Here is a 113066-nt window from a genome sequence, read left to right on the forward strand (position 1 = left end):
CCGCCGCTGACTTCCTGCAACCAGGCATCGAACACCGCCGCGCCGCTGGCCACGTCTTTAATGTCGATGGCACTGATCGGCACGATGGCCACTTGTGGGCCACGTTTTTCTGCAACAGCATTTTCAGTCGTCATGACAGCATCTCACCCGCCAGCAGGCCGGGGGTTTTGAAGACCAGCACCTGAAAAACCGCCCCGTCGAGGGCCAGCGTGAAATGGGGCTGATGGGCCGGTGCGAACATCCCTTGTTCCTCATGCAGTGTTGCGATTTTCGTCGTGTGGAAACAGGCGCCGAAAACAGAAAAATTCTGGGGTCATGCACGCACCACCCCGAACCAGGCCGGTGCGCTCAAACGATAAGCCAGTCTTAGCCAGCGACAGGCGAACGCCAGTCATCCGAACCGGACGTGCCGCACACTTCGTGGGTCCAGGTGATTTTGCGGTAGGTGAATTCCACGTCTTCTAGGTGCGTGAAGTGCGCGTTCGACGGGTCCTGGCAGTTGTGCATGTAGTCCTTGATGTCAACGATGATCGCGTCTTCAAGTTTGGTGGTGTAGTAATGCTCTTGAGTACCGGCAGCCGAGGTGCGGAACCACTGGATTTCGATCTCGGTCAGGCGCTCGCCGGAGGTCAGCGCAGCCAGCAGCAGCGGCGAGGACTTGTCGAACACCTTGGTGATTTTTACCGGTTTGTGAACGCGTTGGCCGGTCGGTTGGCCGGACTGCGGGTCGCGAGGAATGATCACTTCGTGGCTGAAGCCCTGAACCATGACCTGGTCTTCATGACCTTCCTGATAGGTATTGCCCACTGAGTCCGCGGTAAACGCACCGGCAGTGATCAGACCCTGTTTGGTGCCCGTGATGGACATATACGCTGGCGTCGCCATGGAGGCTCTCCTTGCTGAAAAAAAGGACTTGAAAGGCCCAAATGCCGTTCAAGTGCTGATAGAGACAGTCAAGGTTCGTGCCAAAGCTCATTAAATCTATATAAAACAATGAGATAACAAAATTAAGTCCATCGGAACGATGATTTTCACGTAAGAAACATCGACAAAGTGCGCAAGAAGTTGCGCAGTGCTGCGCAACTTCTTGCGCACTCGTCTACAGCTCGCGTCTTATATGCGCTGTGGCCATGTATCCACACGGTTATCCACATTTGAGTGCGCAACTTCTTGCGCAGTTGAGCTCTAGCCGGTCAGTGACAGTTCGAGCGGGCATAGAGGTGCGTAAAGTGCGGCTGAGACTGTTGCTTGTCGACAGCCTGCTTTCACCCCACTTTTGTCGCAGGCATGCGATTCCAGAACGCGATTTAACTGCGCCGGGTGCCGTCGATCTGGAAAAAAGCAGATCTACCTCTGCCCTGCAATCGCCGAAGACCCAATCCATCGTCGTCACCAGGCTCGAAAAGCTCCCCCGGCCTTGCTAAACAAACGCGCCGTTCAAACACCCTTTCTTACCAGGCATCACGCTAAACGTGGACGCCAGAGCGAAGGTACGCTGATAGAACGCGCTAGCCCTGTTCACATGCTCAACGAACGGCGAATCCGCCCCAACGGGCCCGCGACGTACGCCGGCAATGCCAACAAACCCTAGAGATGTTGAACATCCGCTACAGACCGCCGTACAACTGTCGTCACGCATATGCGACAATGCGCGCCATGTCCGGCATCAATCCCGCCTTTATTGCTCAGCAACTTGGCCATAGCGTCCCAATGTTGCTGTCTACGTATGCGCGTTGGCTCAACTCAAGCTCAGACTGGAGCGAGCTGGAAAAGCTCCACATTGGTATCGGCTCAAACCAGCCAACTCTAAGCTATTGATAGGTAAAGTAATTGATCTCCACAGCTAACATCACGATGCGGGATGGGATGCGCATGTGTGCTGACTGAGGAACAATGTTTACTGGACGAAGTTGGCGTGAGTAATCAGTAATAATGCTCAGAAATGCAGCCGTTGGTTCCTGAACTGGTCCCAGCGGCAACCTCCTCTCCCTATGCCGATTGTGCATAAACCTCCCCGGCGTCCTGCCGACTGCCCCCCCCATAGCAGGATGACCAATCGAATATTATTGGGTGCTGCTAGCCTTCAGGGCCTTACTTATTGCGCAAGCACAAGATCAGTCCCGCCACTATTCCAACCCAGAAAACTCCAAGCACACTCAATAACTCAGGTAGTTGCAATCCAAGCATTGTCCACACCAGTCAAACGATAAAACACCTTGACTATAATCGATGAAATCTTTACTCAAGCTGAATAGCAATATCTTAAAAGCCAACAATAGTTTTCAGGATATTTCGCTCAGGCTAGGTTTCCTATTCCTACATGAATTGAGGGCATGCTAATTTTTACGATCGTGAATGTAGGTCACTTACACGCATCAACATCCGTAATTCGCTCCCGCTCGCATCCCAATTGCTGATATCACTCAGCCGGCAACGGCCTCGTCTCAAGCAAACCGATTAAAGCTCATATCAGCTCTAGGCAGAGCGCTGCACCTTACCTCCTAGCACCCCGTTTCCGGAGCAGCATTGCAAACCCTTTAAACATGAATGCTTTCTCTGGCGCTCGCTGCGATCGAATAGCCATAGGTACAAATAGATTAAAATAGGTGCGTGAGAGTCACGCAAAAGTGAAGAGGGCTATTTCCCCTCCGTTGGCGTCCTGCCGAACGAACAAAAACCCAATCAACCGGTGTCACCCGGAATAACTTTCGGAATATTTCGCGGCGTTTTTGTCGTGATCCGGAATCCGCCATAACAGGATTCACGTCCAAAACGTACAAACGACGCTAAGTCTACCCGGCGATAGCTCGCTACGCTGAAAATATCTTCAACCGCGCGATGTACAGCTAAAGTTCTTACTCATCTATAAATTTGTAACCCACCCAATGGTGCTGGAATTTTGTGATCATATGAATCAGAGTTGATGTTCGACTGAGTAGCGCGCGCATGGATTTACATTTGGCAGAGATTATCACCGGCTCAAGATACCGCCCAACTTAACGCGCTGTAACGACAAGCTCAACTCTTACAACTAAGCAGCAGGCATTTATAATCTGAAATCAGTGAACACTTGGTGCGCCGGCACGCCCACCCTGCCTCTGAAATACATACACCTAAAGGCGATTGGTTAGTTAGCATTAATCAATTGAATGGAGCCATATCTTACTCATATGCACTTTAACATCAGTCAAGATATGTACGCCCATGCCACTGATCTCGAATAGATTATTGGAGCAATGCATGGGCGAGCAGATTTTTCAGCATCGAAAGACAAACGCGCTCTATTATGCCTTTATGCTAGACGACGCGCATACCATGCCTTTTTACTTGGATACAGGCCGTAGAGACTAGAAAGACTTTTGGAAACATGACTCGTTTGAATTTGAATCTGCTGAGAAACCTGGTCTGGATCGTAACTATGAAATTCCTCGGCATTGAGGGTAAAGGCACGCCGCAAAGTGAAAAAAAAGTCGTCTGGAATTTCAATCTTATAAATATTCTTGAGTATTTCTGCACGCGCTCTCAAAGAAGCGATATCAACAGATACAGAAGACACCCATGCTCTATGATTGGTTCTATGCTCTTTATTTTCAAGAAGAAAGCTAGCCCCCCTACGATTAAGATTAACTGTAGTATCAACCACCAAGTTCAACAGCTCAGTTGCTTCAGTACGCTGAGCTGTCGAGCGCGAATCATTAATAATGATCACCCAGCCAATTGCCGCCGCAAGCAGAGTAAGCCCTGGCGAAACAACAACAGTTACAATCTCAGCAAAATCTTTAAGCGCCATTAAACTTTACTCAGGTATTCATTAACTTCAAGCACGTAATCATAGTGCACTGTAACAAGATGAAGCTTTTTTCTAACTGTATCAGCATCAATATTACACTTTCTAACCAACCCTACGAAAGCTTCCTCAAGAAAAGAGGAACCATACTCATAACCATCTTCAACAGTATCCAGATAGACATTAACCTTATCGATCGTGGGATCCTTGAAGGCAGGAGCAAGAATTTTATCTCTAAATGCAGATGCATTGGCTTTGCCATCCACCTCATATCGACCGTAAGGCGTTTTAGAGAAATCACCAACTAAAATATTAGCTTCTCTCAAACTCACATCGCTCATTTAATCTCTCCGTCAAAACACCACTCTATTAGTGTACCACCAAAGCCATAATTTGGGTGCATTTCTGACGTATCAATTTTCTGATCCTTATAAACTACAGCACCCCTGCCGCTGGCTATAAATAGATGCTTCGCTTGCTTATTTATATCCACGGGCTTTTTTATATTATGAAAGCCATTACCCCGACCATGATGATCACCAAATCGGGTACTACCTTTTTGCATGGCGTACTCGATAACTTGGTTATCTGTATACCATACAACTTCCCTAGCCAGCTTATGCTCCAAGCTTTTAGGAATCCCTATACCGCAATCATAGAGCACAACACTAAATGTTCCATTAGCCCTAACTGAGGATGTGTATTGCCACCAACGACCAAACAAGTCTTCAATAAGATCTCGCTCATAAGCATGGTGATTTATATTTAAGTATCCTTCGCTGAGGGCTGACATCAACCTATCAGGAACATTCCCTAGCCGATTCTTAAGATGCTTAATAAGAGCTGGCAAATCTGGAACAGCTGAATTTGATGTTTTGAAAGGATTCCCCTCATCGCGCCACAATCTATTTAGCTTTGCTTTCCCACCAGGTCTTACAGCGTCATGAAAACCTGTACTTCTAAAAAATGCACGAACTTTTTTATCAAGAGGCATTGTGATTTCAAGTGATTGATGCCCCTTCGCCATCCCGACAAAATCTGCAATTAATTGATATCTAGTTATTTTGGCAAATGTCATCACGGCAGCAGCAGCATTAATCGACTGGCACTGCGAGAAATCAACCCTAATTGGTGAGCGCTGCCTTATAGCTTCTTCAATTTCCTCAAAAAACACCATAGTCCCCTGAAGGTATTCCCCTCTATAAATACAAATATGAGGTGGAGCTACAGCTAACTTCATGATCTTCCCTATCAATACTTACGTTCACCAGAGCTTAACACTCTGATAAGAGCTGAGCTAGAGTGCTTTTAGCTCTATTTTTCAGCCACTTAAGAAAACAATTCCACGCGTGTTACGGGTGAGTATTATGCCGTAGCCTACGGGCCGGACCAGTCTTTATGAGCAGCATCGACGGCTAATTGATCGCATACATCAAACGATGCAACCGCCCCTAGCGGAACCGCCATTTACCATAAATATAGATAGCACAGATTTCTGAATGATCCCCCTTCCCTAATTCAATAACTGAAGCTTTCTTGCATAGTCTTGACATGCGGCCAGTGCAATCAATCCTTGATCCCCGTCGTCAGTTATTCCGATAATTCGTTGAGCATGCGCTGGGTCAAGTCGGGCTCGCGTGGCTCCATGAACCACGCAGCCGGTAGCGGTGGCGGTTTGCATTCCGTCACTACCATTTGCGGCGGTGGTATCGAGTAGGACTGACAGCCGCAGGTCAGCAGTAGCAAGGCGATCACGCAGACGGGCTTGATTGGTTTTGGCATCGGTGAGAACTCGGTAATGGGCTTTATCACTGGCTGCCAGCCATAGCTCCAGCGCCAAACGCTTGTCCTGCTCGGCGAGGATCAGCGCTGCATTGGCATTGGCCTGATTGGTCAGGGTCGTTTGATGGGCTGTTTCCTGTTTGGCCAATTGCTGACCATAGGCGTTGGCCTGCCATGCCCATGCGGCCCAGGCACTACCAGCCATGAGACCAAGCGTCAGCAGCAATGCCCCGCTCCACTTCACCGCATCCAGCTTCACACCAACACCTTCAGCGCCCGCGCATACAGTGCCTGGCGATCCGCCAGTCCATTCAGCCCACCATTGATACGGCTGGTGATGGTGTCGAACTTGCCCTCATCTGCAAGGGTGTTGAGGCCTCGGGTGGCCCAAAACCAAGCCGCCGACATGCATGCATGCTGCGGCTTTTCCAGCAGTTCTGGCTGTGTGATCAGGTCGAGGCCCAGCGCTTCGCCGCAGGTTTTGTAGTTGCTGCGGCCGGTGATTTGGATCAGGCCACGCCCGCGAAACGTGGAGCCGTCGCCCGGGTGAGTATTGCCGAGGTCGGCCCTGCCCTCGTATCGCGCTTGAGCGGCTGTTGGACCCCAGATTTCACGCATGTATTTGAGCTGACCAGACTCGTGGCCGATCTGGGCGATGAAGGCCGCGACACGCTGGGTGCCGACGATCTGGTACCGGTTCATGGCGGTGTTGAGGACAGGTGCAAAAACGCCGGCAACTTGGCCGGCGTTCGGGAGAATAAGGAGCAATTGCTGCACGGTGATGGGCATGGCTTTCTCCAGGCAAAAAAAATCCCGCACGCGGCGGGGTTCGGTGGTGTGTGCGGCTTCAGTCTTTGGCCGGAACGACCGCCTTGGGCAGCGGGAAGCGTTTCTTGATGTCGGCGACGGAGGCCAGCCACGCGGTGTAGTCCGGCGCGTTGCCCTGGCTCAGGCCGTCATAGTCAGCCTCCAGCCGTAGCGGGTCTGACTCGCTCAGGTAAGCCGCGCGGCGTGTGGCCAATATGCCGTCGAGTTCGGCGCGCTCCTTGTCAGCCTGGAGCTGTTCGGCGGTTTTGAGTTGGCTGAAGTCGATGTTCATTCAGGAAGCCCTATGTGGCCGTTACGTGGGTTGACGATGTCTTCGGGGAAGTTGGCAGCGTCCGAGGAGTCCGGGCCGCACGGCAACATCAGGCAGATGATCAGGTGACCGTTGCTACGGGTGATGTCGCCGATGATGTATTCGCAGTTGATGGCTGCTGCGGGCAACACCGCGCCTTCGGGAATGGTGGTGAAGTCGAATGTTTCGCCGTTGATGTTCAGCGTGTCGTTGCGCTTGATCAGCGTGAGTGGTTCGGCGCCGAACTTCGGCGAGAGCTTGATAATCATTAGAACCACCGGCCTATGGCTGTCAGTGTGATGAAGTAGTTTTGCGCAGCGCTGAAGTTGCCGGTGATGGCGGCAGCCGTGACGCTTGAGGGCGCGGCCTGAAGCTTGTTGATGGTGAAGGTGTTGGTCGACGCTGGCCCGCGCAGCGCCACCAGTACGGCCGGTGCTACGGCGAACACGCACGGAAATTGCCAGTTGGCCGCGATGTCGGTATTAGCCGCGGCCGACATGCTGAGTTGCAGGTAAGTGCAGATGGCCGTGCCATCGGCCATCAAGCAGAACTCGCCATTGGCGTTGCTGCCGCGTTGGAAGATCGCGCCCGTGGGCACACCGCCCACTTGGGAGACGCCACCCAGTATGTCGGCCACGGCCGCGCTTTTAAGCCCAAGTCCGGAACGGGCAGCCGCTTGTGTTGTGCCGCCCGTGCCGCCCTTGGCCACCGGCACGACGTTCTCAGTTGAGACGGCGCCCAAGTTGGCCACGGCTGTTCCCCACTGTGTGAGCATCAGACGTATTTGATCGGCCAGGTCTTTGACGTGGGTTTGTGCAGGGGTAATGGCATACGGCGCGCCGTTTGCTGAGGCACCGTTGTAGGCCGAACGAATAGATAAAACAGTGGCGCTCGGGATGTTGACGATTTCGTAAACGGCGCCATCAGGGCCGACGAAAATATCGCCGACCAGTGCGTTGCCCGCAAAGGCGGTGCCCGCGCCGGTCACAGTCGTTGAGCCCTTTACGACCGATACGGTGCCGGTTCTGTACCAAGACATACTTTTCTCCAGACAAAAAAATACCCGCGACGTGGCGGGTTTAGTGAGGTTAGAAATTATCGATAAGGAAACGGATAATTGGCGGTGTTGATGACCAGCGCTGTCGGGGATCGATCAACCGGAAAACCTTCAAAAGATCCTGGCAGGCTGTATTGGTTACTGGGCGTGCCTGCTTGCGTGGTAACGCCCGCCGGGGCAAACATAAAGCTGATGCCACCCGAGCGCCCAAAGGCGCCCTCTGACATCCCATACACAATGCCATCAACCCCCGTAAGAGCATTACCTAAAAAGGCATTGGCTGCTCTCGACCACGGTAAACACGCCGCATATTCGACCCCCGCGCTCAACGGAATATCAATCAAGTGGTGTGCCTGGCTGTCAACGTTGGCGGTTTGGCGCCTAACTAATTCCCATCGTCCTCCCGCGTAACCGTATCGCCTGCCGTATCGATCCGTCCCTGTCGGTGCAGGTGCACCAATGGATGCGATGACGTTCAAGGGAACCTGCAAAGAGTTGAAAGTGATCTCTCCTGCCTCGTTAAAGGTTTTGAGGTATGGCCCTCCTGGAATGTCATTTCTCATCAGATCGAAGCAATAGAATTTGGTGTTGGCATTCGCTCCCGAGTAGTAGAAATACATGTCCGATCCGGCCAGTGCCGAGCCGTTAAAGCAGCCCCTGCCAACAATGAAGACTATTGGGGAAACCGCCTGACTCAGAGAAAAACCGTACATATCGTCACCGGCCCGAAAGGAGTCCTCCCAACTGCTCCCCTTATTAGGGTCAAGGTCGAAGCCTCTTAAATACTTGCGCTGCCATCTTTCCATGTAAGTGAACGTGCCGCTTTTCACCAGTCCATAGCAGATCTTTGAAGTGTCAAAGAGAAGTTCGCCGCTTTCTTTTTTGACGACTAACTTGGCTGTCATTCAGTAATACCCGTAGTAAATTTGACAGTTGGCAGCGAAGTAGCCCCAGCCATTGGTATTGAATGAATACACCCAGGACAGGGTGGTGCCGGATAAAGTCACCCCCGGCCTTTTACCCTTTTCTCGGTATGCACCCGCCATGGATACCACAATAAAAAATGGACTTTTCCCCGCGGGCGGCGCGGGAATCGTGATGGCGCCATTACCCCCGCCCGTTGAAACGCTACCGGTTACCTGACTGATATTGGCGGTCATATCGAGAATGACCTGACCGCCCTTGTTGCGAGCAACTAAACCGACACTCATACCCCTAACCCCAAATCGATGGCCGTAACCCCATTCCCATGGACGAACTTGAGCCCGGTGTTGCCCCACTCTGAACTGCCATCGGCTGCTGAGCCGCGCAAGATCAGCTTGCCTGCCGGGATGTTGATTTCCAGCAGCGGCAAACCCTGTTCATTCACCGCACTCGACCGCAACGTCATCCCCAGCACCAGGTTCTGAATAAACGCCGTATCGATCATGGCGTAGTTGATGAACACCTGACCGCCCTGCACCACAAAGGGTGTTCTGAGCTGCCCGGTGACTTCGTCGACGATGGCGAACCGTTGCGCAAAGGCCAGAATCTCCGAGGTGTCGCCATCAGAGCCCAGCGCAAGGGCCGCCATGACCTTACGCCCACCCACGATGGTTTCGGTCTTGATTGTGGTTTGGGCTGACACGCGCCCATTCACATCGACCACGGCCTTACTGACCTGCTCCACCGAGGCGGAGGTTTGGTTGAGGTTGACTTGCAGCTGCTCGGTTTTCATTGCCAAGGCTTCTTCAGCCGTGGCGCGCACCCTCTTCTCCAGCGCGAAATTGGCCGTTGAATTCCACGCCTCCAAAGCACTGGCCAGCTCTCCTTCGCCCGAGTCACTGCGCGCCTCTGCCCGCAACGATTCCAGGCTGCTGGCCGCGGCCACAATCTCACCATCGATGCGCGCCACTTCACTGCTGAGGGTTTCCAGCGCCTGGGTGTTGCCTGACACGACCTCGCCCACATCGACCAGTTCGCCTTTCAGTTCCGTGATGCGTTTGGCGGCGACTGAATCGTTGGTGGCCACCACCTTTTCAAGACTCGACAACCCGGCCTTGTTCTGGCCGACCTGTGCTCCGAACGTAGTAACGCGCTCGGAAATGGCCTCGTCGTCAGTGGCCCGCACACGCTTTTCAACGGCCAGCTCAGCCGTGGATTGCCAGCTCTTGAGGGCGTCGGCCAACTCGCCCTCGCCTGTGTCGGCGCGCGCGGCTGCCCGCAAGGCTTCCAGCGATGACGATGACGCCGTGACCTTGCCGTCGAGATCATCGATGTGGGTGGTGTTCTGGTTGACCTGAAAGGCCAGGCCATTGGCGGTTTCGAGGATCTCGCCGATGTCCTTCCAATAGACCGGGTTGGGCGGCGGTGTAGCGAGCGGCACGTCTTGAAGCGCTTGATAAATGTGCCGTCCTTCGCGAGCGTTTTCGCCGACCTTGTAGGTCTGCTTTGGGTCGTAGATAAAGGTGTCGACCAGGCCTTCGACCTTGTCACCCAATTCCTTGACCTGCCCTGCCAGCTCCTTGACCGAACCCGGGCCATCACCGGTGATGAGTTCAATGTCCTTTCTCAACTCCGGGTAAAGCGCACCCGTGCCGATTTGCCCCGCGAAGTACTTCTCGTATTCCGTCTGCTCAGAGCTTGGCTGGCCATTGATCCCGAACTTCTCCGGGAACCACGGCCCGACATTGCCGGTGCGATCCACCAGCCGCGCCCAGAAAAACACGCTGGTACCGGGCACGATGTTTTGCAGCTCATGCCGCGCTTGCGGGTAAGCGTAATCGCCGAGCTTGGTCGCAGACTCCCGATCATTGGCCGTGTTCTGCCAAATCTCGGTGCGCTGGGTGTCTTCTGCACCCGGTGGAAAGCCCCAGCTCAAGCGAATGCCGTAGACCAGGCTTTCAGTGGTCAGGTGCGTGATGGACGGTGGCAAGCCTTCCTTGCCTTTCAATTGCGTCAGTTGCGAGTTTTTCCAGATGGACGAAATCTCAAACGCACTGACCGCACGCACCCGAGCCAAATAAGCGCCAGCGTAAATACCAGGTACTTCAACACTGGATGAGCCGGTGCGCTGCACCTTGATCCAGTTGCCATTGTCTTTACGCCACTCCACGTCATAGGCGACAGCGCCGGGGACTGAATCCCATGCGATGGTCATAGTGGTCACCGCCAAGCCCTGGGCGACGGTTGAGTTGGACGTGAGCGTAACGCTCGCCGGCGCTGGCACGACGGTAATCGGGATTACGCTGATGGGGCGTTCTTCCAAACGCGCACCGGTGTCGATGTGCGCAAATTTGCCTGGGTCGTACTGCACAGCGGTAATTTCATAAACGCCTGGCTCGGGCCGTGACACGCTGGTGACACGATACAGCGGTACCGCCAAATCAGACGCGTCCAGGCACCACACCAGCTCAGGCTCGGGCGCGACGGAATAATCCGTGGTTACCGTGACCTTTCGGCCGCTCACCAGTTGGATAGTACGGCCTTCGCATTTGCCGTCCGGCAAATTCACAATTAGGCGATCGCCCGGTTTGGCCGAGGTGTCACGGTCCAGGGTGATGACCTTCCCTTTGACTGCGGACACAAGCCCGCCCACCGGCCGCCCCGCGATCAACTCATCCGCAATCGGAATCACATACCCAGGCAGCGGGATACGACCGGCCAAGCCCGTTCGAAAAGAAACGGTGCGATCCTTTGCATTGGTCAGCAGCGCCCACTTTCCACGACGCTGAGCCTCAGACTCGCGGGTGCAACCAATAGCGCTGATCTCCAGCGGGTTGTCGCCATAGCGGCGTTGCAGTTTGCTGTCGGTGACTGCCGTGACATCGGTGTCGTAGTTGTTGGCCGGGTTGTCGTAGCTGATAAGTGCGCGGCTGTAGCGTGTTCGCTCAGAGGCACTGCCGTACGAGAATTTGCCGTCGATCACGTTGGCACGGGTGTAGGCGAAGTCGAAGTCAGTGGCGCGTGGCATATCAGACAGCGAGAACACTTGCCCTTGCGCCCAATAGGTCATGCCGCGATAAATCGCGGAGATGTCTCGCAAAAGCGTCCAGGCGTCGGCTTTGCCTTGTAAGTTGAGGTTGCAGATAAAGCGCGGCTCCGTACCGCCTTTTCCATCCGGGACCAACTGGTCGCAGTACTGAGCAATGCGGTACAACTCCCACTTATCGACTTGCCACGGCTTAATCCGGCGGCCGAGACCGAAGCGGTCATTGACGGTGATGTCGTAGGTCATCCAAACCGGGTTATCGGTCCAGGCTTGCTTGAAGGTTCCGTCCCAGATCCCGGTATAGGACTTATTGCGCGGGTCGTAATTGCTCGGTACCGATATCTTGCGTGCGTCACATTCGGTCGTGACTGCCGGGATGTTACGGAACTGCTCAGCAGAGAATTCGATGTAGAGCAGCGCTGTATTGGGGTAGCGCAGTTTGGCGTCAATGACTTCGGTGAAGCCCGCGATCTGCATCGTGTCGGCGATTTTGTTGTTGCCTTGGTTTGCAGTTAAACGGGTGATTTTCAGCAACCAACCCGTTGCCGCCTTGGGCAGATCAACGCGGCGTGTACGCTCATAAGTGCTGGTGGTCTTTCCGTCTACAGCCTCGCTTAAAACCTCTTTGTAAGCGCCGCCGTCTGTAGCCACCTCGATCTTGTACTCGATTCGATAGCCGTTAATGTTGTTACTCTCATCCACTGCCTGCAAGGCTGGCCACGCGAAGCGCACGCGTACAGCAGAAAGCTGAGTGTTGCTGATCGCTCGAACCCACGGGGTCCCGCTGCGCAACTCGATGCCTAAAGTTGTTTCGTTTTCGACCGAAGGAATGCCGCGGATGTACGGCTGCTCAACAGAACCGGTGCGCCACTCCCACTTCACGTTAGGGAAGTTGTAGTTACCCTGTTCATCTTGCAGCGGGGTGTTGTCGAGGAAAATGTTGCGAGCTGTTGGTGTGCCGTCGAACTCACCCTCGCCGACTGCAATCAGCATCTTGGCCAAGGCGATTGAGCGCAGGCTGTCAGGTGCTTCTGTTGGCGTCTTCGGCTTATCTGATCCGCCCTTGGCGCCGTGGATATCAATTAACTGTGCTGCGCCCATGCTTTCCTCCAGGCGAAAAAAAACCGCCAATTGGCGGTGCGGCATTCGGTGGTTTCTACATCTGATCTTCGGCGTAAATCGCAGCACTGATGATCGCGCCGCCCCAGCGTCTGCGGCCGTAGCACAGTGAGACCGGGTTGCCGGAAGCTGTGGTGTTTTTGGCACTACCGAAGGCGTAGCCGGGGGTGTTTTCGGGCGCTGCGCTGGTTTTAAGGCCGCCCGCTTGAGGGCTGAGCATCTGGATGACGCCGCCGGCTACGAGACCAATGCCTGCAGGAGCCAGATAAGGCGCGGTGACCGGAAAGACGTACGAAATGGCCAGCAGCACAACACCAACAACCGTTTGAAGAATCCCGGCCCGCTTACTGCCGGTTATGACTGGAGCGATGATGATATCGCCCTCCCCCTGATACCCAATCTCGCTTTCGCTTATGTTTTTCTTGCCTCGGAACACCGCGAACTCCAACCCCCTGGACTTCGCATTTGAAATGAACAGCTCAAACCCCGGAAGCTGGACGCAAAGCGCCTTAATGGCCTCGGCAGGAGTTCGGACGGATAGCCGGTAGGATTTTCCAAAGCTACGCAACTGTCCAAAAAGACGGATAGTGGTAAGCGGCTGGTATTCGATTGCAAATGCGGACATTGATAACTCCAGGCGTAAAAAAACCGCCCGGAGGCGGCTTGATATTGTTGTTGATCGCTTATAGGCAATCGCGGACGGCCTTCTCGATAGCTGCTCGACCGTAGCCGGGGGCCCAAGACAATCGCTGGTACAGCGCCACGTTACTACCGGCCTGAGAGCGATTAACTTCGAGGAGTTCCTCGGCGGTCGTGTCGGTAGCAACGATCAGCCTGTAGCCGGTCTCAGTTTCAGACATCGTGGCTCCTGTGCGGGCATCTTGCCATTTAGGCATCACGCAAAGGGCATATTGCTTCGGTGCTTTCGACGATGATGCGCTGATGCTCGGATTCCCGCTTTTTAGGTCACCAGGGGTCGAACACCCGGCCAACAACCCCACCACCAACGCCCCTATCAAAATTCGCATATCGTTCCCTCTTTGGTTTGGCGGGACTGTAGCACTGATGGCCGAGATGCAAAAAGCCCAGCATCTCTGCTGGGCTTGTAGTAGCTAGGCAACGATCCAATTGTCATTGGCGCAAGCTGTAGAGTATGCCTTTCGCTCTTGTTCAGTTAAATCGGCCAGACTTCTCATGAAGGTTGCATCCTTCATTTTCTCATGTCCAGGATCAAGGATCGTCACAAGCAAAAATGGTTGTAAATGGAAATCGCCAAGCATCGTGTAAACAAGGATCCGATCAGACGTAAATCGATCTTGATCAGCCCTCCGCTCCGCTAGCTTGTCCCATTGACTGGTGACAAGCGACGTTTCCATATGAATGTGCCAAAGCTCTTGGTCAACCACGGGTTTAGGCTTGATAAACTGGACGTCTTTACCAAAAAATTCGCCAAGATACGTCTGTCCTGCTTTGTACAGCTTAAATTCAGAAGCTAGTGCCAGAGAGGATTCCGTTCCCAAGTCCACTTTTAGAGACGTCGAAATGACGACTGGCCTCATTCCTTTTCTTGCTTACGCCCCATGGCGACCAAACGAGCATGGCCACGCTCAGCTGCTAGGGTCAGAACTGCGTCGTTCAGCAATTCTGGACGGGGTCTACGCTCACTACGTGGGCGTGCTTTCATCAGGTTATCCACCAAATCGCAATTAATGATTACGAATCGACCGAGGAACGGCCGGTTGGGAAGCAAAAAGTCATGACAGAGTGAATGTACGAACACAAACGCATACCTTGCGCTTGGTCCGCTGCAAATCACTTTCGATCATTAAAACTCATATCTAGGTAGATGTCAGCTAGAAATTTAGCTGAAACTGCTCAGCACTGCCTAGTCGTCGCTTTATGACTATTTACCTCAAGTCAGTTTCTCCAACACACCATTCACAAAACTTGGATCAAGCTATAGCTTATCCGTGAGCAGCCTGTCCAGGCGTCCAGAGTGGTTGGAATGCCAGCGGCATCAAACAACAGGCGTGAGTAGGCGCAAGTCGCCCGTAAAAATTATTTCGTGAATTAGTGCATCCGGTTTGGTTTCTGGCTCGTAGATTCAATACCCTCACTCGGAGAGCATAAGAGCCAAGGAGATACATCATGCACGCTTTTTACAAAAAATTTGCTGCTGCAGCCTGCTTCGCGATCCTCTCCGTCACTGCCACGCTCAGCTTTGCCGCCGATACAGTGATGGTCGGAGGTGCAGCCATGTACCCAAGCAAAACCATTGTCGAGAACGCGGTCAATTCGAAGGACCACACGACGCTGGTAGCTGCAGTCAAGGCTGCTGGATTAGTCGATACGCTTAACAGCAAAGGCCCTTTCACTGTATTCGCCCCGACGAACGAAGCCTTTGCCAAGCTGCCAGCCGGGACCGTCGATACACTGGTCAAGCCTGAGCACAAAGCAGACATGACGAAAATCCTGACCTACCACGTCGTGCCTGGCACTCACACATCGGCGCAGCTAATGGCAGAGGCTAAAAAGAATGGCGGCACTGTGGTGCTGAAAACGGTTCAAGGTGAATCGCTAAACATCAAGCTGCATGACGGTAAGCTTTGGGTAGTAGATGCCAAGGGTGGTAAGGCTGGGATCAGCATCGCAGACGTTATGCAGTCCAACGGCGTAATCCACGTTGCCGACTCGGTCTTAATGCCTTAAACGCGCTTGAACCCGGCAGGCGTGTAGTTTGCCGGGTATTGACCTCCGTATAGAAACGTCAGTTACTGCCACTTCAAGGAAAGGCAAGCGCGTCGCTGGCCTTCCAAGCGGACGCATAACCAGGTGTACGAATCCTCAGTAACTCCTTGTCATCCCGCGATAGTAGCCTCCGCCCACTCAAACGCTTGTCAGGAGGCCCTATGTCGTCACTACTGTTCTACACGGATGAAAACGAAGCGATTGTGGCCACGGATACGCTTTTACATTATTCCGTCGATACGCCCCCAGGATACGTGAGTAAAGCTATCGCCATCCCGCACATGCGCATGGTCATCGCAGCGACAGGCTCCGCCCTGCTTTTCAGCCGCTGGGTCGGCCTTGTGAATAACCAAGGTTTTGCCCTCGATGTAGATGCGGTCGATGCTCATGCGCCCCAAGAGCTTCAGGCCCTCTGGAGCGAACTGGATCGCCATCTCCCCGCCCTCCGCGACCAATCTGCAACGATCTATCACTTCGGGATTTCCGACGACTCTGGAAAAGTCCATGGATTCGCTTACCGTTCTGGGTCGGACTTCAAATCCGAGCGTTTGGATTATGGGCTTGGTGTAAAGCCAGAGCTTGTAGACAAAGCGGGAATTGACTGGAATTCGTTTCCTGCGTGTGCGCCCGACATCATGCGTGCACAGTCGCGACAGGAGGACGAAAAGCCTAGGGATCGTGTTTACATAGGCGGCACGACTGAGGTCACTCATCTAACGAAAGACGGTTTTTCGATTTATTCGCTGGGCAATTTGGCTTGAGAGTCTTTGTGCCTGAGGATCAGGCGCGTCCGGTCATGCCAGGGGCCGCCGAAGACGATGATTTCCGACGGCCTGCCGTACAGGTGGTGCAGCAGGAACGGGCCTGGCCCGAACGTGTCGGAATCTTCGCCGGGCAACGCGGGGTCGGTACCCAGGTAAATCCCGGCATGGTTCGGGTGAGCAGTTCGCCCAATCGCCATAACTATCAAGTCGCCGCGCTGTGGCTGATCGACCCGCACAAAACCCGAAGCCTCGTAATTGGCCTCATAAAGACTCTTGCTCTCCGCACTCTCCCACCAGCCGTCCTCGCGTTTGAAGGCCTCGAACTCCAACCCCCACTCGCGCTTGTACCAATCAGCGCATGCCTCCCAGCAGTCCCACGCCCCATGAACGAACGGGCGCTTGAGCAGTGGCGTGCTGCCAGTCGGTGTAATCGAACGTAAATCCCCCTCCGGCCAGCTCAGAATGTGCCAAGGCAAGGCCGTGGCCTCGCACATGGCCAGATCGTGTGCTGACGGCCGACTGGTTGCGTCCGGGTGGGAGTGAACAATGCCTATAACCTCCCCCAAGTCTTCCGCAGCGGCGTAGTCCTCAGGCTCAAGGCGAAACTCTTCGTTTGGCTCGCTGGAAATGTTTCGGCACGGGAAGTACTGCTGCTTGCGCCCAATTGCCAGCAGCAGGCCGCAGCTTTCTTTGGGGTACTCAGCAGCCGCGTGCGCAGTAATCGCACTCAGTATGTGTTTGCGCATGATCAGCTCCGGGCTATCAGAGATACAGCGGGGAATCCACCGTGAGGAAGCTCTTCGTTTTCGCCGAAGCGCAACTTGCAGGACGACAGGCAGCCTTTGCAGATGTCCTTCGCTGGATCATCTGTAGGATTGTCTTCGTCATCAAACATCGCTGTCCCCGTGTAGTTACAGTCAGGGCCCCTGTAGCCCCCCGTCATGGCCCAGTGGCAAAACGTTGTCATTTGGCGCCCTGGCAGACCGTGGTTATCGATCTCGCCCGGGGAGGACAGCTCCCAGACCACGGCCTCGCCGTCCTCGCTGGTTTTCTGGTCGATAAACCAGATTTCCAGTGCTTCTTGCGTGGGGTCGGCCGTGGGATTGCCTTCGGGGAAGTTCTCGGCATCCAGGTACTGCGCCAATGTCTCGCGCACGGTGAGCTTGAACTTGAGCAGGTCTTCGAAGGCCAAACACAGCGCCGTCACCCGACCGTTGATGTTGCCTGCTATGAACGTTGGCCGAGTAGCTGTGCCGTCGCTGTCAGAGCCAAGGCCTTCAATGTTCACGGGCCACGCAGCGTATTCGTTGCCCTGCCAGAAAATCGACTTGGCAGGCAGATCTTCGTCGGAGCCTTGATAGGCCAGCAATTCATCCGGAGTATGCGGGATTGCATGCCCATGGAATCGCAGGTAATCCGCGCCGTATTCCGTGCCGTCGATTTCATACAGGCGAATTTCGCCGCCGGGCTCCAGTTTCTGGATGTCCGTGATTAATGCCATGTGAGGATTACCTTAGGGGTGAAACACTTGCTCGAAGGTGGCCGACAGGGAGTAGGTCAGCCCGCCGCGGGGTGAAGGCTTGTAACCGTTGCACTTGTAAAGACCCAGCTCGCCCAGTGGCGGCGTCCAGAGGAAGGCTTTCGCCCCTTGGTGCCGATCCAGAAACGCCATAATGGCCTTAATTCTGTCCTTGGGGCCGGTGTGCATAAACGGCCAAGACTGGGATTTGTTGTTGATCCCGTCCGTAGTCGTCTGCGCGTAGCCGTCGCCGAATTGCTTGGTGCGCACGCGCTGTTTGATCTCGCCTTCGCCCTTTTCGGTTTGCCAGGTGAATGTTTCGATTGCCATAAATCATCCTTTTACGTTTCGGCTGCTGACCTCGCCTTGGCGCCACGACTTGGCGATTTCCTCTCTGGCAACGACACGCATCCGGTCTTGCATGTTTCGCTGAAAAGCTTCGGTGTCGAGTTCAGCCCCTTCCGGGCGGCCTGACTCTTCGTCGGTCATCACCATCAAAGGCATGCTCAAGCTCAGGGAGGTCCCTCCACCGCCACCAACCGCCATTACGCCCAGCTTGCCGCTAGCGGTACGAGTCAGCGGCATGATGGCCTCTTCGCCTGCTTCACCCATGACCCCGGTTTTGCCGTTGGTCATACCGAACGCGGTCGGTTTGCTAACGATGGAGTTAGTGAAGGCGCCGCCATCAGCAAACATCTGTACGCCCGCATCCCAAGCACCGCCTTTGGCCTGCTGGATACCTGACCAACCGTCCATGATTTCAGGACTGTATCCGCCCTGCGTAGATCCTGCGGATGCAGTACCACCACCGAAATATGCGCCAGCCGCCGAGACGCCAACCCCTACCAGAGAGCTGAGAATCCCTGAAGCTGCCTGCCGTGATGCAATGCGCGCCATGTCCGCCAAAATCGACTTGGTGAAGTCCGCAAACGAAAGCTTCCCGGTCATGGCGAAGTTAACGACCGCATCTTCCATCGAGCTGAACGCGTTGCTGAACAGGCTTTTTGTTTGCCCTGCCACATCCCGGGCACTGTCCATGTAGTTCTGGAAAGCAGCCGTTGCCCCGTTGCGCCAATCACTTTGAGCGGCCGACATCTGCTCATAATTGCTGAGCGTGGTCTGCGCAAGGTCGGATTCGCTTTTATTGATGGCTGCGAGCTTCTGGTTGTACTCGTCCGCACTCATGTTGCGCGCGGCGTCGGCTTTATCCCGGGCCAGATCCAGGCGCTGCTGGTTGGCTTGGTCAGCAATGCCATTCAGCTCACCGTTGAGGGCGTTTTGACGGTCACCCTGACCAACGCCGAGCGCGGCCTGCTGCCCCGCCTGCTGCAACGCTTGATTCTGCCGACTCAGCGCATCGGTGTAGTTACTGATTGCCAAGGTTTGCTTTTTAAGGCGCCCCTCTTGATTGATTGCCAATACTTTTAACTGGCTGTCAGCGTCCTGCTGGGCCTTAACCATATCGGTGCGAGCATCGGCGATCTTCTTGTCCAGTTCGACCGCTTGCGCGGCTGAAGTGGTCTTTCTGGCCTTGGCCGACTCAAGCGCTGCTATCTCGGCCTCATACGCCGCGGTGATTTCGTCTTTCTCATTGCCGATCAGGCCTGCGCGCTTCCAGCCGTACTCTTCCTGCGAAACCAAGCCAGCCTTTTGCAGTGCATCCAACTCCTTTTGGGCGTTGGTGTACTCGGCGAGGATTGTTTTGATAGCGTTTTGAGAGGCGTTGAACTCCGTCAGGTCTACGGCGCCGACCGCTCCTTTTGGGACTTTCGGGTCTTTGTACTTATCTTTGATGTTCTGAAGGGATTTAGCCACAAACTCTGCCTGGACCAGAGGATCGTCCGGATTGGCCTTCTTCAGCACTTCTACATCACGCAGATAAGCCTTGGTGAGTTTGTCGCGCTTTTCTGCATTTGTAAGGCTGGCATCACTAATTTGCTTCAGCCGCTGCCCGGCATCTATACCTTCTTTTTGTATTCGGTTTCGCTCGCCGAGATAGCTGTTTTTGGATTTCTCCGCATCAATTTGAAGCTCGAGATAAGCCAGCTCACGCTGATCATTAGCAATGTCTCTGGTCTCAATACCAAGCGATGCTGCTCGTCCTCCGCGTCCCTTATTGGTGGCAAGGCGGTCTCGGATTTCTTGAGCTCGCTGCTCCATCGTAAGTGCGCGACCGACGTTGAGCGTTGCATCAAGCGCACCAGCGGCAGCATCTTTGATGCCTTTCCATGCTCGCTCTATGGTTCCGAGATTGTCAGTTATCTGTTGTGACCGTTCCTGAACGGTTTCCGCGTAGCTCTTGGTAAGAAGGTCAGCAGCAGCTGTGGTATTGCCTTGCTCCTTGAGCGCCACAATTTGCGAATAAACCGAAGCAGTCAGAAAGTGATACTGATCATTGAGTTCCTTAGCAGCTGCCACAGGATCTTTGGCGATTTTTATAAATTCAGCAATTGTCGCGTCGACAGACTTTCCAGTGGCGTCTTCCATCGCAGCGGCAGCATCGGCTATTCCCTTGAAGCTACTTTTTGCAATCACCCCGCTACTCGCCAGCTTGGCAAGTGATACAGCAGCCTCGCTGGTAGTACCATTTGTTGCGCTGATTTGTCGGGCCAAATCTGCCAGTTGATCAGCACTGGTACCGGCATAATTGCCAGTCAACACCAAAGATTTGTTGTATTCGTCGGCCTCTTTGCTTCCTTGGTAGTAGCCATAAATCAGAATACCCAACGCCGCGGCTGCGCCCGCTATCACTGCCGTCATGCCGACAAAACCGAGTGATGCTGCACTAACCACAGGCCGAATCGCACCTACCGCGCGCTGGGCATTTTCAGCCGCTTCGGCGGCGGTGTTCGAGCTTTCTGCCAGATCGGAAAGGCTGTCGCCCGCCTCGCCTGCGCTTTCTGCCAAGTCTTGGGAGTTTGCCGCTGCGCCAGCCAGCGAAGCCCCTAAGTCAGCAACACCCTCTCCACCCGAGAACAGAGATCGGAACTTGTCCCTCAATGCCGTTAGGGTGTTATCAACCCCGCCGAACGAGTCTTTGATCTGACCGCCCTGCTGAATCAGCACCATCAGCGGGTTCTGACCCCCAGCCAGGCTGGTGAAGATGTCAGTGAATTGCGCAGGCAGTTGGCGCAGCGCTTGTTCGGTTTGCCTGGCACTGATGCCCGTTTTCGACAGACCATCGTCAAAACCGCTCAAGCTCTTGCGCGTGGAATCAATACGGGCCGAATAGTCCTTGAAGGTTTCCGCATCAATCAACCCGGTCTTGCGATATTGCTCCAGCTTGGCCTGCTGCTCATCGAGGCGCGCCAGTGCCGCAACAGCCGGGTTGATCTGACCCAGCAGCTTAGCCAAACCATCGGCCTGAACGCCGGTGGCTGCCGCCGCTTGGCGAGTGGATTGGGCTTGTTGCTCAACAGTCCCGACCAGAGCATCGGCATCCGCCTTAAGCCGTCGATTGAGCGCCGCGAAATCGGTGGTTGTGGCCCGAGCCGCGTCCATGGCGGAGGTGCTGGAGTTCACGCTGGAAGCGAGGCTCTTCAGGTACTCGCTTGAGTCCAGGGATGCCTTGGCCATGGCAAGCAGGCGAGCCTTGGCATCCTCCGTGGTTTCAGCCAGCTTGGTTTCAGCGCCCGCCAAGCCAGAAGCCGCCGCCGAGGCCTTGCCGAAACCCTCGCTGATGCCTTCTGCTGCTTTTTCGGCTTTTTCGCCTGCTTGAACGAGCTTTTCAAGCTCTGTACTGGCCTTGGTGACATCGCCGGTCTGCACGGCAATTCCAAGGCTCGCAATATCGCCACTCATGCCGTCATCCTTTATTCATTTGCTCAGACATGACGAGCATGGCTTCGGCTTCCAAAACCCGAAGGTCAGGGAAGAGTTTGATCGTGTTTTTTTTGGTAAAGCCCGAGAGGCTGGCGGTGTCGTAGATCGCCGAATAATCAAGGCCGGTAGCCCCGCACGCGCCGGTGCGCCACTGCGTCGACAGCGCTTCAAAAAGCCGGAATGCCTGCCAGTTATCTGGCCAGACTTCGACGGTGTCGTCGTAGTCTGTCGAGGTCAGACCGAACAGACTGAGCTGCTCGGATGACGCCGAAGGTTCGTACAGTGCGCGACCGACCTCGATCAGTTTCCCAGGCGTGCTGCCTCGAATGCACCCTGATAGGCTTTAACGATTGCATCCCCAGCGCCCGCTGACGTTTCCACCAGCGCCCGAATGGATTCCTGGCTGAGCTTGACGTCATAGCCCCAGTCAACAACCAAGGCTTCGACCTGGCTCACCTGGTGCTCGATATTGGCTTCCGTCAGAGCAACGATGGTCAGCTCGGCGCCCATTTCCTTGAAGCGCACCTCATCCGCCTTGAAAGCCTCCTGCCACGACAGGAACAATGCAGCCAAGGCCTTGCGGTCTCGGTACTTGAACTCGAAAGGTACCTTGTCGGGCTCAGCGCCAACTCGAGGGATTTCAACGGTGACCTTAAATGTGGGGTTTTGCTGAATTTTGAACTTGGCCATGAGTGCTCCTTACACCAGATAACGGGTCGGTTCGGCCTGCAAAGCCAGGTTAACGGTGCGGGTCAGCACGTTGTTGCGCGAGACCGTCGGCTGCTTGGAAAACGAGGTATAGGCACCGTAGAAAATGGTGTCATTGCCGGGCAGGTTCAGGCGCGCAGCTTCCACCTTACGACCTGCGTCAGCGGCCTCCAGTACTTTCACGAATGGCTTGCCCGGGTCATCGGCAATGGTCAATGCCATGCTGGCTGCCGACTTGTCGGTTGGCACTTGACGACCTTGTTTGTCTTCCAGAAAAACCACGTCCGTGTACTGCTGCTCGCCGCCGGAAAACGCCACGTCTGTGATTTGCGGAATCTGCACCCACGTTTCGATCTTCTTCAGGGTTCCGCCGCCTGAGCCTGCGGGGAAGCTTTGCGTGTCCGAGGTATCGATATCCTCAAGAGTGATCGACACCGCTGTTGCGGCCTTAACACGTACAACACGCCCATTGAGGGTGCTCCAGCCGGACTCAACCAGCACGATATCGCCCACCTCCAAATCGGCGTCTGCGACCGTGGCCACGGCTTCAGTAGCGTTGCTGATCGCAGTGAACGTCAGTGCCGCGGCATAGGTAGCGGCATGCTGGAACGTACCGCCGTTGGGGAGTTTGTAGCCCATGGCTTTTACCTCTCTCAGAAATGACAAAACCCGCTCAAGGCGGGTTCGGGGTTTGCCCAATGGGCGGGATTAGTTGGTATCGGCGCGATACGAAAAAGAAACAGAAACCGTGTAAACGGAATCGCCCGTGATGCCTGGGCCCGGATCTACAGGCGACATGTTGATCACCGTAACTTCGCCCTTCGTGCTTCTGGCATAGAGCGGAAATAAGCTCGTCAGCTCAGACGCCAGTGGATTGGTTTCGGTCTTCCCTGTGCCCGCCGGGGCAATGATGCTTACTTGAAATACGCCAGTGTACAGCCGGTGATCACCGCCGAGGGTATTACTCGCGGTATCGCCCGGGATCATGAACGCGCGAAGGTAGGTTTCTCCCGCCGCCGGTGTATATGCCGTGTTTTCAAAGACGATCTTCAGCTTCTGCGCCCGGGCAGCGTTCCAGGCGATGAGCTTTGCCTCGTAGATCGAAGCGATAATTGCGTGACTCATACCTGGTTGTTCCTGATGGCCTCCAGCACGATCTGCTGAAAGCGAGCCACGGTAACTCTGACCATGCCGCCGGGGGCCTGGTTGGAATGGCCGAACTCAAGCGGGATCGCATAGCCGAGACTGTTGGTGATGTAGCAGGTGTCGCCCGCCTTGAATTCGATTGCGCCGGCAGCGATACGCGCTGTTGACTTGGTGCCCGTCGGGTCCACCTCTTCTGTCGTGGCGTTGTTCGGTGTGCCGATACTGAACATCCAGTTACCGCGGAACCGGCCGCCGACGTAGCCTGCCGGTGCGACGATGTCCATGCCGTCGTGCACCTTGCGCCCCGGCCTTAGCCTGCCAGCCTTTGTGAGGTTGGCAGGATCGCTCCGCAGTGCGCTGTTGTGGTCATCGACGGCCTTGTTGTATTGGGTCGCCACAGCGTTCTGCGCCCAGATCTCCGGGTTACCCACGGGAGACATGCGAATCAGGCTGCTACCGACCTCGATGATGATCTCGCGCAGGCTTGCGTCAATGGCTTCACTGGCCTGGGCGGCGAACGCGACCAGGCTCAGGGCGAAGCTGCCGGACTGGCCGGCGCCTTTACTTGCCATGTCACGTCCTCAGTTGAGCTGTCCACGTCGCATCGACCGGATCGGCGGATACGTTCATAACGCGCAGGCCGTTGACGATATCGCCAATAGCAGGGACTGCCGGTAACGCCGTCGACACGCCGCCCTCTGACACGAATAGCTCGTTTTGCAGCACCAGCAGCTTTTTGTCGGTGGTCTGGATCAGGGAGCCGTCGATCTCCTTGGACAGGTAGCTGCCCAGAACACCGCGTCCGGCGTACATGACTGTGGTCTCCGGCATTTCACCGCCCAGGTCAGGGTCATACTCGCCCGCAACCTTGCGAATACCGGTCACTGATGTAACCGCGTCGGCGAGCCCTTCGGGATCGTCAAGGGATTCGGCCAGCTCGGCCTGGATCTCTTCGCGCATGCCCATATGCAATACTCTCGATAACTAACAAAGGATTTGATGATGAAAAGACCGGAATGCAAAGCGGCTATCCCCACCCTTGCGCGGGAATGGGCAGGAACACAGAATCAGCCAGTAGGATGGCATCCATCTTTCAGTGAATTCGTCAATTGGCTCAAACAAAACGGGCAAGGCCACTATCTGGATTTCAGGAGCAGGATGGGATCCTTATATGATGCCGAGCAGTGGTTCGATGATGCGCTAAACCAGAAATGGCGTAACTGAAGTCCTGGAATCAAATTCTTTTCAGCATCAGAACGCCAGTGCGCTTTCTCCACGGCTCCAGCAGGGCCAAGGCGAAGCTCACGCTCGCCGATTGATCGGTAGAGCCAGCCACGTAGGTCTTGCTCACAGACGTGCCGGACTGGGCCGATACCGTCTTGCTCTGCACTTCCTTCTGCGTTGCTGTGTACAGCTTGCCCGCCGCCGCCTCTTTGGCGACCTGGGCGCCGGCTGTTTTGATCTCGGCCGGGACCGGATCGGGAACAGCCCGCTTAATCTTGGCCGTGAGCCAGGCATTGGCCATGGTCACAGCAAGGACCGGATCACCGGTGCCGGCCCAGTCAGGACCGAGCTGGGCGTCAACATCGGCAACAGTGATGAAATCGGTCATATGCTTGTCCTTATTCCGCAGGCACCAGGGCCTGCAGGTCTTCTTTCTTGGCGGTCGGGTCGAAGGCGATCTGCTTGGCGGTCAGCCACTCTTTCAGCTCGGGGACCTTCATTTTGAGATGGTCGGTTTCAGGGACTTCCCGCTCCTTGCCGTCGGAAACCTTGATGCCGGCAGCCTGGTAAGCATCGAAGATATCCGGTGCATCGCCATCAACGACCACCTCGGTCGCGGAGCCGATGACGCCGAAAAACTCGCTCAGCAGGCGGTAGCACACGCCGCGCTCTTTGCCAGGCTTGTCCGTGTAGATCACTTTCATAAGTCACCTCAAAAGCATCCCGGCGCCATACGGGCGCCAGGCTGTGTGGGCCGAATTACGGCGTGGTGGTACCGCTGATCACAGCGGCGAACGGAACCTGCTTGCGGCTGAACACGCGCTGCCAGTTCGCAGCAGCTGCGTACTGAGTCGAGGTCGGGCTGAGGTTCTGAGCCTCAGAGCCCTTCCAGCTGAAGCCGGCAGGCTGGAGGATGTAAGTCTTCCGCTCCCACAGCACTTCGGCACCGCCGCCATTACCGCCGCCAGGCTTACGCTCCAGTTCTACCGGAACCTTGGGCGTGCCTTCGCCGTAACCGAACGCGCCCTGGCCGAAGAACACGGACAGGTACTTGCCCGCGCCATACACCAGAGCATCGTCCATGAACACCGGCTTACCCAGATAGGTGGCCAGAATGATCTTGCCGTCGGAGTCACGCAGGTACTCGATGAGGTCTTGCTTGACCATCTGGTTCATCACCACCGAGTGCACGCCGATCGCGCCGAACTGGTCAGCAGCATCGCCGGCGGTGAAGGCGGCATCCTGGAAGGCGTTCGCGCTGATGGTCGCACCCGCATCGATGACCATGTCACCGCCGTTGTTGGCGATGTTCGAGGCGATGATGCCGCGAGCCGCGCCCAAGGTGTAACGCTGCCACTGGCGTGTCCAGTAGGTGCCAAAACGGTTACGAATTTGCTGCTGAGGCTCGGTGTTCGCCAGCTCAGCGGTCAGGTCGGTGACGCCATAGCCTTTGTTGAGGTACAGGACGCGGGCACGCATGCTGTCTTGGGTGACCTTACCGACTTCGCCTTGGTCGTCCGGGTCGTCGTTGCTGATGTTCGGCGCTTCATCGGCGTTGAGATCCTGCCAGTAGCTGATCTCGGCGGTGCCCTGGCTGCCGGAGGCGATCGCGTCCAGCACGGGCGATCGAGTCACGATGCCCGACTCGTACACAGCGGTCTTTTCCGGGCTGTTAACCGGTGCCAGGGAGGCGTAGTAGTCGCCGACGAAGATGTCGGTCAATTGGGTAGTTGGCATGGATTAGGTTCCTTTGGTGGCCTGGATTTTCTTGAAGAGATCGGGATTGTCACGGGCGATCGCAGCGCGTTCGGTTTCCGTGTACTCGCCCCACTTTTTCGTGGCCTTGCCACCGTTGTCGCCGGTCTGCCCGGCGCCCTGAGCCCTTGGCCACAGGTGCGTTGCTGTTTCACGCAGAGATTCCGCCCATTCGAGCGGCGACAGCGGGGTTTTCCCGTCTTTCCCGTACACGACCTCGCCGTCACGGTCGGTGGCAATTGCCTCGCCGTCTTCACTGAGTTTGAAAGTGCCCCGGGCGCGCAGGATGATGTCCTCGGCAGCCTCGGGGAGCGCGCCGGCCTTGATGGCAGCAGCGCGGATGGAATCGGCCAGCACCTTGTCGCTGTACTTGGCGGCGAATTGCTCGGCCTTATCGGCGCGAGTCTTCTCGGCGCTCAGCTTGGTGTCGTAGTCGCTGCGCAGGCGCTCGGTGCGGCGAGTGATCACCTCGTCCAGCTTGCCTTCAGCGATGAGCTTGGTTTCTTCGTCCTGGCCAACCTTCGCAAGCAGCCCCTTGACCGCTTCGATGTCCAGGCCTTCGAACTGCCCCTTCAGCTTGTCCAGTTCGGTTTTGATGGTCCGGTTCGAGCCCAGCAACTCCTGGTTCTTGGACTTGAGGCCGGTTACTTCCTTGTCCAGATACTCCTGAACCTTTCCGACTAGCGCCTCCTGAAGGGCTGCGGTCTGAGTTGCGTCGAGGGTGAGGCCAGCGGCGGCCGGGTCAAATTCAAATGGCATAGGTATCCCCTGGGGACTTGGTTGGCCCGCCTGACGGGCATAAAAAAACCGCCCATTGGGCGGCTTGGTGTGAATTCTGTGGTTTATCGGACTATCGAAAGCCCCCGCATGACCAGGTAGTCGGCGAACTGTGTCCTGCTCGGCGCGTACGGCGGCGGTCGCATACGCAGGCCTGGCGTATCTCGATTCAATAGAGTCCGCCGCCCGTTCGGCTCGGTACAGTGAGTCGGCTCTTCGATCTGGCAGCCCTGCTCAGCGGCGTAAAGTTCGACCGCCAGCCGCACCTGACCCCACTCAAGCTCAAAGGGCACGAATGTCTCCGAAAGCGTCTGGTATTCGATCTTGCAGTCACGCCGGGGCCAGGCCATTGCCTGTTTAGGATTGGCCTTTCGCCCCTTCCAATGGCGAGCATTGATGTCGGCGGCTGCGCGCAGCAACAATTCGACCTGCTCAGTCTCAGCTTCAGGTATCCGGAACCCGTAGTAGTCGCGGTAGAAGGTCAGCTTCTCCAGCGGCACGAAGCTATTCGCGTCTGGGCTGCCCTTCCCGTCCTCAACGATGATCTGCATGTGCTATCTCAACCTGGTTGAGCGCCGAGTGTAACGCCTGCGCGGATGAACATGTCAGGTTCGGCTTCCTTAAGCTGCGCCAGAGTCAGCGGCTTGAACGACTTGTCGAGCTGTAGCTTGGCGAACTTCTCCGGCGTCAGCCCTCCATCGCGGAACAACTTGCCCCGGACCGGCCCGAGAGCATGATCCTGAAAGCTCGCCGGTTGCGTTGCCAGCCACTCGTAATAGTTCTGACCTGCCTCAACCTGCGACCCGCCGTTATCGCCCACCGAGGCGCGTGTGGCGTCCTTGGCGAACATCTCCGAAAGCTTCGTGATCGGCACCGTGGTTGACCGGCAGCAGATGTGCGCCGGAGGTAGCGGGCCTTTGCCCAGGTCGAAGCGCATACCATCCAAGCCTTTGCATTGCTGCGAGGTTTTGCGGTCGAGCGTAGACACCCAACGGTAGCCCAGCACCACGTCGCTGTTGGCCTTCAGCGTCTCCATTCGTGCCGTGGTGGCTACGTGCTGGATTGCCGTCTGCACCACGGCGGCAGCATTGCGGTTGCTCACCGCCAACACGCCATCCGTGAAGTTCTGCGCCGCAGTTCCGCGAATCGCCTGAATGATCTGGGCGTTGGTCTGGCCCTGGCCGAAGCCGAGCCGGATCGTGTTGGTGACGCGCATCGTCTCGGTCCGCGTCCAGCCGCTGACGAAGCTCTTCAGCAGCTTCCCGCCGTCGATGCCCTTTACCTGAAGCGGATAGGAGAACACCGCCGCACGGATCACCGTGTTGGTCGGCACCACCGCGTCGATGGACAGTGCATTGCTCAGGCTTTTGGCCTCAAAGCTCGACTCGTACAGCGCGATATCGACCAGATCGGCCTGCACCAGGTCGCCGTAGGCCTTGTAGATATCCAGCAGCTTGCCGTCCACCCGAGCCAGGAACTGCTCAAGGCGGTCCCGGCTGTAGGTGGTCAGCTCCTTGCGGGTCAACTGCTCCCGCACCAGCCTGTCGATCTGCCGCAGGTACTTCTCGAACTTCTTGACCTCGCCGGCCTTAAGTCGCTCCAGCATTACCGAGTGGCGGGTCGTCTGCTCCAGCAGTTGGCTGTCCGCCTGCGCCAGGCTTGTCGTTGGCATCGTCTTTGTCCAAGTTGATGCCGGCCGACTCGCGCTCATCGCTGATCAGGTCGGCCTCTTCGTCGTATGGGCGGTCCGGCAACTTGCCGGTGGTGAGGTACTGCCAGTAGGTGTCGGCGCTGATCGTGCCAGCCATCACGCCCTTGAGCAGTTCGGCAAGTACTTGGGCATCGACCACTGGAGTCACGAACTCAGGGTTTACCTTGAACTTGACCTGCTTGGGGTCGTAGCCTTTCCACTCAGCGGCGTATCGCAATCCCTGTTCCACTGCCTCGGCGACCGTGATGACGATGCTGTGCAATGTCGCGTGCTGGTCGTTCTGGCGCGTCTTTCTGGCCTCGCCCGACTCAGTGCCAGCCACGTCCATGACCTTGGCGCCGGCCTCAAGCGCGGCGTTCTTCTGGTCATCCATGGCCTTGCGCACTGCTTCGATGCCGGCGCCTTGGAACTCCAGGTAACCGCACTCGCCATTCGGACCAAGATCCCAAGCCGCCGATGGCCCGGTGACGCTCAACTCGACCGCCTCATCCAGACCAGAGACCCACGGCTGCGGGTGGCTGGTCTGGTGCAGCGAGGTGAAGTAGTCAGCGCTCAACTGGTAGGACTTCAGCGCGGCCCGCGCCATGGTGAGCAACGGCACCTCGTCGACGTCAGGTGAATTATCGGTCGAGCCGCAGTAGATGACGGGCAAATAGGCCAGGCCTTTGACGAGACGGTTGTCGGTACCGGTGGTGCCCAGCGGGCGTTCGTCGTCGATCAGCTCGCCAGCCTCGTTGCGTACGGCCGTGTAGCAGACCTCGCCCAGCATGAAGAATTCACGGAAAACCGTGTCGCAGTCATGACTGTAGCGATCGCCGCCCTTCTTGCGAAACTCGCGAAATACCGAGAGGACCAGGTCCTGCCGGCCGCCTTGATCAGCAGTATCCCAGTTGATCGCGTTGCGTGTGGCGTACGTCGAGAAGTATGGCTCACCGCTTTCGTCGATGTTCACCACCAGCGGCACACGACCGTGGGAGATCGCCTGGCGCACCATCCGGAAGAACAGCTGCTTCAGGCCGAAACCGTCCGCTGTTGCGTTGTCCTCCAGCCCTTTCAGGCCGCTAGGCAGCTCAATCTCCGGGATCAGCCGGGAGACTAGGCCCATCATCGAACGCAGCGAGTCACGCACCCAATGCTCGTACTGGGCTCGGTCTGTGTAGTTCTGGTACAGGTACTTGTTGCCGGGGCCGTCGATCTTTTCAGCTTCAACCATGCCGCTCGGCTTGGGTAGGTTGCGCTCGTTGCGCTTCACGGCGCACTCACCCTCGAGCGCGTCGTCCATCATTTCCCACTCGGCGATGTGCACGTCGTAGTCGGGGTTTGTCGATTGCACTGGCATCAGGCCAAGCCTCCAATTCGGCGTGTTCCGCCTGTGCGTTTGCGTCGGCCCATCGAGACGGCGAAGTAGCGGAAGGCGTCCGCGCCGTGCGATGACCAGTCGTGAAGCGGTTTGTCTTTCCAGCAGCCCCGCTTGTCGTCCCACTCCTTTCGGTAGTTCTCCAGGCAGGAAATACCCAGTTCGCACTTGGACTCATCGAAGGCACAGGCCGGAAGGATCTCCCGAACCTGCTCAATGCCCTCATCGATGCCGAGCTTTGGAACAACGCTGAACTTGAGGCTGTATTTTTGCCCGTCGATCTCGTAGCCCTCCCGGGCCAGCTCGCGCCGGGTCTTGCCGTCGCTGCCGAATTCGCGGTTGTCGATGTCGTGTGGGCCCCAGTGATCGCCATACGTGTATTTGCGATCCTTGAGCACCTTCATGTAGTGCCGCAGGCCTTCGCCGCTGTTCTCATAGAAATCGATGACGTGGTATTCCTCGCCGACGATCCGAACGAACCAGATGGCCGTAGAGTCGCCGACACCGATATCCCATACCGTGTGCACCGGCAGATGACTGTTGTCCGGCAGTGGGCCAATGCGCTGAGCGCCATACAGCTTGGTGAACTGTTTGGCGTAGTACGCGCCCTCGATCGACTGCTGGAAGGCCTCAGCCGGCAGAGACGGGTATTCCCGCTTCATGTCGTCGCCGAGCGTCTTCTCCTTGGCCGCGTACCAGGCGCGCTGGCCTGGGTTCGTGTCAATGCCGTGCTTCGCGAACAGTTCGTTGAAGTAGTCGGCCAGGCGCTGCGGGATGACCACATCGGTCGGGTCAAGCCAATAGGCCTTGTTCTTCCACCAGGAGAAGAAGAAAAACTTCCAGTCCAGCAAGCCCAGGGGCACGCCAGCCAGTTGCTGCCGCTCCGCGCTCTGCGAGTAGTCGAAGAAGTAGCCTGCCCGGCCCTCCGCCGTCGATTCAATCGTGACGAAGCAATCGGTGGCGACAGCCTCGAAGGCGCCGGTGACGATCTCTCGGGCCTTGTGGGGAAACTTGGCGCAGATCTTCCCGAACTCGGATACGTGCAGATACCGTAGAGTCCCGCCCCGGAAGGATGTGGACACGTAGAGCGATCCGCCCTTGCTGAACACAAGCTCACCAGCAGCATCGTTAGAAGCAGGGTTGGCAGCGCGTATCTCAACAGGAAGGTTGTCGTAGGCATATTTGACCTTCTCCCGAAACAGACGTTTGGCGTCGTTCAGGGTGTGAGCGATCAGGGCGCACTTGGCGGACTCGAACAATGCAGCGTCGAGCTGGATGATGCAGCACTCAGTGGTGAAGCCGAGTTGCCGAGCCTTCAGGATGATGTTGCGGGTGTGCATCCCCTCGAAGTATTCGATCTGCTCGTCCGTCATCCGGAAGCGAACCTTCTTGCCCCCTTTGTCTGTGATGAAGTAGAGGTTGTTAAGGCGCCAGCGCTTGTCCCTGAGCAATTTCATGTGCTCGGGCTTCATGCGTCAGGCTTCCTTAGAAAGTTCGTCCATAAGTTTGGAGAGTTCGTCGGCTTCGCTGCCGCCAGTTTTAGCGTCCAGCTCGTAGGCTTGGCGCTCCAAAGCAATCAGCGTTTTTAGTGTCTCGGCCAATTCCTTCATGGTCTTGGTTCGGGAAGGTAGCGCGCCAATCTTGTTAGCCAGCGCCAACATATCTGCCATAGCGTCACCATCTTCGTGATCGCCTTCCTTGAACTGCTTGATCAAAGACTTAATCGTCCCCTGCTCATCAGTAAGCGATTCCAGCTCATCCAGCAGCTTGTTGGCCAGCCTGCGAGACCGGCCAATGTCAGTCCGATGAGCCATACGGATATCAGCAATAACCTCAGCGTTGGCTTCCACGATTCCACGTTCGGTTGCCAGTGTTTCCGTGGAAACCTTTGTGGAAACCTCCCGCTTGGAAACCAGCGAATCCGCTTTAGCCTTGATCTTGGCATTGAGGTCACGATCCCAGCCTTCCAGCTTGGAGCGCTTGTTGATTGCGGTGTGAGATACGCCGCAAGCCGAGGCGATCTCGCGCACTGAGAGCAAGCCAGCCCGAAAGAGCTGTTCAATGCGCTCCCAGTCGGGTTGCTTGGTTGTCATGGGTTTACTCTGATACTTGAAATAGTGGCGGGTTGCCGGTATTGGTAAAGATCACTCACCGAGGAATTAAAAATGGCAGAGATTGGCAAAAACATCGTGGCCGCTGGAAACAACGGAACCAATGAAGATCATCATCGACGTTACGCTGTAGCGGCCGCACTTGAAGTGATCGCTGGATATGCAGCAAGCGGACATCCGTCAATCAATCTCGACTATGAATTTGGTCAGCTCTCCAGTTACGCCGATCAAATTCAAGAAGCGCTGAAAGCCAAGTGATTCACCCGTGCCGCACTTACCTGCGGCACGCCTACCCCGCCTTACTCGAATCAATGATCAGCGTGCGAATCGTGCCGCCCGTGTAGATATCCCGCTTCATAGCAGCTTTCACCGCATCTTCTGCGCTTGCGCCCATATCCATTGCAGCCACGGCATATGCAGCGCCACTGCCGATGGCGTCAGGGTTGGACAGTTCAAGCTCCTGTTTCCATATGCCTGTCTTATCGTCATGACCGACCATCATCAGCTTGCCCCCATCGACGACATAGCCAGAACACTCAACGGGAACTGGCGAGGCAGTCCCGAAGTACGCCGCAATCAAAGCCTTCTCGTCGCATACTGCGCCTGACAGGAAGAAGCTGACCCCATCGACTACCTGGCACTTTGGCGCGTTGTCAGAAACGATTGCACTATTGCGGGTCTGGCGAGAGTCATAGGCGATCACGCCGTCTTTGTAAGCAATGGTCGTCATTGTTGCCTCTATCTTGGATTGAAATGCCGGGTGGATACCGGTATTGATGCTGATCACCCATTAAGAGTTACCAACGCCATGGATATTGTATTCATCGCTCAGCAGAGGCCGCGGGTCAGAGCTGTTGTGCAGGGTCAGCGAGCAGGCCAACCGGTAGAGCCACTTCCGCTCCAGGCAAAATGTTACAAGGCTGTCGACACTCGAACTGGCGACTACCTTGGCGAGTTCGATACCGAGGCTGAAGCCCAAGCGCTTTGCAACCGACTGAACGCACAGCTACCCCAGAACCAGCCACGATAGTTGGCTAACTCCGCGCCACGATTGGGCGCATTCGAAAACGTGGCGCGGCTTATTGAGTTACCCGGTTGAGGGCTTCGTCCGCTTTGTCGGTGGCCTGGGCCGCAGTGGTTGCGGCCTTAGTGGCCTTGTCAGCGGCTGTGCCAGTCTTGCGGGTCAGCTCTTCCAGCAGCCGGTCGCGCTCGGTCATCGCGGCGTCGTAGGCCTTGCGGATGTCCTGCACCTGGTTGCTCTGCTTTTCGGCTAGCGACCAGTACGCGGCCTGATAACCCAGCACCAACCCGCCACCCACCAGCACGACGGCAATGGCCCAGACCTCAGTCCGACGCCACCAGCGGCGGGCGATAAATTCCAATGCGCATCTGTCCATCAGGCGATACCTCCCAGCTTGGTACGCAGGCGAGTGATCTCGTCGCTCTGCTGCGTCACGCGGTCAGTGAGTTGGGCGACCTGACTTGTCAGGGCCTCGATCTTGCCTTCCATGCGCCCTACTGCTGCCGCGAGATCGTTCCGCTCCTTGGCGAACTGATCAGCGCGGGCCTCGGCCTCTTTGCGGGCGGCGCGCTCCTGATTCAACAGCTCGTTCAGGCGCTTCAGCGTGCCGATATCGGCGCTGTCCATTGCGCGGTCGGTAGCATCCTTGGAAAGGAAGCGGCGCAGCCAAAGCAGGCCGCCCAGTACAACGGTGGCGCTACCGCCCAGCCAGGTAGCTGTGCCTGGGCCAAGGTCAGTAGGATCCATGAGTTTTCCCTATGTGCAGGTCACTGCGCGCCAACGCGGCACACCAAAATCGACATTGAAATAGCGCTGCTTGTTGTAAGAGGATATTGTTGAGAGTTTGCCTAGTAATATCCGTACTACACAGCCTATCGAGGCAGACAGAATTCAAGAAGCTGGCGAAAAATGATCTTCGACATGCCCTCAGTGCCGACAGAATTGAATTGCTTTAAAGCGTCACGGCAGCCTGAGCGCCGGGCGCAAACTGACTTGGAGCTGCATTGTGCTTGACACCATTCACATCATTGATGAATACCTAGTAAAACCTAAACAGAAGCTAGACGACTCAGCTCAAAACTTCACTATGGTTGGCCGCAACCCAGGCGGAAATCCGCTAGGGTCGTTTGCTGTTGCTCTTACTCAGGACATCCTCTGGCCCCTCCCCAACTCAATTGTCCAGGCTGCTATATCTAGCATCCCAACGTTGGGTAGCCTCCTAAGCGCTGACGAAGGAGAGGACAAGACTGCACGAGCGCAGAAAGAAATGTTGCTCGCTGCATTTGTGGAACGAGCAACATTTTCGCCGACGCAAGCGAAAGCGGCTGGATATCGGTTCCAACCTGGGCACCCAATGGCGGGAAAATCGTATAGACGCCATCCCCTTGCAGACTTTTCTATCACTGAAACAGAAAATTTATACATCCCGAGCGAGAGCTATGACGCACATGTCTTGGAAGAGAGAGAGTCAGAGCTGATCAGGCTTTTGGTTTCACTTGGCGCGATCCGAATCAGCATTACGAAGATTACTACGACCAGCAACGGGGACAGGCTTGAAACAGGCGGCTCCGTAGATGCAGGCCCAATTATTGCGGCGAAAGCAGGCTACAAGGACAATACCCAAGTTGCAGCCGCGACTACGCACACAAGAGTATTCAATCTCAACGGATGTCCGTGGAACGCCTCAACACAAGTAGATCGCAGCAGCTTTTTTTGGCTCGCATTTGAGCCCTCTTGGAAAGCGGTTCTGTTTGCCAGGGAGCACGGTGGATGCACCGAGGCTTCCCTGGAGCTGAAGGAAAACACTTCTTTCTCAGAAGACAGAAACATCGAATTCGCAATCAAGGCAAAAAAGATGGGGGGCGGTGCATCGGTAGGCTGGGGTGAAAACGCTAACGAGGAGCGCACGCATCTTATCCACGTGCAATTCAGCGGGCTCCCGCCCGACATCCACTGACCTCTATCCTCAGAAGGATGCATTTCGCATTCGCGTGCACAAAAAAACCCAGCTTTGGCTGGGCTTTGAAGTGGTCGTGCGCTGGAGGTAAGTTGCGCAGTGTGGGAAAAGTACGCGCAAAACCCCGTCATGTCAACACGATTATGCCGCCTCTTGATCTTTTTCCGCGTGGATCACCTGCCATAGCGGCTGCTGGGCCTGAATATCCACTTCCTTGATCACCTCTTTCAGGGATTCCCACAGGTCGAGCCAGTCACGCGTCCAGTTCTTCGAGTCAATGGTTACGCCGAAGAACGTGTTCATTTCGGCGGACACCCGCGCTGGGCCCCACTCAGCAGACCCGGCCACCTCACCCTTGTACGATTGCAGGGCTAGGGTTACCAGGTACTGCGCCTTCACGCGCTTGGCCGAAGTCAGGTCTTGCAGAGCGGCTTTGGCGGTGATCAGCAGCACCGCGTTCAGCAGGTGCTTCATGTTCATAGCTGGGTGGTACAGGTAGTGCCCGAACTGCTGCACCTGGAACGGCAAGGTGTCGATGGCGCGCAGTACCTTGCCGATGGTGGCCAGGTGCGCGGCGCGAGCGGTGGAGCGGCCGGCGGGTGTACCGCGGGTCTCGCTGATGCTGATCTTCTGGCGCACAACCTGAATGCGCTCCTCCTTGTCTTCCCCAAGCGCAGCGAACACAGCCTCGGCGCGGCGCATGCGCTGCCCTTTCTTGATCGGTGCCGATTGCGCTTTGTCGATGGCCACAGCGCTGATCGACGCGTTCGATTCGTGCTGAGCTTCGGTCCATACCTGCCTTGCGTTGATCAGTTTCATGCTGCGATCCCCTTCTTTAGTTCTTTGGTCTTTGCCCGGTAGTCGGCGGTCATCGCCTTCAGCTCATCCACGGTGTACTTCTTGGCCTCATGAGGACCTTCCAGCCAATCGAGAGCCTCGGCGCCGATACGCTTCACCAGCTCAATGCGGTAATTCACGATGTTCCCGGAAAGCCGGGTATTGCACGGCGAGCACTGGCGGTGGCAGTTCATCGGCTCAAAGCGCAAGGCTGGATTGCTCCCCACGGTCCGGTAGTGGCCTGCGTCGTACTTACCCTGGTGGTGGCGGCCGCAGCTGATGCACGGCAGTGCCGCGTCTCGGGCGCGCACCCAAGCGTTGAATGCCTGCTGTGTGTCCTTGAGGTGATCCGCCCTGCTCTTCAGCTTCTCCTTGCGGACCTTGATTTCGCGGCGCCCTACTTCTGCCAGGGCTTTCCCGGCGATTGCCCGACCCTTCTCGGACTTGCCGTGTGCGATCGCGCACTCGATCTCGCCGCACACAGCCTGCGATTCTCTGGAGCGCGTGAACATTACTCGGCACTCTGGGCAGCGCTTGCGCCGCGGTCCGCCGGACGTGAGCGGGGTCTTGCGTTGCAGTGGGGTGCGCTTCATACAGCCTCCTTGGCTTTCTGCTGCTCTGGGGTGAAGTCGCCGCGCAGGGGCATCAGGTATTTCTCAGCTATGCAGCAGCGCGGATGCTCGACGAGGGCCTTGCCGATGGTCAGTGATACCAAGCCATCTGCCTCCACCACCCAGGCGTTTGCATCCCCACGGTTAAACCATGGGCCGTGCGCGGAGAACGAATCGCAGCCAGGCCCAACGCACTCAACCAGCTGCACGCAGCGCCCGATAAGGGTTGGTACAAGCGGGCAGGAAACGATCAGCGCCAGGTCGCCAGCCTTGAAGTTATGGTTCATCAGTAGCGCCCTCCCCAATTATCCTTTTGTGTCCAGCGCACCTGGTGCTCGGCGCCGAACGCATGCACCCACTCGATCAGCTCGCCGCACTGCTTCACGGTGAGCTTGCTTGTGCGCTCGTAGATGACGTCGAAGCCGTGGCCGTCTACCGCCGGTATCATCTGTGGTTGGTCGCCTGACTCACGCAGCCAGGCGGCCGTCAGCAGGCGCTTCCAGATCAGGACATCCCACTTCTTCCCGGCGTGCTCGACCTGGGCGGCGATATCGGCCAGGGCCGCGTGCAGGGCCTTGTTCTGCTCCCCGCTGCGGTCGACTTCGGTGATGGCCAGCTTCTTCGGCTTGGCCAGGTCCAGGCCGGCGATGTAGCCCATGGCCTTGTTGCGGTCCGATTCGTTGCGGATCTGGAGGCTGGTCATGGCCGGCCACCCGCATTTATCGGCGCCATTGGCGTGATGCCTGGAATCATGTTCGCCCGACGGATCAGGACATTGGCTCGCTCATGCGGCATACCAGTCGCATCAGACACACCATTGCGGTGCCCGTGCATGTAGGCTGCGTTACGGCGCTGTGGCGACAGGCCGTCCTTGCCACGCATGTAGCCCTGGACCATTTCCCAGTCCGCCTCGGTGTAGCTTTCTGGCTTGGCGTAGGTCATGACCGCCCTCCATGGAAAGTACCGGCTTCTGCGGTTGCTCTCGTTTTCGGGCAAGGCAGTCCGCCGTGATCGGTGTACACGCCGCAAATCACGCAACCAGTGAAGCCAATTGCCTGCTCATGAAAAGGCTTGAACGGGTGACGGGCAGCGCACTCTTTCCGCAGCACCTCGATCTCCGCCTTGAGCTTGGTATTAACGCGGTCAAAGGCAGCACAGGCGGTCTTTAGGTCTTCGTTCTCGACCAGCAGCTCCAGCGCCACCTCCGGCAGGGTCTTCTCGCCCAGGAATTCGTCCAGCGCCTCGGTGTTGCGCTTCCAATCGGCGCAGTCGGCCCGGTATGACGCGGCCTCAGCCCAGAGCAACCCCTTTAACTTTTCCTTATCGATATCCATCAGAAGCCCTCCTTGCCGCGCTGTGATTCCCACTCGAACGCCACACCAATGCAGCCGTTCTCGCGGATACGGTCGACACAGCGAACGCCCAGGGCATCATTCAATTCGGCCGGCGACAGGTTGCTGACTATGATCATCGGGCGCCCCTGCTCATACCGGCCGTTGATGATGCTGAACAGCGTGGCCAGCTCGAACTCGCTTTGCTTGGTTGCCCCCACTTCGTCCAGTACCAGCAGGTCAGCACCAATCAGCTCACGCATGATGTGGGCCTCGGTTTCGCCAGACTTGTCGCTGAAGGTCGCCTTGATATCGCCGATGACGGAGCCGACAGTGCGGTAGATCGCCTTGACCATGTGCTCGTTGATCAGTGCGCTCGCTGCGGATGCGGCAAGGTGCGTCTTGCCGGTGCCGACCTTGCCAAGGAGCAACATGCATCGCCCTTCCCGCTTGTGTTTCGAGAAGTTGTCGACGTATTCCATGCAAGCATCCAAAGCGACTTGCTGGGCAGGCGACGACACCACAAATCCGGCGAAGGACTTGTCAGCGAAGCGCTTGGGGATCTTGGCGGCGTCGTGCTGCAGCGTCCTGAACTGAAAGCGCTTGCGCTCAAGCTCTTCCATGTCGCGCTTGTCACTCGCGCAGATCGGGCAGCCCGATACGCCGCCACCACTGAGCATCACCGCCGAGTAATCGCCGTGGGTGTCGCAGCGTGCCGGCTGGCGGCCAATAACACCAAACTTGCGGTCCAGGTGCGGGCCGAGGTCAGAGACGGAACGTGCCATTGGCGTTCTCCTTGGTGCCTGCTTTGTAATCGCGGGGAGCGGTCAGGGTGTGTCGGCTGATCGGGAGCTGGTGAACGTTGCTCGGTGCGGCTGGCTTGTCAGGAAAAATACCGGTCCAGCCGTTGGAGATCGAAGTGACCAGCACTGCGTCCGGTGTCGGGTGGCCTGCCAGGGCCTTGGCCTGCTGCTCGCAGCTCTTGGCGGTCAGTGGCTTGCGGATTTCCTTGCGGTGTTGGCACCAGTCAGCCCAGGTTTCGGCGGTCACGTTCTCCGGCTTGGCAGTCAGCGGATCGAACCTGGCAGGCTTGCGCGGCGCGTCAGCGCCCTGCTCTTTCGGTTCATTGATGGTTAATGGATGGTTAGAGGGTGGATTGGCTGCAGCTCCTGCACCCCGCTCGGTCGTGAGCTGCACCCCGTTGTGTTCTGAACTGCACCCCGCTGTGTCTTCATTTGCACCCCGTTTATCACCGGGTGCAGGAGATGCACCCCGTTCAATGCACAGGTCATAGACAACTGGGCGGCGGTCGTGACGGTCAATGTAGGCAGCAGCAATGGATTGATTACCGAGACGAATTGCTCCGATCTCTTCAAGGTGGTCGAGCTTGTAGCGAACGGTACGAACGGAAAGGCCCGTGTCTTCGCTCAGGCTGTTTGCGGAAGGGAAAGCGGCCTTGCCATTCTTGTCTGCATAGTTCGCCAGGCAGAGCAGCACATGACGCGCAGTAGCGTCACGAATATCTCGCTGATCAAGGGCCCAGGTCATGGATTGAACGCTCACGCTGCACCTCGTAGAGCCTTGTCATGGGTAAACAAACCGTCCCAGGTCTTCTTCATGGGCAGTTCGTTGGCCAGGTACAGGTCATACAGGCGTGCGGCGCCCTTCTTCAGCAGGATCGGCGTGTAGGAGATGAAGGGGTCTTTGCCGTGTGGGGTGACTTCGTGCTGGTGCTCGGTCATGTACTTGTCGCGGGCGTACGAGCCAACGCGGTGGCGAAGCCCGGACTTGCTCTCGTTGTAGAGCCAACTGCGCGCTTCCAGGTACTTGCCCACCTGCATGACATTGACCCCATTGAGGCCCTTGCAGAACTGGGTGTGGGTCATGCCTTCCTTGAACAGGTTCTCCAGGGAGTGGATCTTGGTCGCCTGCTGCTCAACCTGGGCGGTGAGCATCAAGCGGGCCTTTTCAGACTCCATGGCGATCTGCAGGATTTCGATGGTGGAAAGCTGTTGTGGTTGCGCAACCTGCCCTTCCAGTTCCTGCCAGCGGTCGATAACTCGTGCGCGGTGCTCGTCGCTGTAGCCAGCCACAACCAGATGCGTGTCACGCTCGGTCAGGTCGTAGACATCGATGGGGCGGCCGCCAGTGGCTTCACGCCGAGTTTTACGACCTGATCGTAAAAGCCCTTTGGCAAAAAGACGCTCGATGGTGGTGATGACATCGTTGTGCCGGGCCTCGACCAGATCGGCGATTTCCCGAGATGACATTCTCCGCGCCACGTTTTGCGATTGCAGAAAACGTGGCGCGAGATTGTTGGGGGTATTGACGGGGATGGATTGTGTATTCATGATTACCTCGCTGATGTAGCAATGAGCCAGGCCACGAACCTGGCTTTTTTGTGCCTGCGATTTATGCGCGGGCTTTGTGCAACTCAATTACCGCCCCGATAGCCTCAAGGCTCGCCGACATGTACTTGGCGTGCAGGGCGCGGATCTTCTTTGCTTCGTTCGAATCGATTTCGCCGTCTTCCAGGGCGGAAGCCACCATCTGGTCAAGCGCACCACGCTGTGCGGATGCAGCCAGCGAGCGCTGATACAGATCGACGTTGTCCAACTCCCCCGCTTCCGGGATCTTCACGAACACGCCGCCGTACATCGCGCAGATGTAGTCCGGCAGGTGCTCGGTCTTCGTTTCGCTTTCCAGCACGAAGATCTCGGCATCGCTAAGCGGCTTGCACCCGGCGGTTTCATAGATCTGGTTCTCCAGGCGCTTGTCCTTGATGCCAAGGCGAGCTGCTGCGCAATCCATCCCACCAGGGAAAGCGTTGGACACGGCTGCCATTACTTGGCGGCGGGTCTCTAGTACGGGCGTTTTCATGTCCTAGTTTTTCCTTGGGTCGTTTGCGGTCAAGATTGCTTCGTCGCTGGAATGGCCTGGGCGCTCATATCTGGTATGAGCAAAATTCCGGACTTTTAAGGGCGGAAGAAATGCGTTAAGCGGCGATCGGGTAAATATCTGGACGAAGCTCATGGCGTGGAATGCCGGTGGCTTGCTCTACTGGAATAACGCGCTCAGCTGGGATGCGACCTGTTGCGCACCACTTCTGAACGTTTTGAGGCGTACAGCCAAGAACGCGAGCAAGGGCGGACTGGCTTCCTGCTGCTTCAGCTGCACGCACGGCTGCGTTCTGGTTCATAGGCACCTCTAAAATTTGACTTACAACGCAAAGTTACAACCTTTGCCAGAAAACTACAACTGAGAATTGCAATGCTGGTTACAACGACTAGTTGTAAAGTGTCTCTATGAGCACAATCGGAAAAAGAATCGCTGCTGCGCGAGAGGCTGTCGGGCTGAACCAGTCTGAACTCGCTCGTCTATTGGGAGTTAAGCCTCAGTCCGTCCAGGCTTGGGAGGCAGACAAAAATGTTCCCCGCCCGAAGAAACTTGAAGGAATTGCAGGCGCGCTGAAGGTTTCAATCTCCCACTTGATGGGCGAATCAGGCTCATTTAGCACTCCACACTTCACTCCTCTGACGGGCTCCGAAATCAAAGGCGCTGCGGCCAAAAAACTGAGGATAAGCTCGTCCGGCGGAGTGGAAAAAATCCTCCGTGATGTAGTGTCTCGCGCGCTTCAGAAAGGGGAGCTCGGAGAGAGTGATGTGTCACTTCTTACAGCCATGGCAAAGGTCATGATTGAAAGAAACGTTTCCTCCGGGGAAAACGTGCCAAATCTACCTGATGAATTGGATGCACTCGCAGAATCCGCGTTTAAAAATGCAGACGCTGGCGGTGATTCGGGAGATATGGTGAAGATGATCGGTCATGGCCTTAAGAAGTCAGTAGCCAAGGAAAGCGGCCCTACACATGCAAAACGCAAAACCGGAACCGATTGACATTCCACTCGCCCTTTATCTCCAGGGCGAGGCTGTTGTTGACCCAGACGTAAAGGGTCAGCACCCACTTTTCTACGGCACCATCAGCGGGCTGAAAGGCTACCGTAGAGACCTCCATGCATACATAAAGGTATTGCCTGCCGAGCGATTGTTCGCCGAAACCATGAGCGCGAGCATCGGGAGATATTTTGGCCTACCTATTCCCCTAACTGCTCTTGCGGTTGCCCGCGGAAAAGACGTTGGGCGAGGACAGGGTAAGTGCATCGTATTGGCTAGCGTGGACACCAATGCGGTGCCTATGAGCCGCGTGATCAATTTCGACAAGGTCTCACACTTACTCAATAAGTGGTCACACCTGCATGCCGCCATTGTCTTCGACGAACTCCTAGCTAACACCGACAGGAATTTGCGCAACCTCCTTATCGGTGGCGATGGAGCTATTTGGCTTATCGACCACGAGGAGGCGCTGTCAGCACCAAGCCTCCAAGCGAGCGAAAATATCCGGAACCATCTTCTGGGGATGGTCATCGGAGAGGTGTCTGAGTTTGAAAGACACCAAGCGTCCAAAAAGCTGAAAGATCGATCTGCGCCAGCATATACTGCTAACTTCAGGAACCATGCTGCGGCGAGTCAGCCGCATTACTGCCAAGTCGACCAGGCACATGTCGACAAAGTGGTGGACTTCCTCGAGTCACGCGTAAAACATATGAGCGCTCTAATGGATGGGGCTCTCGGCTTCAAACAGAAAACCATGGCGGTCTAAAGGATGCTCCCAGATCTCTCTGAATTCCCCAGCTTTCCTGAATATGAGGCGGATTGGGCCCCTGTTTACCTGGAGCCCATCGTTCAGTCCGGCGAGCGTCTAACTATTGCAGTGGTCGCAGCTTCTGGCGACGAGGTCAACGGCTGCCTCACTATTAGTGAAAAGGCCTTGAAATGCCTATATGGCAGCTCGGCGGTAGGCATGCAACGAATGATGGGGCTTGCGTTGTCCCGCGCCCTGGAGTTTGCCGAAGGCGGCTTCGAAGGGCAGTTCTCATGCGGCATTCACGGTGTAGTCATCGGTAAGACCCGCAGGGGGTTGGGCAACAACATGTCCCATATCCTCCAACAAGCATCCAGCCTTACCTCAAGCCTTTCCACCGTTCATGCCTCGGCTCTGATGGAAGAGGACGAAGAGTCTGACGATCCGGTAGCCTACGAGGCAAATCTTGGCCAGCTACGATCTGACATACAGGATCGAGTGCTGGGTATTCTCCCCCGCCTGAGGGATCGCTTTAACTTGCCTTTGCATACCCAAGCAATTCAGGGATCGCGTGGCAGCCTGTTCTTTGCTGGCAATCGCATGGCAGCCAGCCTGGCCAAGATAAAACCATCGAAGCAAATAAGTCGCCACGTAGACGGCGCCAAGAGCCGACTATGGGATCTGCATTTCGTTAAGCATAAGGTCGCCGACGCCCCGCAGAATAAATGCACGCTATTCATCTGGACGCCAAAGGAGCTAGACAGGTTTGATCCCTCGCTCATAGCGGAATACGAGCAAAGTCTTGAGGATCTCCAGCGCCAGAGTCTTGAAGACGGCATTGAGCCACACATTTTTTACGGCGCCGAAGAGGCAGCCGCTGCCATCATTGATTATGAGCGTGCTGCCTAGTCAGGCCTCCCCGTAACGCTCACCCCGCGATCTAAGAGCACCTATAAGCCCCTGATTCCTAAGGGGCTACAATTTTCATCGCCCAAAATTACAATTTAGAGTTGCACACTACAATTTTAGGTTGTAGATTGAATCCATCGAGTCACCCAACAGGGACTCGTTAGGGCCTCACAGCCCGTCGTTCTTTAACAGCACGGGAACCTCGCAGATCGATCCCCAGCAATGGGCACAGCGCGAGTAATAAATTCGATCTCCACGCCAGCTCTGGAACTGGCCGCGCTCACCAGATGTGAGTACGCGAAACCACGCAAGCCGGTCGGCGAAGAACACCGTCCACGAAATGTGTGACGCCGGCCAGAGATATGAATCGGGCGATGCGCGTGGTGGAGAAACGAACTCTGGCAATTCTTGCCATGGTTCAGCTGGACAGCATCACTGAGCAGCCTTCTCGCGAGGGCTGCTTGGGATGACAACCAAGAGGAATTCACCATGGCTCAATTCAACATCGATTCACACCTCAGCAACGGCAAGCGTCTCGAATGGCTTGCCATCCCAGATGCTGGCGAGCCCGCTGACGACGTGCTCGGCAAGGTTAAGCAGGCTGCCATCGACAAGTTCGGCGCCAGCGTCTTCTTAAACCATTGGGAGCACGTTGTGGCGAGCAACGGCCACATCACTGTTCGGATGTATGCATGACGGACCTTTTCACTGATGCCCATCCAGAGCGGTGGGCATTGGGAAAACAACCCGGAGCATGACCATGAACAAAGAAGAGATTTACGACAGCCAGATCAGCCCGCTCATGCAGCAGGTCATTGCAATCAGCAAGGAACACGGCATCGCGATGATGGCGAGGGGCCTAACGGCGAAGACTGCTCGAATTTGACGTGCAACACGCTGCTTCCTGATGAAGCTGGCGAGCCATACCCGGTTTTTGCACAGGCGAACGCATTGATTCGCCGCAATGGCCGGTCTGCTCCGCTGATGTTCACCACGTAACACGGCGACGGCTCCAAGACCATGACGGCAGTCATCTGAACAACCAGCACCAACGACAGCCTGTCGCTAACTGCCCGGTCACCTGCACACCTAAGTGCAGGCTGTATCGGAGTGAGAACTGAGTACCGCCAGCCAGCGCGAGAGCAAAGGCTGACAAACGTCATGCAGTTCTCACCCCGATGCGGACGAAATCGCGGCCTATAACCGCCCACCTGCATCAAATCCCAGAATCGGTTGTTATCGAGCGCTGGCGAAATGAATACGGCCGTGGAACTCGGCGCCGGAGACGTAACCGGTACCGCAGGCGAGTCCGAGGGCATAGCTGGCCAGACTCGACGCATTCCGGGAAGCGCCGGGCGCCTGCACCCTCCCCCTCAAACCACAAAGACCGCATTAGCAGATGCCAGGCCAGTCTCAGGGCTGGGCTTGGTCACCCGTGCCTGGCATCTGGCTAATGCGGTTTACGCCTGGAGGCGACCATGAACCCAAGTCACCGCGCTTACTGTGATATAGCGCTTGCAATGCACCAGCGCCGAAACATGTCTGTAGCGATCAGCCTCGGACTGGTCGGCTCAGTTTCACCTAAATGTGCGCCCCGCTACCGGGTAATCCCTGTCAGCGGCGAGTTCTTCCACATCGTCGACGCCCGCACCAACAAAGTGAAGGGTTTCCGGCGTGACCACAACGCCGCCTGCGCTTATGCACGCAAACTTGAGCAGGAGTAGCTGCCATGGCGACCAGCTATGCAGATAGCGCGCAAGCACGCGAATGGGATCGAAAAATGGACGCGTGTGGTCGCCCAAAGGCCACTCCAGCCCAAGGTCCTTTCCATGACTACGAAGCCGCTGCTTCAGAGCGGTCTCAAGCCCAAGTAAATAACGCGGTTCGCGAGTTGGCCGAAAGAAAGGCCCTCGCCATGCGCATTAATGCCGCAGTAGATCAAATGGCCGTTTTCTGGAACCTGAAGGGAAAACCAGAATGAATATTCAAGAGCGCGATCACCAGGCGGCCATTACCTGGATCGAAGGCGAAATTGAAGAGTTTGTTCGCAATATTGGCGCCCGCAACGCCAGTGCCGCGGCAACATCGGTCATCACCTTGGCCTTCATGTTGCGGGCAATAGATGAAGCTGAGCATCGCTGCTTCCGGGCGCGTATTGATCAGCTCTACGCCACTTACAACAACTCACTCGTTTCAGCCGCTTAACAGCACCAACCCACAACACTACTTTCAAGGCTGCGCCAAGCGCGGCGAGGGATCGTCATGTCCAAAAAAACTGACCAAGCACTTGCACAAGAGACATTCGAAATGAGCGAAAACGAAGAGTCGAAAAAATCCGTTGTCCCTAAAGTTACCGTCACCGACATCGCTGAATATCGGCCGCACGAAGAACAGATCATGCGCCTGGAGGCAAGTTATTCGAGCTTGGTCGTTGACTGCTCAACCAGCGAAGGCTTGTCGAACGCTAAGGAGGTTCGTGTCGACATCCGCGACGTACGCTACGCCTTGGCAAATACAACCAAGACGGCCCTCATCCCTTATCAACAGAAAGTCAAAGAAGCTCAGGCCCGCGTCAATCAAGTTAAGGAATTCGGCGAGGCACTAAAGGATCGTGTGCTTGCGATTGAGATGCCTGTCGATGAAGCGATCAAGGCCGAAGAAAAGCGTATTGCTGATGCCAAGGCAGAGCGCGAGCGTATTGAGGCTGAGCGTGTCGAAGCCATCCGGGCCAAAATTACCCGCTTCAGCTCTGTTGCTGCTGCTTATGCAAGCCGAAGCGCCGCCGACATTTCAATCATTCTGATGAGTGTCAAAGAGTCGGTGATCTTGCCCGAAGAGTACGGCGAGTTTGAAGCAGAAGGCACCATCGCTCGCGACAACGCCATTGAGCAGTTGGAAGCGCTACACAAGTCAGCCATCGAACGAGAAGAAGCTGCTGCCAAGTTGCTGGCTCAGCAGAAAGAACTGGACGAGCTGCGCGAGAAACAACGCATTGCCGATGCTGAAGCCGAGGAGCTTCGCAAGCAACGCGCCGAGGAAGACCGCAAGCGTATGAAACAGCAACAAGATGAGCTGGACCAGCAGCGTCGTGATATGGAGGCTCAGCAACGCCATCAACGTGAGCAACAGGAAGAGCAACAGCGTCAGCAGCGAGAGCGCGAAGCCCAATATCAGCGCGATCAGGAGGAGCTGATCCGCCTGCGCGCCCAAGCTATCGCACCGGCACCCGCAACTGCAGCGGCCGCTCATATGAGCGTAGAGAAAATTGAAATCGCATCTATTTGCTCGCATACGCCAAGCGATGAATCCGACGACGTGACTACTAACGCGCCATCGGTTGAAGACATTGTCGAGGTTGTAGCGCTCGGCTTCGATGTACACCTCGATACAGCTCGCGCTTGGCTACGCGCCATTCGCTTCTAATCTTCTTTTCTATCTGCCGGCCGACCCACTCCACGTCAGCCACGGAGAGCGCTATGACTGATCCAGACACCCAAGCACAAACGAGCCTCGCTACATACAACGATCCATCGCACAACGCGGCAGCGCTCATCCTCGACCCAGGCACCATGAGGTCGATGACTGAGCTTGCTACCATGATGGCAGACGGGAAAACGACCGTCCCTGAACACCTGCGGGGCAACAAAGCCGACTGTATGGCAATCGTCTTGCAGGCAATGCAGTGGCAAATGAATCCATTCGCGGTGGCTCAAAAAACCTTCATCGTGAAAGAGGGCGCGCTGAGCTATGAAGCCCAACTGGTCAATGCTGTAATAACGTCCAAGGCCCCCACCATTGATCGCCTGCACTATGAATGGTTTGGTCCATGGGAAAAGATTGTGGGTAAGTTCCTGGTTAAGAAAAACTCCGACAACAAGGAGTACCGTGTTCCAGGTTGGGGCCTGCTCGACGAAGTAGGTTTAGGTGTCAAAGTCTGGGCAACCTTCCGCGGTGAAAATGAGCCACGAGTACTTGAGACGCTCATGGCGCAAGCTCGTACTCGTAACTCCACTCTGTGGGCCGACGATCCAAAGCAGCAGATCGCTTACCTTGCTACGAAGAAGTGGGCTCGCCTATTTTGCCCAGACGTAATTCTAGGGGTTTACACACCTGACGAGTTCGAAAATCCCTACGGAAGCGAGATTGATATCACTCCGGCTGAGCAAGCAACTAACACTGCCGCTGCAGCAAGTGTTGCATTTGGCCCTAAATCCCCTTCCCCCGAAATCGACGGTGTATTTGCAGACCTCTTGGTTGTAGCGAAACGCCAGGACATCGAAGCCTATGCCGCTGCCTGGGCAGCCCTCAAACCTAAGCAGCGTGCAGCTATCGGACTGGAATGCCACGAAGCCTTGAAAAGCATGGCGGCGATTGTCGATGCCGACTTTTCTGACATAACCGGGACGGGCGACGACTTTTCGCAAGCCGAAGGGGCGGCATAGTGAGAACCGAACTTCAGGGCACCGAAAAATGGCATGCAGACCGATCTGGTCGAGTAACTGCCAGTCGGTTTAAAGATGTGATGGCCTGGGGGAAACCTGACAAAAACGGGAAGCGCGAGCCTATGGGTGCGCGCACCTCATACATGCGCGAACTGTGTTTTGAACGGCTAGCAAAAAGGTCCAAGCACAACGTCAACAGCGCCTCAATGAGATGGGGTCACACCGAAGAACAAAAGGCTCAAGACGCCTACGAGATGCTGACCGGCAATATCGTCATACCTTCAGAATTTATCGTCCACCCCAGATACGACTGGCTTGGCTGCTCACCTGACGGCCTGATAAACGAAGACGGAGGCACCGAATCGAAGTGCCCCTTCAATGAAGCGATACACGTCAGGACTTGGCTTGAAGGCATGCCCGAAGAACACATGCCGCAAGTACAGGGCTGCATGTTCGTGACGGGCCGAAAGTGGTGGGATTTCCTGTCGTTTGATTCTCGCCAAGATGAGGAGTGTCAGCTCTATATCGAAACGATTTACCGAGACGAAGACTACATCGCCAACCTGCATAAAGAGTTAGTCCAGTTCAACCTGGAACTGAACCGTATGGTTGATGAAGTCGCTGATAAAGCCAGGGCGCAAGCCCATCGTTTGGGAGCCTGATCATGATCAGCAACCACTTAAGCCTGGTCGAGCAGCAACGCCAGCTCGCCGAATCTATATCAAAGCAGATCGCCCACTACCTGGCCTCCGGCGGTCAGGTCGCCCAACTTCGAAGTCTGCCATGTAATCCGCTGCCGCCTCCCCGCTCACAGAAAATAGACCCTGATACGGTCCTTAAGCGCAAACCGAAAGCGCTGTCGTGGGCCGACCGCAAAGCCCTGCGGTTAATGGCTGACTCACTATGAGCAAGCGAAAACCTCACAACCTCCGCGTTCGAATGGAGCGCTCCTGCCGCGCACTGCTGAGCACGAATCACGTCGCGGTGGTCAACATCAACCCCAGCGGACACCAAGGCCTGATCAACTGGGCAAACTGCAAGAACGTCACAGGCCGCAAAATCGTAGATGCTGTCTGCGACATCCCGCATCGCTGGACGGTCTACCTCAGCGTTCATTGCGTCGATGGCCCGGGCTCCCGCTACACCAAGTCAGTAGAAATAGCGCCTCAAGGCGTTTACCTCGCCGAGCATCTGACAGATGCAATCGAGACTACATACAAAACGCTACTCGCGCAGTGCAACCCGAATCATTTAGTCGCGTCAGGCTGGATCGCTATTCCGGCCGAGGTTTCGCTGGACGAAGCTCAAGCTGCGCGAGTATTTGATGCGGTGGGTGCCTGGAATCAGCAAAAGGTCGCGGCATGAGGCGCATAGCCCGCATCCATCAACGCAAACGTCAAACCTGGCTCGCACTGCCGGCCAGCGGAATAGAAGAGGTAGGCCATGGCGAAAACATCGCAGGAGCGCTCGGCAAAAACTGCCAAGAAGCGCGTGGCGAATGCCGAAGAGGAATTGAGGCTCAGGGTTCGCCCCGGCACACGCCAGGCCCTGTCCGACCTGATGGAGTGGTCAGGCATTACTGAGCAGGGAGAAGCGATGACGCTGATGATTCATCACCTGCATGCTCTCGGCTCTGCCCGCTGCAAGCCGCTATTCGAACCGCCGCGCCACAATGTGCAGATATCCGGAAACGTGGCGCGGGAATTTCGCAATAAAAGCCTGCTCGCCATCCAGAAAGATCCGGGCGACGAGATCATAGATCCTTAGACAAAATCAAAAGTGACCTGTCCGGGGGCGGCCTTAGCGATTCGGACCATGTTATCTGTCGACTTTGCGTCTCCAGAAACAGTGAGGTGACCCACTCCAGCTTTACGTAGAGCTGACGCAATACGAACTAAATTGTCTGTAGGGATACTGGATGGAACTACGACACTTCCACCGACCTCTGCGATTCTAACTAAGTTATCCGTTGAGACTGCCATATCTTTCCTTGCGATAGCTTTGCCGAAATTGGCTGAGCAATAGAACATCATTTGACACTAATTTGCCACTGTCGCATCCGGTCACGGAGGGCGGCGCCTAACTGGATAGAAGCCATGGACAAGAATACTAAAATCCTGATCCCGGAAATCTCAGGCGAATGGACGCACCGCCTGCGCTCGGGGAAAACAAACATCTGGAATGAAGCTCGACACGGCAAGCCGCATACCAACGGTTTGCCAGAGGTTCGGCTTGATCCCCCAGAAGTAGGGCTGTACGCCGAGCGAATCGATGGCGCCTGGTACTGGGTATCTGGTTGCGCAAAGTGCAATGGAAGTGGTGAGAAATACAGCTACTCGGTGTGCGACAAGCATAACGTCTGCCGCCTATGCAGCACTCACCGCTCTAAGCTAACGGAAGCACCGTGGGGCCATCCTGAAGGCTTCACCTGCAAGCCTTGCCAAGACTCCGTAGATGCAATTGCAAAAGCTGAAGCACTGGCGAAATTCGCAGAAAACGAATACGACGAGCACGACTTTTGCGGGCTGGACGAATGCAAATGCCCGCACTGCGCGACGGTCATTCATATCGAGACCGAGGACTATCGCGATCAGAACATGGAGTGCGACACCTGCGGTGGCTTATTCGAACTAAAAATCGAATTCGAACCAAGTTTTACCACTACGGTGATTGGCGAGCGTGTAACCGCTTGATTGGAGAAAGTCATGAGCACATTTGCAGTGTTTGGAATGACCCGCGATGTTGCGCTGGCCGAGGCCAAGAAGCGCACCAAAGGCACCCGCAAGAACGTGAAGGCGCCAGGCGGTATAGAGCCTGTTCCTCTGGCTGAATGGCTGGAGCTGGTCGAGAAGAAGACAGAGCAGATTATGGGGGGGGGTACGGTTCGCCAGCTCTCGCCGCTGTTCGATGCCCCACAGTACGCCCAGCAGTTCATTGAGCTGGCCCGCAAGACCATTCAATGCCGGGATTTGCGGATCAGGGCGAAGCGCATTATGACTGACGCCGAAGGCCGGCCAATTATCAACGCGAAAACTAAAGCGCAACGGGTTGGGTTCTGTGAATGGCAGCCTGATACCCGAACTCAAGCTGCTTAGCCAACCCCCTCTTAAAACAACCCTTTCACTAAAAAATCACGCCGCCCGGCGAGGTCTACTTATGTCCGCACACCAGAAGAAATACCCCTTCGATTTCAAAACCCAGTACGGCCTTGGCTTCAACCAGCAGGACGACGAGATCGTCGTGGACTTCTTCTGCGGCGGTGGCGGTGCTGGTACAGGTCTGGAAATGGGCCTTGGGCGCGCGGTAACTGTCGCCAAAAACCACAGCCCTGCGGCGATCAGCATGCACACCATCAACCACCCGCATGCAAAGCACTTCACCACTGATGTGTTTGAGGGCGACCCTGACACTGAATGTGGTGGCCGGGCCGTGGGTTGGTTCCATATGTCGCCGGACTGCACCCACCACAGCCAGGCTGCCGGTGGCCAGCCGCGCAAGAGGGAGATTCGTAATCTGTCATGGATCGGCCTCAAGTGGGCAGGCATGAAGCGCCCCCGGGTGATCAGCTTGGAGAACGTGAAGCAGATCCTGCAATGGGGACCGCTTGTGGCGAAGCGCTGCAAATCGACCGGGCGTGTCATCAAGTTGGGTGGCGGAATCGCTGAGCTTGGTGAGGTGGTACCGGTTAACGAACAGTTCTTGGTACCCGATCCAAAACGCCGCGGTCAAACGTGGGCAGTTTTCGTGGCTGAATTGCAGCGCCTGGGCTATGCCGTCGAATGGCGTGTGATCAAGGCCTGCGACTTCGGCGCACCGACCAGTCGGGAGCGCCTATTCATGATTGCCCGCTGCGATGGCCAACCGATCGTGTGGCCTGAACCAACACACGCCAAGAACCCCGCCAAGGGTCAGCAAAAGTGGCGCACCGCTGCTGAGTGCATTGACTGGACGATCCCGAGTAAAAGCATTTTTGGCCGTAAAAAGGATCTGGCCCCGGCCACCCTGCGCCGGGTGGCCAAGGGAATGCGCAAGTTCGTACTGGACTCGGCCAACCCTTTCATCGTGCCGATCGCGAACTGGTCCGGGGAAAGCGTGCAGTCTGCGGCCGAGCCGCTGCGTACCGTGACCTCCTACCCCAAGGGCGGCGCCTTCTCGGTTGTGAGCCCGGTGATGGTTGCTGCCGCACACGGCGAAGGCAAGCCCGGAGGCGTTCAACGCTGGGGCGCCGGAAGCAGGTCTACCGGTGAGCCGCTCGCAACAGTTACAGCAAGTGGTGGGCACTCCATAGCGGCAGCGCACCTGGTCAAGCTCAGGTTTGCAGACGAAGGCAAAGCGCTGGGTGAGCCATTGCCCACCATTACCAGCGGCGGGAACTACAAGCGCCCTGCCGGAGCTGCGCATGCAATGGGGATTTCGACTGTGTTCATGGCCCAGATGAATGGCGGTTTCAACACAACCGCAGCCAAAAGCATGGACGACCCCATGACCACAGTGACCAATACCGGCAGCCAACAACAACTGGTCACCGCCAACCTGGTCCACTTGCGCGGCAACTGTGATGCGCGCGACTTGAACGACCCGTTGCACACCATCAGCGCTGGAGGTACACACCACGGATTAATGACTGCCTTCCTTGAGCGCCAGTTCGGCGCCAGTGTCGGCCAAGCCTTGGACGACCCAGCACCGACGATCACAGCAGGCGGAGGCGGAAAAAGTTCGCTGGTTGAGTTGCAGCTCTCGCCGGAGGTTGAGGCTGGTGCGCTGAGGGTTGCGGCCTTCTTGATCAGCTATTACGGCACCGAGAATGTGAGCGAAGCTAGCGAGCCATCACCGACCATCACCACCCGCGACCGCCTGGCACTGGTCACCGTGACCATAAAGGGTACGCCATACGTGATCGTCGACATCTGCCTGCGGATGCTGCAACCGGCCGAACTGTACAAGGCCCAAGGCTTTCCGAGCGACTACATCATCGCCCACGGCGCCGACGGCAAGCCCTTCACTAAGACCCAGCAAGTGCACATGTGCGGGAACAGCGTCAGCCCACCGCCGATGGCTGCACTTGCTCGCGCCAACGACCCGTGGCGAGCAATCGAACGGCAGGCGGTTGCAGCATGACCGCGTTACGCCGAACAGTCCGTCTAAACAGCGGCCCTATGCGCCCGCTGGATCTGCAAACCGTCTGCGACCAATGCAACAAGTCACGCGCCCACGGCAACCACACCAAATGCAGCAAGTTGCGCCAAGCCCAAGAGGCTGAGCGGCGCGCACGGGAGAAGGTATGAGAAATATCGAAACGCGTGAAGGTTACGACCTCTGGGACAAAGCTCACGAGCTACCGCGTTTTAATTTCTGGCGCGGTGGGGAGGATGAGAAAGGCAGCGTAATCCGCGTTCCCGAAAAGCATGGCAATTGGATCAACTTTAACGACCTTACGACGCTTGCAGACCAGTACCAGGATGAAATCAACAGTCTCCGCGAGCGACTTGCTCGCCTTGAGCTGAAATCGGTGAAGCCATGCTCTCCCGTCGCCCAACACCAGGGCGAGCCGGTGGCGAAAGCCAAGCCAGTGGCAAAGCTGCATGCAGAGCGGCTGACCGGAAGGGATGGCGAATACGGCGTCACGGTTGAGGACTCGGAATGGTCCAACACCTGCCGCCTGACGGGGGGGATATTCAATCTCTACGCCGAGCAGTCCGAGCCGGTAGCGGAGGTGCCGGAGGGATACTGCATCATGCCTAAAAGGTTGACGGCAGAGAATGGCGCCAAGGCGCTGCTGCTTGGTGAGTTCCAGCTTGAGGTCACGACCGAGTGCCCTGAGTGCCGCGATCTGGAAGAGCCTTTGGAAGGCTGTGAGTTCTGCGACGGCGAAGGTGAATACGGGCAGAAGCACACAATCCCGTGGGATCAGATCAAGTTCATTTACAGCGAAGCTGTAAGAGGTCTGGCTCGACCAAATGTAGTGAAGTCGTGAGGCGCCTTCTTCGACGCAAGTTCGAGGCTTGGCTGATCCTGCTGGCAGCGAAGATCCTGATAGGCAGAAACGCCCAACGCTCCCCAGTGGTATCCCGTCGCGACAACAACGCCATGTGGGGTATGGCCGAGCAGCTCGAAGCCATCGCCAAGCGCATCAGCAAGAAATACCCGTAACCCTCCCTCAATTCAAAGTCAGCCGCCTTAGCGGCAAGGACGAAGTCATGCCAAAACATCAGCCAGAATTGGCCCGCATCTATAACGTGTTCGGCCTCAGCTCAAATCATGAACTGTCGACCCTGCTGGTTAACATCGATAACTCCAAGCGCTTTTCCGATCTTCTGCATGCGGTTGAGCGCGAGTTCTTCATGGTGCCCGGAGAGCCATCTGATGAGCCAGAAGATGCGGGGCTCCTGGCAGATGACGAGTGCCTGGTAAACCGTTGGGGCTCGACACCGGCTGAATACCTCAGGCAGTTCAAGGCGGCTTTACCAATAGCTGCTGCTAACTCGGTGCCTGCCTATGAGTCGCCAGTTACGGGCGTGAAGTGGTCCCTAACCGGGGACAACGGCTCTTGGGATTACGACAGTCTCGATGAACTGCTCAAGGATAATTACGGCCATGACAGCGATGGCGACGGGCATCCGGCAAGCTACCGGCCTGGCCTGTATGAAGGCGGCACGGTCTATCGCGGGATTGAGTGTAAGGATGACCCTGCACGCTTCTTGCCAGACGCTAACGATGTGACCGAACGGATGTACGAAAACGCCTGCGATAGCGATGCCCGCGAGTGGGTTGACGCCTATCCAGACCTCAGCAAAGCGGCTGAGGCTGAGCTGGATATCGCGCTTGCTCCACTGAAAGCTTGGGCTCGCAAGCACTGCCAGCCAGATTTCTTCACCATCAAGGACAGTACACCGCACATCGTCACTGCTGAAGATGTTAGTCGGAGCAAGAAGTCATGAGCGACAACCCAAAGCCCACCGATGCCGAAATAAAATCCCAGATCATGTATTGGGGCTCGCAACAGATGACCTATGTCATTCGTAACGGTCTGAGCATGGCTGGGTACAAGGGTTTAAAAACCGATTGGGTTCGCCGTCAACTGGAACGCCTGGAGCGCGCCGGCCAGGTCAAGCGCGTGCCATCAGTTTATGCCAGACAGATCTGCTGGGCCTTGGTCGAGGTGGTGAGGCCATGACCGGCGCCTTAAAAATCCTCGACCCCTGCTGCGGCAGCCGCATGTTCTGGTTTGACAAAGGCGACCAGCGCGCCCTGTTCGGCGACATTCGTGACGAGCAACATGTGCTCTGTGATGGCCGTGCGTTGAACGTTGAACCCAACGTCATCATGGACTTCCGCACCCTGCCCTTCGCTGACGGTGCATTTAAGTTGGTGGTATTTGATCCACCTCACCTGACCCGCGCAGGCCGTGATAGTTGGCTGCGCGCAAAGTATGGGCTGCTAACAGATGACTGGCGCGACGACTTGGCCAAGGGCTTTGCGGAGTGCTTTCGCGTGTTGGCCACTGACGGAGTATTGATCTTCAAGTGGAACGAAACACAGGTAAAGGTCAGCGAAATACTGGCCCTAACTGATCAGCAGCCTCTGTTTGGCCATAAGTCCGGCAAGCGTGTGAACACGCACTGGATGACGTTTATGAAGCGCTAACCCTCAGTTCCAAGCCCAACCCTTACTCCAAAAACTATCCAGCCTTAACTGGCATGGCGAGGTATCCCTATGCAAGCCGCAGAAGAGCTTCCCGAAATACATCCTTTCGACAAAGTGCCCGAAGCCAAAATGGCTGAAATCCTGGGTACCACGGCGCGAGCACTTGAAAGCAAACGCGCGCGGGGCGTTATTCCTAATGGCGTCTGGAACAAAATTAACAATCGGATCTTTTACAGTGTCAGGAGATATGAAGCATGGCTGGAAAGTCTATGGGACTGCCCGCAGGGGTTGAATTCGCTAACAGTTCAATCCGGGTCCGCTTCTATTGGAATGGGCGGCGATATTGCGAAACGACTCCCTATCCCCAGACGGCCAAAGGGATCAAGTCAGCCACAGCTTTACGTGCTCAAGTAGTCAGCTTGATTAAGCTCGGGATTATGGATGAACAACGCTATTGCGAGTTATTCCCTTCTTCCATACAAGTTTCACGGTCGACCAGCCCTACGCTGTTTGAGTACGCGCAAGACTGGCTGGACAGTCGCGAGATCGCCAAAGGAACGCGCAAAAACTATCTCAGCAGCCTTAACCTGTACTGGATGCCCCACTTGGCCAGGCGGCCAGTGGACCAAATAACATCGGCAGAGCTTCGCAAACTGATTGTGAAGATAAAGTGGTCCACGCCTTCGGTAAAACGCTCAGCCATGAACAGGCTCGGCGCCATTCTGAATACAGCGGTGCTTGATGGCATGATCGAACGCAATCCGCTGGCGTCGATTGAGCTGCCTAAGAGACTCAATAAGGACGTAGACCCTTTCGAACAATCAGAAGTGGAGCTGATCATTGCTCATCTCTACAAAGAGGCATCGCCTTTTACGCGTATTTACGCAGCTTATTTCGAGTTCGCCATGTTCACCGGGATGCGTCCGTGCGAAATCATGGCCTTACGCTGGGACGAGATAGACGAAGATAAGCGTACTGCCCGAATTTGCCGGATCGTCGCCGATCGTCAGATTCGCGAGCGCGTGAAAAACAAAAAAGTCCGGGTGGTGCTTCTAAACGAGCGAGCCATGAAGGCCCTGGCCGAAGCAAAAGCCAACGCTGAACACCGCGCCACGCGTGAAATGCAGCACGCTCACTCCCCATACGTTTTCCCTCCCAGCAAGGGAAATGAGTTCGTCAACGAGACCAGCGTTCTGCACAAGCACTTCAAGCAGGCGCTTATCGCCCTATCGTTACGCGAGCGACCCCAGTACAATTGCCGCCATACATACGCGACCCTATGCCTGATGACGGGAATGAATCCTGCTTTCATCGCAAATCAACTTGGGCATAGCGTGCAAATGCTGCTGTCCACCTATGCCAGATGGATCAGTTCTGCTTCAGACTGGAATGAAATTTCCAAGCTCGGAATGTCGGAAATGGGTACTAAATAGGTACTGGCGCACCTCTCGCAACTCTGTAACCCCCGCAGGATAACCCTTTGATTTCTACAGCTAACATCACGATGCAATTCGGCGCTAAGCCGCTTTTTGAGAACGTTTCAGTCAAGTTTGGCGCGGGCAACCGCTATGGCTTGATCGGTGCCAACGGGTGCGGCAAGTCCACTTTCATGAAGATCCTCGGCGATGATCTTGAGCCGTCTGGCGGCCAGGTCATGCTGGAGCCGAACGTGCGCCTGGGTAAGTTGCGCCAGGATCAGTTCGCCTACGAAGAATTCACCGTGCTCGACACCGTGATCATGGGTCACGAAGAGCTGTGGAAGGTCAAGGCCGAGCGCGATCGTATCTATTCACTGCCCGAAATGACGGAAGACGACGGTATGGCCGTCGCTGAACTCGAAACCGAGTTCGCCGAAATGGACGGTTACACCGCTGAATCGCGCGCCGGTGAGTTGCTGCTAGGTCTGGGGATCGGTATCGAACAGCACAATGGCCCGATGAGCGAAGTCTCGCCAGGCTGGAAGTTGCGTGTTCTGCTGGCTCAGGCGCTGTTCTCCGATCCTGAAGTATTGCTGCTCGACGAACCGACCAACCACTTGGATATCAACACTATCCGCTGGCTGGAAAACATTCTGACGCAGCGTAACAGCCTGATGATCATCATTTCTCACGATAGACACTTCCTGAACAGTGTCTGCACCCACATGGCTGACCTGGACTACGGCGAACTGCGTCTGTTCCCGGGCAACTATGACGAGTACATGACGGTCGCCACCCAATCGCGCGAGCAACTGCTGTCAGAAAACGCCAAGAAAAAGGCTCAGATCAACGAGCTGCAAGCGTTCGTCAGCCGCTTCTCGGCTAACGCCTCGAAATCCAAGCAGGCCAGCTCCCGCGCCAAGGCGATCGACAAGATCACTCTGGCCGAAGTCAAACCTTCGAGCCGTGTCAGCCCGTTCATTCGTTTCGAGCAAAACAAAAAGCTGCACCGTCAGGCTGTGATTGTCGAGCAGATGGCCAAAGGCTTTGATGGCAAAACGCTGTTCAAGGACTTCAGCTTCACCGTTGAAGCGGGCGAGCGCGTAGCGATCATTGGCCCGAACGGTATCGGCAAAACCACCTTGTTGCGCACCCTGGTCAACGAACTGACTCCGGATGCCGGTACTGTGAAGTGGACCGAAGCCGCTGAGCTGGGTTACTACGCCCAAGACCACGCACATGACTTCGAAGACGACATGACCCTGTTCGACTGGATGGGTCAGTGGACTCAAGGCGAGCAAATGGTACGCGGCACTTTGGGCCGCATGCTGTTCTCCAACGATGACATTCTCAAGTCGGTAAAAGTGATTTCCGGTGGTGAGCAAGGTCGCATGCTATTCGGCAAGCTGATCCTGCAAAAAGCCAACGTGCTGATCATGGACGAACCGACCAACCACTTGGACATGGAATCCATCGAAGCGCTGAACCTGGCGCTGGAAAACTACCCGGGCACGCTGGTTTTCGTCAGCCACGACCGTGAATTTGTTTCCTCGCTGGCCACTCGCATCATTGAGTTGAGCCCAAGCGGCGTGATCGACTTCAGCGGCACATACGATGACTACCTGCGTAGCCAAGGCGTCGTGTTCTGATTCAAGGCACCCTGCGGCCTTAATAGCGTCATCAAAAAACCCGTCCTCGTGACGGGTTTTTTGTGGGCTGGCGTTCGTAGCAAAAGTTAGCCTGCTTTCTTTTATCGCCCGCGCCCGCCATCATGCGCGCCAACGATGATTGTTAGCCGGAACGCCCGTCATGCCTGTGCAACACCCCTCGCCCACACCTTGCGGGTCAGTCACGCTACAAATCTTGTCCATCGTTTTATACCTTCATCGCCTTGCTGTGCATGGGTTTGCCCATCGCGGTTCTGCCCGGCTATGTTCACGATCATTTTGGTCAGTTTTCGGCCTGATCGCGCCCCATGGGCTGAGCCTGATGTTGCCTCGATTGGCTACGGGACGCTGACCACGTTCATCACCCTGTAGGCGAATGACGTTGCAAGGACTGCCGGAAAAATCGACCTGCCTCCTCAATCAGGTCGCGGTGTATATCCTCGCGATCAACCCCTTCTGCGTCGGTGCACAAACCGGGCATTGTCGCCATCTGCTCATCCGTACACGGCGCCATGAATACAAAGTGACCTGCGCCCGCAATCACCTTGAATTCGGGTGCCACCGGCAACTTGCGTGCGAGCGCATCGGCGTTTTTGTCCGGGAACACCAACGTATCGTCATCGCCACTGTAAAGCAGGACTGGCACATGGACATCTGCCAGCGTTTGGCGTCCGAACATCAGACTCAGCGGTGCCAGCAGCAGCAATGCATGCACCCGCGGGTCTGCGCTGGGGACAAGGTCGTCACGATCGGCGATCAACTCGCCCTGTGTGGTGCAAGCGTCACGGTCATTCGGGCGCTCCTGGCAGTAACGGCGTAAACGCTCCAGATCTGGTTGCGCGCCCGCGAGGATCAGCGCGGTTTCCCCTCCGGCCGAGTAACCCATGACGCCCACTTCATCACCCAGTACGTGGGGTGATAAATGGCGGTCATGCAAGGTCGCGCTGATCGCCGCGGATATCTGCATGGGCCGCCCATACAAGTTGCTCAAGGTGCCAAGCCGACTGTGATCTTTATAGTTATCGCCGGGGTGGAGTACGGCAACCACGACAAAACCTTTACGTGCCAGCGCTGTGGCCATGTCATGCAGGGCCAGTGGTGTGCCGGTATTGCCATGGGACAACATCAACAACGGGTAATGCCCGCTGGCAATTTTGGCGTTTTCAGTGGCGTCCACTTGATAGCTGCCTAATCGGCTACTGCCCTCTTTCGCCGTAGAGGGGTAAAAGGCAATCGCGTGCATCGGCTGATGATCCAGCGGGTCCAGAAAATTCAGGCGATGAAAGCCCACACTCCACTGCAAGACCGGTTCAGCTCGCACGATTAAAGGGCAGCTAGACCATAAAAAAACCAGAACCGCACACAGACGCATCATGGAGGCTCACCTTGGTGAAGGCTTAGCGTGAGAGTTGATGCCAAAACGTAGTGGTTGATCTGGGCATAATCCACGCCAGCATCTTTCAGGCCAGAAGCAAAAAACTCCGTAGCCTGGCCATGTGTAGATGGCCAGAATACAGAGTTTAGTGTGTACGGCGTGCCCGCAAAGCTTACGCGACGCTGAACAAGCCTTCGTTAATGTGCGCGTGTGCATCATTCATGGCTTTGCTGCGAACATCGTCGCCGTAAGCCAGACCGTGAGCGCGAACAAACTCGATATCAGTGATGCCCAGAAAGCCCAACATGACTTTCAAATAGTCCTCATGTGCCGAACCGGTAGGCTGGCCCACGTGCAAGCCGCCTGAGGTGGAGACCACGATGACCTTTTTGTTAGCGCAAAGCCCTTCAGGCCCGGCATCGGTGTAACGGAAGGTCTGGCCAGCCACGGCAATACGATCAATCCACGCTTTGAGCTGGGTCGGGATCGTGAAGTTGTACATCGGTGCGCCAATCACGACCGCATCGGCAGCCAAGAACTGCGCCAAGGTATCTGCGCTCAATTGTGCTTCATGCTTGTGTGCTGCATCACGCAGTTCAGCCGGGGTGGCGGCGGCCACCAGCGTAACGGAGGAAAAGTGTTCAATCGCTTCAGCCGCCAGATCGCGGTAGCTCACTTCAATGCTCGGATCGGCGGCTTTCCAGGCGCCAACGACTTCACGGCTCAACTGACGCGACGCTGAGTTATCGCCCAAAATGCTCGAATCGATATGCAACAGTTTCATGGTGATCTCCACAAATGAGAATCGCCGCCGGGCGATCAAGTGGCAGTGATACTACCGATGAAAGCAATCGACGATAAGTCATCCGTTGTGTGATAGTTCGTCCCACTTGTAGGACGGTGAGAAAACTCATGCAGGATCTTAACGATCTCTATTACTTTGCCAAGGTGGTCGAAGCCGGCGGGTTTGCCGCTGCGGGCCGGCTACTGGGTGTCCCCAAGTCACGCTTGTCGCGCCGGGTCGCCGAGCTTGAGGAACGCTTGGGCGCGCGTCTGTTACAGCGCACCACCCGCCAACTCAAACTGACAGCCGTGGGTGAACGTTACCTGCGCCACTGCCAGGCGATGCTGCTTGAAGCCGAGATGGCTGACGAGGCTGTCGCCAGCATGTCCAGCGAACCGCGCGGGCCGTTGCGGGTGTCATGTCCGGTGGGACTGGCGCATGAATTCATGCCCGAGGTCATTAGCGCGTTTTTGCGCGCCTACCCTCAGGTGCAGCTGGAAATGATCCTGCTCAATCGTCGGGTTGACCTGATCACCGAGGGCATTGACGTAGCGATGCGTGTGCGCGAGCTGGGGGACGAAGACCCATTGTTGGTCACGCGGCGCCTGCGTCAGGCGCAGACCGTCATGGTGGCAAGCCCCGAGTTTGCCCGTGAATGGCCCATCAGTACCCCGAATGACTTGAAGCAGGTCCCGGTTTTAGGTGCCCTGGAGGCTGATCGCATGGTCCACCTGCGCATGCTGGATGAACAGGGCAAGCCTTGCGACCTGGTGCTGCAAGCGCGGTTAGGCATTGATGACTTTATTGTGCGCAAAGCCTGCACCCTGTCAGGGATGGGTTTCACCGTGCTGCCCATGATGTATTGCGAGCAGGAATTGCACACAGGCCAACTGGTGCAATTGCTGCCCAAATGGTCACTGCCGGGTGGCTGGCTGCACGCGGTCTACCCGCATCGGCGCGGTGTCATGCCCGCAGTACGCGCCTGGATCGAACATCTGGTCGAATCATTTGAACGCTGTGGAGACAAGCTTCTATGAGCGCTAACACGATGAGTAAAGAAGAGGTCGCTGCGTATTGCCGCAGCCTGCCGGGCGTCAAAGAAGACATTAAGTGGGGAGGTGTTCATGTGTTCTTTGTTGACCAGAGCAAGATGTTTGCGCTGTTCAACCTGAATCAGGACGGGCTGTCTTTTAAAGTCGAAAAAGACCTGTTTCTGGGCTATGTCGACCGACCGGGCATACATCCCTCGCCGTATCTGGCGCGGGCGCACTGGATCAACATGAAAACACCCTACCCGATGGCCACCGCAGAACTGCAAGACTTACTGCGCCGTTCTCATCAGCTGGTGGTGAGTAAACTGCCGAAAAAACGTCAGATCGGCTTATTGCTCTGACGTTTTTGCGCAGTGGCCTACAGATCAATAAACGTCATTTTCAAGAACAGCACATCAATCCAGAGTGCTTGATGCGCCGCGACGATCAACCAGAACCACACTTGGTAGGAGACTTTGCGGGTTTTGTGGCGAAACACGTGTTGCGCCACACATGCTCCAGGCCATCCCCCCAACAACTCCACCCCATGCAGGACGTTCTCCGGCGTACGCCAGCGGCCTGCTCGGGCCTGTTGTTTGTCATACCCATACAAGCCGAATGCCAGCGCGCTGGCGATGACGTACCCCCATAACGGCACGGGGGTGACGCCGGTGACCAGCAGCATCACCGCGCCCCCTACCGGCAACGCGCACAGCAGGGCAAACATCACTAGCTTGAACTTCACACCACGAACCGGTCCGGTGTCATGCGCCGGCTCGCGCCCACGGGGCTGACGCTGTTTGACGGGTGTTCTCACGCAGACGCTGCCGACCAGTCAATCCAGCCAAACTGCCAGGTGGCCAATATCAGCAGGCCAAAGACAATGCGATACCAGGCAAAGGCCGCATAACTGTGACTGGAAATAAACTTCAACAAGGCACGTACGGCAATCATCGCGAAGATGAACGAGGTCACAAAGCCAATGGCAAACACCGGCAAATCATCCGGTTGAAACAGGTGACGGTACTTGTAACCGGAGTACACCGCTGCACCGACCATGGTCGGCATCGCCAGGAAAAACGAAAACTCAGTCGCAGCCTTTCGTGACAAACCAAATAACAAACCGCCAATGATGGTCGAGCCCGAACGCGACGTGCCGGGGATCATTGCCAGGCATTGGGCGAAACCGATCTTGACGGCGTCCTTCCAGGTCATGTCATCCACGGTTTCTGCGTGGATCACATGCTGGCGACGTTCGGCCCATAGCATGATGATCCCGCCGATGACCAAGGCTGTGGCCACGGTGATCGGGTTGAACAGGTACTCATGAATGGTATCGGCGAAAATCACGCCCAGCACCACGGCGGGCAGTACAGCAATTATCAAGTTGACGGTAAAGCGACGTGCCTGCGGCTGTGTGGGCAAGCCGGTGACGACGTCCAGAATCTTGCGTCGAAACTCCCAGACCACGGCCAGAATCGCGCCGAGCTGAATAATGATGTTGAACGCCATCGCCCGCTCACCACCAAAGTTGAGCAAGTCGGCAACGATGATTTGGTGGCCCGTACTGGAAATCGGCAAAAATTCCGTCAGGCCTTCTACTACGCCGAGTATCAACGCCTGTGCGGCAGTCCAAAGATCCATTGTTCCCCCATAAAGCCCCGCATCATGCCGAGCAGATAAGTCATTAGTGAGTGCCTGCAACCGCTGCCGCGGGGTGGGTTACAGCCGTGGATTTTCGCCAGCGCGATGTGAAAAAAATGTCAGAAATCAAGAAACATACAGGTTTTGCGATTTCGGCCGAGATCCTATCAGACACACCCGACTTTCGCTGCTATGACATTAGACCCAAGTCGCATGGGCCACACCCGCCAAGCGTGCTTGGATGCTAGTCAGTGTCGACTACAAGAAGAAAAACAAGGAGTGACCGTTTTATGAATACCTTACGCAGGTTGTCCATCAGCCGTCGTTTGTGGCTGATTTTGATCGTGGCCATGGCCATGCTGCTGGCGTTGGGTTTGTTGATGCTCAAACAGATCCATGACGATCTTTATCAGGGCAAAGTCCAGAAAACCCAGCATGTCGTCCAGACTGCCAGCGGCATTCTCAATTACTACCATGGGCTGGAAACGGCAGGTTCCTTGAGCCGCGAAGCCGCACAACAGCAGGCGTTGAGCGTGATCAGCCAGTTGCGCTACGACCACGATGACTACTTCTGGATCAATGACCTGCGCCCCTACATGGTCATGCACCCCACCAACCCCAAACTGGATGGCAAAGACCTCTCGGCAATCAAAGACCCGGACGGCTTTGCGATATTCAGCGAAATGGCGTCGCTGGCCAAAGCCAAAGGCGCGGGCATGGTCGATTACCGCTGGCCAAAACCCGGCTCTGACGCCCCGGTGCAAAAAACCTCCTATGTCCAACTGTTCGAGCCGTGGGGGTGGGTCATGGGGTCGGGGGTGTACATCGATGACATGCAGGCCGAGTTTTGGGGACAAGTCTGGAAAGCCTGCTGGGCCGGGCTTGGCATCGCGTTGATCATGGCCGCACTGGTGACAGTGATTGCGCGCAGTATCGTGCGTCCGCTGCAAGACGCCGTGCAGGCTATGGCCAACATCGCCAGTGGCGAAAGCGACCTGACCCGCAGCCTGGACACCCACGGGCAGGACGAAGTCACCGAACTGGCGCATCATTTCAATGTGTTTGCCGCCAAGTTGCGCAATGTGGTCAGTCACCTGCAATCCACGGCCACAGCACTGGACCAGTCCTCTACTGAGCTAGGCAACGATGCCAATGATGCTCAACATCGATGCCAGCAACAGGCGCTGCAAATGGATCAAGTGGCGACGGCGATCAACGAAGTCACCTACGCCGTGCAGGATGTGGCCAAAAACGCTGAGCACGCAGCCAGCGAAATGCGCGGTGCCCAGGAGCAGGCCGAGCAAGGCCAGCACAACATTGACAGCAGCCTGCAACAGATCGGCGACTTGTCCGGCACCATCAACCAGGCCGTCGAGGTGATTCGCACCCTGGCCTCGCAAAGCAGTGACATCAGTACGGTGCTGGAGGTGATCCGTTCGATCGCCGAGCAAACCAACCTGCTGGCACTCAATGCGGCCATTGAAGCGGCCCGTGCAGGTGAGCAAGGTCGCGGTTTTGCCGTGGTGGCGGACGAAGTCCGGTTGCTGGCCCAACGCACGCAAAAGTCCACTGCAGACATTCAGACCATGATCGAGGGGCTGCAAAAACACTCCGAAGCGGCGGTCAATGTCATCGCCAGCAGCAGCCGCGCATCACAGTCAACCATCGAGCAAGCGACGTTGGCCGGGCAAAGCCTGAGCAGTATTGGTCAGGCCTTGAATAATTTGAATGGTCTGAACGCCTCGATTGCCAGTGCCACCTTGCAACAGGCGCATGTGGTCGAAGACATCAACCAAAACGTGACCCAGGCCGCTGGCTTGTCGCAAAGCACGGCACAGGCGGCCGAGCAATCGAGCGCTGCCAGTGTTCATCTCAAGGCGTTGAGTGTGCAGTTGAACAATCTGTTACGTCAGTTCAAGGTCTGACGTGCGCCGCGGCGCAGACCTGCTCTGCGCCGCAATGGTGATCGATCAAGCGATCACAATGTCCGCGCCGCCAAGATGGGCCAGGCCCACGCCCACCAACGTGACCGAGCTGTCACCAAAACTCAGTACAGTGTCGGCGCCCGATGCACGGGCATGTGCCCGGTAATCGGCGTTGTAACCGCCCTCCACGCCCAAAAACACCAATGTGTCGTTGCCTTGATAGCCCTTGAGCGTGTCGTGCCCGAAATCACCGGTGAACACGAAGGTGTTACGACCTCCCGCCGCCTCTAGCAGGTCATCCCCCGCCCCACCAATGAACACATGCTGGCCCAGCGTACCGATCAAATGATCATTGCCTCCCTGCCCGATCAGCCAGTCACCCTTGAGCTGGGCCTTGAGCGTACTGTCAGCGGTGCTGGCAGTGACTGAGTGGGTGTAATCGCTGCGGCTATTGCCTGTCCACAACCCATCGTCAGCCACCCGGTGCGTGACCGACTGGCGGATGCCCAGCCAATTGGGCTCCTCGCTTACCAGCATGCTGATGTCATGGGTCAATGTAATTGCGCCGTGAGCGTCGCGCACATACACCGTGCCCTGCCCGTCATTTACCACATCGACCTTGCTTAAAGACGTTTGCAACTCCAGCGTATTGATACCTTTTCCCCCCACAATGATGTTGTAACCGCCACTGTCACGGAACGTGTCGTTGCCATCACGCCCTTCAAGGAAGTCATTACCGCGCCCCCCTTGAATCAAGTCATTGCCATCGCTGCCAATAATCAACGTGGTGCCGGTGTGCGTTTGAGCATTGCGATTGAGGTCTTGCACCCAGGTGGTTGCCCGGGCCGGATCGGACAGGTTGGCGACGACGATGGTCGAATCCTTGTACGTCAGGTCGTAGAACGCCGAATCGAGGATACGGTTCATGCCGCTTTCGTAGCCACTGGGCAAGTGCGTGACCCACGTCGACACATTGACGATAGAAAACGGCATCACATTCCACAGGGTTGACGCGTAATGGTCGTTGAAGCTCACGATGTTGTTGGTCGCCGACGGCTGATGCGCGTCATGAACGCCCAATGACGACAGGCTGAAATCAGAACCGTCGAGCGCTCGAAACACCGGGTCGTTCTCGTAACCAATGTTCAACACGTTGTGCGTGTTATCACTTTGGGTCGGTGACGCAAACGCCACGTAGCGCGCGTCCTGATAAAAGCCTGACCAACGATCAGTACTCAGGTCGGCCAGGCTGTTGACCGCCAACCCGCCCAGGCTATGGCCGCTGACTAAAATGTCCTTGCCACTTAAACCATGAGCCGCGGCAAAGGCTGCTACGTTGCCCAGCAGCGCGTTAAACGCGTTGCCCGTGTAGTTTTTGGCGTAATCGGCAGGGCCGATCGCCGCCAGCAGGTCGCTGATGGCATCGCCAATAGAATCGGTAATCAACGATTCTCGTGGGCCACTGGTGCCACGAAAACCGATGCCGATTGAAGTTAAATGCCCATCAGCTGTGTATTTGCCCAGAATTTCTACCTGAGCGGTGTCGTAGCCTTTCTTTTCGCCGAAGAAGGTGCCGCGCTGGTCGACCTTTCCCGCGTAGCCCAGTTGCTCGGCGCTGATCGGTGTCCAGCCGGCTTTCTCGACCGCTTCACGCGCCAGCTTTTCGGAGTCCGGGTTCCACGGGATGCCAGGTACCACCCCTTGCGCGTCCACGCCACCCAACACCGCCTTGACCAGCGTGGCAGGCAAGCCGGTGCCCATACCGTTTTTCTGATAACCGACTGCAAACCCGTTATCGATGTTGTGATAGCTGTACAACGTGATTGCCAAAGCATCTTTGAACAGCGCCGCCGAAGCCTCTGTTCCCACATCCTTGTAGTCAAAAACAGCCATGGTGTTGCACGCCTCAGGGTAGAAACTAATGAGCGTTCAAAGGCTGAACAAACGCCTCATCGACACGCGCAAGGTCTTGTTCGCGCAAGGTGCCCGCATAGAAATGCAGCTTGGTCCACGCCAATAAGTAGTCATAACGGGTTTGCGCTAGATCACGTCGCGTGCTGTAAAGCTGCTGCTCGGCATTCAATGCGTCCAGGTTGACTCGCTCACCGCCCAAAATGCTTTGCCGAGTGGAGACCACTAACGCCTCGGCCGAAGTCAGGGCTTTTTGATAAGCGCGCAGTTTGCTGACCCCCGACTGACAGGCATTGAATTGACGGCGCAGTTCGATCAGCGTTTCGCGGGTTTTACCTTCCAGCTCGTACTCGACTTGAGACAAATTGCTGCTGGCCTGGCGCACCGAGGCCGAGACCCCGCCGCCCGCATACAGCGGCAGGTTGATTTCAATCCCAATGGTGTTGGTGTCATAACGCTGGTTGTAGGTGTTGCCGCTTTCCGACTCCATCTTGCGCACACTGGCATAGGCGTTGAGCTTAGGCAGATGGCCGGCGCGGTTGCGCTCGACTTCATAACGCGCCACTTCCAGCGCTTCACGTTGCGAGGCTAACGCCGGGTTATTGGCCAGCGCCAAGTCGTGCCAGGTCGAGAAATTGGCAGGTTCAAGGGCGAAGGTGCCGAAGTTATGGGCCAGCGGCGTGAGTTGATCAATGTCGATCAGCGGCTGGCCAATCAGCGCACCCAGTTCGCGCAACGCCGCATCTTGCTCATCGCGGGCCTGAATTTCCTCGGCGGTGGCCAATTCATAGCGCGATTCGGCTTCAAGAATGTCCGTACGCGTGCCCTCGCCTTGGCGAAACAGGTGCTCGTTCTGCTGCCATTGTTGCTCGTAGGCTTTTTTCTTGGCTTGTGCGTTGTCGATTTGATCCTGCGCAAACAACGCCTGCGTGTAATGCGTCAGTACCCGCACCAGCAGTTCCTGACTTTTACTGCGAAAATTCTCATCGGCAAACAGCGATTGCGCCACACCCTTGCGGTAATTGGCGTAAGCCTCGTAGTCAATCAAGGGCTGTTGCAGCATGAACGTCGAACCGTAGCTGCTGTAGTTGCGGTCTTCGTGGCGGTTGCCGTTTTCATTCAGATAGGTGGCTTTAGAGTTGTTGCGCCCCTTGTTGTAGTTGTACGACAACTTGGGTAGCAGGCCAGCACGGCCGATGATGCGGTTTTCCTGGCCTGCCTCACGCTCCTTGATTGCCCCCAGAAACTCAGGGTCATTGCGTAATGCCTGTTCGTACACCTGAAACGGTCCCATCGCCTGTGCGCTAACGGCGATCCCCGCCCATAGCACCAACCCCAGGTACATCTTTGAAGCTGCTTTCATACGTCGCAATTTCCTATCGCTCAGTCAACGCAGAACCTGCGCGATCCAACAGTGGTTTGAACAGGTAGTTGAGCAGCGAGCGCTCGCCCGTGCGCACAAACATCTCAGCTGGCATGCCGGGTTTGATCACCAGGCCATTGAGTTTCTCCAGTGCCTGGTCACTCACCGAACTGCGCAGCACGTAGTACGGCATGCCGGTTTTTTCATCGAGCAACTGGTCGGCGGACACCAGACTGACTTGCCCGGATACGCGCGGGGTGCTGCTTTGGTTGAAGGCGGTGAACAGAATGTCCACCGGCAACTGATCACCGACCTTGTCCACGAGGTTCACGGGCAAGCGGCCTTCCACTTCCAGTCGTGTGCCCTGCGGCACGATCTCTAGCAGGGTTTCACCGGCCCGAATCACCGCGCCTTCGGTGTGCACACCCAGATTGACGGCAATGCCATCGGCGGGTGCATTAATCGCACTGTGCTGGAGGTCAAAGTCGGCGGAGGCCAGTTGCTGCTCAAGGGTCAGGCTTTTGAGTTGTGCATCAGCCAACTGACTGCGCACCTCTTTTTGGTATTCATCAACGTGCTGCGCTAATTTAAGGCGCGATTCGAGAATCCCTTGCTCTATGCGACCGCTTTCACCGGCGTTTTGCGCCACATCCTGCTGTACCTGCGACAGTTGGCGCTCGTACTCCATCAACCGGTTACGCGGGATGTAGCCGTTTTCAGCCAAAGGACGAAGATTGATCAACTGTTGGCGCAAGGAATCGGCCTGAGCGCCCAAATCGCCGCGCGCTCGGCGCATACCGGCCAATTGTTGGGTCGCGCCCTCGATACTGGCTTTAAGCCCGGATTGCTCACGGGCAAACGCCTCTCGACGGCTGCTGAACAGTTGCTGCTGACCTTCCAGTACCAATGCCAGTCGCGGGTCAGGGTTAGCGCTCAACTCGGGCGGAAAACTCACTCGCTGCAAGTTGTCGCGCTCACTCTGCCAACGCGCCGTGCTGGCCCAAGCCATGCGGTACTGCGCACGCAACGATTGAACATCAGCGTCGATCTGGGTTTGATCGAGTTGAAACAGCGGCTCGCCCTGGCGCACCACCTGCCCTTCACGCACCAGAATTTGGCTCACAACGCCAGCCCCCAGCGATTGCACCGCCTTACGCTTGCCTGACACCACCACGGTGCCTTGAACCGGAATACCTTCATCCAGCGGCGCAAGGCTGGCCCATGCAAAGAAACTGCCTGCGCCGACAATGGTCAGGATCCAGCCCATGCGCACGTAAAATCCGGCGCCTCGTTCACAAGCCTTGGGTAATTTTTGATCATTCATGATAGGAGCGTCCTTGCTCATGCGCCTGTGCTCTGGGTCTGTGCCTGATGCGGGCGATTGATACTGACTGCCGAGCCATGTTGTTGCTGGACATTGGCCAGCGCTTTGAGGACCTCCGCGCTGGGGCCGAACACCTGAGTTCGCCCCTCATTAAGCACCAGCAATTTGTCAGCCTGAGCCAACGATGAAGACCGATGGGTGACCAGCACCACGCTGCTGCCCTGCGCCTTGAGTTGCGCAATGGCATTGGTCAACGCCGCATCACCCACCGCATCCAGATTGGAATTGGGCTCATCCAGCACCACCAGGCGCGGGCTGCCATAGAGCGCCCGCGCCAACGCCACGCGCTGCTTTTGCCCGCCCGACAAACCGCTGCCGTTGTCCCCCAGCACCGTGTCGTAACCCTGCGCCAGGCGCAAAATCATCTCGTGAACACCGGCTTGCTGAGCGGCGGCCACCACATGCTGCGGGTCTGGATCGCGAAAGCGCGCAATGTTTTCGGCGATAGAGCCACTGAACAGTTCGATGTCCTGAGGCAAATAGCCAATGTAGGGCCCCAACTGGTCGCGGTTCCACTGATGAATATCGGCACCGTCAAGGCGCACTGTGCCCGCCAGAGTGGGCCATACACCTACCAACACCCGCGCCAGCGTTGACTTGCCCGAGCCCGATGCACCCAATACGCCCAACACTTCGCCTGCATTGAGGCTAAAACTGACCTGGTGCAGTGTCGGCACGGGGATGCCCGGTGGCGCCGCACTGACCTGCTCCAAACTCAGTTGGCCCTTAGGCGCCGGTAAGGCCATGTTGTCTTCAACCGGCGGATGCTCACGCAGTAAACCGTCCAGACGCTGATACGCCAACTTGGCCGAACTCCACTGCTTCCACACGGCAATCAACTGATCGATGGGGCTGAGCACGCGCCCCATCAGAATGGAACCGGCGATCATCATGCCCGCGCTCATTTCGCCTTGAATCACCAGTAACGCGCCAAGCCCCAACACCAATGACTGCAAGCATAAGCGCAGCGTTTTGCTGACTGACCCGATCACCGCGCCGGTGTCGCTGGCTTTGTTTTGCTCGGTCAAAAAGCGTGAGTGCACGTTAAACCAACGTTTACGTAAGACCCCCAACATGCCCATTGCCTGAATCGTCTCGGCATTGTGCAAATGGCTGGTGGCCAATTGACTGGACTGTTGCGAATACACGCTGGCCTGACTCAAGGACTTGCGGGTCATGACCTCGTTGACACATGCCAGCACAATCAGCAACGCCGCACCTGCCGTGGCAAAGACCCCCAGCCAGGTATTGAACATAAAAATCACAAACAGGTAGACCGGAAACCACGGCGCATCAAAAAACGCAAACAGGGCCGGGCCGGTGACGAATTGACGAATCAGCGTCAGATCGCCTAACGCCTGCCCGGCATGGGCCTGACCGCTGAACAGGTTACGTTCGAAGGCTGCACGGTAGACCTGCTGGTTAAAGCGGCGCTCCAATTGGCTGCCGATACGAATAACGATAAAGCTGCGCACTGTTTCCAGCGTGCCAATGAAGATAAAGAACCCCACGACCATTAACGACAACATGGCCAGGGTGGTGGTGTTTTGCGACGACAGCACCCGGTCATACACCTGAAGCATATAAATGGAGGGCACTAACATCAGGATATTAATCAGTGCGGTAAAACAGCCGACACTGATCAGGATTTTTTTATAGTCAGCCAACGCATGTATCAGGGGCGCGACGGGACTACTTTTAAGGCGCTTCATGAATCTTCCTTGATCAATAAACTACTTATCCAAGGCACGGGGTGGGGCCTCGCAAAGCCCTGGCTACCGGCCAACTTGTTCATTGGCTCATCACTGCACCGCTGTTATTGAACGACACTGATCCGCCCTCACTCATGCACCTTTAAGCCACGCCCCTTACTTCACACTTTGTAAATGCGCACGCTGCATGACCAGGGTGTTAGCGCCTTCCACTTCGCCCTCATAACGACCGGCCTCTATTAATGCCAAAAATATCGATTGCGTCCCGTCCTTACCGATAAGTAAAAGACCATCCGGGGTGGGCGACCACGTTGCGGGGGTAGTTCCCAACCAGGGTGCGAGGCACTTGACCTGCGCACTGAACGTTCGGTCTTGTTTGAGTTTTACCGTGCAGCTGTCTTTTTCATTCTGTTGCAGATAAAACGTCCAACTGCCTGCCACTTGTGCAGGGCTTAACAACATCAATGAACTGGCCATAACGCTCTCGGTGGTCAACAACAGCAATGCAGCGATACCGCCCATTGCCCTGGAAATTCTGGATGCAGTGCTCATAGGACCTCGGCCTTGTGCCAGAGAGCAGCGCTTGCGCGCTGCTCATGAACCGACAGCTTTACGCGACGATGTCGTAAGTTGCCACTTGGCCCACAGTGGTGACCAGGAAGTCAGCGACACCCTGGCCGCTGAAGTCCACTTGCAGCGACCCAGCGTTGCTAGCCTGGTGGTAGCTGACAATGGCATCACCGGCATGACCGGTGAACGCGTCAACAAAGTTCAGGCCACCCAGCTTGGTGATCGCAGTGAGGTCGATTTTGTCAAAGCCGCTCTGGAAGTCCTTGATGATATCGGCCGCTTTGGGTGTGGAGTCAGACACCGCCCCAAACACGAACGTGTCAGAACCGGTGCCACCCCACAGCACGTCGGCACCGCCGCCGCCATAAATGATGTCGTTCCCGGCACCACCTTTGAGCACGTTGGCAGCATCGTTACCGATCAGCAAGTCGTTGCCCGAGCCACCAATGGCGTTTTCGATGGTCACGCCTTGGGCGATCGACACGTTACCGGTCATGCCGCCAACATCAGAGAACGAACCTGCGGTGAGGTTGATTTTCTGGTTTTGGCTGAAGCCCGAGAAGTCCAGCGTATCGTTACCGCCGCCGTCCCACACCGAGAAAATCAGTTTGTCGGTCGACGAGGTGGCGCTATAGAAGTCACGGTCAGCCGTCGAGTTGAAACCGTAAACGGTGTCATCCGCACGGGTTTCCAGGTTGGCGCCATACAGCTTTTGCACAGCGGCAATATCATCGAGCAACGGCGCAGAGGCGTACGCACCTTCACCGGTTTTGGTGAAGACCTGGCCCGTGTTTTTCTCACTCCAGTAGCTCATGACACTGTAGGCGCGGGTATCTTCGGCGTACACCGCGTCGCGATAGGTCGGGTTGCCATTGCCAGCGTTGTAGTCGCCGGGGTGTGACAGGCCCAGGGTGTGGCCGATTTCATGAGTCAGAGTCTGGCGACCGTAGTTGCCTTCTCCCGGGGTTTTATTGACTTGGTAGTCCTTGTTGATCAAGTACCACGACTCACCTTTGCGCGAGCTGTTTGGCAAGTAGGCAAAGGCCGCGCCGCCATTGCTGGCACTGAAGTTGGCGAATGTCATGTGACCATCGTCACCCCGAGCTGCCGGGCCTTCAGTGAAGGTCACTTTGGCAACGTCTGCCCATGACTCCAGCGACAGTTTGGCTTGCTCTTTTTGCAATGCCGAGAACTGGCTGAACGTACCCAGACCGCGGGAGGCATAGCCGACAGGTGGGGCTGTGAGGAAGGTGTAGGTCAGGTTGATAACACCGTCGTTGTTAAGGTCGTGCCAGCTCGCACCGCTACGGGTCAGTTGGTCAGCCACCTGGTCAACCGTGAACGAGGGTTTGCCATTGACCAGATGATCACCTCGATCATAGAAATGGCTGAAATTATCAATTTGAGTGAAGGCAGAACTGGTGCCGTTGGCAGCAAACGTCTGGTTTACGGACAGTGCTGCTTTCTCTTTAAGTTTCGACATGTAAACATTTCCTTGTTTAGCAGTAGAAAAGTTTTGACAGACAACGACGATCCCTTGGCGAGATCGTCCTATCACTCGCCGTTAAATGGCCGGGCGAAGTTGCCACATTTTGAAATATTTAGTCCAGCATTTTTTTTGGCGTCAAAATGCGATCAATCGCTAAGTAACCGAAAACATTGGAAGTTTTGCTGCAAGGTTTTTCTGCGACCAACAAAACGTCTCGTTATATTCGTTTAAGGAATAACGATACACGTTAAAACAGAGGCTTGCCGTTCACTGGCTGACTGCACGGTCTAGTGCGCCCCCCTAAACTTACAGGCGTGTCGTTCGTACTGCCCGCCGGGCCGACTTTTAACTTTTAGCGCCTGAAAACATGCGTTTTTAACAGCGACCTATCATGGCCTCTCACCCGATAGACGCCGCATACAACGCGCCAAATAAGTGCAAATTAACAACGTGTTTTCTTATAAAAAACGTCGCTTATTTGTAAGTATCAGACGCATCAAGTAATTGAATAACCAATACTCGCTATCGACGCTGTTATGACTGCCTTAATTCTGCGCCGTGTGAATACCCCTCACCGCTTTAGTGCAGAGCACGCATTCACAGTGTCAGTACCTGACGGTGCCAAGGCGCCTCATACCGCTAGACCTGAGAATCGTCCTACAAACGGCACTTGACGGTAGTGGGTGATTTGGGTTTCCCTGAAACCGGTTTCAGCGTCATGAATGAGACCGCCTGCGATAACACCAATAAAAGGTTTCAGGCCGTGAATAGCTTTTCTGCCGCCCAACGCTCACGCGTCACCATGCTGGATGTTGCCCAACGTGCTGGCGTTTCCAAAGCCAGCGTGTCGCGCTTTATCGGCGAAGACCGCGCCTTGCTCTCTGACGCCACTGCGCAACGGATTGAGCGTGCCATCGACGAGCTGGGCTATCGCCCCAACCAAATGGCGCGTGGTCTCAAGCGTGGACGTACCCGGCTGATTGGCATGCTGGTGGCGGATATCCGTAACCCGTACTCCATTGCTGTGATGCACGGTGTCGAGACGGCTTGTCGCCTTCACGGTTACAACTTGGTGGTGTGTAACACCGATCGTAGCGATGAGCAGGAAAGCCAACACCTTGCAGCCCTGCGCGCTTACAACATCGAAGGGCTGATCCTGAACACCCTCGGCCATCATCCTGACGCGTTGCAAGCGCTGCATCAGGAGATGCCCATCGTGCTGATTGATCGCAAGGTCGAGCAGTTGCACACCGACCTGGTGGGTCTGGACAACGCCGGGGCCGTGCGCACGGCCTTGCAGCACCTGCACGAGCAGGGGTTTCGTGACGTGTTAATGGTCAGCGAACCCGTGGACGGCACCAGTTCTCGCCTTGAGCGCATCGCCAGCTTTACCGTGCAACTGGCCCATTACCCGGCGCTGCGTGGCGCCGTCATCGAAACCGGCCCCGCCCTTTTCAGCCTTGTTCAAACCTTCTTAAAAACTCCCGGCTGCGGCCCCAAAGCGCTGTTTTGCGCCAACGGGGTGGCCGCACTGGCCTGCACGCAAGTGTTGCGCGCGCTCAACTGCAACCTGTTTGAGGAGGTGGGGGTCATCGCTCTGGATGACCTGGAGTGGTACCCGTTGGTCGGCAGCGGCATTACCGCCCTCGCCCAGCCCACCCAACAGATCGGCGCCAGCGCTTTTGAGTGCCTGTTCAAACGCTTGAGCGGCGACAAAACCGCGCCACGCGCGCTCGATTTTGCCGCACAGCTCATCGTTCGCGGTTCGACACAACCCCCTGCTGCCTGACGTTTTTACTGCTGGCGTCCTTCATACGAACACGCGCCGGCCTTTATCTAACAAGAAATGAAACCGGTTTCAGAGGTAAGCACCATGAACACATTCCCTGTCTCAATCAGCCTGTCGAGCTATGGCGCCGACCTGGTACGAAAGCGTGGTCAACAGAGTTTTATTGCGCTACTGGCCAACGCGGGCGCTCAACGCATTGAAGTGCGTGAAGAACTGCTGACCGACGAAAACCCGGCAGCATTCAGCCTGGCCATCGACGAATATGCACTGGAATGCGTGTACTCCTCGCCTATGCAATTGTGGGATGCAGGTCAAACGCGGCCCAACCCTCAGTTGCTTGCGACCTTGCGTCGCGCCCACAGCTTTGGTGCCAAATGGCTAAAGGTGTCGCTGGGCTATTTCACCGAACATTGCGATATGGCCAATCTTGCGGCGTGTCTTGGCCAGCAACCGGTGCAATTGTTGGTTGAAAACGACCAAACCTCCCAAGGCGGTCGCATTGAGCCGCTCCAGCGGTTTTTTGATGCCGTTGAGCAGCAAGACGCGCCTGTGCGCATGACCTTTGACATTGGTAACTGGGCCTGGCAAGACCAATCTGCCAGCACGGCCGCACGTTTACTCGGGCGCCATGTCACCTACCTGCATTGCAAAGGAGTTGCCCGCCGCCCGGATGGCAAGCTGATTGCCACCCCGCCGACGGCCACTGACTTACAAATGTGGGAACACTTACTGCCTCACATGCTTCAGGGCCTGCCCCGTGCGGTGGAATACCCGTTACAAGGCAACGACCTGGACTGGCTGACCAAAGAGCACGTCGCCACGCTGGCCGCACTTGGGCAACAGGAGCTGAGCCATGTCTAAGGTCGATGTTCTGTCGTTTGGTGAAACCATGGCCATGTTGGTGGCCGAGCACACGGGCGATTTGGCGCAGGTCGCGTTGTTTCATAAACGCATTGCCGGGGCTGACAGCAACGTGGCCATAGGCCTGGCACGGCTGGGGTTTAACGTGTCCTGGCTGAGTCGCGTGGGCGCAGACTCGCTTGGCCGCTTCGTACTCCAGACCCTGCAAGCTGAAGGCCTTGACTGTCAGCACGTTGACATCGATCCGTTGCACCCCACGGGCTTTCAATTCAAGTCCCGTGTCGAGGATGGCAGTGACCCGCAAGTGGAATATTTCCGCCGCGGCTCAGCCGCCAGTCACCTGAACCGCGACGCCATCACCCCACACCTGCTCAATGCCGGGCACTTGCATGCCACCGGCATTGTGGCCGCGCTGTCTGCCAACTGCCGCGAGCTGTCATTTGAACTGATGCAGGCCATGCGTGCGGCCGGGCGCACGGTGTCTTTCGACCCCAACCTGCGCACCTCGCTGTGGGCCAGCGAGTCGCAGATGATTGGCGACATCAACGCCCTCGCCGCCCGAGCGGACTGGGTATTGCCGGGGTTGAGCGAAGGCCGGTTACTGACCGGCTATGACGACCCGTGTGACATTGCCAGGTTCTATCTGGACCAAGGGGCCGAAGCCGTGATCATCAAACTGGGTCCAAAAGGAGCCTACTACCGCACCGCAGACGCGGAAGATTTTGTACCGGCAGTGCCCGTAGAAAACGTGATCGACACCGTCGGCGCGGGCGACGGTTTCGCCGTGGGGGTCATCAGTGCCCTGTTGGAAAATCAGGGTTTTGCCCAAGCGGTCCAGCGCGGCAACTGGATTGGCAGCCGTGCCGTGCAAAGCCGTGGCGACATGGAGGGACTGCCCTCGCGCGCCGATTTAAACCTGCACATGGCGCACTGTGCGCCCGGTGAAACTGCGTAACTTGCTGCACCCGTGACCTGCTGCGACAAAAACAACAAGCTCAGGAGCAACGCCATGCACACGCTAAAACTCGCTGCCCGCCGGTGGTGGTACATCATGCCGATCGTGTTTATCACCTACAGCCTGGCCTATCTGGACCGTGCCAATTATGGCTTTGCCGCCGCCTCGGGCATGGCCGAAGACCTGAACATTACGCCGGGGCTTTCGTCATTGCTGGGGGCATTGTTCTTCCTTGGCTACTTCTTTTTTCAGGTGCCAGGGGCGATCTATGCGCAGAAGAACAGTGTCAAAAAGCTGATTTTTGTCAGTCTGATTCTGTGGGGCGGCCTTGCCACCCTGACCGGCGTGGTCTCCAACGCCTACACGCTGATTGCCATACGCTTCATGCTCGGCGTGGTCGAAGCAGCCGTGATGCCCGCGATGCTGGTGTACCTGTGCCATTGGTTCACCCGTGCCGAACGTTCACGGGCCAATACCTTTCTGATCCTGGGCAACCCGGTGACGATGCTCTGGATGTCGGTCGTGTCAGGCTATCTGGTGCAGCATTACAGCTGGCGCTGGATGTTTATCGTCGAAGGCCTGCCAGCGGTGCTCTGGGCATTCATTTGGTGGCGTCTGGCCGATGACCGTCCAAGCGAAGCCAAATGGCTCAGCCTGCAAGAGAAGCAAGACCTGCAAAGCGCGCTGGATGCCGAACAAGTCGGCATGACGCCAGTGAAGAACTACGCGGCGGCCTTTCGCTCACCCAAAGTCATCCTGCTGGCGTTGCAGTTCTTCTGCTGGAGCATTGGCGTGTATGGCTTTGTGCTGTGGCTGCCGTCGATCCTTAAGCAGGGCGCGCACATGGACATGATCGAGGCCGGCTGGCTCTCGGCCCTGCCGTATCTGGCGGCGGTGATCGCCATGCTGGGGGTGTCCTGGGGATCAGACAAACTGCAAAGACGTAAACGCTTCGTCTGGCCGCCGCTGTTGATAGCCTCCATCGCTTTCTACGGCTCCTACGCCTTGGGCGCTGAGCATTTTTGGTTGTCCTACACGCTACTGGTGATTGCGGGCGCTTGTATGTACGCGCCCTATGGCCCCTTCTTCGCCATCATTCCGGAAATCCTGCCCTCCAATGTAGCTGGTGGTGCGATGGCACTCATTAACAGCATGGGGGCACTGGGGTCGTTTTCAGGCTCGTACCTGGTGGGTTACTTGAATAGCGAAACCGGCTCACCTGGCGCTTCGTACCTGTTGATGAGCGGCGCACTGCTGATTTCGGTGCTGCTCACTCTGATGCTCAAACCCACCACGAAAGACCCTGTTGCGCCACAACTCAGCGCCGCCCAGCGTCTGGCCCATTCTTGAATTAAATGTTGGTGACCGCCTTGAAAAAACACATCGTGCTCTACAAAAAGCTGTCCGATGCGCTGATGCACCGCTTGCAGGCGCACGCGCATGTCACGCTGATTGAGCGCCTTGACGCACAGGGTCTGGAGCAACTGCGCGCCGCCCTGCCCCAGGCACACGGTTTACTGGGGGCAAGCCTGAAGCTGGATGCGCAACTGCTGGACCTTGCCCCCCAACTTGAGGCCATTGCCAGCGTGTCCGTGGGCATCGACAACTATGACCTCGAGTACCTCAATGCACGCAAGATCCTGCTCACCCACACACCCGACGTACTCACCGAAACCACGGCCGACACTGGCTTTGCCCTGATTTTGGCCACCGCCCGGCGCGTGGTTGAACTGGCCATTCGTGTGCGCAATGGCCAATGGCAAAAAAATATCGGCCCCGAGCTTTTCGGCACCGATGTGCATGGCAAAACCCTGGGCATCATCGGCATGGGCCGCATCGGCGAAGCATTAGCCCAACGCGGCCATTTTGGCTTTGGCATGCCTGTCATCTATCACAGCCACTCGCCCAAACCGGCGGTTGAAGCGCGCTTTGATGCGCAATACCGCAGCCTTGAGCAATTGTTGCAAGAGGCCGACTTTATTTGCCTGACGTTGCCGTTGACCGCCGAAACTGAAGGCTTGGTAGGTAGCGAACAATTCGCCCTGATGCGCCCCGAAAGCATTTTTATCAACATTTCACGGGGCAAGGTGGTCGACGAAGTCGCGCTGATTCACGCCTTACAAAACGGACTGATTCGCGCAGCAGGTCTGGATGTGTTCGAACGCGAACCACTCGATACGGCCTCGCCCTTGCTCACGCTGGATAACGTGGTCGCCACGCCGCATATCGGCTCGGCCACGATAGAAACCCGTGAAGCCATGGCCCGATGTGCCGTGGACAACCTGTTGGCCGCGCTGGCTGGAGAGCGGCCACCGAATCTGGTGGGCACGTTTCATCAGTGAAAAACTGAAACTCACGGATCCAGAGAAATGCCCTTAAGGGCTCTCAGCAACCTACCGACACCCATGTTACTCAGGTGGCATGGGTCATCACCGTTGTTTAATACCCCACCTTTTAATCTTGCATTTGCTCACGTCATTAGCAGATCGCTCTTATCCATCGAGCGCAGCGCCCTACAGGCATCAGCCAGCCAATTGCTCAAGCTAGCCGGCTATGACAATTGCAATGGGTTATTCAAGGATGTGGAACTTAAAATCGCACCATGGGCCACGCAACAACCGTGGCTATGAACGCGTGCCTGGGACGCTCGCAATCAGTTTGCTGACCAGCCTGTGGACCGGGCAGGTGCTGGCCTATGACGAAAGAGGCCAGTTGAACGATCCCGCCAGTTGGCACAGCACGGAGTACCAGTCCAATTGGGGACTGCAAGCCATCGGGGCTGATTACGCTTACGCCAGAGGCCTGAACGGCATCGGCATACACATGGGCATGCTCGACACAGGCACTGACCTGCGTCACCCCCAGTTACATGGCAAAGATCACACAGGGCTGAACCTGGCAGAGCCTGGATGCCACAGTGAACAAAACCTGTCGGTCGCCGACGGGTGTTTTTATACCCGTGGTGATCTCGAACAAGTGACCTGGAACGATGTGCCCCCTGAAGACATTCTGGCGTTCGAACAAAGCGTGGCCGATGGGCTGGTTGATGCCCAAGAGTTGAAATACTTTCTGGAAAACATCGGAGTACGCGCTGACAGCCACGGGACACATGTGGCAGGCACACTGCTGGCGAACCGAGACGGTGAAGGGATTCACGGGCTAGCCTGGGGGAGCCAGCTGCACGCGATGCGCCATTCCACCCATGCCTACTTCAGCCCGGTATCTATTGAACTTGAACCGCGCTCTTTGACACTAAGCGCCATATCCGATGCTCATGCGCAACTCCAGCAGCTACAGGTTCGCCTGATTAACCACAGCTGGGGGCTGGCTCAAGTGCTGAGGAGTGTTACACAGCTAGACCAGAGTCTACTGGGAGCTCCCGGTCAGTTAGGCAGTGCATTGGGAGACGCCTCCCGTCAGTTTGGCTTGTTGCAAGTCTGGGCGGCGGGAAATACACCTGAGTATGCAAATCTGTCCCCAGAAAGCGCGCCGTTCGCAGACGCTTTGCCAACGCTGCCACGCCTGTACCCTGAGCTGGAGCCTTACTGGCTCAGCGTGGTCAATGTGAATCAAAGCCTCACACTCTCTGACCGTTCTATGCGCTGCGGATATAGCCACAATTGGTGCCTGGCAGCACCCGGCACCGACATTAATTCCACAGTGGTCTCAGCGCAGATAGAGGCCGAAAAAACCTATGACATGCAGGGCGAAATAAGCGGGTTCAAGATCATTGCAAACCAGCCAACGTTTGCTTATGAGGTTGAATCAGGCACGTCGATGGCTGCACCACACGTTACAGGCGGCCTTGCCTTGCTAATGGAGCGCTTCCCTTATCTGAGTAACGCGCAAATCCGCGACGTACTCCTGACCACTGCACGCGATCTGGGTGTGCCCGGCGTGGATGAGGTGTATGGCTGGGGCTTGATGGACCTGAAAAAAGCCATCGACGGGCCTGGGCAGTTACGCGTCGATACCCACGTGGCAATGAGTGCTCAAGCAGGTGGAGCCAAGGTTTGGCAGGGTCATGCGTGGGACGATTGGCGAAACGATATCGGCGGGCTTGGCCGTCTTGGCAAGAGCGGGCCTGGCTGGCTACGACTCAGTGGCCACAATAGCTTTGCAGGCGCAACGCTAGATGATGGCACCTTGGAGCTCCAGGGCATTCAACGTTTATCGAGCGACATTCAGGTCAAGGGTGGGCGACTGCTTATTAACGGTACGTTGCTCAATACCGCCCTCAACATAAACGGCGGCATGGCGCACATTGCCGGTCAACAGTTGGGCGCTTACACCCGTGTTGGCCCAGCCGGGTTTCTAAGGGGTGATGGCACGCTCTCGCACACTCAGGTACTGGGCACCCTTGCTCCCGGTAGTGCGGACAAGGCCCTGAACGTCAATGGCGATTACGAGCAAGGCCGCGAGTCACTGTTCATTTTCCGACCTGGCCTTATGCCTGCCAAACCTGCACTCGAGGTGACCGGTTCAGCACTGCTACACGGTGGGACCTTGCACCTGATCCCGCAGGCTGAGGTGATGACACTGGGACAACGCTACGCGGTACTTGAAGCCGATGCCGGTGTTTACGGGCAGTTTAGCTCGGTGGATCACCCTGCGATTTCACCGTTTTTACGCATTGATCAGACTCTGGACTTGAACGCGTTGGGGCTTGAAGTCAGCCGTGGTGTGCCGCTGGCCTCTGCGGCCACTACGTCCAACCAGCGTGCTACGGCCAACGCTGCCGACCGCCTGACCGTATCGCATCCTCTGGCGCAGCGCTTGACTGCGTTATTTCCCGTAGACGCCCCGCCTGCGCTCGACCAACTGAGCGGCCAAATACATGCAAGTACCCAGTCAGTGTTGATGGAAAACAGTCGCGTCATACGCAATACAGCACTTGAGCATGCAGGCAGTGTGCAGCACCACCCCACACAAGAGTCGCCACCTTCACGCCAAACCGTGTGGGTTCAGTCCCTGCACAACAATGGCCGCATCGACGGCAATAGCAATGCTCAAGCGGCACGCTACACCACCACAGGTGTGCTGTTGGGTGCCGATCTTGACTTCAACCAAGGCACGCGCCTCGGCGTAATGATGGCCAGCGGCCAAGGCGACGTCACAACTGGCTTGCGCGACAAAGCCCGGTTCGACGCGTATCAGATTGGCCTGTATGCCGGGCACACGTGGGACGCATTCGGGCTTTATGGCGGGCTGGCTTATGCCCATCACACAGTCCAAAGCAAACGCCGGGTCAGCTTCACAGGACTGAATGAAACACTGTCCAGTGACGCCAAAAGTCGTACCCGACAGGCGTTTATCGAAGGCCGCTATCGTTGGCAATCGGGGATATGGGACGTACAACCCTACTTGCAACTGGCGCACGTACGGTTACACCGCGCGCCCTATAAAGAACAAGGGGGACATGGCGCATTAAACATCCGTAGCACCCAGAGCGCAGTGAATATGGCCACTGGAGGCATACGTTTCATGTTCGATCTGAGCAAAACTTCAGTGGGTCCTGCCTGGCTAAGCATCACCTCTGGCGCGGCTTATACGCGTGGCAGTGGGGACCTGCGACCCGTATCCGACGTTGCCTGGCAAGAGGGCGCCACGATGCACATCAGCGGTGCACCGATGAACAAGGCTAGCACCCAGTTGGACATCGGCGGCGTTGCACAGCTAACTCCTGATAGCACTTTTAACGTCAGCATGAACCATCACCGCGGTGATCGTGCCCGCGAACATGGCATTACAGCGCACTACAGTTTTGCTTTCTGAATGAGCCAACGAACAGGCCAGGCTGATGCTCAGGTCTGTTTTTTGTCCAAAAAACTGCACCTGGGCGTTACAGCCTAGGCTCTGTACCCACAGTGGCTGGACCTGATGTGTTTAACGCTGCAAACATCAGATCGGCCACAGTGCGTTCGTCCAAATGACTGTACCCAACACCCTCCTCGCTGCCCCCCCTCTTTACATCAGTCGTAACCAATGCATTCCGGGCCGTAGATTGCTGCCTGTCATTAATGATCTGCAATCAAAACACCCCGAGTGTACGAACTCCTTACACGTTGCTGACGGTGCCTAGGAACCCGAAAACGTGATTTGCGCACCCACAAGGACGCCTCAGGAACCCATCACGTCCTGTCGCCAGAGAATCATCTCGCCACATTTTACAGGAGTCCTTGAATGACAACTTCCACGCTTTCGACAGTACAGAACAGGCCGCAGCAGCCCCTGCCCACCGCCAAAGAACTGGCACCTGCTTCGCAAGACAGGCCGCAAACCTCTTCAGAGCCACACACCCTTACCCATCATTCTGTGGCTGCACAGACCCACCCCAAAAACCTCTCAAGCACCGCATCAGTCAGCGTAGGTTTGAAAAAGGCATTAGCCGATAAACAAGACCTAATGGAGTTGGGCAAAAAACTTAACGCAATCATGACGAAGCTGGGGCCACATCCTCCTCCTGGAGCCATAACATCTGAACTTAAAAATACGCAGATGGACATTCACCCCGACTCGCCCTACATCCCCCAGTCGGGCAGTACGGTCACACTCGAAACGTATATCAAGGACAGTGAGTGGTTTTTACCGACACGCTCTTTACAAGTAAGCACTCTGGCGGATGCCGTACTGAGCAGAGCCTTGCAGCACCCGCTGGGCAATTTTGGCGGCAGCCTGTCATGGCCGCGACCTCTCACTGAACGTGAACAAAGCACCCTATTGAGCGGCGCCACCAATTTCGTTGCTAGTCGTCCAAATCCATCGCACATGGGCGGCACAAGCGTCGGAATACTGGAATACCTGAACAGCAACCAAAAGCTCAGCGAAGAAGCTATAAAAAACCCGGCCAAGGCGCTGGAGACCATCATCAGTACGCCTCGCGCCCAAGCACTTGGGCAAAGCTTACAAGCTCAATTAGATGGCATCGCCACGGACTCCAGCGCGAATGATTACGCGCTGGCAGCCATTAATTTGATGCTCGACCCGGATGCCTTAACCACGCCACGCCGTAACAAAGTCGCTGGCTTCGACTTGGCACAGCAAAGTCACTGGGGAGAACCGGTATCGAAAATACGCGCAGAACTGAGCAGCCACTTGAGCCGCACGGGTAAAACCACCCCTGAGATGGCCAACGTGGGCGCCTACCTGCTATTGGCAAGAAAAGCACCGGAGTTCCTGGCTAAAGATATCCCCGACAGCGTGACCTATGGCAGTGGCGCCTGGGTCAGCTTCGCCGTTGCAGCGGCTTCGGTAGAGGCTAATGCTCCGGGCACCGTTCCCAACTTGAGCTATGCCCAGGTCATGACTGAGGCTCAAACCCTCGGAGCGCAATATAAAGCCAGCACTCAACAAGCCAATAAGCTCGCCCTGCTGGATTGGGCCGTGGTTCAAGGCATTCTCCCGGCAAAAGAATCCGAAGATTACAGCGCGCAAGAAATCGAGCTAGGGAGAACCACGTTCAATGCTCAGTCGTCTGAACGAATTAAAGGATCCAGACTAGCGAACACCGAAATCCCCAGCCGCAAAGAAATTGCGTTGCTCAAACTTAAAGAGCGGTTTGGTGCAGGTGTGCCTTTTGAAGAACCGCTGCTGGAACCTAAACATCCCTCGACACCGTCTCCCTACCTGTTATCTGTGGCGGCGCGAGGCCCCGTGTACGGTCACTCACTGCTCGATATTGCGATGGGCGGGCAGGTAATGAGCAACATCGAATGGAAAACTTCCGATCCGCGTATCGCGGCGGCTATCAAAGACAAATCCCTCGTGTTCGACACCAACGAAGTGTTCAATACGAAATTCTCACAGGCCATGGACGACACTAAAGAATCGATTGCCATCCTTATTAAACATTTCATCTCCGAACTTCCCTTGCCTGACAGAAAGAACTTTGAATTCGGCGCGCTAGAGTTTCGTCAAGAACAAATATATAAAAGAGGACTGACGAGCACTCACGTCGATAAAAAGCCTTCGCTCTTTGTGAAGACCACGGTTGGCTCCACACAGTGCGCTTATGAAATCAATACCTCTGAGGGGAAAATAAAACCGATCTCGATGGGTATTTATAACCACTCGGACCGACTCTCTGGCGCTAACACTATAAAGATGGAAGCGTTTATACCCTCCACCGTCGCAAACCTGACATCCAGACCTCCCTCCAGTACAGGCCTGCCCCCCAATAGTTTTTCAAGTCCGCGCACTCAAACCATTGCCAATGTAATGGTTGAGCATCTTGATATTGATAACGAGGCGGTGGTGAGGCAAGCCACGGGTAGTACACGTTACGAAGACGCACTCGACGCCGAGAAGAACGTCAATAATTTTTTTCTGGACCTGATTCCCTTGAGATCCGCCATTGTTAACTTTAGTAAGGGCAATTATGGTGCAGGGGCTTTAGACCTCGCTTTTGATATATTTGGTTTTGCTACAGCCGCCGCCGGGGTCAGTGCGAAAGTTTTAAACGTCACCAGTAAAGCCGCTTCGACGGGGGCTAAAATTTTGCAGGCAAGCAAAATTATTGGCAAGCCTCTTATTGGGGAATTTAACCCCTTCAGTGTCGCCGGCACTCTCCTTGAGGGCGGGGTTAAACTTACAAGCAAGGCGATCAAGACATTCAGTGCAGCCAGTGGCAGCTATGACTTCTTGAAGGCGGCCAGCCGACAGTATGAAATCGCGGCGAAGGGGAACTTACAGATTGCCGGAAACAGCGTAGAGACCAGCGCGGTGCTCAAAGAGGGTAAATGGTACAGCTATGATGCTGCCCGTTCGCGCCCCTATGGCGCGCACCTGAACAATTTTTCGCCCACCGTGGTGGCACGCGATGGGGACATCCAGCACTCGGGCTGGTTTTCCAGTTGGTTTGGCAACACATCCAATCCGAACTTTGCACAAGATTTTGAAACGGCGCGCGCGAACGCATTACTTACCGATAACACAGGTTTCAATCGTGGCTTTAGTAGTCAAACGCCACCTAACGTATCAGGTTACGCCGCGTCAATGAAAATTGATGACATTAAGAAGCTGGCCGTGGCCTCCACGTGCTCTGCGGAACAACTAGGCCGTCTGTCTCAGCGAATAGATTTCCTGGAGAAATTACCTCAGGCGTATGGGACACAACTGATAAACGCCAAACTCGCTGATGCACACAATTTCAATCTGGGTTATACGTCAGGCAACCCCGCTGTTATTAACGGGTATTCTCCTTCATTGACGATTCCCCAGCTAAAAGAACTGACGCTGGTTCCCGGTCGAACACCACACGAGATTGGCTGTTTAAGAAAAAAAATTGAACTTGACGCCATACACATTAGCTTAGGTAATTCCCAAAGGTTCAGTGAGGAGGTCACCGCGGCCGGAGGGAAGATGTTACACATGCCGCAAGGATTCTATCTCAATCAGGTCAACCCTATCTCGGTAGGTGAATGTGCAGCGCTGTCCAACGCAATGGCTTATGCCATTCAAGAAGGGAAGCAACACATATTGATCGAAAATTTCTATACCACGGTGGCGCATCCTGAGCATGTCAACACACAAAAATTTAAGCAAAATCTGACAAACTTTCAGGCCACCCTTAGAACAGATTTTCACGGTGGACAAACCCCCTACCAGGCAACTTACTCAGAAATCATTGCAGATCTGGCCGATGCGAGAGCATCAGGGAGCATACTGATCGGGAATAATAAACATGGGGTGACAGCCGGAGTGGTAGTGAACGGGTCTGCTAAAAAATGGTTTTATTACGACCCGAACTTTGGCCTGGCATCGTTTCAAACTAAAGAGAGCTTACGTAATGGCTTGGAACGCATCATGAATAGTGGCCCGGCCAGCCAAATGTTTAAGCCCGACCCACGCACCCTTACCTATGATGTCTCTGCGTTCGATGAGTTGCACTTGATAAGTACCGTTAACAGCATGAATGTCTTAACTCTTTTCAACGGTCTTATCAAAATTCCTAAAACTACACCGCCAACTACACCGTAAGGCCTGTTAAGGGAGCCAGTTGTTGGCTCCCCATGCCTGGATAACCGTCAACCCCTGTGTTGAGCTAAAGCCGCTCACATCTGCAAAGCGACGCTAAATCGCTTCACTGCATGATTTACATCAAAAACTCGCCATTCAATTGACCTTCAGGTAACAAAAATCTCATCGCGTTGTACGACAGGTGCTAGGTTTGACCCGGTAAGGCTCGAATAACAGATGCCGGGCTTTACCCGTTACCGTTCAGACACTGAGCAAAAGGAAACGCTCGATGAATCCTATGGGCAACAGTACTAAAGTGACCTTTCCCAACGCCTGCCAACTGATGCGCTGGCATTTTAAACCGATGGGCTTTGAGGCAACCATGGATGCGCCTCGCAGCATGATCGTGCGACTGTACGACCGCGCCAGTGGCGAGACGGTTATCGCAATTGCCGGCATTCCCTGCTCCACCGTCATGACCACCGGCGAAGTGGCGCACATCATTCAAGCCGTTGAAGACGAGCTTGAGAGTTTCGTTCCACCGCAGGCATGGCGCGTACTGGCCTGAATCTCGCAGCGCATTGAAGCCTCACGCCTCTCACAACCGACCTCTCCCACGAGGATCACGCCTGATCCTCTTTCTCGATAACTTCATGTCGCGCTCTGTTTCTTAAAGGGCGGGCAGATATTTCTTTTTGTTACAACTACGAATCTATATCATTTGCTTTTATATCCACATGGAAGCTGATCACCTCATTATTCTTCGCATGCGGAAATTTCGATGTTGCCCTCACCTCCCCTGCCTTTTCGTCTACCCCCCATTGCTGCAACCCTCATCGGCTGCCTGAGTGCGTGTGCCGGTTTTGCCGTCCATGCTGATCAAGCAGCGGGGGGCACGTTGACACTGGACCCTACCGCTGTATCGGCCGATGCCCCGCCCCAAAACGCCTTACCTGCTGTGTACAGCGGCGGTCAGATCGCGCGCGGCGGTGAATTGGGCGTGCTGGGTAATCAGGACATCATGGATGTCCCTTTCACGATGTCGAGCTACACCTCGCAACTGATTGAAGACCAACAGGCCGAAAACCTGGGTGATGTGCTGCTCAATGACGCCTCCGTGCGCCAGTCATTCGGCTACGGCAACGCCTCACAAATTTTTGTGATCCGCGGCCTCCCCCTCAGCACAGATGATATTTCCTATAACGGTTTGTACGGTGTTCTGCCACGCCAGGTCATTTCAGCTGACAACCTTGAGCGTGTAGAAGTGTTCAAAGGGCCGAATGCCTTCATCAATGGCGTTACGCCTACCGGTTCGGGGGTGGGAGGCGGCATTAACCTTCAGCCAAAACGCGCGTTGGACACACCGACCCGACGCTTTACCACGGATATTTCCAGCGATGGACGCGTAGGTGAGCACCTCGATCTGGGACAACGCTTTGGCACCGACAACCCGTTCGGGGTACGCATGAACCTGGCGCAACGCGCAGGTGACACCGCCATCGACGATGAAAACCAGCGCACCAAGCTGTTTGCCCTGGGTCTGGATTACCGTGGTGATCGCTTGCGTGTATCGACTGATGTTGGCTATCAAAAGCAACGCATCAATGGCAACCGTAACGTGGTGTACGCGGGCGCCAAGCTCTCAGACATCCCCCATGCCCCCGATGCCGACCACAACTACAGCCAGAAGTGGACATCCACTGAACTGGAAGACACGTTTGGCATGGCGCGTGCCGAGTACGACCTCAACGACCACTGGACCGCGTATGCCGCAGCCGGGGCCAAACACACGCGTGAAGTCGGTAATTATTCGACGCCAACCTTGGTCAACTCTGCAGGCGCGACCACGGCCTCAAACATGTTTGTGGCCCACGATGAAGACAACCGCAGTGCAATGGCCGGGCTGCGTGGCAAATTTCAGACCGGGCCTGTGAGCCATCAAGCCAACCTGGGGTTAAGCGGCATCTGGACCCAGCAACGCTCGGCCTATGACTTGAGCGCCACCTTCAACAACAACCTGTATGACACCGTAGACGTGCCAAAACCTGCCCCCGGTAAATACGTGGGTGGCGACATTAATGATCCGGGGATTGTCGGTAAAACCATCAACCGCAGCGTTGCGCTCTCTGACACCGTGGGCTTTGTCGATGACCGTATTCTTCTAACGACCCGAAGAAGGACAGGCCGGTGGTTAAAACTGGTCTGCCCACCCTGCGCTCACAGTATCCGGTACAGCAAGCGCTCGATCCGCACCCGGCTGACCCGGCGCAAAAACTTGGCCACTGCTGGCGGGTAATCGGCCAGGGTTTCCAAGTGTTTGTATGAGTCAATGCGCCGGGCGTGAGCAAAAATCGCATCCAGCTCTTTGCGTCGTGGCTCTAGCAGTTCGCGCCGTGGATCATCGATCAACAGGCCGTTTTCCAGATCCAGACGAAACGCCCTCGGATTGAGGTTATTGCCCGTAATCAGGGTGTAGCGCTCATCCACCCACATACCCTTGAGGTGATAGGTGTTATCGCCGTCGCGCCACAAGTGCAGGTTCAGCAGGCCGCTGTCGATCATACGCTGATGACTTTTAGCAAACCGGCGCAGGCTCAACTCATACAAATACGGCAACGCCGCGATCACTTTGAACGGCTCACTGGGCGGGATGTAGAAATCATTCGCCGTCTTGTCACCAACCACGATATCAATGCGTACACCCCGCTCCAGCGCGCGATTGATTTCGCGGGTCACAGGCAAAGGCAGATTGAAGTACGGGGTACAGAGGGTCAGTTGCTGTTGCGCACTGGCGATCAATTCACAGATCACGCGACTGAGCGGGTTGTTTTTACCCACCCCCAGCAAAGGGCTGACAGACAGGCCGAAATGGCCGACCGTACCGGCGCTGGTGTCGTAACTGGCTTTTTTCAGACGACTGCGCAGATCACCGATGGCAGAGCGCAGACTGCGCGTGCTCGGCAGTGAAGGCACATCAAGCCGATGCACCGCTTGGGTCTGGATCAAATCGTGCTGCACAAAATGCTGCATCGAATCGGCCAACGGCTTGTTGTTAAGTACGTGATAGCGATCGAAACGGTACTTGTCGAACTTGTGCAGGTACACGTTATTGAGGCTGGCACCGCTGTAGATCACGCAGTCGTCAACGATGAAGCCTTTAAGGTGCAACACCCCGAACAGTTCACGGGTTTGCACCGGCACGCCGTAAATCGGTACCTGCGTGTCATGTGCCTGCGTCTGCGCCTGATACCAGGCCGCATTGCCAGGCTGCTTGCCCGCGCCAATCAATCCGCGCTGAGCGCGCAGCCAATCGACCATGACCACGATTTCAAGCTCAGGCCGGGCGGCTTTGGCGGCATGCAGAGCATCGAGAATTTCCTGTCCGGCTTCATCCTGTTGCAGGTACAAGGCCACCAGCGTAATGCGCTGACGGGCACCTGCAATATGCTGCAACAGGCAACGGCGAAACTCGGCCGCACTGGGCAAGATGTGCACCGCATCGGCGGCCAACGGGAAACTGCGCAACTTAGGCAGCAAAGAGCGTTTGAAGAACGACGGCATAGGGCTCGCTAAGGGTCGAATGCGAAGAACCGCGAAGCTTACACGATTCTGTGTTTTAAGCATTAGCCACGCCGCTGTCGGTGGCCCTCTTAACCCTGGCCCAGGCTCCACAACCGTGCGATGTCGCGCGCGCGATCAGTCAACAACTGCGACGCATGCGCACACGCGTGCTCCAGCGTCATCGGGCCGCTGGTTAGAGCAAACGCCGCATGAATGCCGTGCGCGTAGAGCGCTTGATAGCCATCACCCAAAGTGCCCGCCACTACGACCACAGGCACGCCGTGTTGCTGAGCGATGCGTGCCACGCCAAAGGGCGTCTTGCCGCGCAAGGTTTGTGCATCGAAACGGCCTTCGCCGGTGATGACCAGCGCCGCGCCCTGCACCGCCTCTGCCAGAGCGACCAGTTCCGCGACGACCTCCACCCCGGCGCGAAACTGCGCGCCAAGAAACGCCTTGGCAGCAAAGCCCAACCCACCTGCCGCTCCAGAGCCTGGCTCATCACGCACATCCTTGGGCAGCACAGTGGCGCAACGGTCTGCAAAATGCCCCAGCGCCTGGTCCAGCAGGTTGACTTGCTCGGGCGAGGCGCCTTTCTGCGGGCCGAAAATGGCCGAGGCGCCGTGCTCGCCGCACAGCGGGTTATTCACGTCCGCTGCGATTTCAAAGCGCACCCCGGCCAGCCTTGCATCCAGCCCTTGCAGTTCGATGCGGGCCAGCTTGGCCAACGCTAAACCGCCACGAGGCAGCGGCTGACCTTGAGCATCAAACAATCCCAGCCCCAAGGCTTGCAGCGCCCCGGCACCTGCATCATTGGTCGCACTGCCACCGATGGCCAGAATGATGCGCTGTGCGCCTGCGTCCAGCGCGGCCTTGATCAACTCACCGGTGCCATAGGTGCTGCTGATGCATGCATTGCGTTGGCCGAGCGCCACCAATTGCAAGCCACTGGCTTCTGCCATTTCAATGATCGCGGTGTGGCTGTCCGGCAGCCAGCCCCAGTTCGCCTGAACCGGCTCACCCAAAGGCCCTTGCACCTGATGACGGCGTAACTGGCCATTGCCTGCTGCCACAATCGCGTCAACGGTTCCCTCACCGCCGTCGGCCATCGGGCATTTGATCAACTGCGCGTGCGGCAAGACGTCAGCCAGGCCGATAGCAATGGCATCGGCGACTTTTGCAGCGCTCAGGCTGTCTTTGAACGAGTCAGGGGCAATGACGATTTTCATCAGGCAAATCTCCAGTTCTTATGCACGCCATGCTGCCAGCAACCGTGGGTAAACACGCCAGTCGGCTGCACAAGGTATCACGGGCTTTGTTGTACATTCCCACAAGCTCAGCGCTTGAGGTCAGACAAGGGTTTGACTCATCAGGCTCACTGGCCGAAGCTGAACACCCTTACGCACGCCTGTTTCTGGAATTTGCATGCTCAAGCCCCGCCGCTATCTGCTGATCAGCCTTGCCTCTGCCATCGTTGCCGCCTGCCTCTGGTTGTGGATGCGCCCTAGCGCGACCGTGAACTCTGCCAGCGTCCCCCACAGCTACGCCAAGGCGCTTGAGCAGGCGCACAATGGTCAGCCGGGGGCTGCGCGCGTGCTTTATCAGCAATTGGCCCGTACTGATTTATCCGACATCCGCCGCGCCAGCCTGCATGCCGAACTGCCCAACTACCCCAGCCCGCAAGCCTTGAAGCTTGCCGATGCCGATTTGCAACATCCTTCGCCTCTGGTTCGCGAAGCCGCGATCCAGAGCATCGTCGGCTTGGTGCCGAACGCTCAACGCACACTGCTGCTGGGGCCGATCCTGGATGACACGCAGCAAAGCGTGCGCTTTGCTGCCGCCAATGCGTTGCTGGGGTTATCACCGGATGAGCAAGGGCTGTATTTCGGTCCGCTGCAACACGTAATTGACGAATATGAACGGGCACTCAAAACCCAGCCGGACAGCGCACAAGCGCAAGGCCAACTGGCACGGCTGTACCTGCATGAAGGTCAATTGGACGATGCTCAAGCCGCGCTGGAAAAAGTCACCCTCCTTGAACCGGACAATCTAAGAGCCGTGGTCGCGCGGGTAGAGTTGCTGGACAAGCGCGGTGAAACTGACAAGGCCCGCGCATTATTGGCCCAGCAACTGCAAGCCAAGCCCGACTCTGCCTACTTACAACATGCACTGGGCATTTGGCTGCTTAACCATGGCCAAACCGAGTACGCCCTGCTGGGTTTGGCTAAAGCGGTAGAACTGGAACCCGACAACAGCGACTACCGTTACAAGCTTGCGATCGCCTTGCATGACCTTGAGCAACTGGAGGCGGCACAACGCCAACTTGAAGAACTGCTGCAACGCCAGCCTTCCAATCGCAAAGCCCGGGTGTTGTTAATCCGTTACTGGAAGGAGTCCGGGCAATTGCAAAATGTGCAGGTGCTGCTGGCGCAGCTGGAGCAGCAAAACCCGGATGACCCGGCCTTACAGCAGGGACTTTGAGCACTGCCTGCCACTCAGGGCCTGAGCGAGCACGTCACGGTCATGGGTGAGGAGATCGCAATGGACTTACTCAAACGCACCGTGTTAACGCCAATAAACCCTCCATATTAATAATAATTTCAAAACGTTGAACCGCCACGATACCGCAGGGTCAAGACCTTATAGCCGCTTAATACGCGGGGAATGGTTATAGGTCAGGTATCAAAAGGCGGGATATTCTGTGATTACATTGGGTCCACGCGAAGAGCGCGCACTGATTCTCACGTGCCCCGGACTGGTCAGGTCTGTCGATCAGCAACAATTGGCATCGGGCGGTGTTAACAGCCTTCAGCTTTCGCGCATCGATCAGCTGCAACCGGCACTGACAGAAGGCGCGGGGCTGCTGATTGTCGAAGCCAGCTCACGGCAAGCCGAAGAACTGCGCGAACTGAGCAAGGTACTTGCGCACCAGCCAGACTGGTCCGATGTGGCGGTGATCGTACTGACATCAGGCCAATCCTGGTCTGACCTGCAAATCACCGAACTCAGCGCTCAACTCGGTAACGCGATGTTGTTGGCGCCCTCCTGGACCTACACACAGTTACTCTGCCTGTCGAAAAACGCGTTGCGAAGCCGACGTCAGCAATACATTGCCCGTGACTGCGCAGCACGCCTGACTGAACGTGAAAACTTTATTAAGAATGCACTGCAAGCTATTGATATTGAAATAAATCAGCGAGTGGAAGAACAACTCAAGCACAACGAAGACCTGCGCCACGCGCAAAAAATGGAAGCTATTGGCCAGCTCACCGGCGGTATAGCCCATGACCTGAACAACATGCTGGCCGGGATCATCGGCAGTATGGAGTTACTGCGGCGCAAAGTAGCTCGGGGCAAAACCGACGAACTGGACAGTCTGATTGACATGGGGGTGACGTCCGCCAATCGCGCTGCGGGCCTCACCCATCGGCTGCTGGCTTTTTCACGGCGCCAGTCACTGGACGCCAAGCCCCTTTCCATCAACCCGTGGCTGATGGCACAGCACCAACTCATCGCACAAAACCTGGACCCGGATACACAACTAACCCTTGAAGTTGACGATGCCCTATGGGTGGCAGAAGTAGACCCCGTGCAATTGGAAAATGCGTTGCTACATCTGATTTCAAACGCCCGTGATGCCATGCCAGCCGCCGGGCATTTTACCGTTCAAACCTTTAACCAAGAGGTGAACACAGACTTCAGCGAAGCCAATGCCAAGCTCACGCCAGGCGATTACATTGTGCTGCGCGTGACGGACAATGGCTGCGGCATGGCCGAAAGCACGCTAAAACGTGCTTTTGATCCATTTTTTACAACAAAGCCCATTGGCCAAGGCACAGGCTTGGGCCTGTCTATGATTTATGGATTTTGCAAACAGTCACGGGGTCATGTACGCATCCAAAGCCAGGAGCTGCATGGCACCACGGTCGAGATTTTCCTGCCCCGGTTTAACGCAAGCGGTAGCCGTTTGAACGTAGACAGACTGTCGTTGGCCCAAACCTGCGCCAACGCGAGCAAAACGCTGCTGGTCGTCGAAGACGACAGTGCCGTGCGCAATCTGGTGACCGATGTATTACGCGAGCAAGGTTATACGGTGATCAGTGCAGAAGACGCCAATGGCGCACTGCCGATTATCGAGTCTGCGCAAACCATTGATTTATTGATCAGCGATGTGGGGTTGCCGGGTATGAATGGGCGTCAGTTAGCCGAAATCAGTCGCCAGGTCCGGCCGCAGTTGCCGGTGTTGTTCATTACCGGCTACGCACAACATGCTACGGCGCGCGGCGGGTTTCTGGATGAGGGCATGCACCTGATTACCAAGCCCTTCACCTTTGACCTGCTGACGGCCAAAGTGAATGAGATGGTGCAGGCAGGCAAGACGCAAAGCCAACCCTGAACCTTTCGGGGAATGTCAGGCCAACAGAGTCTTGATAGTGTTCTGTAGCTCGTCCAGGTCGAACGGTTTAGCCAAAATAGGGGCTTTGCGCGTGATGGGGCTGTCTGTCTCGCGGATTTCCTGTGGGTAGCCGCTGATGAAGACCACCTTCAGATCGGGCCGCAATTTAACCGCCGGCTCAGCGATCTGCACACCCGAGATCCCGCCGGGCAGACGAAAGTCAGTGACCATCAGGTCCAGGTGCGGTTTGCTGGCCAAAATTTCGAATGCCTGCTCGCCATTCTCCGCCTGCAACACACGATAGCCTTCACCGGACAAATAGGCGGACAGGACCATCAGGATCGAAGGATCATCTTCGACAATCAACACCACATCTTGTGCATCTTCACTCATGGGGGAAACCTTCATTCCTCAAATGCTGCCAATACGACCATGACGGCGGCCATAGGTTGCGCAAATTTTAAGAGTTTTGCTCCAATGGCAAACTGACCCGGAACAAGGCGCCTTCACCCAACGCGCTGTGCACGGTGATTTTCCCGTGATGCGCGGCAACAATTTGCTCAGAGATAAACAGGCCCAAACCCAGCCCGGCGACCGCATGTTTGGCGCAAACACGTTCGAATTGCAGAAATATTCGTTGCTGGTTCTCTTCGCTGATGCCAATGCCTTGATCCCGAACCTCGACCACTGCCCATTTGCCTTCAGCGTACACCGACACATCAATCGGGCTTTTGGCCCCATAGCGCAGCGCATTGGTCAACAGGTTGGACACCACTTGCTCGATCCTGAACTCATCCCACTGCCCCACCACCGGCTTCTCGGCACGCAGATTGATGCTCGATTGTGCGGCGTTGATTTGCGAAGCAAACGTATGAACCAGGGTAGTCACCAGACGCGACAAATCGAATTCATTAGGTCGAATCGACAACTTGCCTGTGCGAATGCGCGACACATCGAGCATGTCTTCAATCAGCCGGATCAGGCTCTGGATCTGACGCTCATCGCGCTCGACCATCGCCTGCATCTTGTCCATGGTAAAAGCTGAAGCGTTATCGCGCGCCAAATGCATTTTGCGCAGTTGGGTTTCGAGAATCAGCCCGTTGAGCGGCGTTCGCACCTCGTGGGACACAATCGACATGAAGTCGTCACGCATGCGCACAGCATGCTCAAGCTCACTCTGAGTCACTTTTAACTGCGCCAGCAGCACTTCCTGTTCGCGGCGGCTCTTTTCCAGCGCTTCAACCTGCTGCCTGACGGCCTTTCTTTGCCGATACAGATCGACAAACACATTAACCTTGCTCTTGACCGCGTGAATGTCCAAAGGCTTGTGCAAGAAGTCCACAGCACCGCTTTCGTAGCCCTTAAAGGCATAGTTCATCTCACGGCCTGCGGCACTGACGAACACGATCGGGATGTTTTTGGTTTTGTCAGTGCCACGCATCAGTTCAGCCAGCTCGAAGCCATTCATGCCCGGCATCTGGACATCAAGAATGGCGATGGCGAACTCGTGTTGCAGCAACAGCGACAAGGCCTCGTCGGCCGACAAGGCTTTATAGACAGTGCGATCCTCGCGCTTGATCAACGCTTCAAGCGCCAATAAGTTCTCAGGCAGATCGTCCACGATCAGCAACTTGGCTTGAATATCACTCAGTAGCATTCGATTCGTTCCAGCTCAACAAGCAGACGGCCGATGCCGCGCAAAGGGAGGATGTAGTCTGGTTTTATCCGATCCAGTGCCGCTTGCGGCATAGTCGAAACCAAGGCTTCTTCAGGGTCCTGGATGATGGTCAAGCCACTTTGCAGCTTGACCGTTGCCAGCCCCTGAGCACCGTCCTGATTGGCGCCAGTCAGTAATATCGCGGCCAGACGGTGTTGATACACATCGGCCGCGGACTCAAACAAATAATCAATCGAGGGCCGTGAGTAGTGCACGCGCTCCTCGCGACTCAACGAAAAACTGTGATCACGCTCAATCGACACGTGATAACCGGGGGCAGCGAAATACACCGTACCCGGCACAATGGGCTCTTTGTCATCCACCTCTTTGACTGGCACCTGCAAGCGACGACCAAACACCTCTGCCAACTGGCTGCGGCGCTCATCCGGCAGATGCAGCACCACGATAATGGGCAACCTGAAGCCAGGCTTCAGATCCGCGAAAATCGCCAGTAACGCCTCAACCCCGCCCGCAGAAGCGCCCACCACAATCGCATCGACACGCCTCGAGCGGTCGAGCTTCACTTCTTGATCGTCGCGAGTCATAGCTTGCGATAAATCCGTTCGGGCTTGAGCAGCGCCGTGAACTGCTTGCTGTAGTCAGAAAAGTCCAGCGTCTCCTTGCTGCCCAACATCAAAAAACCGCGATGACATAACGATTCATGAAACAAACCAAAGGCGCGATTTTGCAAATTTTTATTGAAGTAAATCAGTACATTACGGCACGAAATTAAATGTGTTTCTGAGAACACGCTATCCGTCGCCAGGCTGTGATCGGCGAAGGTCACATTCTCACGCAGGCTCTTGTCGAAAATGGCGAAGTCATAGGCGGCCGTGTAGTAGTCAGAAAACGCCTTCTGTCCGCCCGCCTTTTGGTAGTTCTGGGTGTAGGCGCGGATATTTTCCAGCGAAAAAATCCCCTGCTTGGCCTTGTCCAGCGACCGCGGGTTAATGTCCGTCGCATAGATGATGGTGCGGTCCAGCAAACCTTCTTCACGCAGCAAGATGGCCATCGAATACACCTCCTCACCCGTGCTGCACCCTGCGATCCATATTTTCAGTGACGGGTAGGTTCTGAGGATCGGCACCACTTCCTGGCGAATGGCCAGGAAGTGTTCCGGGTCGCGAAACATCTCGCTGACCGGGATGGTCAAGAACTGCAATAACTGCATGAATACCGTGGGATCGTGTAGCACCCGCTCCTGCAAAGCCGAAATGGTATTGCAATCAAATTGGCGCATGGCGTGATGCACCCGGCGCTTGATCGATGCGCCAGAGTAATCACGAAAGTCATAGCTGTACTTGAGATAGATCGCTTCAATCAGCAGCCGTATTTCGATATCGGTGTTTCGCGTCACTTAGATACGTTCCATTTTGGGTAACCACACACGAATCAGCGAGAACAGGCGATCCAGATCGATGGGCTTGGCCAGGTAATCATTGGACCCGGCTTGCAGGCAGCGCTCCTGATCGTCCTTCATGGCCTTGGCCGTGACCGCGATGATCGGCAGCTTGCGCCAGCGCGGGTTCTTGCGAATCTCAACCGTGGCTTCGTAACCGTCCATCTCGGGCATCATCACGTCCATCAACACCAGGTCGATGTCGTCGACTTCATTCAAGCGTTCGATGGCTTCGCGACCATTTCGGCCAATGACCACAATCGCGCCCTTTTGCTCCAGTGCGCTGGTCAGCGCGAAGATATTTCGAACATCGTCGTCCACCAGCAAAATCTTGCGGCCCTCAAACACCTTGTCGCGACTACGTGCAGTTTTGAGCATCGTTTGCCGTTCATGGGACAGCTGAGATTCCACTTTGTGCAGAAATAAAGTCACTTCATCGAGCAAGCGCTCAGGGGAGCGCGCGCCCTTAATGATGATAGAGCGCGAATACTTGCGCAGTTCCGCCTCCTCATCCCGCGTCAGATTACGCCCGGTGTACACGATGACCGGCGGGAATGAGCAAATGTCTTCGGTGGACATGCGCTTGAGCAAGTCGTTGCCCAGCATGTCAGGCAGTTTGAGGTCGATGATCATGCAGTCGTAGATATTTTCGCGCAGCAGGTCCAGAGCCTCCTGCGCGAAGCCCACGGCCGTAATTTCAATGTCGTCATCACCGATCAGGCGCGCAATACTGTCGCGCTGCAGGTCATCGTCTTCAACCAGCAGCACCCGCTTGACCTTTTGTGTCAGCTTCGCTTCAAGGCGGGCAAACACATCTTTGAGTTCCTCGCGCGTGGTCGGCTTCACCGCATAACCCACCGCGCCCATGTGCATGGCGGCCTCAACCCGGTCCTCGACCGAAATCACATGCACCGGGATGTGCCGGGTCGCAGCCAGCTCTTTTAGGCGTTGCAACACGGTCAGTCCGGAATGATCCGGCAGGCGCATATCGAGCAAAATCGCATCTGGAATAAACTCGGCCGCCAGGTTGAAGCCTTCATCCGCACCATGGGCGACCAGGCACTGATACCCCAACTCATGCGCCAGATCGAAGAGGATGCGCGCGAAGTTAGGTTCGTCTTCAATCACCAAAATACAACGCGTCGTGAACGGTGCTTTTTCACGGTCATCCATGAAACGGGGTATCTCGACTGGCGCCATCGCTGCAACGACCGGTGCGGCTTTGGCCGTCATCTGCGTAGCTCTGGCGGGCAACTCTGGTGCGGGTTGCGCATAAGGCTCATCGTGCTCGATAAACTGTTGGGGCAAAATCAAGGTGAAAATGCTGCCCTGGCCCGGTTCACTCGTGATGCTGATCGAGCCGCCGAGCAATGTTGCCAGATCACGCGAAATCGACAGCCCCAAACCTGTACCGCCGTAGCGCCGGTTGGTAGTGCCGTCTGCCTGACGGAAGGCTTCGAAGATGCTCTCCTGCTGGTCAGGGGCAATACCGATCCCCGAGTCGCGCACGGTGAAGGCAATGCCCTCCCCCGGTTGACGTGAAACGGTCAGGCTGACCTGGCCTTTTTCAGTGAATTTAACGGCGTTGGACAGCAGATTCTTCAGGATCTGCTCCAAGCGCTGACGGTCCGTGAAAATCATCGGCGGCGTGCCAGGCTGCACTTCAACGTGGAAATCCAGTGCCTTGTCTGCCGCCATTGGCTGGAACATGCCGCGCAAGCCTTCAATGAGCCTGGCAACCATTGCATTCTCGGGACGCACTTCAAGCTTGCCGGCTTCTACCTTGGAGATATCCAGAATGTCGTTGATCAGGTTCAGCAAGTCGTTACCCGCCGAGTAAATCGACTCGGCAAATTTGACCTGCTCGGCAGTCAAGTTCTGTTGCGGGTTTTCGGACAGCAGTTTGGCCAGGATCAACGAACTGTTCAGCGGTGTGCGCAGTTCATGCGACATGTTGGCCAGGAACTCTGACTTGTATTTGCTGGAGCGCTGCAATTCTTCTGCACGCTCTTCGAGCTGCACCTGAGCCTGATTCAGCTCGGTGTTTTTGTGGTCCATTGCATCACGCTGCGACTCCAGCGCCAGGGCCTGATCGGCCAGCTGCTCGTTGGTTTGTTCGAGTTCCGCTTGCTGGGTTTCGAGGTGGGTTTGCGACTCTTTGAGAATGCGCGACTGTTCTTCCAGCTCTTCGTTGGCGGTTTTGAGCTCTTCTTGCTGCACCTGCAACTCTTCGTTGAGCTGCTGGGTTTCGGCCAGCACTTCCTGTAGGCGCTGACGATAACGCGCGGCTTCAATCGAGGTGCCGATGTTGTCGGCAATCAGCTCGAACAGCTCGGTATCACGCTGCGTCAAAGGGCGCAGAAAGCCCAACTCGATCACGCCATTGACCCGGTCATCATCACTGGTCGGTATCACGAGCACACTACGAGGGCTGCCTTCGCCTAACCCAGAGCTGACTTTGAAGTAATCCGCCGGCACGTCGTCCAGGCGAATCAACTTATGGTGTTGGGCGGCCTGGCCAATGATGCCTTCATCGTTATGAATCACTTGGTCTTGCATTTCTTGCTCGCGGGAAAACCCGTAGCTGGCCACGCGCTTAAGACCGCCATGGTCTTCGCGCACATACACAGCAGCGACCACAGAACCCAGATATTGGGCACAGAACTGCAAGATATTGCGCCCCAGCATGTTCAGCGTAAGGCGCCCTAGCACCTGCTCTGCCAGCTCGGTCTGCCCGTTGCGCAGCCACGCCTGTTGCTCCAGGCGCTGCGCGCTCTTGAGCTGGGCGTCGAGGTTATAGCTGTAACTCTTTGAAAGATTTACCAAGTCACGACGACCGATATAGGCCAAAAAGCCACTTACGCCCAGGACAAAGACCAAATACAGGCCGATGACCAAGAAGGTGGTGCGGGTCACATCGTCGTTACGCGCCACGCGCAGTTGCTGCTCCATCGCAATAAAGGCGTCGAATTCCTTACGGATCTGATCAGTGAGGCGCTTGCCGCGCCCAGCTTGGACCGCACCGCGGTAATCACCATTATTGCGACGCAAGTCGATTATGGATTTTGCGTAGTTGCTCCAGTCATTCTGCAACGCTTCAAGGCGCTTGAGCCGATCGACTTGCTGCGCGTTATCGCTGACCAACGCTTGTAAACCGTGCAGCTGCGCAATGATCTGCGGCCTGGCCACTTCATACGGGTCCAGAAAATGCTCATCACCGGTGATCAGGTAACCGCGCATGCCGGTTTCCAGGTCAACCGTCAGCTTCATCGCTTCATTGGCGTTGCTGATCACCCGGTCCGAATGCTGGAGCCACTGAATGACTGACAGCAAAAAGCTGATCATCACCACAAACAAAACGGCGCTGAGCACGCCCACGCCCAAGGGCAAACCAACGTTGCGACTCAGGAGCTTGCGAAAACTTCGCTCATCAACCGATGCAGGTGCATTCATTTTTCTGGCCCGTGAACAGTCTTAAAAAACTGCAAGTTTGCCGGAATATCGAGTAAATAATCTATTTTCTTACGAGAAACGGTACAAATTCGTGCAAAACGCTGCCTTCTACCGTGACTAGCAGCTATTCTTGCAGGCCTTGTACGGGCATTTTCTTAGTACAAGAGGGGGAACTTGTCCGGGGTGTCAGCTTACTGATACTGCATGCCACACCTGTTGATCCACCCGCGCTCACATTTTTTCGGGATACCCACTATGTCCGCAACACCCTCCACTATCCTCGTCGTCGAAGACGATGCCATTGTTCGCATGCTGATCGTGGATGTACTGGAAGAACTTGAGTTCAGCGTGCTGGAGGCTGACGGCGCTGAACAGGCACTGGTCTTTATTAAGAATGCTGAGCACACTATTGATTTGCTGATGACAGATGTCGGACTGCTCGGCATGGACGGTCTTCAACTGGCCAAAAAAGCACGCGAGCTGCGCCCGGCATTGCCCATCTTGTTTGCCAGCGGGTATGCGGAAAGCCTGGAAAAGCCAAGAGACATGTCCGTCATTGCCAAACCTTTCTCCATCGACCAATTGCGCGACACGGTTAAAAGCATTCTGTCCGCCTGCTGATAATTGACGGCTCCCCCGCGCTCGTGGTCTCCTACACATCTTGTATCAGGTGCCCTTCACAGGGTGAAACGGGAAACCGGTGCGTCAGGCGTTTATCGACCTGATCAGTCCGGTGCTGCCCCCGCAACGGTAAGCGAGAGACACATCAAAACCACTGTGCCGCTGGCATGGGAAGGTGATGTTTGCAGGTTCAAGCCCCTTGAACCCCTCGCAAGCCCGGAGACCGGCCTGAACACATCGAATAACAAACCCGCGGTGGGCGGGCGCTGTTGAACCCTGCGCACGTCGTTCGCGGGGTTTTGTTGCGCTCTATCGCCCGCTGTCTGACCAGAGGGAAGCGCCATGACCATCAGCACCAGCCGTACCCAATCCGCTGCTACCACGTCCACTCAAAGCCAACGCATCGTCGCCGCTGTCAGCGCGGCAGTGCTGGGCGCCTTTCTGGTTTATTTTGCAGGCTTTTCGCACATCGATGCGGTGCACAATGCCGCGCATGACACCCGTCACAGCGCTGCCTTTCCGTGCCATTGAGAAGCCCTGCCATGATTAAGCGTATTGCTCAAACCGCAGGCTTTACGGGCCTGCTGGCCGCACTTGTGCTCACATTGCTGCAAAGCTTTTGGGTCGCACCGCTGATTCTTGAAGCCGAAACCTTTGAAAAGCCTGCGCCCACTCAAACCCATGATCACGCTGACAGCGCCATGCCCGCTCACAGCCATGACGCAGAGGCTTGGGAGCCGGAAGACGGCTGGCAGCGCATACTGTCGACCACCGGCGGCAATCTAGTGGTCGCGGTAGGTTTTGCCTTGATGCTTGCAGGCTTGTACACCTTGCGCAGCCCTACCCGCACATCACAAGGCTTGTTGTGGGGCGTGGCCGGTTACGCCACGTTCTGCCTGGCGCCCACCCTCGGTCTGCCACCTGAACTGCCAGGCACCGCTGCGGCTGATTTGCTGCAACGCCAGATCTGGTGGGTCGGCACCGCCGCCTCAACGGCCGTGGCCATTGCGCTGGTCGTGTTTGGCAAACATTGGGCACTGAAGGTGTTAGGCATCGTGATTGTGGTCATTCCGCACATCATGGGCGCCCCTCAACCCCTGGTGCATTCGAGCCTGGCACCCGAAGCCCTGGAGTCACAGTTCAAAATTGCGTCGCAATTGACCAACTTCGCATTCTGGCTGGCGTTGGGCGTTATCAGCGCCTGGTTATTCCGGCGCAAACCTGAAAGCCAGTACGGCGCATGACACAAACCCGCACAGTGCCAACCCTGGTGGTTGGCCTGGGCTGTCGGCGCGGCTGTCAGGTTGAAGCGCTTCAGGCGCTCGTCGAACGTTCGCTGAAACAGGCCGGGATCGCGCTGAACACGATCCGTGCCTTGGCCAGTATCGAACTGAAACAGCACGAACCCGGACTGCTTCAACTGGCTCAACAGTTGCAATTACCGTTCAGGGTGTTCAGCGCGCAACAACTGAGTGTGCATGCCGCGCAACTGAGCCACCGTTCAAACCTGTCGTTGGCGCACACGGGGTGTTACGGCGTGGCTGAAAGCGCCGCGCTGGCCCTGGCTGAACACCTGACAGGCCAGCCTGCCCGCTTGCTGATCACTCGCCAAACATCGGCCGGCGCAACGTTTGCAGTGGCTTGCTGCGGGTAAAAAACGCGATAATCCCCCGCCTCACTATGAGCGCTGCTCAAGAGCCGCTCTATTTCACCCTTTTCAAGAGACTGCCATGACTGTTTACTTCATCGGTGCCGGCCCCGGCGATCCAGAGCTGATTACGGTCAAAGGTCAGCGCCTGATTCGCCACTGCCCGGTGATCATTTATGCCGGATCTCTCGTGCCCGCTGCCGTATTGGAGGGGCATCAGGCCCATCAGGTGATTAACAGCGCCGAGTTGCACCTTGAGCAAATTATTGAAGTGATCAAAGCCGCCGACGACAAAGGCCAGGATGTTGCCCGCGTGCACTCCGGCGACCCCAGCCTCTACGGGGCCATCGGCGAACAGATTCGCTGCCTGCGGGCACTGAATATTGCCTTTGAAATCATCCCCGGTGTCACCGCTACAGCGGCCTGCGCAGCACTGCTGGAGACAGAACTGACCCTGCCGGACATCTCGCAAACGGTGATTCTGACCCGCTACGCTGACAAAACCGTCATGCCTGCTGGCGAAGAACTCGCAAGCCTGGCGCAGCACAAGGCAACCATGGCCATTCACCTGGGGGTCAAACACCTGGAAAAGATCATTGCCGAGTTGACCCCGCACTATGGCCCTGACTGCCCGATTGCCGTGATCCATCGCGCCAGTTGGCCGGACCAGGACTCGGTGAGCGGAACCCTGGCGGACATTGCGCACAAGGTGCAGGTAAAAGGTTTCAAACGCACGGCGTTGATCCTGGTTGGCCGGGTACTGGCCAACGACAGCTTCAGCGATTCTTCGCTGTACCGCGCGGGGCATGCGCACCTGTATCGGCCTTGAAAAACAGGCGTAAAAAAACGGTGCTCACGGGGCACCGTTTTTTTATGCAGCTCGCAGCGAACACCCTGTGACTGATGACTCAGTAGTAGGCGTTTTCTTTCTGCGAGTGGTCGGTCACGTCACGTACGCCTTTCAACTCAGGAATACGCTCCAGCAACGTGCGCTCGATGCCTTCGCGCAAGGTCACGTCCGCCTGACCGCAACCCTGGCAACCACCACCGAACTTGAGTACGGCGATGCCGTCTTCAACCACTTCAATCAGGCTGACCTGACCACCATGACTGGCCAAACCGGGATTGATCTCGGTTTGCAGGTAGTAGTTGATGCGCTCGTTGATCGGGCTGTCGGCATTGACCATCGGCACTTTTGCGTTGGGCGCTTTGATGGTCAGTTGACCCCCCATGCGGTCGGTCGCGTAGTCCACCACGGCATCGTCAAGAAACGGCTCGCTGACCGAATCGATCCAGGCAGTGAACGTCTTCAGGCCCAGCGCGGTATCTTCAGGCTTTACTTCGTTAGGCTTGCAGTACGCAATGCAGGTTTCAGCGTACTGGGTGCCGGGTTGCGTAATGAAGACGCGGATGCCGATGCCCGGGGTGTTCTGCTTGGACAGCAGATCAGCCAGGTAATCGTGGGCGGCGTCGGTAATCGTTATGGCGCTCATGGAATCTCCTCGCAGACATGGGGCGCAGTTTACGCCAATCGGCGCGCCTGACAAAGTCCTAGTATTTTTGTCAGGAAAGCCGCACCCCATGTGGGTAATACAAATGACCCTTACAGGTTCTCGTAGCGGTTCATGTCCAGCACGCCCGCCTCCACCGGATCGGTTTCGTTGATGTACTCGCCGATATCGTGAAAGTACTGCCAGAACTGTGGATGGCTACGGCGAATGCCCCAGCGCTGCACAATCGCGTCAAAACTCGCCTGATCCTGGCTCTTCTCCATCGCCTCGACGAATGCCTCTACTTCCCCCGCCGGGATATTGAGCATGAAGTTAGGGTAACTGCTCAGTACCCCCGGATAGATCGTCAAGGTGTCCAGCCCTGGCTGCAAACGGTATTCCTCACCCAACATAAACGCCACGTTGGTGTGCGCCCGGTTGCGCAACATGCTGTACATCTCACGTTTGCCGTCAGCGGCTTCGATACGCAGCAGGGTGGCTTCAGGCAATTGATTGATCACTGCCAAACCGGCAGCTGGGCGCGACACCAGGCGGCTCAACGATTGCTCGGCATACTGGAACGCCTGGGCAATACCCGTACGCGAACAATACGCACCGGTGCACCGGTTGATCGGGTCAGGCCGCGCATTCAGGGTGCCGGTACGCTCAATCAGCTTGAGTGCAAAGTCGCGTTTGGGGTCCACCGGATTAAGCTTGATCCCGGTCGGGGTGTCAGTGTCGATCTTTTGATAATCCATCCACATCTTCAGCTTGCCACTGTTCTGATACCAGTCGCCGAGGATGTCAGCGCGCGCATCGGCGGGCATCAGCCGCAGAAAGTTCACCTCTGCACCGTTGCGAATCAGGTCAAAGTACAAACGTGTCTGCGCCTGATGCGAGACATTGCCGAACACATCAAAGTTGACCGCCAGCTGATAGTAAGTCCGTTCAAGCAGCGGATAGTCGAACAACCACATAGTTTGCGGAACTTCACCGATCAACCCTTTGCTGACGCTGGCACTGTCAAAGTGGCGGAAGATCGTCAGCAGCGCGTTATCGTTACCCGCCCACAGGGTCGACCAACTGGGTGGTGGCATTTCGGCATAAGCGCTCTGGCGCAGTTCTTCATACTCGTTACGCTTGTCGCGGTAGTTGTGCCACAACGAAATGACACTGCCAACGTCATCGATTTGCCCCGGCATGGCCAGCAATGGCGTGGCCTTGCCGCGATAAGCTGCATCCGTCACATAACGGTCACGGGCGGGTTCCTGGAACACGGTCCAGAAATTATCGCGAATCACGTCGGTGGCAATTTGCCCGCGGCACACCGGCCCGCGAATGAAGGTGCGAACGAAATACTCCGCGTTGTCGAGCATGAACTGATATCGGGCCACCGCCGGGATCGCTTCAAAGGTCTCAAACGGGTTGGCGCGACCACGCGGGCCGTAACCCGGCAGTTTGGCCGCATGCCAGTCACCGCTGTAAAACAGCTGTTTGACCCGTGCCAGCTTGCTCGCCCCCATTGGATAAGTAATGTGGGTTTTGTGAACGATCACGCCTTGTACCGGCATCAACCGGTAATAAAAGGTGGTGCCCGGGTCGTCATTCGGGCGACGGGTGGCGATCAGATCAATGGGCTGCCCACTGGGCGTGCGCGAGCGTACCCACTGGAAATAATGCCCGGGCAGGCCATTGTCGAAATAGGCATGCGCGAGGAACAAGTGCTCGTATAGCCAGCGGGCTACCAGCGCTTCAGTTGATCCGGGGCGATTAAGTAACTCTTCCCACTCCCCTATTTGCGTGGCTTCGGTGGCTGTCGGCTTGATGGCGTTCTGATCAACTGGTGCACCCTGAGCCAACCACGTCTGGACCGTCATGTACTGCTGATCGGTCAAGCCGGTTACGGCCAGCGGCATGCCTTCCTTGGGATGCTTTTGTGCGTAGTCATTGAATTCGTCCGGCGCCGGGCAACTGTTTTCACGGTTAAGCCCCAGCACGATGTCTTCAGGCAGCTTGGCATTGGGCGTCAGCGGCGTGCGGTGGCCCAATTCGAGCATGCGCGCCATCAATGCGGCCTGCGCGCCCTGTGCGTCGAGCACGGAGTAAAAGCCCTTGTTACGCCACGCCTGCGGGCCGCTGGCATCGTAAAAAATTCGCGTCGGTGGTACGGCCGAGGTGCGATCGCCCTGATAGACCGGCACTTTGCTCGCACCGCGGGTGGCGCCCTCCGCGCTCCCGAGATTGAGCTGGCACGCCGCATCGTTACACGCGTGGCAAGCCACGCATTTTTCAGTGAGGATCGGCTGGATATCCCGGGTATACGAGATAGCCGGACTTACAAGCGGGGTTTGGCCCAACGCTGTACTGCACACCACCAGCGTCACGGCGCCGGTGAGTAGGCGAAAAAACATGTGCCATTGTCCTGATATTAAAAATGTCGCGATTCTACCCGTCGAAGGCTCGCATCAACATGAATGAAATTCATGTAAATTAGCGAACGATCAAATCCCACGCAGGTTTGTTATGATTTGCCATCTTTTGCATGGCTCTAACAGGTAGTCCTATGTCTGACCGCAGCGCTCGTCTCCAAGCACTTCAGCAAGCCCTCAAAGAGCGCATTCTGATTCTCGATGGCGGCATGGGCACTATGATCCAAAGCTACCGTCTAGAGGAACACGACTATCGTGGCACACGTTTTGCCGACTGGCCGAGCGACATCAAGGGCAACAATGACCTTTTGGTCATTACCCGCCCGGACGTCATTGGCGCCATTGAGAAAGCGTATCTGGATGCCGGTGCCGACATCCTTGAAACCAACACCTTCAACGCCACCCAAGTGTCTCAGGCCGACTACGGCATGCAGGCGCTCGCCTACGAGCTAAACGTAGAAGGCGCAAGGCTGGCGCGCAAGGTGGCTGACGCCAAGACCCTCGAAACCCCGGACAAGCCACGTTTTGTCGCCGGGGTACTCGGCCCGACCAGCCGTACCTGCTCGCTGTCGCCAGACGTCAACAACCCTGGCTATCGCAACGTGACCTTCGATGAACTGGTCGAGAACTACACAGAGGCCACCCAAGGACTGATCGAGGGCGGTGCCGACCTGATCCTGATCGAAACCATTTTCGACACCCTCAACGCCAAAGCTGCAATCTTCGCCGTACAAGGCGTGTTCGAAGAATTGGGTGTCGAGTTGCCGATCATGATTTCCGGCACCATCACTGACGCCTCGGGCCGCACCCTTTCCGGCCAGACCACCGAAGCGTTCTGGAACTCGGTCAGCCATGCCAAACCGATTTCGGTTGGCTTGAACTGCGCCTTGGGCGCCAGCGAACTGCGCCCTTACCTGGAAGAGCTGTCGAACAAAGCCGACACCTATGTTTCGGCTCACCCGAACGCGGGCCTGCCCAATGAGTTTGGCGAGTACGACGAACTGCCGTCCGAAACCGCCAAGGTGATTGAAGAGTTTGCCCAAAGCGGCTTCCTGAACATTGTCGGCGGTTGCTGCGGCACCACGCCGGGGCATATCCAGGCCATCGCCAACGCGGTGGCTGGCTACGCACCGCGTCAGATTCCGGACATCCCCAAAGCCTGTCGCCTCTCGGGCCTTGAACCGTTCACCATTGATCGCAGCTCATTGTTCGTGAACGTCGGCGAACGCACCAACATCACCGGTTCGGCACGCTTCGCCCGCCTGATCCGGGAGGACAATTACACCGAAGCCCTGGAAGTGGCGCTGCAACAAGTCGAGGCCGGGGCGCAGATCATCGACATCAACATGGACGAGGGCATGCTCGACTCCAAAAAGGCGATGGTCACCTTCCTCAACCTGATCGCTGGCGAACCGGACATCTCGCGCGTACCGATCATGATCGACTCCTCAAAGTGGGAGGTGATCGAGGCCGGTCTCAAGTGCATTCAGGGCAAGGGCATCGTCAACTCGATCAGCATGAAAGAAGGGGTCGAGCAGTTCATTCACCATGCCAAGCTGTGCAAGCGCTATGGTGCGGCCGTGGTGGTGATGGCCTTTGACGAGGCTGGCCAGGCGGACACTGAAGCGCGCAAAAAAGAAATCTGCAAACGCTCCTACGACATTCTGGTCAACGAAGTCGGCTTCCCGCCGCAAGACATCATCTTCGACCCGAACATCTTTGCCGTCGCCACCGGCATTGAAGAGCACAACAACTACGCCGTGGACTTCATCAACGCCTGCGCCTATATCCGCGAGGAGCTGCCGTATGCCTTGACGTCGGGCGGCGTCTCCAACGTGTCGTTTTCGTTCCGTGGCAACAACCCGGTACGTGAAGCCATTCACTCGGTGTTCTTGCTGTACGCGATCCGTAACGGACTGACCATGGGCATCGTCAACGCCGGGCAACTGGAAATCTACGACCAGATCCCGACCGAGCTGCGCGATGCCGTGGAAGACGTGGTGCTCAACCGCACGCCGGACGCCACCGACAACCTGCTGGCGATTGCTGACAAGTACAAGGGCGATGGCAGCGTCAAAGAAGCAGAAACCGAAGAGTGGCGCAGCTGGGAAGTCAACAAACGCCTTGAGCATGCGCTGGTCAAAGGCATTACCACGCACATCGTGGAGGACACCGAAGAGTCGCGCCTGTCGTTCAAACGTCCTATCGAGGTGATTGAAGGCCCGCTGATGTCGGGCATGAACATCGTCGGCGACCTGTTTGGCGCGGGCAAAATGTTCCTGCCACAAGTGGTGAAGTCCGCGCGCGTAATGAAACAGGCCGTGGCGCACTTGATCCCGTTCATCGAACTGGAAAAAGGCGATAAGCCAGAGGCCAAAGGCAAGATTCTGATGGCCACGGTGAAGGGCGACGTGCACGACATCGGCAAGAACATCGTCGGTGTGGTACTGGGTTGTAACGGCTATGACATCGTTGACCTGGGCGTGATGGTGCCCGCAGAAAAAATCCTGCAAGTGGCCAAAGAGCAGAAATGCGACATCATCGGTCTCTCGGGCCTGATTACCCCGTCACTGGACGAAATGGTTCACGTAGCGCGTGAAATGCAGCGCCAAAACTTCCATTTGCCCCTGATGATCGGTGGCGCGACCACTTCCAAGGCGCACACTGCGGTCAAAATCGAACCCAAGTATCAGAACGATGCCGTGATCTACGTCACTGACGCTTCACGCGCCGTGGGTGTGGCCACACAATTGCTGTCCAAAGAACTCAAACCTGCCTTCGTGACTAAAACCCGCGAAGAATACGTCGAGGTGCGCGAGCGTACCGCTAACCGCAGCGCCCGTACCGAGCGCCTGAGCTATGCCGCCTCCATCGCCAAAAAACCGCAGTTCGACTGGGCCAGCTACCAACCAGTAAAACCGACGTTCACCGGCGCCAAGGTGCTGGACAACATCGACCTCAAGGTACTTGCCGAATACATCGACTGGACACCGTTCTTTATCTCCTGGGACCTGGCAGGCAAGTTCCCGCGCATCCTCACCGACGAAGTAGTCGGCGAAGCGGCTACCGCGCTGTATGCCGATGCGCAGGAAATGCTTAAAAAACTGATCGACGAGAAACTCATCAGCGCCCGCGCCGTATTTGGCTTCTGGCCAGCCAATCAAGTCAACGATGACGACTTGGAGTTGTACGGTGACGACGGTCAGCCGATTGCCACGCTTCATCACTTGCGCCAGCAAATCATTAAGACCGACGGCAAGCCCAACTTCTCGCTGGCTGACTTTGTCGCGCCAAAAGACAGCGGCGTGACCGACTATGTAGGCGGCTTCATCACCACCGCCGGAATCGGTGCCGAAGAAGTGGCCAAGGCCTATCAGGACGCGGGCGACGACTACAACTCGATCATGGTCAAGGCCTTGGCCGACCGCCTGGCCGAGGCGTGTGCTGAATGGCTGCACCAACAAGTTCGAACGAACTATTGGGGATACGCCAAGGACGAGCAACTGGCCAATGATGAATTAATCAAGGAGCAATACAGCGGCATCCGCCCTGCTCCCGGTTACCCGGCGTGCCCGGATCACACCGAAAAAGCCACGTTGTTCACACTGCTTGATCCTGAAGCCGAGGAAATGCGTGCAGGCCAAAGCGGAGTATTCCTCACCGAGCACTACGCGATGTTCCCGGCCGCAGCGGTCAGCGGCTGGTACTTTGCTCACCCGCAAGCGCAGTACTTTGCGGTGGGTAAAATCGACAAGGATCAGGTTGATAGCTACACCGCCCGCAAAGCCCAAGACCTTAGCGTGACTGAACGCTGGTTGGCGCCTAACTTGGGGTATGACAACTGATTGTGTAGCAAGCGCTACATTGTGCGCGCGCTGCCACCGCTTAACAGGTGGCAGCGCGTACACGGCTCAGTCGTCTGCAACCTGTGAGCGCTCACGCTCCGTGAGCTGCGTGAGCAATTGCTTGCGTTCGGCGGCGTTTTTCTTACCTAAAGCATCGACGGCCTTACTGTAGGCGTCATCGATGGCGGTAAAACGCTCCTCCAATCCATCTCTCTCGCTGAGTTGAAGTTGTTCCGACGCCAAAAAGTCATCCGGGTATTTAGACTTTAAGAAGTCAACCCAGTACTCACGCCCCAATAATTGCGCCATAAACGCGGGCGTCTCTTCAGCCGCAATGACCTCCAGGTAAGCGCGCTCGATTGCTTCTGGCGTGACTTTCGCTATGTTTCTGTACAGCATGGCATTGAGTCTCTCCTGATAACTCACGGGGGAGCCTCAGTAAAACGAAAAACCCAGTGCTGATGAGGTACATAAATAGAGCGTTTGCACACCGGCCGTCTTCAATTGCACCGTATTAATGGCCTTTGACTATCCTCAACTCAGTGCATATCGAATGGACAGGTGAGGACCTTATGGACGATCCCGACAACAATCCGCCCACTTTTTGGCAAGTTCTGCACAGCGTGATGGCCGCTGCTTTCGGGGTGCAAAGCGCAAAAAACAGAGCACGAGACTTTACCCACGGTAAACCCAGCCAGTTCTTGATTCTAGGTTTGCTGTTTACCGGGGTATTCGCGCTGACGTTGTACGCCATTGTCAGGTTGGTCCTGCACCTGTCGGGCGTTTAAGGGGCGTTAAGCAGCGATTT

118 protein-coding genes, 3 pseudogenes and 1 riboswitch (1 of these 122 running past the window's edge) are annotated in these 113066 nt (G+C 56.3%); of the genes and pseudogenes, 53 read left to right on the forward strand and 68 right to left on the reverse strand.

The genetic code is table 11. The features are described 5' to 3' along the window. Positions 1-366: 366 nt before the first annotated feature. Positions 367-885 carry an Hcp family type VI secretion system effector gene (locus tag TU86_RS18250; RefSeq protein WP_048365727.1) on the reverse strand — a complete coding sequence of 173 codons (519 nt, stop codon included), beginning with the start codon at positions 883-885 and terminating at the stop codon, positions 367-369. Between the two features lie 699 nt (positions 886-1584). On the opposite strand from TU86_RS18250, the pseudogene TU86_RS23760 reads away from it, so the two are divergent. Continuing rightward, positions 1585-1818 (forward strand): annotated as a pseudogene (locus TU86_RS23760) (site-specific integrase); the annotation flags it as partial. Positions 1819-3292: 1474 nt separating this feature from the next. Here TU86_RS23760 and TU86_RS18255 read toward each other — a convergent pair. The 13 genes from TU86_RS18255 to TU86_RS18320 form a co-directional block, all read right to left on the reverse strand. Beyond that, entirely contained in the window at positions 3293-3790 is a 498-nt protein-coding gene (locus TU86_RS18255; RefSeq protein WP_048365728.1) for a hypothetical protein, read from the reverse strand. After that, complete coding sequence (locus TU86_RS18260) at positions 3790-4128, reverse strand: STAS-like domain-containing protein (protein WP_053076060.1); 339 nt, start codon at positions 4126-4128, stop codon at positions 3790-3792. Before TU86_RS18260 ends, TU86_RS18255 begins: the two co-directional genes overlap by 1 nt. Further along, positions 4125-5027 (reverse strand): hypothetical protein, encoded by a 903-nt coding sequence (locus TU86_RS18265; RefSeq protein WP_048365729.1) that lies wholly within the window; start codon positions 5025-5027, stop codon positions 4125-4127. The genes TU86_RS18260 and TU86_RS18265 overlap by 4 nt, the downstream gene beginning before the upstream one ends. 273 nt (positions 5028-5300) lie before the next feature. Beyond that, positions 5301-5828: a lysis system spanin subunit gene (locus TU86_RS18270; protein WP_048365730.1), complete on the reverse strand. Its 528-nt coding sequence runs from the start codon at positions 5826-5828 to the stop codon at positions 5301-5303. Beyond that, a complete protein-coding gene (locus TU86_RS18275) occupies positions 5825-6358 on the reverse strand; it encodes a glycoside hydrolase family 19 protein (RefSeq protein WP_048365731.1) in 534 nt (177 codons plus the stop codon). Before TU86_RS18275 ends, TU86_RS18270 begins: the two co-directional genes overlap by 4 nt. 58 nt (positions 6359-6416) lie before the next feature. Continuing rightward, positions 6417-6668, reverse strand: a complete 252-nt coding sequence (locus tag TU86_RS18280; RefSeq protein WP_048365732.1) for a hypothetical protein — start codon at positions 6666-6668, stop codon at positions 6417-6419. Beyond that, positions 6665-6955: a hypothetical protein gene (locus tag TU86_RS18285; protein WP_048365733.1), complete on the reverse strand. Its 291-nt coding sequence runs from the start codon at positions 6953-6955 to the stop codon at positions 6665-6667. Before TU86_RS18285 ends, TU86_RS18280 begins: the two co-directional genes overlap by 4 nt. After that, positions 6955-7725, reverse strand: a complete 771-nt coding sequence (locus TU86_RS18290; protein WP_048365734.1) for a hypothetical protein — start codon at positions 7723-7725, stop codon at positions 6955-6957. Before TU86_RS18290 ends, TU86_RS18285 begins: the two co-directional genes overlap by 1 nt. A gap of 56 nt (positions 7726-7781) precedes the next feature. Continuing rightward, positions 7782-8648 carry a hypothetical protein gene (locus tag TU86_RS18295; protein WP_048365735.1) on the reverse strand — a complete coding sequence of 289 codons (867 nt, stop codon included), beginning with the start codon at positions 8646-8648 and terminating at the stop codon, positions 7782-7784. Next, entirely contained in the window at positions 8649-8954 is a 306-nt protein-coding gene (locus tag TU86_RS18300) for a hypothetical protein (protein ID WP_048365736.1), read from the reverse strand. Further along, a complete protein-coding gene (locus tag TU86_RS18305; protein WP_048365902.1) occupies positions 8951-12814 on the reverse strand; it encodes a TipJ family phage tail tip protein in 3864 nt (1287 codons plus the stop codon). The genes TU86_RS18300 and TU86_RS18305 overlap by 4 nt, the downstream gene beginning before the upstream one ends. 55 nt (positions 12815-12869) lie before the next feature. Then, entirely contained in the window at positions 12870-13457 is a 588-nt protein-coding gene (locus TU86_RS18310) for a tail assembly protein (RefSeq protein ID WP_048365737.1), read from the reverse strand. Between the two features lie 487 nt (positions 13458-13944). Further along, complete coding sequence (locus TU86_RS18320) at positions 13945-14391, reverse strand: type II toxin-antitoxin system YafO family toxin (protein ID WP_048365739.1); 447 nt, start codon at positions 14389-14391, stop codon at positions 13945-13947. Between the two features lie 589 nt (positions 14392-14980). Here TU86_RS18320 and TU86_RS18325 point away from each other — a divergent pair. Beyond that, complete coding sequence (locus tag TU86_RS18325; protein ID WP_048365740.1) at positions 14981-15541, forward strand: fasciclin domain-containing protein; 561 nt, start codon at positions 14981-14983, stop codon at positions 15539-15541. Positions 15542-15741: 200 nt separating this feature from the next. After that, positions 15742-16341 carry a hypothetical protein gene (locus TU86_RS18330; protein ID WP_048365741.1) on the forward strand — a complete coding sequence of 200 codons (600 nt, stop codon included), beginning with the start codon at positions 15742-15744 and terminating at the stop codon, positions 16339-16341. On the opposite strand, the gene TU86_RS18335 is transcribed toward TU86_RS18330, so the two are convergent. The 10 genes from TU86_RS18335 to TU86_RS18380 form a co-directional block, all read right to left on the reverse strand. Continuing rightward, positions 16317-17090, reverse strand: a complete 774-nt coding sequence (locus tag TU86_RS18335; RefSeq protein WP_048365742.1) for a C40 family peptidase — start codon at positions 17088-17090, stop codon at positions 16317-16319. The genes TU86_RS18330 and TU86_RS18335 overlap by 25 nt on opposite strands. Positions 17091-17092: 2 nt before the next feature. Continuing rightward, positions 17093-17845 carry a phage minor tail protein L gene (locus TU86_RS18340; RefSeq protein ID WP_048365743.1) on the reverse strand — a complete coding sequence of 251 codons (753 nt, stop codon included), beginning with the start codon at positions 17843-17845 and terminating at the stop codon, positions 17093-17095. A gap of 12 nt (positions 17846-17857) precedes the next feature. Next, positions 17858-18193 (reverse strand): phage tail protein, encoded by a 336-nt coding sequence (locus TU86_RS18345; RefSeq protein WP_047280221.1) that lies wholly within the window; start codon positions 18191-18193, stop codon positions 17858-17860. 3 nt (positions 18194-18196) lie between these two features. After that, positions 18197-21664, reverse strand: a complete 3468-nt coding sequence (locus TU86_RS18350; RefSeq protein WP_048365744.1) for a phage tail tape measure protein — start codon at positions 21662-21664, stop codon at positions 18197-18199. 4 nt (positions 21665-21668) lie between these two features. Next, positions 21669-22013 carry a DUF1799 domain-containing protein gene (locus tag TU86_RS22630; protein WP_420850430.1) on the reverse strand — a complete coding sequence of 115 codons (345 nt, stop codon included), beginning with the start codon at positions 22011-22013 and terminating at the stop codon, positions 21669-21671. Beyond that, positions 21986-22375 (reverse strand): phage tail assembly chaperone, encoded by a 390-nt coding sequence (locus TU86_RS18360; protein ID WP_048365746.1) that lies wholly within the window; start codon positions 22373-22375, stop codon positions 21986-21988. Before TU86_RS18360 ends, TU86_RS22630 begins: the two co-directional genes overlap by 28 nt. A gap of 9 nt (positions 22376-22384) precedes the next feature. Beyond that, entirely contained in the window at positions 22385-23032 is a 648-nt protein-coding gene (locus TU86_RS18365) for a phage tail protein (protein ID WP_048365747.1), read from the reverse strand. 69 nt (positions 23033-23101) lie between these two features. Beyond that, complete coding sequence (locus TU86_RS18370) at positions 23102-23518, reverse strand: phage tail terminator-like protein (protein WP_048365748.1); 417 nt, start codon at positions 23516-23518, stop codon at positions 23102-23104. Further along, the gene (locus tag TU86_RS18375) at positions 23515-24111 is read right to left on the reverse strand and encodes a hypothetical protein (RefSeq protein WP_048365749.1); all 597 of its coding nucleotides are present in this window, start codon (positions 24109-24111) and stop codon (positions 23515-23517) included. The genes TU86_RS18370 and TU86_RS18375 overlap by 4 nt, the downstream gene beginning before the upstream one ends. 1 nt (position 24112) lies before the next feature. Then, positions 24113-24505 carry a hypothetical protein gene (locus tag TU86_RS18380; RefSeq protein WP_048365750.1) on the reverse strand — a complete coding sequence of 131 codons (393 nt, stop codon included), beginning with the start codon at positions 24503-24505 and terminating at the stop codon, positions 24113-24115. A gap of 36 nt (positions 24506-24541) precedes the next feature. Here TU86_RS18380 and TU86_RS18385 point away from each other — a divergent pair, with 36 nt between their 5' ends. Further along, positions 24542-24763: a hypothetical protein gene (locus TU86_RS18385; protein ID WP_048365751.1), complete on the forward strand. Its 222-nt coding sequence runs from the start codon at positions 24542-24544 to the stop codon at positions 24761-24763. Between the two features lie 10 nt (positions 24764-24773). On the opposite strand, the gene TU86_RS18390 is transcribed toward TU86_RS18385, so the two are convergent. The 9 genes from TU86_RS18390 to TU86_RS18430 form a co-directional block, all read right to left on the reverse strand. After that, positions 24774-25151 (reverse strand): hypothetical protein, encoded by a 378-nt coding sequence (locus tag TU86_RS18390; RefSeq protein WP_048365752.1) that lies wholly within the window; start codon positions 25149-25151, stop codon positions 24774-24776. Positions 25152-25161: 10 nt separating this feature from the next. Then, on the reverse strand, positions 25162-25467 hold the full coding sequence (locus TU86_RS18395) for a HeH/LEM domain-containing protein (protein WP_048365753.1): 306 nt from the start codon (positions 25465-25467) through the stop codon (positions 25162-25164). A gap of 55 nt (positions 25468-25522) precedes the next feature. Beyond that, entirely contained in the window at positions 25523-26500 is a 978-nt protein-coding gene (locus tag TU86_RS18400) for a major capsid protein (protein ID WP_048365754.1), read from the reverse strand. A 3-nt stretch (positions 26501-26503) separates the two neighbouring features. Then, on the reverse strand, positions 26504-27277 hold the full coding sequence (locus TU86_RS18405; RefSeq protein ID WP_048365755.1) for a hypothetical protein: 774 nt from the start codon (positions 27275-27277) through the stop codon (positions 26504-26506). A gap of 83 nt (positions 27278-27360) precedes the next feature. After that, positions 27361-27846, reverse strand: a complete 486-nt coding sequence (locus TU86_RS18410) for a DnaT-like ssDNA-binding protein (protein ID WP_048365756.1) — start codon at positions 27844-27846, stop codon at positions 27361-27363. A gap of 8 nt (positions 27847-27854) precedes the next feature. Continuing rightward, the gene (locus tag TU86_RS18415; protein ID WP_193387791.1) at positions 27855-28967 is read right to left on the reverse strand and encodes a minor capsid protein; all 1113 of its coding nucleotides are present in this window, start codon (positions 28965-28967) and stop codon (positions 27855-27857) included. Beyond that, on the reverse strand, positions 28885-30345 hold the full coding sequence (locus TU86_RS18420) for a DUF4055 domain-containing protein (RefSeq protein ID WP_048365758.1): 1461 nt from the start codon (positions 30343-30345) through the stop codon (positions 28885-28887). Before TU86_RS18420 ends, TU86_RS18415 begins: the two co-directional genes overlap by 83 nt. Beyond that, positions 30345-31835, reverse strand: coding sequence for a terminase large subunit (locus TU86_RS18425; protein WP_048365759.1), 1491 nt, complete (start codon positions 31833-31835; stop codon positions 30345-30347). The genes TU86_RS18420 and TU86_RS18425 overlap by 1 nt, the downstream gene beginning before the upstream one ends. Positions 31836-31838: 3 nt before the next feature. Continuing rightward, complete coding sequence (locus TU86_RS18430) at positions 31839-32456, reverse strand: hypothetical protein (protein WP_048365760.1); 618 nt, start codon at positions 32454-32456, stop codon at positions 31839-31841. Between the two features lie 72 nt (positions 32457-32528). Here TU86_RS18430 and TU86_RS18435 point away from each other — a divergent pair, with 72 nt between their 5' ends. Beyond that, complete coding sequence (locus TU86_RS18435; protein WP_048365761.1) at positions 32529-32732, forward strand: hypothetical protein; 204 nt, start codon at positions 32529-32531, stop codon at positions 32730-32732. Between the two features lie 31 nt (positions 32733-32763). Here the strand turns inward: TU86_RS18435 and TU86_RS18440 are convergent, their stop codons facing one another. The 3 genes from TU86_RS18440 to TU86_RS18455 form a co-directional block, all read right to left on the reverse strand. Then, a complete protein-coding gene (locus tag TU86_RS18440; RefSeq protein ID WP_048365762.1) occupies positions 32764-33204 on the reverse strand; it encodes an Ntn hydrolase family protein in 441 nt (146 codons plus the stop codon). A gap of 349 nt (positions 33205-33553) precedes the next feature. Beyond that, positions 33554-33871, reverse strand: a complete 318-nt coding sequence (locus TU86_RS18450; protein ID WP_048365764.1) for a hypothetical protein — start codon at positions 33869-33871, stop codon at positions 33554-33556. Further along, positions 33871-34242 carry a chemotaxis protein gene (locus TU86_RS18455; RefSeq protein ID WP_025856073.1) on the reverse strand — a complete coding sequence of 124 codons (372 nt, stop codon included), beginning with the start codon at positions 34240-34242 and terminating at the stop codon, positions 33871-33873. The genes TU86_RS18450 and TU86_RS18455 overlap by 1 nt, the downstream gene beginning before the upstream one ends. Before the next feature lie 259 nt (positions 34243-34501). On the opposite strand from TU86_RS18455, the gene TU86_RS18460 reads away from it, so the two are divergent. Next, the gene (locus tag TU86_RS18460; RefSeq protein WP_048365765.1) at positions 34502-35452 is read left to right on the forward strand and encodes a hypothetical protein; all 951 of its coding nucleotides are present in this window, start codon (positions 34502-34504) and stop codon (positions 35450-35452) included. Between the two features lie 141 nt (positions 35453-35593). On the opposite strand, the gene TU86_RS18465 is transcribed toward TU86_RS18460, so the two are convergent. The 11 genes from TU86_RS18465 to TU86_RS22635 form a co-directional block, all read right to left on the reverse strand. Continuing rightward, positions 35594-36271: a hypothetical protein gene (locus TU86_RS18465; RefSeq protein WP_048365766.1), complete on the reverse strand. Its 678-nt coding sequence runs from the start codon at positions 36269-36271 to the stop codon at positions 35594-35596. After that, positions 36268-36882, reverse strand: coding sequence for a recombination protein NinG (locus TU86_RS18470; protein WP_048365767.1), 615 nt, complete (start codon positions 36880-36882; stop codon positions 36268-36270). The genes TU86_RS18465 and TU86_RS18470 overlap by 4 nt, the downstream gene beginning before the upstream one ends. After that, a complete protein-coding gene (locus tag TU86_RS18475) occupies positions 36879-37187 on the reverse strand; it encodes a hypothetical protein (RefSeq protein ID WP_048365768.1) in 309 nt (102 codons plus the stop codon). Before TU86_RS18475 ends, TU86_RS18470 begins: the two co-directional genes overlap by 4 nt. After that, positions 37187-37603 (reverse strand): recombination protein NinB, encoded by a 417-nt coding sequence (locus tag TU86_RS18480; RefSeq protein ID WP_048365769.1) that lies wholly within the window; start codon positions 37601-37603, stop codon positions 37187-37189. Before TU86_RS18480 ends, TU86_RS18475 begins: the two co-directional genes overlap by 1 nt. After that, the gene (locus TU86_RS18485) at positions 37600-37842 is read right to left on the reverse strand and encodes a hypothetical protein (protein ID WP_048365770.1); all 243 of its coding nucleotides are present in this window, start codon (positions 37840-37842) and stop codon (positions 37600-37602) included. Before TU86_RS18485 ends, TU86_RS18480 begins: the two co-directional genes overlap by 4 nt. After that, a complete protein-coding gene (locus TU86_RS22210) occupies positions 37839-38234 on the reverse strand; it encodes a hypothetical protein (RefSeq protein WP_053076061.1) in 396 nt (131 codons plus the stop codon). Before TU86_RS22210 ends, TU86_RS18485 begins: the two co-directional genes overlap by 4 nt. Continuing rightward, complete coding sequence (locus TU86_RS18495) at positions 38234-39016, reverse strand: ATP-binding protein (RefSeq protein ID WP_053076062.1); 783 nt, start codon at positions 39014-39016, stop codon at positions 38234-38236. The genes TU86_RS22210 and TU86_RS18495 overlap by 1 nt, the downstream gene beginning before the upstream one ends. Then, positions 38997-39794 carry a helix-turn-helix domain-containing protein gene (locus TU86_RS18500; protein ID WP_048365771.1) on the reverse strand — a complete coding sequence of 266 codons (798 nt, stop codon included), beginning with the start codon at positions 39792-39794 and terminating at the stop codon, positions 38997-38999. Before TU86_RS18500 ends, TU86_RS18495 begins: the two co-directional genes overlap by 20 nt. Next, on the reverse strand, positions 39791-40582 hold the full coding sequence (locus TU86_RS18505) for a Rha family transcriptional regulator (RefSeq protein WP_048365772.1): 792 nt from the start codon (positions 40580-40582) through the stop codon (positions 39791-39793). Before TU86_RS18505 ends, TU86_RS18500 begins: the two co-directional genes overlap by 4 nt. A 61-nt stretch (positions 40583-40643) precedes the next feature. Beyond that, positions 40644-41111: a YmfL family putative regulatory protein gene (locus TU86_RS18510; RefSeq protein WP_048365773.1), complete on the reverse strand. Its 468-nt coding sequence runs from the start codon at positions 41109-41111 to the stop codon at positions 40644-40646. A gap of 115 nt (positions 41112-41226) precedes the next feature. Beyond that, the gene (locus TU86_RS22635) at positions 41227-41430 is read right to left on the reverse strand and encodes a transcriptional regulator (protein WP_082152922.1); all 204 of its coding nucleotides are present in this window, start codon (positions 41428-41430) and stop codon (positions 41227-41229) included. A gap of 106 nt (positions 41431-41536) precedes the next feature. On the opposite strand from TU86_RS22635, the gene TU86_RS22215 reads away from it, so the two are divergent. The 26 genes and pseudogenes from TU86_RS22215 to TU86_RS23395 form a co-directional block, all read left to right on the forward strand. Next, complete coding sequence (locus TU86_RS22215) at positions 41537-42127, forward strand: helix-turn-helix domain-containing protein (RefSeq protein ID WP_053076064.1); 591 nt, start codon at positions 41537-41539, stop codon at positions 42125-42127. Continuing rightward, the gene (locus TU86_RS18520) at positions 42099-42890 is read left to right on the forward strand and encodes a HipA family kinase (RefSeq protein ID WP_048365774.1); all 792 of its coding nucleotides are present in this window, start codon (positions 42099-42101) and stop codon (positions 42888-42890) included. Before TU86_RS22215 ends, TU86_RS18520 begins: the two co-directional genes overlap by 29 nt. Positions 42891-42893: 3 nt before the next feature. Beyond that, on the forward strand, positions 42894-43781 hold the full coding sequence (locus TU86_RS18525) for a hypothetical protein (RefSeq protein WP_048365775.1): 888 nt from the start codon (positions 42894-42896) through the stop codon (positions 43779-43781). Positions 43782-44270: 489 nt separating this feature from the next. Next, positions 44271-44477: a hypothetical protein gene (locus TU86_RS18530; protein WP_048365776.1), complete on the forward strand. Its 207-nt coding sequence runs from the start codon at positions 44271-44273 to the stop codon at positions 44475-44477. Between the two features lie 64 nt (positions 44478-44541). Further along, positions 44542-44667, forward strand: coding sequence for a hypothetical protein (locus TU86_RS23520; protein WP_275575780.1), 126 nt, complete (start codon positions 44542-44544; stop codon positions 44665-44667). Between the two features lie 592 nt (positions 44668-45259). After that, positions 45260-45505, forward strand: a complete 246-nt coding sequence (locus TU86_RS18540; protein WP_053076065.1) for a hypothetical protein — start codon at positions 45260-45262, stop codon at positions 45503-45505. 5 nt (positions 45506-45510) lie between these two features. Next, positions 45511-45762, forward strand: coding sequence for a hypothetical protein (locus tag TU86_RS18545; protein ID WP_048365777.1), 252 nt, complete (start codon positions 45511-45513; stop codon positions 45760-45762). Then, complete coding sequence (locus TU86_RS18550; protein ID WP_048365778.1) at positions 45759-45986, forward strand: hypothetical protein; 228 nt, start codon at positions 45759-45761, stop codon at positions 45984-45986. Before TU86_RS18545 ends, TU86_RS18550 begins: the two co-directional genes overlap by 4 nt. A gap of 57 nt (positions 45987-46043) precedes the next feature. Next, entirely contained in the window at positions 46044-47204 is a 1161-nt protein-coding gene (locus tag TU86_RS18555) for a coiled-coil domain-containing protein (protein ID WP_239658834.1), read from the forward strand. A 53-nt stretch (positions 47205-47257) separates the two neighbouring features. Continuing rightward, on the forward strand, positions 47258-48223 hold the full coding sequence (locus TU86_RS18560) for a RecT family recombinase (protein WP_048365779.1): 966 nt from the start codon (positions 47258-47260) through the stop codon (positions 48221-48223). Next, positions 48223-48885, forward strand: coding sequence for a lambda exonuclease family protein (locus tag TU86_RS18565; RefSeq protein ID WP_048365780.1), 663 nt, complete (start codon positions 48223-48225; stop codon positions 48883-48885). The genes TU86_RS18560 and TU86_RS18565 overlap by 1 nt, the downstream gene beginning before the upstream one ends. A 2-nt stretch (positions 48886-48887) precedes the next feature. After that, positions 48888-49130, forward strand: a complete 243-nt coding sequence (locus TU86_RS18570; protein ID WP_048365781.1) for a hypothetical protein — start codon at positions 48888-48890, stop codon at positions 49128-49130. Next, positions 49127-49588 carry a hypothetical protein gene (locus tag TU86_RS18575; RefSeq protein ID WP_048365782.1) on the forward strand — a complete coding sequence of 154 codons (462 nt, stop codon included), beginning with the start codon at positions 49127-49129 and terminating at the stop codon, positions 49586-49588. The genes TU86_RS18570 and TU86_RS18575 overlap by 4 nt, the downstream gene beginning before the upstream one ends. Positions 49589-49666: 78 nt before the next feature. Next, positions 49667-49990 (forward strand): hypothetical protein, encoded by a 324-nt coding sequence (locus tag TU86_RS18580; RefSeq protein WP_048365783.1) that lies wholly within the window; start codon positions 49667-49669, stop codon positions 49988-49990. 329 nt (positions 49991-50319) lie between these two features. Next, on the forward strand, positions 50320-50916 hold the full coding sequence (locus tag TU86_RS18585) for a hypothetical protein (RefSeq protein WP_048365784.1): 597 nt from the start codon (positions 50320-50322) through the stop codon (positions 50914-50916). A 12-nt stretch (positions 50917-50928) separates the two neighbouring features. Next, a complete protein-coding gene (locus TU86_RS18590; protein ID WP_048365785.1) occupies positions 50929-51318 on the forward strand; it encodes a hypothetical protein in 390 nt (129 codons plus the stop codon). 61 nt (positions 51319-51379) lie between these two features. Next, entirely contained in the window at positions 51380-53341 is a 1962-nt protein-coding gene (locus TU86_RS18595) for a DNA cytosine methyltransferase (protein WP_048365786.1), read from the forward strand. Further along, the gene (locus TU86_RS23100; RefSeq protein WP_167337973.1) at positions 53338-53508 is read left to right on the forward strand and encodes a hypothetical protein; all 171 of its coding nucleotides are present in this window, start codon (positions 53338-53340) and stop codon (positions 53506-53508) included. Before TU86_RS18595 ends, TU86_RS23100 begins: the two co-directional genes overlap by 4 nt. Beyond that, complete coding sequence (locus TU86_RS22220) at positions 53505-54197, forward strand: hypothetical protein (RefSeq protein WP_053076066.1); 693 nt, start codon at positions 53505-53507, stop codon at positions 54195-54197. Before TU86_RS23100 ends, TU86_RS22220 begins: the two co-directional genes overlap by 4 nt. Next, a complete protein-coding gene (locus TU86_RS18605; RefSeq protein WP_048365787.1) occupies positions 54194-54373 on the forward strand; it encodes a hypothetical protein in 180 nt (59 codons plus the stop codon). The genes TU86_RS22220 and TU86_RS18605 overlap by 4 nt, the downstream gene beginning before the upstream one ends. 47 nt (positions 54374-54420) lie before the next feature. Further along, positions 54421-55161, forward strand: a complete 741-nt coding sequence (locus tag TU86_RS22225; RefSeq protein WP_053076067.1) for a hypothetical protein — start codon at positions 54421-54423, stop codon at positions 55159-55161. Continuing rightward, positions 55158-55397, forward strand: a complete 240-nt coding sequence (locus TU86_RS18615; RefSeq protein WP_048365788.1) for a hypothetical protein — start codon at positions 55158-55160, stop codon at positions 55395-55397. The genes TU86_RS22225 and TU86_RS18615 overlap by 4 nt, the downstream gene beginning before the upstream one ends. Next, complete coding sequence (locus tag TU86_RS18620) at positions 55394-55867, forward strand: class I SAM-dependent methyltransferase (RefSeq protein WP_048365789.1); 474 nt, start codon at positions 55394-55396, stop codon at positions 55865-55867. The genes TU86_RS18615 and TU86_RS18620 overlap by 4 nt, the downstream gene beginning before the upstream one ends. A gap of 254 nt (positions 55868-56121) precedes the next feature. Continuing rightward, positions 56122-57300 carry a tyrosine-type recombinase/integrase gene (locus TU86_RS18625; protein WP_048365790.1) on the forward strand — a complete coding sequence of 393 codons (1179 nt, stop codon included), beginning with the start codon at positions 56122-56124 and terminating at the stop codon, positions 57298-57300. A gap of 47 nt (positions 57301-57347) precedes the next feature. Further along, positions 57348-58934, forward strand: coding sequence for an ABC-F family ATPase (locus TU86_RS18630; protein ID WP_082149463.1), 1587 nt, complete (start codon positions 57348-57350; stop codon positions 58932-58934). A 160-nt stretch (positions 58935-59094) separates the two neighbouring features. Then, positions 59095-59236: pseudogene (locus TU86_RS23395) on the forward strand (MFS transporter); the annotation flags it as partial. A 77-nt stretch (positions 59237-59313) separates the two neighbouring features. Here the strand turns inward: TU86_RS23395 and TU86_RS18635 are convergent. Both TU86_RS18635 and TU86_RS18640 read right to left on the reverse strand, forming a co-directional pair. Then, the gene (locus tag TU86_RS18635) at positions 59314-60327 is read right to left on the reverse strand and encodes an alpha/beta hydrolase family protein (protein WP_048365792.1); all 1014 of its coding nucleotides are present in this window, start codon (positions 60325-60327) and stop codon (positions 59314-59316) included. A 172-nt stretch (positions 60328-60499) separates the two neighbouring features. Continuing rightward, positions 60500-61111, reverse strand: a complete 612-nt coding sequence (locus TU86_RS18640; protein WP_048365793.1) for an FMN-dependent NADH-azoreductase — start codon at positions 61109-61111, stop codon at positions 60500-60502. Positions 61112-61239: 128 nt separating this feature from the next. Here TU86_RS18640 and TU86_RS18645 point away from each other — a divergent pair, with 128 nt between their 5' ends. After that, positions 61240-62148: a LysR substrate-binding domain-containing protein gene (locus tag TU86_RS18645; RefSeq protein ID WP_048365794.1), complete on the forward strand. Its 909-nt coding sequence runs from the start codon at positions 61240-61242 to the stop codon at positions 62146-62148. Continuing rightward, the gene (locus TU86_RS18650) at positions 62145-62504 is read left to right on the forward strand and encodes an MmcQ/YjbR family DNA-binding protein (protein WP_048365795.1); all 360 of its coding nucleotides are present in this window, start codon (positions 62145-62147) and stop codon (positions 62502-62504) included. Before TU86_RS18645 ends, TU86_RS18650 begins: the two co-directional genes overlap by 4 nt. A gap of 17 nt (positions 62505-62521) precedes the next feature. Here TU86_RS18650 and TU86_RS18655 read toward each other — a convergent pair whose 3' ends face one another. Both TU86_RS18655 and TU86_RS18660 read right to left on the reverse strand, forming a co-directional pair. Beyond that, positions 62522-62869, reverse strand: coding sequence for a DUF1294 domain-containing protein (locus tag TU86_RS18655; RefSeq protein ID WP_048365910.1), 348 nt, complete (start codon positions 62867-62869; stop codon positions 62522-62524). Between the two features lie 86 nt (positions 62870-62955). Continuing rightward, positions 62956-63786: an undecaprenyl-diphosphate phosphatase gene (locus tag TU86_RS18660; RefSeq protein ID WP_048365796.1), complete on the reverse strand. Its 831-nt coding sequence runs from the start codon at positions 63784-63786 to the stop codon at positions 62956-62958. 290 nt (positions 63787-64076) lie between these two features. Here TU86_RS18660 and TU86_RS18665 point away from each other — a divergent pair, with 290 nt between their 5' ends. Further along, positions 64077-65711 carry a methyl-accepting chemotaxis protein gene (locus tag TU86_RS18665; RefSeq protein WP_048365797.1) on the forward strand — a complete coding sequence of 545 codons (1635 nt, stop codon included), beginning with the start codon at positions 64077-64079 and terminating at the stop codon, positions 65709-65711. 45 nt (positions 65712-65756) lie between these two features. On the opposite strand, the gene TU86_RS18670 is transcribed toward TU86_RS18665, so the two are convergent. The 6 genes from TU86_RS18670 to TU86_RS18695 all read right to left on the reverse strand — a co-directional run bounded on the left by TU86_RS18670 (position 65757) and on the right by TU86_RS18695 (position 74134). Further along, positions 65757-67604 carry a polyurethane esterase gene (locus TU86_RS18670; RefSeq protein WP_048365798.1) on the reverse strand — a complete coding sequence of 616 codons (1848 nt, stop codon included), beginning with the start codon at positions 67602-67604 and terminating at the stop codon, positions 65757-65759. 25 nt (positions 67605-67629) lie between these two features. Further along, a complete protein-coding gene (locus TU86_RS18675) occupies positions 67630-68967 on the reverse strand; it encodes a TolC family outer membrane protein (RefSeq protein WP_238936377.1) in 1338 nt (445 codons plus the stop codon). Positions 68968-68998: 31 nt separating this feature from the next. Beyond that, positions 68999-70309, reverse strand: coding sequence for an HlyD family type I secretion periplasmic adaptor subunit (locus TU86_RS18680; protein WP_420850458.1), 1311 nt, complete (start codon positions 70307-70309; stop codon positions 68999-69001). Positions 70310-70326: 17 nt separating this feature from the next. Beyond that, positions 70327-72081, reverse strand: a complete 1755-nt coding sequence (locus tag TU86_RS18685) for a type I secretion system permease/ATPase (RefSeq protein ID WP_048365801.1) — start codon at positions 72079-72081, stop codon at positions 70327-70329. 156 nt (positions 72082-72237) lie between these two features. Continuing rightward, positions 72238-72633 (reverse strand): AprI/Inh family metalloprotease inhibitor, encoded by a 396-nt coding sequence (locus TU86_RS18690; RefSeq protein ID WP_048365802.1) that lies wholly within the window; start codon positions 72631-72633, stop codon positions 72238-72240. A gap of 58 nt (positions 72634-72691) precedes the next feature. Further along, complete coding sequence (locus TU86_RS18695; RefSeq protein ID WP_048365803.1) at positions 72692-74134, reverse strand: serralysin family metalloprotease; 1443 nt, start codon at positions 74132-74134, stop codon at positions 72692-72694. Positions 74135-74903: 769 nt separating this feature from the next. Between TU86_RS18695 and TU86_RS18700 the strand changes: the two genes are divergently transcribed. The 9 genes and pseudogenes from TU86_RS18700 to TU86_RS18740 form a co-directional block, all read left to right on the forward strand. Further along, positions 74904-75929, forward strand: coding sequence for a LacI family DNA-binding transcriptional regulator (locus TU86_RS18700; RefSeq protein WP_048365911.1), 1026 nt, complete (start codon positions 74904-74906; stop codon positions 75927-75929). A gap of 84 nt (positions 75930-76013) precedes the next feature. Beyond that, positions 76014-76790: a sugar phosphate isomerase/epimerase family protein gene (locus tag TU86_RS18705; protein WP_048365804.1), complete on the forward strand. Its 777-nt coding sequence runs from the start codon at positions 76014-76016 to the stop codon at positions 76788-76790. Beyond that, on the forward strand, positions 76783-77745 hold the full coding sequence (locus TU86_RS18710) for a sugar kinase (RefSeq protein ID WP_048365805.1): 963 nt from the start codon (positions 76783-76785) through the stop codon (positions 77743-77745). The genes TU86_RS18705 and TU86_RS18710 overlap by 8 nt, the downstream gene beginning before the upstream one ends. A gap of 54 nt (positions 77746-77799) precedes the next feature. Then, positions 77800-79095: an MFS transporter gene (locus TU86_RS18715; RefSeq protein ID WP_048365806.1), complete on the forward strand. Its 1296-nt coding sequence runs from the start codon at positions 77800-77802 to the stop codon at positions 79093-79095. Positions 79096-79115: 20 nt separating this feature from the next. Further along, positions 79116-80087, forward strand: a complete 972-nt coding sequence (locus TU86_RS18720) for an NAD(P)-dependent oxidoreductase (protein WP_048365912.1) — start codon at positions 79116-79118, stop codon at positions 80085-80087. A 238-nt stretch (positions 80088-80325) separates the two neighbouring features. Further along, the gene (locus TU86_RS18725; protein ID WP_053076068.1) at positions 80326-83520 is read left to right on the forward strand and encodes a S8 family serine peptidase; all 3195 of its coding nucleotides are present in this window, start codon (positions 80326-80328) and stop codon (positions 83518-83520) included. A 408-nt stretch (positions 83521-83928) separates the two neighbouring features. Next, a complete protein-coding gene (locus TU86_RS18730) occupies positions 83929-87723 on the forward strand; it encodes a hypothetical protein (protein WP_053076069.1) in 3795 nt (1264 codons plus the stop codon). A 268-nt stretch (positions 87724-87991) separates the two neighbouring features. Beyond that, on the forward strand, positions 87992-88270 hold the full coding sequence (locus TU86_RS18735) for a DUF1652 domain-containing protein (RefSeq protein WP_048365807.1): 279 nt from the start codon (positions 87992-87994) through the stop codon (positions 88268-88270). 216 nt (positions 88271-88486) lie between these two features. Continuing rightward, positions 88487-89881 (forward strand): annotated as a pseudogene (locus TU86_RS18740) (TonB-dependent receptor); the annotation flags it as partial. 38 nt (positions 89882-89919) lie between these two features. Here TU86_RS18740 and pssA read toward each other — a convergent pair. Next, positions 89920-91263, reverse strand: a complete 1344-nt coding sequence (pssA, locus tag TU86_RS18745) for a CDP-diacylglycerol--serine O-phosphatidyltransferase (protein ID WP_048365808.1) — start codon at positions 91261-91263, stop codon at positions 89920-89922. 89 nt (positions 91264-91352) lie between these two features. After that, on the reverse strand, positions 91353-92489 hold the full coding sequence (locus TU86_RS18750; protein ID WP_048365809.1) for a glycerate kinase: 1137 nt from the start codon (positions 92487-92489) through the stop codon (positions 91353-91355). A 196-nt stretch (positions 92490-92685) separates the two neighbouring features. Between TU86_RS18750 and TU86_RS18755 the strand changes: the two genes are divergently transcribed. Together TU86_RS18755 and TU86_RS18760 are read left to right on the forward strand one after the other, a co-directional pair. Further along, positions 92686-93741 carry a tetratricopeptide repeat protein gene (locus TU86_RS18755; protein WP_048365810.1) on the forward strand — a complete coding sequence of 352 codons (1056 nt, stop codon included), beginning with the start codon at positions 92686-92688 and terminating at the stop codon, positions 93739-93741. 220 nt (positions 93742-93961) lie between these two features. Continuing rightward, the gene (locus tag TU86_RS18760; RefSeq protein ID WP_239658835.1) at positions 93962-95656 is read left to right on the forward strand and encodes a response regulator; all 1695 of its coding nucleotides are present in this window, start codon (positions 93962-93964) and stop codon (positions 95654-95656) included. A gap of 15 nt (positions 95657-95671) precedes the next feature. On the opposite strand, the gene TU86_RS18765 is transcribed toward TU86_RS18760, so the two are convergent. The 5 genes from TU86_RS18765 to TU86_RS18785 form a co-directional block, all read right to left on the reverse strand. Then, positions 95672-96049 (reverse strand): response regulator, encoded by a 378-nt coding sequence (locus tag TU86_RS18765; RefSeq protein ID WP_048365811.1) that lies wholly within the window; start codon positions 96047-96049, stop codon positions 95672-95674. A 67-nt stretch (positions 96050-96116) separates the two neighbouring features. Continuing rightward, positions 96117-97313 (reverse strand): hybrid sensor histidine kinase/response regulator, encoded by a 1197-nt coding sequence (locus tag TU86_RS18770; RefSeq protein WP_048365812.1) that lies wholly within the window; start codon positions 97311-97313, stop codon positions 96117-96119. Continuing rightward, a complete protein-coding gene (locus TU86_RS18775; RefSeq protein WP_048365813.1) occupies positions 97304-97918 on the reverse strand; it encodes a chemotaxis protein CheB in 615 nt (204 codons plus the stop codon). Before TU86_RS18775 ends, TU86_RS18770 begins: the two co-directional genes overlap by 10 nt. Next, the gene (locus tag TU86_RS18780; RefSeq protein ID WP_048365814.1) at positions 97915-98730 is read right to left on the reverse strand and encodes a CheR family methyltransferase; all 816 of its coding nucleotides are present in this window, start codon (positions 98728-98730) and stop codon (positions 97915-97917) included. The genes TU86_RS18775 and TU86_RS18780 overlap by 4 nt, the downstream gene beginning before the upstream one ends. Beyond that, positions 98731-102225 (reverse strand): response regulator, encoded by a 3495-nt coding sequence (locus TU86_RS18785; RefSeq protein ID WP_048365815.1) that lies wholly within the window; start codon positions 102223-102225, stop codon positions 98731-98733. A gap of 255 nt (positions 102226-102480) precedes the next feature. Between TU86_RS18785 and TU86_RS18790 the strand changes: the two genes are divergently transcribed. The 5 genes from TU86_RS18790 to cobM all read left to right on the forward strand — a co-directional run bounded on the left by TU86_RS18790 (position 102481) and on the right by cobM (position 105323). Beyond that, positions 102481-102846, forward strand: coding sequence for a response regulator (locus tag TU86_RS18790; protein ID WP_048365816.1), 366 nt, complete (start codon positions 102481-102483; stop codon positions 102844-102846). Between the two features lie 30 nt (positions 102847-102876). Continuing rightward, a riboswitch (cobalamin riboswitch) is annotated at positions 102877-103092 on the forward strand. Between the two features lie 96 nt (positions 103093-103188). Then, a complete protein-coding gene (locus TU86_RS18795; protein ID WP_048365817.1) occupies positions 103189-103377 on the forward strand; it encodes a CbtB domain-containing protein in 189 nt (62 codons plus the stop codon). Positions 103378-103388: 11 nt separating this feature from the next. After that, positions 103389-104090 (forward strand): CbtA family protein, encoded by a 702-nt coding sequence (locus TU86_RS18800; RefSeq protein WP_048365818.1) that lies wholly within the window; start codon positions 103389-103391, stop codon positions 104088-104090. Further along, a complete protein-coding gene (locus TU86_RS18805; protein ID WP_048365819.1) occupies positions 104087-104500 on the forward strand; it encodes a cobalamin biosynthesis protein in 414 nt (137 codons plus the stop codon). The genes TU86_RS18800 and TU86_RS18805 overlap by 4 nt, the downstream gene beginning before the upstream one ends. A gap of 76 nt (positions 104501-104576) precedes the next feature. Then, the gene (cobM, locus tag TU86_RS18810) at positions 104577-105323 is read left to right on the forward strand and encodes a precorrin-4 C(11)-methyltransferase (RefSeq protein WP_048365820.1); all 747 of its coding nucleotides are present in this window, start codon (positions 104577-104579) and stop codon (positions 105321-105323) included. Positions 105324-105402: 79 nt separating this feature from the next. On the opposite strand, the gene nfuA is transcribed toward cobM, so the two are convergent. Together nfuA and TU86_RS18820 are read right to left on the reverse strand one after the other, a co-directional pair. Beyond that, a complete protein-coding gene (nfuA, locus tag TU86_RS18815) occupies positions 105403-105987 on the reverse strand; it encodes a Fe-S biogenesis protein NfuA (RefSeq protein WP_048365821.1) in 585 nt (194 codons plus the stop codon). 110 nt (positions 105988-106097) lie between these two features. Then, positions 106098-108395, reverse strand: a complete 2298-nt coding sequence (locus TU86_RS18820) for a fatty acid cis/trans isomerase (protein WP_048365822.1) — start codon at positions 108393-108395, stop codon at positions 106098-106100. Positions 108396-108547: 152 nt separating this feature from the next. On the opposite strand from TU86_RS18820, the gene metH reads away from it, so the two are divergent. Continuing rightward, a complete protein-coding gene (gene metH / locus TU86_RS18825) occupies positions 108548-112258 on the forward strand; it encodes a methionine synthase (protein ID WP_048365823.1) in 3711 nt (1236 codons plus the stop codon). Positions 112259-112324: 66 nt separating this feature from the next. On the opposite strand, the gene TU86_RS18830 is transcribed toward metH, so the two are convergent. After that, positions 112325-112684 (reverse strand): NEL-type E3 ubiquitin ligase domain-containing protein, encoded by a 360-nt coding sequence (locus TU86_RS18830; protein ID WP_157395927.1) that lies wholly within the window; start codon positions 112682-112684, stop codon positions 112325-112327. A 146-nt stretch (positions 112685-112830) separates the two neighbouring features. Here TU86_RS18830 and TU86_RS18835 point away from each other — a divergent pair, with 146 nt between their 5' ends. Continuing rightward, a complete protein-coding gene (locus tag TU86_RS18835; RefSeq protein ID WP_048365825.1) occupies positions 112831-113046 on the forward strand; it encodes a DUF2970 domain-containing protein in 216 nt (71 codons plus the stop codon). On the opposite strand, the gene TU86_RS18840 is transcribed toward TU86_RS18835, so the two are convergent. Further along, positions 113043-113066 carry the end of an ABC transporter substrate-binding protein gene (locus TU86_RS18840; protein WP_048365826.1) on the reverse strand. The gene runs 1068 nt beyond the window's last position, so the window shows 24 of its 1092 coding nt (coding positions 1069-1092); its start codon lies beyond the right edge, outside the window; its stop codon occupies positions 113043-113045. The two genes, TU86_RS18835 and TU86_RS18840, sit on opposite strands and share 4 nt — an antisense overlap.

The sequence above is a fragment of the Pseudomonas weihenstephanensis genome, assembly GCF_001043055.1.
Lineage (GTDB): Bacteria > Pseudomonadota > Gammaproteobacteria > Pseudomonadales > Pseudomonadaceae > Aquipseudomonas > Aquipseudomonas weihenstephanensis.

Bases quoted from the DNA above. Each gene is read 5' to 3' on its own strand.
- TU86_RS18250 (WP_048365727.1), bottom strand. From the start codon at position 885: ATGGCGACGCCAGCGTATATGTCCATCACGGGCACCAAACAGGGTCTG.
- TU86_RS18255 (WP_048365728.1), bottom strand. From the start codon at position 3,790: ATGGCGCTTAAAGATTTTGCTGAGATTGTAACTGTTGTTGTTTCGCCA.
- TU86_RS18260 (WP_053076060.1), bottom strand. From the start codon at position 4,128: ATGAGCGATGTGAGTTTGAGAGAAGCTAATATTTTAGTTGGTGATTTC.
- TU86_RS18265 (WP_048365729.1), bottom strand. From the start codon at position 5,027: ATGAAGTTAGCTGTAGCTCCACCTCATATTTGTATTTATAGAGGGGAA.
- TU86_RS18275 (WP_048365731.1), bottom strand. From the start codon at position 6,358: ATGCCCATCACCGTGCAGCAATTGCTCCTTATTCTCCCGAACGCCGGC.
- TU86_RS18280 (WP_048365732.1), bottom strand. From the start codon at position 6,668: ATGAACATCGACTTCAGCCAACTCAAAACCGCCGAACAGCTCCAGGCT.
- TU86_RS18285 (WP_048365733.1), bottom strand. From the start codon at position 6,955: ATGATTATCAAGCTCTCGCCGAAGTTCGGCGCCGAACCACTCACGCTG.
- TU86_RS18290 (WP_048365734.1), bottom strand. From the start codon at position 7,725: ATGTCTTGGTACAGAACCGGCACCGTATCGGTCGTAAAGGGCTCAACG.
- TU86_RS18295 (WP_048365735.1), bottom strand. From the start codon at position 8,648: ATGACAGCCAAGTTAGTCGTCAAAAAAGAAAGCGGCGAACTTCTCTTT.
- TU86_RS18300 (WP_048365736.1), bottom strand. From the start codon at position 8,954: ATGAGTGTCGGTTTAGTTGCTCGCAACAAGGGCGGTCAGGTCATTCTC.
- TU86_RS18305 (WP_048365902.1), bottom strand. From the start codon at position 12,814: ATGGGCGCAGCACAGTTAATTGATATCCACGGCGCCAAGGGCGGATCA.
- TU86_RS18310 (WP_048365737.1), bottom strand. From the start codon at position 13,457: ATGTCCGCATTTGCAATCGAATACCAGCCGCTTACCACTATCCGTCTT.
- TU86_RS18320 (WP_048365739.1), bottom strand. From the start codon at position 14,391: ATGAGGCCAGTCGTCATTTCGACGTCTCTAAAAGTGGACTTGGGAACG.
- TU86_RS18325 (WP_048365740.1), top strand. From the start codon at position 14,981: ATGCACGCTTTTTACAAAAAATTTGCTGCTGCAGCCTGCTTCGCGATC.
- TU86_RS18330 (WP_048365741.1), top strand. From the start codon at position 15,742: ATGTCGTCACTACTGTTCTACACGGATGAAAACGAAGCGATTGTGGCC.
- TU86_RS18335 (WP_048365742.1), bottom strand. From the start codon at position 17,090: ATGCGCAAACACATACTGAGTGCGATTACTGCGCACGCGGCTGCTGAG.
- TU86_RS18340 (WP_048365743.1), bottom strand. From the start codon at position 17,845: ATGGCATTAATCACGGACATCCAGAAACTGGAGCCCGGCGGCGAAATT.
- TU86_RS18345 (WP_047280221.1), bottom strand. From the start codon at position 18,193: ATGGCAATCGAAACATTCACCTGGCAAACCGAAAAGGGCGAAGGCGAG.
- TU86_RS18350 (WP_048365744.1), bottom strand. From the start codon at position 21,664: ATGAGTGGCGATATTGCGAGCCTTGGAATTGCCGTGCAGACCGGCGAT.
- TU86_RS18360 (WP_048365746.1), bottom strand. From the start codon at position 22,375: ATGGCCAAGTTCAAAATTCAGCAAAACCCCACATTTAAGGTCACCGTT.
- TU86_RS18365 (WP_048365747.1), bottom strand. From the start codon at position 23,032: ATGGGCTACAAACTCCCCAACGGCGGTACGTTCCAGCATGCCGCTACC.
- TU86_RS18370 (WP_048365748.1), bottom strand. From the start codon at position 23,518: ATGAGTCACGCAATTATCGCTTCGATCTACGAGGCAAAGCTCATCGCC.
- TU86_RS18375 (WP_048365749.1), bottom strand. From the start codon at position 24,111: ATGGCAAGTAAAGGCGCCGGCCAGTCCGGCAGCTTCGCCCTGAGCCTG.
- TU86_RS18380 (WP_048365750.1), bottom strand. From the start codon at position 24,505: ATGGGCATGCGCGAAGAGATCCAGGCCGAGCTGGCCGAATCCCTTGAC.
- TU86_RS18385 (WP_048365751.1), top strand. From the start codon at position 24,542: ATGAAAAGACCGGAATGCAAAGCGGCTATCCCCACCCTTGCGCGGGAA.
- TU86_RS18390 (WP_048365752.1), bottom strand. From the start codon at position 25,151: ATGACCGATTTCATCACTGTTGCCGATGTTGACGCCCAGCTCGGTCCT.
- TU86_RS18395 (WP_048365753.1), bottom strand. From the start codon at position 25,467: ATGAAAGTGATCTACACGGACAAGCCTGGCAAAGAGCGCGGCGTGTGC.
- TU86_RS18400 (WP_048365754.1), bottom strand. From the start codon at position 26,500: ATGCCAACTACCCAATTGACCGACATCTTCGTCGGCGACTACTACGCC.
- TU86_RS18405 (WP_048365755.1), bottom strand. From the start codon at position 27,277: ATGCCATTTGAATTTGACCCGGCCGCCGCTGGCCTCACCCTCGACGCA.
- TU86_RS18410 (WP_048365756.1), bottom strand. From the start codon at position 27,846: ATGCAGATCATCGTTGAGGACGGGAAGGGCAGCCCAGACGCGAATAGC.
- TU86_RS18415 (WP_193387791.1), bottom strand. From the start codon at position 28,967: ATGCCAACGACAAGCCTGGCGCAGGCGGACAGCCAACTGCTGGAGCAG.
- TU86_RS18420 (WP_048365758.1), bottom strand. From the start codon at position 30,345: ATGCCAGTGCAATCGACAAACCCCGACTACGACGTGCACATCGCCGAG.
- TU86_RS18425 (WP_048365759.1), bottom strand. From the start codon at position 31,835: ATGAAGCCCGAGCACATGAAATTGCTCAGGGACAAGCGCTGGCGCCTT.
- TU86_RS18430 (WP_048365760.1), bottom strand. From the start codon at position 32,456: ATGACAACCAAGCAACCCGACTGGGAGCGCATTGAACAGCTCTTTCGG.
- TU86_RS18435 (WP_048365761.1), top strand. From the start codon at position 32,529: ATGGCAGAGATTGGCAAAAACATCGTGGCCGCTGGAAACAACGGAACC.
- TU86_RS18440 (WP_048365762.1), bottom strand. From the start codon at position 33,204: ATGACGACCATTGCTTACAAAGACGGCGTGATCGCCTATGACTCTCGC.
- TU86_RS18450 (WP_048365764.1), bottom strand. From the start codon at position 33,871: ATGGACAGATGCGCATTGGAATTTATCGCCCGCCGCTGGTGGCGTCGG.
- TU86_RS18455 (WP_025856073.1), bottom strand. From the start codon at position 34,242: ATGGATCCTACTGACCTTGGCCCAGGCACAGCTACCTGGCTGGGCGGT.
- TU86_RS18465 (WP_048365766.1), bottom strand. From the start codon at position 36,271: ATGAAACTGATCAACGCAAGGCAGGTATGGACCGAAGCTCAGCACGAA.
- TU86_RS18470 (WP_048365767.1), bottom strand. From the start codon at position 36,882: ATGAAGCGCACCCCACTGCAACGCAAGACCCCGCTCACGTCCGGCGGA.
- TU86_RS18475 (WP_048365768.1), bottom strand. From the start codon at position 37,187: ATGAACCATAACTTCAAGGCTGGCGACCTGGCGCTGATCGTTTCCTGC.
- TU86_RS18480 (WP_048365769.1), bottom strand. From the start codon at position 37,603: ATGACCAGCCTCCAGATCCGCAACGAATCGGACCGCAACAAGGCCATG.
- TU86_RS18485 (WP_048365770.1), bottom strand. From the start codon at position 37,842: ATGACCTACGCCAAGCCAGAAAGCTACACCGAGGCGGACTGGGAAATG.
- TU86_RS22210 (WP_053076061.1), bottom strand. From the start codon at position 38,234: ATGGATATCGATAAGGAAAAGTTAAAGGGGTTGCTCTGGGCTGAGGCC.
- TU86_RS18495 (WP_053076062.1), bottom strand. From the start codon at position 39,016: ATGGCACGTTCCGTCTCTGACCTCGGCCCGCACCTGGACCGCAAGTTT.
- TU86_RS18505 (WP_048365772.1), bottom strand. From the start codon at position 40,582: ATGAATACACAATCCATCCCCGTCAATACCCCCAACAATCTCGCGCCA.
- TU86_RS18510 (WP_048365773.1), bottom strand. From the start codon at position 41,111: ATGAAAACGCCCGTACTAGAGACCCGCCGCCAAGTAATGGCAGCCGTG.
- TU86_RS22635 (WP_082152922.1), bottom strand. From the start codon at position 41,430: ATGAACCAGAACGCAGCCGTGCGTGCAGCTGAAGCAGCAGGAAGCCAG.
- TU86_RS22215 (WP_053076064.1), top strand. From the start codon at position 41,537: ATGAGCACAATCGGAAAAAGAATCGCTGCTGCGCGAGAGGCTGTCGGG.
- TU86_RS18520 (WP_048365774.1), top strand. From the start codon at position 42,099: ATGCAAAACGCAAAACCGGAACCGATTGACATTCCACTCGCCCTTTAT.
- TU86_RS18525 (WP_048365775.1), top strand. From the start codon at position 42,894: ATGCTCCCAGATCTCTCTGAATTCCCCAGCTTTCCTGAATATGAGGCG.
- TU86_RS18530 (WP_048365776.1), top strand. From the start codon at position 44,271: ATGGCTCAATTCAACATCGATTCACACCTCAGCAACGGCAAGCGTCTC.
- TU86_RS23520 (WP_275575780.1), top strand. From the start codon at position 44,542: ATGAACAAAGAAGAGATTTACGACAGCCAGATCAGCCCGCTCATGCAG.
- TU86_RS18540 (WP_053076065.1), top strand. From the start codon at position 45,260: ATGAACCCAAGTCACCGCGCTTACTGTGATATAGCGCTTGCAATGCAC.
- TU86_RS18545 (WP_048365777.1), top strand. From the start codon at position 45,511: ATGGCGACCAGCTATGCAGATAGCGCGCAAGCACGCGAATGGGATCGA.
- TU86_RS18550 (WP_048365778.1), top strand. From the start codon at position 45,759: ATGAATATTCAAGAGCGCGATCACCAGGCGGCCATTACCTGGATCGAA.
- TU86_RS18555 (WP_239658834.1), top strand. From the start codon at position 46,044: ATGTCCAAAAAAACTGACCAAGCACTTGCACAAGAGACATTCGAAATG.
- TU86_RS18560 (WP_048365779.1), top strand. From the start codon at position 47,258: ATGACTGATCCAGACACCCAAGCACAAACGAGCCTCGCTACATACAAC.
- TU86_RS18570 (WP_048365781.1), top strand. From the start codon at position 48,888: ATGATCAGCAACCACTTAAGCCTGGTCGAGCAGCAACGCCAGCTCGCC.
- TU86_RS18575 (WP_048365782.1), top strand. From the start codon at position 49,127: ATGAGCAAGCGAAAACCTCACAACCTCCGCGTTCGAATGGAGCGCTCC.
- TU86_RS18580 (WP_048365783.1), top strand. From the start codon at position 49,667: ATGGCGAAAACATCGCAGGAGCGCTCGGCAAAAACTGCCAAGAAGCGC.
- TU86_RS18585 (WP_048365784.1), top strand. From the start codon at position 50,320: ATGGACAAGAATACTAAAATCCTGATCCCGGAAATCTCAGGCGAATGG.
- TU86_RS18590 (WP_048365785.1), top strand. From the start codon at position 50,929: ATGAGCACATTTGCAGTGTTTGGAATGACCCGCGATGTTGCGCTGGCC.
- TU86_RS18595 (WP_048365786.1), top strand. From the start codon at position 51,380: ATGTCCGCACACCAGAAGAAATACCCCTTCGATTTCAAAACCCAGTAC.
- TU86_RS23100 (WP_167337973.1), top strand. From the start codon at position 53,338: ATGACCGCGTTACGCCGAACAGTCCGTCTAAACAGCGGCCCTATGCGC.
- TU86_RS22220 (WP_053076066.1), top strand. From the start codon at position 53,505: ATGAGAAATATCGAAACGCGTGAAGGTTACGACCTCTGGGACAAAGCT.
- TU86_RS22225 (WP_053076067.1), top strand. From the start codon at position 54,421: ATGCCAAAACATCAGCCAGAATTGGCCCGCATCTATAACGTGTTCGGC.
- TU86_RS18615 (WP_048365788.1), top strand. From the start codon at position 55,158: ATGAGCGACAACCCAAAGCCCACCGATGCCGAAATAAAATCCCAGATC.
- TU86_RS18620 (WP_048365789.1), top strand. From the start codon at position 55,394: ATGACCGGCGCCTTAAAAATCCTCGACCCCTGCTGCGGCAGCCGCATG.
- TU86_RS18625 (WP_048365790.1), top strand. From the start codon at position 56,122: ATGGCTGGAAAGTCTATGGGACTGCCCGCAGGGGTTGAATTCGCTAAC.
- TU86_RS18635 (WP_048365792.1), bottom strand. From the start codon at position 60,327: ATGATGCGTCTGTGTGCGGTTCTGGTTTTTTTATGGTCTAGCTGCCCT.
- TU86_RS18640 (WP_048365793.1), bottom strand. From the start codon at position 61,111: ATGAAACTGTTGCATATCGATTCGAGCATTTTGGGCGATAACTCAGCG.
- TU86_RS18645 (WP_048365794.1), top strand. From the start codon at position 61,240: ATGCAGGATCTTAACGATCTCTATTACTTTGCCAAGGTGGTCGAAGCC.
- TU86_RS18650 (WP_048365795.1), top strand. From the start codon at position 62,145: ATGAGCGCTAACACGATGAGTAAAGAAGAGGTCGCTGCGTATTGCCGC.
- TU86_RS18655 (WP_048365910.1), bottom strand. From the start codon at position 62,869: ATGTTTGCCCTGCTGTGCGCGTTGCCGGTAGGGGGCGCGGTGATGCTG.
- TU86_RS18660 (WP_048365796.1), bottom strand. From the start codon at position 63,786: ATGGATCTTTGGACTGCCGCACAGGCGTTGATACTCGGCGTAGTAGAA.
- TU86_RS18665 (WP_048365797.1), top strand. From the start codon at position 64,077: ATGAATACCTTACGCAGGTTGTCCATCAGCCGTCGTTTGTGGCTGATT.
- TU86_RS18670 (WP_048365798.1), bottom strand. From the start codon at position 67,604: ATGGCTGTTTTTGACTACAAGGATGTGGGAACAGAGGCTTCGGCGGCG.
- TU86_RS18675 (WP_238936377.1), bottom strand. From the start codon at position 68,967: ATGTACCTGGGGTTGGTGCTATGGGCGGGGATCGCCGTTAGCGCACAG.
- TU86_RS18680 (WP_420850458.1), bottom strand. From the start codon at position 70,309: ATGAATGATCAAAAATTACCCAAGGCTTGTGAACGAGGCGCCGGATTT.
- TU86_RS18685 (WP_048365801.1), bottom strand. From the start codon at position 72,081: ATGAAGCGCCTTAAAAGTAGTCCCGTCGCGCCCCTGATACATGCGTTG.
- TU86_RS18690 (WP_048365802.1), bottom strand. From the start codon at position 72,633: ATGAGCACTGCATCCAGAATTTCCAGGGCAATGGGCGGTATCGCTGCA.
- TU86_RS18695 (WP_048365803.1), bottom strand. From the start codon at position 74,134: ATGTCGAAACTTAAAGAGAAAGCAGCACTGTCCGTAAACCAGACGTTT.
- TU86_RS18705 (WP_048365804.1), top strand. From the start codon at position 76,014: ATGAACACATTCCCTGTCTCAATCAGCCTGTCGAGCTATGGCGCCGAC.
- TU86_RS18710 (WP_048365805.1), top strand. From the start codon at position 76,783: ATGTCTAAGGTCGATGTTCTGTCGTTTGGTGAAACCATGGCCATGTTG.
- TU86_RS18715 (WP_048365806.1), top strand. From the start codon at position 77,800: ATGCACACGCTAAAACTCGCTGCCCGCCGGTGGTGGTACATCATGCCG.
- TU86_RS18725 (WP_053076068.1), top strand. From the start codon at position 80,326: ATGTGGAACTTAAAATCGCACCATGGGCCACGCAACAACCGTGGCTAT.
- TU86_RS18730 (WP_053076069.1), top strand. From the start codon at position 83,929: ATGACAACTTCCACGCTTTCGACAGTACAGAACAGGCCGCAGCAGCCC.
- TU86_RS18735 (WP_048365807.1), top strand. From the start codon at position 87,992: ATGAATCCTATGGGCAACAGTACTAAAGTGACCTTTCCCAACGCCTGC.
- pssA (WP_048365808.1), bottom strand. From the start codon at position 91,263: ATGCCGTCGTTCTTCAAACGCTCTTTGCTGCCTAAGTTGCGCAGTTTC.
- TU86_RS18750 (WP_048365809.1), bottom strand. From the start codon at position 92,489: ATGAAAATCGTCATTGCCCCTGACTCGTTCAAAGACAGCCTGAGCGCT.
- TU86_RS18755 (WP_048365810.1), top strand. From the start codon at position 92,686: ATGCTCAAGCCCCGCCGCTATCTGCTGATCAGCCTTGCCTCTGCCATC.
- TU86_RS18765 (WP_048365811.1), bottom strand. From the start codon at position 96,049: ATGAGTGAAGATGCACAAGATGTGGTGTTGATTGTCGAAGATGATCCT.
- TU86_RS18770 (WP_048365812.1), bottom strand. From the start codon at position 97,313: ATGCTACTGAGTGATATTCAAGCCAAGTTGCTGATCGTGGACGATCTG.
- TU86_RS18775 (WP_048365813.1), bottom strand. From the start codon at position 97,918: ATGACTCGCGACGATCAAGAAGTGAAGCTCGACCGCTCGAGGCGTGTC.
- TU86_RS18785 (WP_048365815.1), bottom strand. From the start codon at position 102,225: ATGAATGCACCTGCATCGGTTGATGAGCGAAGTTTTCGCAAGCTCCTG.
- TU86_RS18790 (WP_048365816.1), top strand. From the start codon at position 102,481: ATGTCCGCAACACCCTCCACTATCCTCGTCGTCGAAGACGATGCCATT.
- TU86_RS18795 (WP_048365817.1), top strand. From the start codon at position 103,189: ATGACCATCAGCACCAGCCGTACCCAATCCGCTGCTACCACGTCCACT.
- TU86_RS18800 (WP_048365818.1), top strand. From the start codon at position 103,389: ATGATTAAGCGTATTGCTCAAACCGCAGGCTTTACGGGCCTGCTGGCC.
- TU86_RS18805 (WP_048365819.1), top strand. From the start codon at position 104,087: ATGACACAAACCCGCACAGTGCCAACCCTGGTGGTTGGCCTGGGCTGT.
- cobM (WP_048365820.1), top strand. From the start codon at position 104,577: ATGACTGTTTACTTCATCGGTGCCGGCCCCGGCGATCCAGAGCTGATT.
- nfuA (WP_048365821.1), bottom strand. From the start codon at position 105,987: ATGAGCGCCATAACGATTACCGACGCCGCCCACGATTACCTGGCTGAT.
- TU86_RS18820 (WP_048365822.1), bottom strand. From the start codon at position 108,395: ATGTTTTTTCGCCTACTCACCGGCGCCGTGACGCTGGTGGTGTGCAGT.
- metH (WP_048365823.1), top strand. From the start codon at position 108,548: ATGTCTGACCGCAGCGCTCGTCTCCAAGCACTTCAGCAAGCCCTCAAA.
- TU86_RS18835 (WP_048365825.1), top strand. From the start codon at position 112,831: ATGGACGATCCCGACAACAATCCGCCCACTTTTTGGCAAGTTCTGCAC.